The organism is Agrococcus beijingensis (assembly GCF_030758955.1).
GTDB lineage: Bacteria > Actinomycetota > Actinomycetes > Actinomycetales > Microbacteriaceae > Agrococcus > Agrococcus beijingensis.
In genome coordinates, this window is record NZ_CP132360.1 from 1,137,484 (window position 1) to 1,219,626 (window position 82,143).

At 72.6% G+C, this 82,143-nt stretch carries 79 protein-coding genes and 1 pseudogene (1 of these 80 only partly in view); 16 read left to right on the forward strand and 64 right to left on the reverse strand.

Translation table 11 applies throughout. The annotated features are described in order from the left end of the window. Together Q9250_RS05455 and Q9250_RS05460 are read right to left on the reverse strand one after the other, a co-directional pair. Window positions 1-77, reverse strand: partial view of a histidinol-phosphate transaminase gene (locus tag Q9250_RS05455; protein ID WP_306233571.1) — the start only. It extends 1,003 nt beyond the left edge of the window; 77 of the gene's 1,080 nt are visible here — the first part of the coding sequence; it begins with the start codon at window positions 75-77; its stop codon lies off the left edge, out of view. Window positions 78-170: 93 nt separating this feature from the next. Beyond that, complete coding sequence (locus tag Q9250_RS05460) at window positions 171-632, reverse strand: hypothetical protein (protein WP_306233572.1); 462 nt, start codon at window positions 630-632, stop codon at window positions 171-173. Between the two features lie 313 nt (window positions 633-945). On the opposite strand from Q9250_RS05460, the gene lexA reads away from it, so the two are divergent. Then, the gene (lexA, locus tag Q9250_RS05465; protein ID WP_306233573.1) at window positions 946-1,572 is read left to right on the forward strand and encodes a transcriptional repressor LexA; all 627 of its coding nucleotides are present in this window, start codon (window positions 946-948) and stop codon (window positions 1,570-1,572) included. Here the strand turns inward: lexA and hflX are convergent. After that, window positions 1,569-3,065 (reverse strand): GTPase HflX, encoded by a 1,497-nt coding sequence (hflX, locus tag Q9250_RS05470; protein ID WP_306233574.1) that lies wholly within the window; start codon window positions 3,063-3,065, stop codon window positions 1,569-1,571. The two genes, lexA and hflX, sit on opposite strands and share 4 nt — an antisense overlap. A gap of 27 nt (window positions 3,066-3,092) precedes the next feature. On the opposite strand from hflX, the gene Q9250_RS05475 reads away from it, so the two are divergent. After that, on the forward strand, window positions 3,093-3,698 hold the full coding sequence (locus Q9250_RS05475; protein WP_306233575.1) for a class I SAM-dependent methyltransferase: 606 nt from the start codon (window positions 3,093-3,095) through the stop codon (window positions 3,696-3,698). Here the strand turns inward: Q9250_RS05475 and dapF are convergent. From dapF to Q9250_RS05570, 19 genes are all read right to left on the reverse strand, one after another. Then, window positions 3,682-4,548, reverse strand: a complete 867-nt coding sequence (dapF, locus tag Q9250_RS05480) for a diaminopimelate epimerase (protein ID WP_306233576.1) — start codon at window positions 4,546-4,548, stop codon at window positions 3,682-3,684. The two genes, Q9250_RS05475 and dapF, sit on opposite strands and share 17 nt — an antisense overlap. Then, a complete protein-coding gene (gene miaA, locus Q9250_RS05485; RefSeq protein ID WP_306233577.1) occupies window positions 4,545-5,453 on the reverse strand; it encodes a tRNA (adenosine(37)-N6)-dimethylallyltransferase MiaA in 909 nt (302 codons plus the stop codon). The genes dapF and miaA overlap by 4 nt, the downstream gene beginning before the upstream one ends. 87 nt (window positions 5,454-5,540) lie before the next feature. After that, window positions 5,541-6,389, reverse strand: coding sequence for a GDSL-type esterase/lipase family protein (locus tag Q9250_RS05490; RefSeq protein WP_306233578.1), 849 nt, complete (start codon window positions 6,387-6,389; stop codon window positions 5,541-5,543). Window positions 6,390-6,476: 87 nt separating this feature from the next. Further along, window positions 6,477-7,967, reverse strand: a complete 1,491-nt coding sequence (gene miaB, locus Q9250_RS05495) for a tRNA (N6-isopentenyl adenosine(37)-C2)-methylthiotransferase MiaB (protein WP_306233579.1) — start codon at window positions 7,965-7,967, stop codon at window positions 6,477-6,479. A gap of 34 nt (window positions 7,968-8,001) precedes the next feature. Beyond that, window positions 8,002-8,472, reverse strand: coding sequence for a hypothetical protein (locus Q9250_RS05500; protein ID WP_306233580.1), 471 nt, complete (start codon window positions 8,470-8,472; stop codon window positions 8,002-8,004). A 183-nt stretch (window positions 8,473-8,655) separates the two neighbouring features. After that, on the reverse strand, window positions 8,656-9,084 hold the full coding sequence (locus tag Q9250_RS05505; protein ID WP_306233581.1) for a hypothetical protein: 429 nt from the start codon (window positions 9,082-9,084) through the stop codon (window positions 8,656-8,658). 62 nt (window positions 9,085-9,146) lie between these two features. Beyond that, on the reverse strand, window positions 9,147-9,740 hold the full coding sequence (locus Q9250_RS05510) for a regulatory protein RecX (protein ID WP_306233582.1): 594 nt from the start codon (window positions 9,738-9,740) through the stop codon (window positions 9,147-9,149). After that, complete coding sequence (gene recA / locus Q9250_RS05515; protein WP_306233583.1) at window positions 9,737-10,801, reverse strand: recombinase RecA; 1,065 nt, start codon at window positions 10,799-10,801, stop codon at window positions 9,737-9,739. Before recA ends, Q9250_RS05510 begins: the two co-directional genes overlap by 4 nt. 170 nt (window positions 10,802-10,971) lie before the next feature. After that, on the reverse strand, window positions 10,972-11,193 hold the full coding sequence (locus Q9250_RS05520) for a DUF3046 domain-containing protein (protein WP_306233584.1): 222 nt from the start codon (window positions 11,191-11,193) through the stop codon (window positions 10,972-10,974). 22 nt (window positions 11,194-11,215) lie between these two features. Continuing rightward, a complete protein-coding gene (locus Q9250_RS05525) occupies window positions 11,216-11,542 on the reverse strand; it encodes a helix-turn-helix domain-containing protein (RefSeq protein WP_306233585.1) in 327 nt (108 codons plus the stop codon). Between the two features lie 117 nt (window positions 11,543-11,659). Continuing rightward, window positions 11,660-12,196, reverse strand: a complete 537-nt coding sequence (locus Q9250_RS05530) for a CinA family protein (protein WP_306233586.1) — start codon at window positions 12,194-12,196, stop codon at window positions 11,660-11,662. After that, window positions 12,196-12,795, reverse strand: coding sequence for a CDP-diacylglycerol--glycerol-3-phosphate 3-phosphatidyltransferase (gene pgsA, locus Q9250_RS05535; RefSeq protein ID WP_306233587.1), 600 nt, complete (start codon window positions 12,793-12,795; stop codon window positions 12,196-12,198). The genes Q9250_RS05530 and pgsA overlap by 1 nt, the downstream gene beginning before the upstream one ends. Window positions 12,796-12,811: 16 nt before the next feature. Then, on the reverse strand, window positions 12,812-15,709 hold the full coding sequence (locus Q9250_RS05540; RefSeq protein WP_422665095.1) for a DNA translocase FtsK 4TM domain-containing protein: 2,898 nt from the start codon (window positions 15,707-15,709) through the stop codon (window positions 12,812-12,814). 50 nt (window positions 15,710-15,759) lie between these two features. Then, window positions 15,760-16,977 (reverse strand): ABC transporter permease, encoded by a 1,218-nt coding sequence (locus Q9250_RS05545; RefSeq protein WP_306233588.1) that lies wholly within the window; start codon window positions 16,975-16,977, stop codon window positions 15,760-15,762. After that, window positions 16,974-17,684, reverse strand: coding sequence for an ABC transporter ATP-binding protein (locus Q9250_RS05550; RefSeq protein ID WP_422665096.1), 711 nt, complete (start codon window positions 17,682-17,684; stop codon window positions 16,974-16,976). Before Q9250_RS05550 ends, Q9250_RS05545 begins: the two co-directional genes overlap by 4 nt. After that, complete coding sequence (locus tag Q9250_RS05555) at window positions 17,681-18,823, reverse strand: efflux RND transporter periplasmic adaptor subunit (RefSeq protein WP_306233590.1); 1,143 nt, start codon at window positions 18,821-18,823, stop codon at window positions 17,681-17,683. Before Q9250_RS05555 ends, Q9250_RS05550 begins: the two co-directional genes overlap by 4 nt. Window positions 18,824-18,978: 155 nt before the next feature. Then, entirely contained in the window at window positions 18,979-20,652 is a 1,674-nt protein-coding gene (locus Q9250_RS05560; protein ID WP_306233591.1) for a ribonuclease J, read from the reverse strand. A gap of 96 nt (window positions 20,653-20,748) precedes the next feature. After that, entirely contained in the window at window positions 20,749-21,720 is a 972-nt protein-coding gene (dapA, locus tag Q9250_RS05565) for a 4-hydroxy-tetrahydrodipicolinate synthase (protein ID WP_306233592.1), read from the reverse strand. A 236-nt stretch (window positions 21,721-21,956) separates the two neighbouring features. Further along, a complete protein-coding gene (locus Q9250_RS05570) occupies window positions 21,957-22,493 on the reverse strand; it encodes a dihydrofolate reductase (RefSeq protein WP_306233593.1) in 537 nt (178 codons plus the stop codon). 132 nt (window positions 22,494-22,625) lie between these two features. Between Q9250_RS05570 and Q9250_RS05575 the strand changes: the two genes are divergently transcribed. Continuing rightward, a complete protein-coding gene (locus Q9250_RS05575; RefSeq protein WP_306233594.1) occupies window positions 22,626-24,236 on the forward strand; it encodes a cell wall-binding repeat-containing protein in 1,611 nt (536 codons plus the stop codon). Window positions 24,237-24,240: 4 nt separating this feature from the next. Here Q9250_RS05575 and Q9250_RS05580 read toward each other — a convergent pair whose 3' ends face one another. From Q9250_RS05580 to dapB, 3 genes are read right to left on the reverse strand one after another with little or no spacing between them, the layout of a single operon-like run. Next, window positions 24,241-25,071, reverse strand: coding sequence for a thymidylate synthase (locus Q9250_RS05580; RefSeq protein ID WP_306233595.1), 831 nt, complete (start codon window positions 25,069-25,071; stop codon window positions 24,241-24,243). Continuing rightward, complete coding sequence (locus Q9250_RS05585) at window positions 25,068-25,559, reverse strand: hypothetical protein (protein WP_306233596.1); 492 nt, start codon at window positions 25,557-25,559, stop codon at window positions 25,068-25,070. Before Q9250_RS05585 ends, Q9250_RS05580 begins: the two co-directional genes overlap by 4 nt. Further along, window positions 25,556-26,260, reverse strand: coding sequence for a 4-hydroxy-tetrahydrodipicolinate reductase (dapB, locus tag Q9250_RS05590; protein WP_306233597.1), 705 nt, complete (start codon window positions 26,258-26,260; stop codon window positions 25,556-25,558). Before dapB ends, Q9250_RS05585 begins: the two co-directional genes overlap by 4 nt. 52 nt (window positions 26,261-26,312) lie before the next feature. Here dapB and Q9250_RS05595 point away from each other — a divergent pair, with 52 nt between their 5' ends. Further along, entirely contained in the window at window positions 26,313-26,771 is a 459-nt protein-coding gene (locus Q9250_RS05595) for a GNAT family N-acetyltransferase (RefSeq protein ID WP_306233598.1), read from the forward strand. A gap of 249 nt (window positions 26,772-27,020) precedes the next feature. On the opposite strand, the gene Q9250_RS05600 is transcribed toward Q9250_RS05595, so the two are convergent. The 3 genes from Q9250_RS05600 to Q9250_RS05610 form a co-directional block, all read right to left on the reverse strand. Further along, complete coding sequence (locus tag Q9250_RS05600; RefSeq protein WP_306233599.1) at window positions 27,021-27,623, reverse strand: histidine phosphatase family protein; 603 nt, start codon at window positions 27,621-27,623, stop codon at window positions 27,021-27,023. Between the two features lie 69 nt (window positions 27,624-27,692). After that, window positions 27,693-29,066, reverse strand: a complete 1,374-nt coding sequence (locus tag Q9250_RS05605) for a M16 family metallopeptidase (protein ID WP_306233600.1) — start codon at window positions 29,064-29,066, stop codon at window positions 27,693-27,695. A gap of 71 nt (window positions 29,067-29,137) precedes the next feature. Beyond that, window positions 29,138-31,426, reverse strand: coding sequence for a polyribonucleotide nucleotidyltransferase (locus Q9250_RS05610; protein WP_306233601.1), 2,289 nt, complete (start codon window positions 31,424-31,426; stop codon window positions 29,138-29,140). A 240-nt stretch (window positions 31,427-31,666) separates the two neighbouring features. Between Q9250_RS05610 and Q9250_RS05615 the strand changes: the two genes are divergently transcribed. Continuing rightward, entirely contained in the window at window positions 31,667-32,527 is an 861-nt protein-coding gene (locus Q9250_RS05615; protein ID WP_306233602.1) for a hypothetical protein, read from the forward strand. A 79-nt stretch (window positions 32,528-32,606) separates the two neighbouring features. On the opposite strand, the gene rpsO is transcribed toward Q9250_RS05615, so the two are convergent. The 3 genes from rpsO to Q9250_RS05630 all read right to left on the reverse strand — a co-directional run bounded on the left by rpsO (window position 32,607) and on the right by Q9250_RS05630 (window position 35,769). Next, window positions 32,607-32,876, reverse strand: a complete 270-nt coding sequence (gene rpsO, locus Q9250_RS05620; protein ID WP_306233603.1) for a 30S ribosomal protein S15 — start codon at window positions 32,874-32,876, stop codon at window positions 32,607-32,609. 99 nt (window positions 32,877-32,975) lie between these two features. Continuing rightward, complete coding sequence (locus Q9250_RS05625) at window positions 32,976-34,229, reverse strand: PrsW family intramembrane metalloprotease (RefSeq protein WP_306233604.1); 1,254 nt, start codon at window positions 34,227-34,229, stop codon at window positions 32,976-32,978. A gap of 43 nt (window positions 34,230-34,272) precedes the next feature. Beyond that, on the reverse strand, window positions 34,273-35,769 hold the full coding sequence (locus tag Q9250_RS05630; protein WP_306233605.1) for an aspartate ammonia-lyase: 1,497 nt from the start codon (window positions 35,767-35,769) through the stop codon (window positions 34,273-34,275). Window positions 35,770-35,878: 109 nt separating this feature from the next. Between Q9250_RS05630 and Q9250_RS05635 the strand changes: the two genes are divergently transcribed. Continuing rightward, window positions 35,879-36,037, forward strand: a complete 159-nt coding sequence (locus tag Q9250_RS05635) for a hypothetical protein (protein WP_306233606.1) — start codon at window positions 35,879-35,881, stop codon at window positions 36,035-36,037. Continuing rightward, window positions 36,025-36,678: a hypothetical protein gene (locus tag Q9250_RS05640; RefSeq protein WP_306233607.1), complete on the forward strand. Its 654-nt coding sequence runs from the start codon at window positions 36,025-36,027 to the stop codon at window positions 36,676-36,678. The genes Q9250_RS05635 and Q9250_RS05640 overlap by 13 nt, the downstream gene beginning before the upstream one ends. Here Q9250_RS05640 and Q9250_RS05645 read toward each other — a convergent pair. Genes Q9250_RS05645 through Q9250_RS05655 form a run of 3 tightly spaced genes read right to left on the reverse strand, consistent with a single transcriptional unit; the run spans window position 36,675 to window position 39,852 of the window. Further along, entirely contained in the window at window positions 36,675-37,946 is a 1,272-nt protein-coding gene (locus tag Q9250_RS05645; RefSeq protein WP_306233608.1) for a kynureninase, read from the reverse strand. The genes Q9250_RS05640 and Q9250_RS05645 overlap by 4 nt on opposite strands. After that, window positions 37,943-39,001 carry an amidohydrolase family protein gene (locus Q9250_RS05650; protein ID WP_306233609.1) on the reverse strand — a complete coding sequence of 353 codons (1,059 nt, stop codon included), beginning with the start codon at window positions 38,999-39,001 and terminating at the stop codon, window positions 37,943-37,945. Before Q9250_RS05650 ends, Q9250_RS05645 begins: the two co-directional genes overlap by 4 nt. Beyond that, entirely contained in the window at window positions 38,998-39,852 is an 855-nt protein-coding gene (locus Q9250_RS05655; RefSeq protein WP_306233610.1) for a tryptophan 2,3-dioxygenase, read from the reverse strand. Before Q9250_RS05655 ends, Q9250_RS05650 begins: the two co-directional genes overlap by 4 nt. A gap of 145 nt (window positions 39,853-39,997) precedes the next feature. Between Q9250_RS05655 and Q9250_RS05660 the strand changes: the two genes are divergently transcribed. Further along, entirely contained in the window at window positions 39,998-41,296 is a 1,299-nt protein-coding gene (locus tag Q9250_RS05660; RefSeq protein ID WP_306233611.1) for a M20/M25/M40 family metallo-hydrolase, read from the forward strand. A 539-nt stretch (window positions 41,297-41,835) separates the two neighbouring features. Here the strand turns inward: Q9250_RS05660 and Q9250_RS05665 are convergent. The 10 genes from Q9250_RS05665 to truB form a co-directional block, all read right to left on the reverse strand. Beyond that, window positions 41,836-42,282: a hypothetical protein gene (locus Q9250_RS05665; RefSeq protein ID WP_306233612.1), complete on the reverse strand. Its 447-nt coding sequence runs from the start codon at window positions 42,280-42,282 to the stop codon at window positions 41,836-41,838. Next, entirely contained in the window at window positions 42,276-42,722 is a 447-nt protein-coding gene (locus tag Q9250_RS05670; RefSeq protein ID WP_306233613.1) for a hypothetical protein, read from the reverse strand. The genes Q9250_RS05665 and Q9250_RS05670 overlap by 7 nt, the downstream gene beginning before the upstream one ends. 206 nt (window positions 42,723-42,928) lie before the next feature. Further along, the gene (locus Q9250_RS05675; protein WP_306233614.1) at window positions 42,929-43,894 is read right to left on the reverse strand and encodes a cation diffusion facilitator family transporter; all 966 of its coding nucleotides are present in this window, start codon (window positions 43,892-43,894) and stop codon (window positions 42,929-42,931) included. 13 nt (window positions 43,895-43,907) lie between these two features. Continuing rightward, window positions 43,908-44,813: an aldehyde dehydrogenase family protein gene (locus tag Q9250_RS05680; protein ID WP_306233615.1), complete on the reverse strand. Its 906-nt coding sequence runs from the start codon at window positions 44,811-44,813 to the stop codon at window positions 43,908-43,910. Further along, on the reverse strand, window positions 44,813-46,252 hold the full coding sequence (locus Q9250_RS05685) for an aldehyde dehydrogenase family protein (RefSeq protein ID WP_306233616.1): 1,440 nt from the start codon (window positions 46,250-46,252) through the stop codon (window positions 44,813-44,815). The genes Q9250_RS05680 and Q9250_RS05685 overlap by 1 nt, the downstream gene beginning before the upstream one ends. 8 nt (window positions 46,253-46,260) lie before the next feature. Further along, window positions 46,261-47,271, reverse strand: coding sequence for a deoxyribose-phosphate aldolase (gene deoC, locus Q9250_RS05690; protein WP_306233617.1), 1,011 nt, complete (start codon window positions 47,269-47,271; stop codon window positions 46,261-46,263). A 102-nt stretch (window positions 47,272-47,373) separates the two neighbouring features. Beyond that, window positions 47,374-48,342, reverse strand: a complete 969-nt coding sequence (locus Q9250_RS05695) for a bifunctional riboflavin kinase/FAD synthetase (protein WP_306233618.1) — start codon at window positions 48,340-48,342, stop codon at window positions 47,374-47,376. After that, a complete protein-coding gene (locus Q9250_RS05700; RefSeq protein WP_306233619.1) occupies window positions 48,339-48,740 on the reverse strand; it encodes a hypothetical protein in 402 nt (133 codons plus the stop codon). Before Q9250_RS05700 ends, Q9250_RS05695 begins: the two co-directional genes overlap by 4 nt. Before the next feature lie 23 nt (window positions 48,741-48,763). Beyond that, window positions 48,764-49,135: a hypothetical protein gene (locus Q9250_RS05705; RefSeq protein WP_306233620.1), complete on the reverse strand. Its 372-nt coding sequence runs from the start codon at window positions 49,133-49,135 to the stop codon at window positions 48,764-48,766. Further along, window positions 49,132-50,106, reverse strand: coding sequence for a tRNA pseudouridine(55) synthase TruB (gene truB / locus Q9250_RS05710; RefSeq protein ID WP_306233621.1), 975 nt, complete (start codon window positions 50,104-50,106; stop codon window positions 49,132-49,134). The genes Q9250_RS05705 and truB overlap by 4 nt, the downstream gene beginning before the upstream one ends. A gap of 134 nt (window positions 50,107-50,240) precedes the next feature. On the opposite strand from truB, the gene Q9250_RS05715 reads away from it, so the two are divergent. Continuing rightward, window positions 50,241-51,248, forward strand: a complete 1,008-nt coding sequence (locus tag Q9250_RS05715; RefSeq protein ID WP_306233622.1) for a ketopantoate reductase family protein — start codon at window positions 50,241-50,243, stop codon at window positions 51,246-51,248. 16 nt (window positions 51,249-51,264) lie between these two features. Here Q9250_RS05715 and Q9250_RS05720 read toward each other — a convergent pair whose 3' ends face one another. Both Q9250_RS05720 and Q9250_RS05725 read right to left on the reverse strand, forming a co-directional pair. Then, entirely contained in the window at window positions 51,265-51,966 is a 702-nt protein-coding gene (locus tag Q9250_RS05720; protein ID WP_306233623.1) for a nucleoside/nucleotide kinase family protein, read from the reverse strand. A 61-nt stretch (window positions 51,967-52,027) separates the two neighbouring features. After that, complete coding sequence (locus Q9250_RS05725; RefSeq protein WP_306233624.1) at window positions 52,028-53,323, reverse strand: DUF418 domain-containing protein; 1,296 nt, start codon at window positions 53,321-53,323, stop codon at window positions 52,028-52,030. Window positions 53,324-53,378: 55 nt separating this feature from the next. Between Q9250_RS05725 and Q9250_RS05730 the strand changes: the two genes are divergently transcribed. Both Q9250_RS05730 and Q9250_RS05735 read left to right on the forward strand, forming a co-directional pair. Next, complete coding sequence (locus Q9250_RS05730) at window positions 53,379-54,233, forward strand: HhH-GPD family protein (protein WP_306233927.1); 855 nt, start codon at window positions 53,379-53,381, stop codon at window positions 54,231-54,233. A 21-nt stretch (window positions 54,234-54,254) separates the two neighbouring features. Then, a complete protein-coding gene (locus Q9250_RS05735) occupies window positions 54,255-55,667 on the forward strand; it encodes an RNB domain-containing ribonuclease (RefSeq protein WP_306233625.1) in 1,413 nt (470 codons plus the stop codon). Here Q9250_RS05735 and rbfA read toward each other — a convergent pair. From rbfA to nusA, 4 genes are all read right to left on the reverse strand, one after another. After that, complete coding sequence (gene rbfA, locus Q9250_RS05740; RefSeq protein WP_306233626.1) at window positions 55,664-56,098, reverse strand: 30S ribosome-binding factor RbfA; 435 nt, start codon at window positions 56,096-56,098, stop codon at window positions 55,664-55,666. The genes Q9250_RS05735 and rbfA overlap by 4 nt on opposite strands. Before the next feature lie 67 nt (window positions 56,099-56,165). Further along, on the reverse strand, window positions 56,166-58,934 hold the full coding sequence (gene infB / locus Q9250_RS05745) for a translation initiation factor IF-2 (RefSeq protein WP_306233627.1): 2,769 nt from the start codon (window positions 58,932-58,934) through the stop codon (window positions 56,166-56,168). A 72-nt stretch (window positions 58,935-59,006) separates the two neighbouring features. Next, window positions 59,007-59,408 carry a YlxR family protein gene (locus Q9250_RS14175; RefSeq protein ID WP_422665080.1) on the reverse strand — a complete coding sequence of 134 codons (402 nt, stop codon included), beginning with the start codon at window positions 59,406-59,408 and terminating at the stop codon, window positions 59,007-59,009. 56 nt (window positions 59,409-59,464) lie between these two features. Then, entirely contained in the window at window positions 59,465-60,454 is a 990-nt protein-coding gene (gene nusA, locus Q9250_RS05750) for a transcription termination factor NusA (RefSeq protein ID WP_306233628.1), read from the reverse strand. A gap of 131 nt (window positions 60,455-60,585) precedes the next feature. On the opposite strand from nusA, the gene Q9250_RS05755 reads away from it, so the two are divergent. Next, the gene (locus Q9250_RS05755; RefSeq protein WP_306233629.1) at window positions 60,586-62,085 is read left to right on the forward strand and encodes an alanine/glycine:cation symporter family protein; all 1,500 of its coding nucleotides are present in this window, start codon (window positions 60,586-60,588) and stop codon (window positions 62,083-62,085) included. A gap of 44 nt (window positions 62,086-62,129) precedes the next feature. Here Q9250_RS05755 and Q9250_RS05760 read toward each other — a convergent pair whose 3' ends face one another. The 10 genes from Q9250_RS05760 to ispG form a co-directional block, all read right to left on the reverse strand. Continuing rightward, complete coding sequence (locus tag Q9250_RS05760) at window positions 62,130-64,151, reverse strand: PhoX family protein (RefSeq protein ID WP_306233630.1); 2,022 nt, start codon at window positions 64,149-64,151, stop codon at window positions 62,130-62,132. Between the two features lie 124 nt (window positions 64,152-64,275). Then, window positions 64,276-66,039 (reverse strand): proline--tRNA ligase, encoded by a 1,764-nt coding sequence (locus Q9250_RS05765; RefSeq protein ID WP_306233631.1) that lies wholly within the window; start codon window positions 66,037-66,039, stop codon window positions 64,276-64,278. A 16-nt stretch (window positions 66,040-66,055) separates the two neighbouring features. Continuing rightward, on the reverse strand, window positions 66,056-66,811 hold the full coding sequence (locus Q9250_RS05770) for a hypothetical protein (protein ID WP_306233632.1): 756 nt from the start codon (window positions 66,809-66,811) through the stop codon (window positions 66,056-66,058). Beyond that, on the reverse strand, window positions 66,808-67,839 hold the full coding sequence (locus Q9250_RS05775) for a vWA domain-containing protein (protein WP_306233633.1): 1,032 nt from the start codon (window positions 67,837-67,839) through the stop codon (window positions 66,808-66,810). The genes Q9250_RS05770 and Q9250_RS05775 overlap by 4 nt, the downstream gene beginning before the upstream one ends. After that, window positions 67,836-68,816: a vWA domain-containing protein gene (locus tag Q9250_RS05780; RefSeq protein ID WP_306233634.1), complete on the reverse strand. Its 981-nt coding sequence runs from the start codon at window positions 68,814-68,816 to the stop codon at window positions 67,836-67,838. The genes Q9250_RS05775 and Q9250_RS05780 overlap by 4 nt, the downstream gene beginning before the upstream one ends. Continuing rightward, on the reverse strand, window positions 68,816-69,361 hold the full coding sequence (locus Q9250_RS05785) for a hypothetical protein (RefSeq protein WP_306233635.1): 546 nt from the start codon (window positions 69,359-69,361) through the stop codon (window positions 68,816-68,818). The genes Q9250_RS05780 and Q9250_RS05785 overlap by 1 nt, the downstream gene beginning before the upstream one ends. Further along, on the reverse strand, window positions 69,348-70,235 hold the full coding sequence (locus Q9250_RS05790; RefSeq protein ID WP_306233636.1) for a DUF58 domain-containing protein: 888 nt from the start codon (window positions 70,233-70,235) through the stop codon (window positions 69,348-69,350). Before Q9250_RS05790 ends, Q9250_RS05785 begins: the two co-directional genes overlap by 14 nt. A 9-nt stretch (window positions 70,236-70,244) precedes the next feature. After that, complete coding sequence (locus Q9250_RS05795; protein WP_306233637.1) at window positions 70,245-71,252, reverse strand: AAA family ATPase; 1,008 nt, start codon at window positions 71,250-71,252, stop codon at window positions 70,245-70,247. Window positions 71,253-71,367: 115 nt separating this feature from the next. Then, window positions 71,368-72,687 (reverse strand): MFS transporter, encoded by a 1,320-nt coding sequence (locus Q9250_RS05800; RefSeq protein ID WP_306233638.1) that lies wholly within the window; start codon window positions 72,685-72,687, stop codon window positions 71,368-71,370. Between the two features lies 1 nt (window position 72,688). After that, the gene (gene ispG, locus Q9250_RS05805) at window positions 72,689-73,831 is read right to left on the reverse strand and encodes a flavodoxin-dependent (E)-4-hydroxy-3-methylbut-2-enyl-diphosphate synthase (RefSeq protein ID WP_306233639.1); all 1,143 of its coding nucleotides are present in this window, start codon (window positions 73,829-73,831) and stop codon (window positions 72,689-72,691) included. A gap of 59 nt (window positions 73,832-73,890) precedes the next feature. Between ispG and Q9250_RS05810 the strand changes: the two genes are divergently transcribed. After that, the gene (locus tag Q9250_RS05810; RefSeq protein WP_306233640.1) at window positions 73,891-74,862 is read left to right on the forward strand and encodes a ribonuclease HI family protein; all 972 of its coding nucleotides are present in this window, start codon (window positions 73,891-73,893) and stop codon (window positions 74,860-74,862) included. 193 nt (window positions 74,863-75,055) lie between these two features. Here Q9250_RS05810 and Q9250_RS05815 read toward each other — a convergent pair whose 3' ends face one another. Continuing rightward, window positions 75,056-76,381 (reverse strand): M50 family metallopeptidase, encoded by a 1,326-nt coding sequence (locus tag Q9250_RS05815; protein WP_306233641.1) that lies wholly within the window; start codon window positions 76,379-76,381, stop codon window positions 75,056-75,058. 46 nt (window positions 76,382-76,427) lie between these two features. Between Q9250_RS05815 and Q9250_RS05820 the strand changes: the two genes are divergently transcribed. After that, complete coding sequence (locus Q9250_RS05820; protein WP_306233642.1) at window positions 76,428-77,042, forward strand: peptidase M23; 615 nt, start codon at window positions 76,428-76,430, stop codon at window positions 77,040-77,042. 15 nt (window positions 77,043-77,057) lie between these two features. Here the strand turns inward: Q9250_RS05820 and dxr are convergent, their stop codons facing one another. Together dxr and Q9250_RS05830 are read right to left on the reverse strand one after the other, a co-directional pair. After that, entirely contained in the window at window positions 77,058-78,155 is a 1,098-nt protein-coding gene (dxr, locus tag Q9250_RS05825; RefSeq protein WP_306233643.1) for a 1-deoxy-D-xylulose-5-phosphate reductoisomerase, read from the reverse strand. Next, window positions 78,155-78,703 (reverse strand): OsmC family protein, encoded by a 549-nt coding sequence (locus Q9250_RS05830; RefSeq protein ID WP_306233644.1) that lies wholly within the window; start codon window positions 78,701-78,703, stop codon window positions 78,155-78,157. The genes dxr and Q9250_RS05830 overlap by 1 nt, the downstream gene beginning before the upstream one ends. Before the next feature lie 57 nt (window positions 78,704-78,760). On the opposite strand from Q9250_RS05830, the gene Q9250_RS05835 reads away from it, so the two are divergent. Together Q9250_RS05835 and ald are read left to right on the forward strand one after the other, a co-directional pair. Beyond that, the gene (locus Q9250_RS05835) at window positions 78,761-80,092 is read left to right on the forward strand and encodes an aminotransferase class III-fold pyridoxal phosphate-dependent enzyme (RefSeq protein ID WP_306233645.1); all 1,332 of its coding nucleotides are present in this window, start codon (window positions 78,761-78,763) and stop codon (window positions 80,090-80,092) included. Then, a complete protein-coding gene (gene ald / locus Q9250_RS05840; RefSeq protein ID WP_306233646.1) occupies window positions 80,092-81,204 on the forward strand; it encodes an alanine dehydrogenase in 1,113 nt (370 codons plus the stop codon). Before Q9250_RS05835 ends, ald begins: the two co-directional genes overlap by 1 nt. On the opposite strand, the pseudogene Q9250_RS05845 reads toward ald, so the two are convergent. Beyond that, window positions 81,171-82,143 (reverse strand): annotated as a pseudogene (locus tag Q9250_RS05845) (hypothetical protein); the annotation flags it as partial. The gene ald and the pseudogene Q9250_RS05845 sit on opposite strands and share 34 nt — an antisense overlap.

Consider the following 82,143-nt stretch of genomic DNA (forward strand, 5'->3'; position numbering starts at 1 on the left):
ACGTGGAGCTGCGGGGCGCCGTAGGGCGTCAGTCCGCGCAGATCGTCACGGATGGGGAGGTCGTCGAGGCTCGTCACCGAACCAGCCTAGGACGGCGGCGGATGCTCTACGGGATCGTGGCGCCCTCTTGCGCCCGCCGACGCCGCGCGCGAAGGGCGAGGAGCGAGGCCTCAGCGCGAGTAGTGCGCGGGGATCGCGAGCTGCTCGCCCGGCTGGATGGCACCGGCGATGCCGTTCAGCATCTCGATCTCCGCGATCACATCGCGGGGGTCGGCCTCGGGCGCGATCGACTGCGCGATCTGCCAGAGCGACTGGCCGGGCATGACGGTGACGTGCTCGAAGTCGCCGGTCTGCGCCGAGGTGGTCGCCACCGCACCAGCGAGCGCGCCGCCGATCACGCCGCCCCCGGCGAGCACGCCTGCGGCGAGCACGGGGGCTGCGACCAGCAGCGCGAGGGCACGGCGACCACGGGCGGTCATGCGCAGCCGGGGGGCGCGCGACGCCGGGGCGGTCGACGCCGGGGCGGTCGACGCCCGAGCGGTCGACGTCGGGGCGGTGAACGAAGGGACGGCGAACGGGGCCGCGAACGACGATGCGGCGAAGGGCGATGCGGTGGTGGTGATGGTGCTCATCACGACTCCTCTCGGTTCCCGGAGCTGGTCGCCCAGCCGGGGGTCTGGGATCCGCAGCCGGTGCTCGGCCGGGAGCACCGGCTGCGAATCTCTGTTTCGAATGTACTTTCGATCCGGTGGATGCGTCAAGCCCTTCCGCGGAATCTCTCCACGACACGGTCGAACATCCGTTTGATTCGGGCGTCCGGTCGGATACGCTTTCGAACCACGAGGAGTCAACCAAGGGCCACTGACATGCCTGGCGGAGACGACGAGCAGACACCGGAGAGCAGGCATCCGGGACGAGCAGGAATCCCCACGAGCGGAGCGCGGCATGACGAGGCAGCTGACCGAGAAGCAGCAGGCGATCCTGCAGGTGATCCAGCGGGCCGTGCGCCAGCGCGGGTATCCGCCGAGCTACCGCGAGATCGGTGACGCCGTCGGCCTGTCGTCGCTGTCGAGCGTCACGCACCAGCTGGGGCAGCTCGAGCTCGCCGGCATGATCCGGCGCGATCCGTCGCGGCCGCGCGCCATCGAGGTGCTCGTGGCCGACGACAGCGTCGACGACTCGGCCGGCAGCATGGCCCAGGCGACCTTCGTGCCGCTCGTGGGCCGCATCGCAGCAGGCATCCCCATCACCGCCGAGCAGCAGGTCGAGGAGGTGCTGCCGCTGCCCAAGCAGCTCGTCGGCGACGGCGACCTGTTCATGCTGCGCGTCGTCGGCGACTCGATGATCGACGCGGCGATCTGCGACGGCGACTGGGTCGTCATCCGGCAGCAGCGCACCGCCGACAACGGAGACATGGTCGCCGCGATGCTCGACGGCGAGGCCACGGTGAAGGTGTTCAAGCAGCGCGACGGCCACACCTGGCTGCTGCCGCGCAATTCGGCGTTCGAGCCGATCCTCGGCGACGAGGCCGAGGTCCTGGGCCGTGTCGTCGCGGTGCTCCGCTCCGTCTAGGCCCTGAACTCGGCGAGCTGGCCCGCCGCGGCCTCCGACACCATCGCGTCGATGCGCGTGCCCGCCTCGTCGTAGGCCTCGTGCAGCACCTCGAAGCGGTCGTGGAGCATCGCCACCACGTCGCCGCGATCGAACGGCACCAGCAGGCTGATCGCCACCTCGGGCCGCGGCAGCATCTCGGCGATCCGGGCGAGCAGCTCGTCGATGCCCTCCCCCGTCCTCGCCGAGGCGAAGATCGCGTCGGGCTGCAGGCCGCGCAGCACCAGTCGGTCGTCGTCGGTCACCAGGTCGGCCTTGTTGAACACGACGATCTCGGGGATCGAGCGAGCGCCCGTCTCGCCGAGCACGTCGCGCACCGTGGCGATCTGCGAGGCGGGGTCGGGGTGGCTGGCGTCGACGACGTGCACGATGAGCTCCGACTCGGCGACCTCCTCGAGCGTCGAGCGGAACGCCTCGACCAGCTGGTGCGGCAGGTTGCGCACGAAGCCGACCGTGTCGGCGATGGTGAACTCGCGCCCGTCGGCCGTCGTCGCCTTGCGCACCGTGGCGTCGAGGGTCGCGAACAGCGCGTTCTCGACCAGCACGCCGGCGCCCGTGATGCGGTTGAGCAGGCTCGACTTGCCGGCGTTCGTGTAGCCGGCGATGGCGACACCGGGCACCTCGAACCGGTCGCGGTTGGCTCGCTTCGCCTGCCGCGCAGGAGCGAAGCCCTTGATCTGCTTCCTCAGCCGGGCCATCCGGGTGTGGATGCGCCGTCGGTCGAGCTCGATCTTGGTCTCACCCGGGCCGCGCGATCCCATACCGGCGCCCTGGCCGCCCACCTGACCACCGGCCTGGCGCGACATCGACTCGCCCCAGCCGCGCAGCCTCGGCAGCAGGTACTCGAGCTGCGCGAGCTCGACCTGCGCCTTGCCCTCGCGGCTCTTGGCGTGCTGGCTGAAGATGTCGAGGATCACGGCGGTGCGGTCGATGACCTTGACCTTCACGCGGTCCTCCAGGGCGCGCCGCTGGCTCGGCGAGAGCTCGCTGTCGGCCACCACGGTGTCGGCGCCGAGCTCCTTGACGATCGCGGCCAGCTCCTCGGCCTTGCCGCTGCCGACATAGGTCGCGGGGTCCGGGTTCGGGCGACGCTGCAGCATGCCGTCGAGCACGCTCGCGCCCGCCGTCTCTGCCAGCGCTGCCAGCTCGCGCAAGGAGTTCTCGGCATCCTGCGCCGAGCCGCTGTAGACACCGACGAGCACGACGTTCTCGAGGCGCAGCTGTCGGTACTCGACCTCCGTGACGTCCTCGAGCTCGGTGCGGAGTCCGTCGACGCGACGGAGCGCCGCACGCTCCTCCCGCTCGTACTGGGCGCCGTCGTGCTCGCTCGTGACGTCGCCCTCCTGCAGCGCGTCGGCGCGCGACGAGAGCAGCTCGCCCTCGCCTGGCTCTGCCCACGCGAGGATGCGCTCCATCGCGCGGCCCCGGTCGTCACTGCCCTGCGGTTCAGCCATGGTGCTTCCTTCTGTACTGTCGAATCCGTGTCGGACCACTACTTCTCGCCCGAGCCTGCGGCGCCCCAGACGCTGCGCACGATCCGGGTCCCGCTCGACGGCGTCGAGCGAGAGCTGGTCACGGCCACCGGCGTCTTCTCCGGCGACCGCCTCGATGTCGGCACCGCGGTGCTGCTCGATGCCGTGCCCACGCCTCCCCAGACCGGCGATCTGCTCGATCTCGGCTGCGGCTGGGGGCCGATCGCCGCGACGCTGGCGCTCCGCTCCCCCGCCGCCCGGGTGTGGGCGGTCGATGTCAACGCCCGTGCGCTCTCGCTCGTCGAGCGGAATGCCGAGCTGCTCAGCATAGCGAACATCACGCCTGCGCTCCCCGCGTCGGTGCCTGCCGACGTGCGCTTCGCCGCCATCTGGTCGAACCCGCCGATCCGCATCGGCAAGCAGCAGCTGCACGAGCTGCTCGAGACCTGGATCCCGCGTCTCGAGCCGGGCGCGACCGCATGGCTCGTCGTGCAGAAGCACCTGGGGGCCGACTCGCTCGTGCGCTGGCTGGCCGAGCGCTTCGACGGGTACGACGTCGAGCGTGCCGGCTCCAAGAAGACGTATCGCATCATCGCCGTCACGGCGCCGGACTGAGCGTCTCTCCTCGGAAGACGATCTCCGCCGGTCCGGTCAGCCAGGCGTGGCCGCGCTCGTCGATGTCAACCTCGAGCCTGCCGCCAGGGACGTCGACGATCCACCGGTCTGCCGCATCCCCCGACCAGTGCCTGGTGGCCAGTGCCGCCGCGACGGCGCCGGTGCCGCACGAGAGCGTCTCGCCCACGCCGCGCTCGTGCACGCGCATGCGGATGGCGCCGACACCGTCGGCGATCGCGCCGGGGACCACGAACTCGACGTTCGCGCCGTGCTCCGCGACCGGCTCCAGCGCGGGCGCCCGGTGCAGGTCGAGCCCGGCCAGCTCGGCTTCGCTGGCCAGGGCGACGACGACGTGCGGGTTGCCGGTGGCGACGTCGAGGCCCGGCCGGTCGACCTCGAGGCCATCGGTCGCCACGAGGCGGGTGCCGCCCAGCTCGAACGGGCCGATGTCGACCGAGAGCAGGTCGCCGCGCCGCACGACGCGCTTCAGCCCGTCGCGGGTGGCGATGTCGATGGCGGCACCGTCGGGCAGGTCGACCAGCCCCGACTCGGTCAGGAACCGCACGAACACGCGCACGCCGTTGCCGCACATCTCGCTCAGGGAGCCGTCGGCGTTCCAGTAGTCCATCGCCCAGGTGCCGGTCGGCGCGGCGTCGAGCACCTCATCGCCGGTGGAGCCTGCGCGCACGGCTCGGATCACGCCGTCGCCGCCGACCCCGAACCGTCGGTCGGCCAGCGAGCGAACGGTCTCCGCGCTGAGCGGCGCTGCGCCGTCGGCATCGGCGACGAGCACGAAGTCGTTCCCCGTGCCGTGGCCCTTGGAGAAGGGCGGGATGCCGTGGTGCGTCATGCTTCCAGGCTAGCGACCGCGCGCTGTGCCAGGTCAGCGGCGTCCGCTGCAGGCGAAGCCGGATATCGCTGGAACCACGACACCTGCCTGCGGGCGTAGCGGCGGGTGAGCGCCTGCGTGCGCTCGATCGCCTCCGCCTCGCCGATGACGCCGTCGAGCTGGTCGAGCGCCTGGCGGTAGCCGATCGCCTGCTGGGCGGTGGTGCCGCGCTCGATGCCGGCAGCACGCAGCGCACGCGCCTCGTCGAGCAGGCCGAGCGCCCACATCTGCTCGACGCGCGCGTCGAGGCGCCCCACCAGCTCGGCGCGCTCGACCCGCTCGTGCTGGATGATCGTCGGCCGCAGCAGCGACTCCTCGGGCGGCAGCCCCACCCGGAACGGCTCGCCGGTGAGCGTCACCGCCTCCAGGGCGCGCACGAGACGGCGGCCGTTGTGGGGGCCGATCGCCTGCGCGGCCGCCGGGTCGACGCGCTGCAGCCGGCCGTGGATCGCCGCGGCTCCGGTCTCCCCGAGCTCGGCCTCGAGCTGCGCCCGCAGCGCATCGTCGGTCGCGGGGAACGCGAAGTCGTAGAGGACGCTGGATGCGTACAGGCCGCTGCCGCCGACCAGGATCGGCACCGCGCGGCGCCGGTCGATGCCCAGGAGGATCTCGAGCGCCGCGGTGCGGTAGCCGGCGACCGCGGCGTCCTGCCACGGATCGAGCACGTCGAGCAGGTGGTGGGGATGCCCGCGTCGCTCGTCGACACCCGCCTTCGCGGTGCCGATGTCCATGCCGCGGTAGAGCTGCATGGCGTCGCAGTTGACGATCTCGGCGACGGCGCCCAGCGCGACCACCGCGTCGGCGATGTCGAGCGACTTCGCCGTCTTGCCTGTGCCGGTCGCGCCGACGACGGCGATGAGCGTCACGCGGGGATGCTCGGCATCGAGCAGACGGGTGCTGGCGTCAGGGGCATGCCCCCAGCGTAGCCACGGCTGCGGCGGCCCAGCACGGGCTCACGGCGCCGCCCACTGCGTCGTCGGCCAGGTGATGCTCGACAGGCGCGCCTGGCCGGCGGCCGAGGGGTGGAAGTAGTCGCGCGTCGAGATGTCGGTCCTGGCGAAGGCATAGGCCGCGACCGCGCCCCCGTCGTAGCGGCAGCCCACCACCGCCGCGCACGCCTCCTGCAGCGCGCCGTTGTACTCGTCCACCCGCTGCTGCACAGCGGCGCGTCGCTGCACGTCGGCCGGCTGCGTGCTGCTGGGGTTCGCGAGCATCGACTGGCAGATGCGCAGCAGGCTCCAGGTGATCCTGGCGCTGCTGCTGGTGCGGTTGACCTCATAGAGGCGCTGCAGGCTCGGGATGCTCGCGACGAAGATCTGCGGGGCGGCCGGGCTGGCGGCGAGGGTGCCGAGCGCAGTCTGGACGTTGGTCCTGAACGTCGCGGTGGGCGTCATCTCGGCCACCGTGCGGGTGCAGGCGTCGTTGGCGCCGATCTCGATCGTGACGTACTGGGCGTTCTGCCGGACCGCGTTCTGCGCCTGCGCGTCGAGTGCCGAGGAGCGCGCACCGGAGACCGCGTCGTTGTAGGCGACCAGGCTCGTGGCGCCGGCGGCCCGAAGCCGCAGCAGGTGCGATGCCACGCCGGCACTCGATCCCGTGGCCCAGCTGTTCTGCGCGCAGCCCGACCAGCTGCTGCACGACGAGACCCCGAGCGTGATCGAATCGCCGAGTGCCGCCATGCGCGCGACCTGTGATGGCGGAGCGGCGTGCGCAGCGGTCGCCGAGACGACCGATCCCGAGAGCACGAGCGCTGCAGCCGCGAGGACGGCGAGCGCGTGGCGAGCGGTGTGCGGAACGCCCATGACGGGCTCCTCCCATAACGGTGTTTGCGCGCACCGTACACCCGGGGATGTGCGTGGGCAAGCAGCCCGCTGCGGGTCTCCTGCCGCTCAGGCTCCGGTGCCGACGCGGAGCGTCGGCAGGCCCAGCGAGACGCTCCCGCGGGCACTGCCGGGCGTCGCGACGCCGCTCGGCACGGCGCAGGAGTCGGCCTCGGCGCGATCCCAGGCATCGCCGGCACGGGTGCGGCGCAGCGCCAGCGGCCCCGCATCGGCGATGAGGTGGAACGGCGCTGCCTGCGTGATCTCCACGGTGACGACGTCGCCGGGGCGCGGCGCATGCTCGCCGGGCGCGAAGTGCACCAGCCGGTTGTCCTCGGCGCGGCCGGAGAGCCGGTGCGTCTCCGCATCCTTCTTGCCCTCGCCGACGGAGACCAGCACCTGCGCCACCTGGCCGACCTGCCGCTGGTTCTCCTCGAACGCGATGTGGTCCTGCAGCGCCACGAGCCGCTCGAAGCGCTCCTGCACGATCTGCTTGGGCACCTGGTCGGGCATCGTCGCGGCGGGCGTGCCGGGCCGGATCGAGTACTGGAAGGTGAAGGCCGACGCGAATCGCGACGCCTCGACCACCCGCATGGTCTCGGCGAAGTCCTCCTCGGTCTCGCCGGGGAAGCCGACGATGATGTCGGTCGTGATGGCGGCGTTCGGGATGCGCTCGCGAACGCGGTCGAGGATCCCGAGGAACTTGGTGGAGCGGTAGGAGCGCCGCATGGCCTTCAGCACGCGATCGGAGCCCGACTGCAGCGGCATGTGCAGCTGCGGCATGACCGCCGGGGTCTCAGCCATGGCGTCGATGACGTCGTCGGTGAAGGCCGCCGGATGGGGGCTCGTGAACCGGATCCGCTCGAGGCCGTCGATGTCGCCGGCCGCACGCAGCAGCTTGCCGAACGCGAGCCGGTCACCGAACTCGACGCCGTAGGAGTTCACGTTCTGACCGAGCAGCGTGACCTCGATCGCACCGTCGTCGACCAGCGCCTGCACCTCGGCGAGGATCTCGCCCGGGCGGCGGTCGCGCTCCTTGCCGCGCAGCGACGGCACGATGCAGAACGTGCAGGTGTTGTTGCAGCCGACCGAGATCGAGACCCAGCCGGCGTAGGTCGACTCCCGCTTGGTGGGCAGCGTCGACGGGAAGACCTCGAGCGACTCGAGGATCTCGACCGCGGCCTCGCCGTTGTGCCGGCTGCGCTCGAGCAGGGTCGGCAGGGACCCGATGTTGTGGGTGCCGAAGACGACGTCGACCCACGGCGCCTTCTCGATGATGGTCGAGCGGTCCTTCTGCGCCAGGCATCCGCCGACGGCGATCTGGAAGCCGGGCCGCTCGCGCTTGGTCTTCGCGAGGTAGCCGAGGTGGCCGTAGAGCTTCTGGTCGGCGTTCTCGCGCACCGCGCAGGTGTTGATGACGATGACGTCGGGCGCACCGTCGAGCGCCTCGGCGTAGCCGGCCTCCTCGAGCGATCCGCGCAGCCGCTCGGAGTCATGCACGTTCATCTGGCACCCGAAGGTCTTGACCTCGTAGGTGCGTGGCGCGGTCGTCGTGGGCATGCCTCCAGGGTACCGAGCGGCACGCGGAGCGGCGTCAGCCCGGTCGCTGCTCGAGCTCGATCGTGCCACTCGGTGCATCGCTCGCTGAGCAGGTGTACGGCGCGCTGATCGTCTGCGCCGCCGCGTCGAAGGCCCCGACGTAGGTGCAGGTGCCGTAGGGGCCGCCGAAGGTGACGAGCCAGGTGAGCGTGTCGCCGTCGGCGCTCCAGGTGTCTCCCTCGCGGCTGTAGCGCTCGCCGAAGGAGAAGTACGTCAGCTGCCCGCCCTCCTCGAAGTCGAAGGTGACGCTGTCGCCCTCCGAGTCGCGGCCTCCCCAGCGGGTGCCGGCGATCTCACTGAGCGTCTCGACGCGCGGCAGCGCCTCGGCGGTCGGACTGGCCGACGCTTCGTCCGACGCGGACGTGCTCGAGACGGGTGACGTGGTCGAGCCTGGCGGCGCTGGCGACGACGCGCAGGCCGTCGCGGTCAGCGCGACGACGACCGCCGCGGCGAGTGCTGCCTTCATGGCCAGACCGTACGACCGCCGCTGGGTGGCGACAAGGGCCCTTGCAGAACGCTCGGGCGATGCCGCGCCCGGCGCTGCGCGGATCAGTCCAGCGCCGCGCGGATCAGCCCAGCGCCGTGCGGATCAGCCCAGCGCCGTGCGGATCAGCCCAGCGCTGCGCGGATCAGCCCAGCGCCGTGCGGATCAGCCCTGCGTCGCGTTGAGCGTGTAGGAGGTGCCGTTGGTGCCCTCGCCCGACAGCTGCATCTGGCCGTCAGCGGCTGTGCCGGTCAGCGTCACGTCGAAGGTGTCGTTCTCGAGCCCGGTGATGGTCATCTCCAGATCGCCGGTGTCGCCCGACCAGACGTCGGCGGACGAGTCGTACGTCTGGCCCGAGTCGCCCCACACCGTGATGTCGATCGTGCCGTCGTCAGCGAGCGTGAAGCCGAACGGGTCGGCGATGCCGGGCATGCTGCCGCTCCAGCTGGAGCCCGCGAGCTCCTCCACCTCGCCGGCGGGAGCCTGCGAGCCGGTCGAGGAACCCACGACCGGCGGGAGCTGGATGCAGCCCGTCAGCGCGAGCATGGAGGCTGCTGCGATCGCCGGCAGCGCGAGGAACCTGGTCGTCTTCATGGGCACAAACGTAGCCCGCGCCGGTGCTGGCTGTCTGCGAGCACGCCGCACTCGGGATCGACTCAGCGGAACCGCGGTCCGCGCGGCCGCGAGCGCTCGATCGCGATGCGCACGGCGCCGCCGCTGAAGCCTCGCCGCTGCAGCCAGGCAGCCAGGCGTCGCTCAGCCGTCTCGTCGTCGAGCGAGCCCATCCTGCGACGTCGGTCGGCTGCCGCGTCGATCGCCCGCTGCAGCTCGTCATCGCGGTCGGGCTCGTCGAGCACCGACGGGTCGAGCCCTCGCTTGCGCAGCTCGGCCACGATGCCGCGCTCCCCCAGCTGCTTGCGCTCACGGAGGCGCTCGGCCTCGTCGCGCGCGAGCTGCGCGTCGTCGAGATAGCCGTCGCGCTCGAGGCCGTCGAGCACGGCCGCGCGCACATCGGTCTCGACATCGCGCTTCGCGAGCGACCGGTCGAGCTCGAGCCGGGAGGCCGCCCGCCTCCCGAGCGCGCGGAGCGCCATCGAGCGCGCCGCCTCCTCGTTGACGCGCTCCACGTCGCGCTCATCGTCGGCCGCAGGATCCTCCAGCGGACCGACGTGCTCGTCGGCGCCCTCGCCGCGCTCCGCGATCCAGGCGGAGAGCCGCGTGACGCCGGCGAGCTGGTCGCGGTCGCTCACGCGCCCTTTCGCTCCTGCCTGTGGGCGTCGAGCGACTCGACCGCGGGCGCCTCCTTGACCGCGTGCGCGCCGATGCCGAGCTTCTGCAGGATCTGGAGCTCGATGGCGGCGGCGATGTCGGCGTTGTCGATCAGGAACTGGCGCGCCTTCTCCTTGCCCTGCCCGAGCTGGTCGCCGTCGTAGGTGTACCAGGCGCCCGACTTGCGGACGATGCCGTGGTCGACGCCGAAGTCGATGAGGCTGCCCTCGCGCGAGATGCCGACGCCGTAGAGGATGTCGAACTCCGCCTGCTTGAAGGGCGGTGCCATCTTGTTCTTCACGACCTTGACGCGCGTGCGGTTGCCGACCGCGTCGGTGCCGTCCTTCAGCGTCTCGATGCGGCGGATGTCGAGGCGGACCGAAGCGTAGAACTTCAGCGCCTTGCCGCCGGCCGTGGTCTCGGGGCTGCCGAAGAAGACGCCGATCTTCTCGCGCAGCTGGTTGATGAAGATCATCGTCGTCTGCGTCTGGTTCAGACCGCCGGTGAGCTTGCGGAGCGCCTGCGACATGAGTCGTGCCTGGAGGCCGACGTGGCTGTCGCCCATCTCGCCCTCGATCTCGGCGCGCGGCACCAGCGCCGCGACGGAGTCGATGACGATCAGGTCGATCGAGCCGGAGCGGATCAGCATGTCGGCGATCTCGAGCGCCTGCTCGCCGGTGTCGGGCTGGGAGACGAGCAGCGCGTCGATGTCGACGCCGAGCTTCTTGGCGTACTCGGGGTCGAGCGCGTGCTCGGCGTCGATGAACGCGGCGATGCCGCCCGCGCGCTGCGCGTTGGCGATCGCGTGGAGCGTGAGCGTGGTCTTGCCCGATGACTCCGGGCCGTAGATCTCGACGATGCGGCCGCGGGGCAGGCCGCCCACGCCGAGCGCCACGTCGAGCGCGATGGAGCCGGTCGGGATGACCTCGACCGGTGCGCGATCCTCGCTGCCGAGGCGCATCACCGATCCCTTGCCGAACTGACGATCGATCTGCGCGAGCGCCGCTTCGAGCGACTTGTCGCGGTCTGCAGGTGTGGGCATTGCAGGGCCTTCCGTTGGTGGTGCGCTCACGCTACGTCGGACCGCTGACATGCGTGCGGCCCAGGCGCCCGGCTGTGGATGACGGGCGTCCTCGTGCAGATCACACTACGCGCGGATCGAACGAGTCTTCGAACGTCGGGCGGCGTGTCGGGAGCCTCTGCCGCGACGGATCAGCGCTGCGGCGCCCGCATGCCACGGCCGTGCCGACGCGACACGGGCACGTCCTTCGCCTCGCAGATCGCGGCCCACACCTGCCGCGCAGGCACGCCTGCGGCCAGCGCCTCCGCGGCGGTGCGACCGCCGAGGCCGCGGAGCGCCAGGTCTGCCATCAGGGCAGCGCCCAGCGCTCCGAACTCCTCGTCGATCGCGATCTGCAGCTCGCTCGCCCTCACCCGTGGACCTGTCGACCCGCGCTCAGTGGACGGCGTCGAACTGGGCGACCAGCTCGTCGGGCAGCGTGTCGGGGACCGTCGTGCCGAGGTGGTCGAGGTCGCCGAAGCTGAGGCCCTCGAGCACGGCGAGCCGGTCGCCGACCTCGCGCAGGATGCGGGAGAGGGGCACGTCGAGGGCGTCGGCCACCGACGCGAGGATCTCGCTCGAGGCCTCCTTCTGCCCACGCTCGACCTCGCTGAGGTAGCCGAGGGCGACCGAGGCGCGCGAGGCGACCTGGCGGAGCGTGCGGCCCTGCCGCAGGCGGACGTCGCGCAGCACGTCGCCGATCTCCTGTCGAACCAGCACCATGGTCTCCCCCTTCACCGTGGATGCATCATCGTAGTCGCCTGCTGCTGCGAAACGTCCGATGCCGTACGAGATGTGACAACGCAAGCATCACATCCGGCATTCCGACGTAGCCCCTGGTCACGATGTGGATTCGCTGTGCATCACGAGGTCGGGCCGCGCGAGCGCCGCGTCGAGCCGTGCCAGCGCCGCCTCGAGCGCGAGCCTGCGCACGGTCTCGCGATCGCCGCGCACGAGGTGCGAGGCGGCGAGCGACACCGGTCCGTGCACGGTCAGCATCTCGATGCCGACGTGGAACTCCCCCGGCGGGTGGTCGTCCTGGGACCCGGGACCTGCGACGCCGGTCGTCGCCACGCCGATGGTGCACGCTCCGCGGTCGAGCGCCGCCAGCTGCCGCACGCCGCGCGCCATCCAGATCGCCACCGCGGGGTCGACCGGGCCGCGCTCGGCGAGCAGGTCGGCCGGCACGCGCAGCACCTGGTGCTTCATCTCGGTGGCATAGGCGACGACCCCGAGCCGCAGCACGGCCGAAGCCCCGGGCGTGCGCACCAGCGTCTCGGCGACCAGACCGCCGGTGAGCGACTCGGCCACCGCGATCGAGATGCCGCGGGAGGCGGCGCGGGCGACGAGCCTGCCCGACGTCTGCAGCGCATCCATCACCGACTCCTCACCGCGTGCCAGACGAACTCGAGCCCCGAGTAGATCGTCAGCGCCACCGCGATCGTCATGGTGATCACGCAGACCCACACGCCCCACGGCCCCACCCACGCCTGCAGCGGCAGCAGCGCCAGCGGCAGCGCGATCGCCTGCGCCATCGTCTTCGCCTTGCCGGCCCAGTCGGCCGCGATCACCACCTGGTTCGCGACCACCAGCCGGTAGACGGTGATGCCGATCTCGCGCACGAGCACCACGATCGTGATCCACCAGTGCAGCTCGCCGAGGATCGACAGCACCACGAAGGCGCTGCCGGTGATCGCCTTGTCGGCGATCGGGTCGATGAGCTTGCCGAAGTCGGTCACGAGCCCGCGGTCGCGCGCGATCTTGCCGTCGACGAAGTCGGTGGCGATCAGCACGGCGAACAGCACAGCGGCCAGTGTGCGCAGCAGGCCGGGCTCGGGGTTGAGCAGCGCCACCACCACGAACAGCGGCGTCAGCAGGATGCGCACCACCGAGATGATGTTCGGCACGCTCGCGACGCTCGCCGGCTCGTCGCCGCGGCGCCAGACTCGACCGCGCCACGGGCTGATGATCCCCATGCGGCGAGGCTATCGCTCAGTCGCGGCCGGTGAGCGACCAGGCGTCGTCGTCGTCGTCGCCCTCGGCCTCGACGACCTCGAGCCCGTCGCGGTTCGCCTCGTCGAAGGGGTCGCTGTAGCGGTCGTCGGTGTCGACCCAGGCGGCCCCGTCGTCGCCGTCGTCGAACCCGTCGGATGCGTCGGCCTGCGCGGGTGCGGCGTCGACCGCGGGTGCCGGTGCCGGTGCGCTCGCCGCTGCGGCGGGCGCCGGCGGCGGCCCCTCGCCGCGCAGCGACGCGAGCACGCCGGCCAGCCCCTCCGGCGGCACGAGCACGTCGCGCGCCTTCGAGCCCTCCGAGGGGCCGACGATCTCTCGCGACTCCATGAGGTCCATGAGGCGGCCGGCCTTGGCGAAGCCGACGCGCAGCTTGCGCTGCAGCATCGAGGTGGAGCCGAACTGCGTCGAGATGACGAGCTCGGCCGCGGCGCAGAGGTCTTCGAGGTCGTCGCCGATGTCGCCGTCGATCTCGCGCTTCTCGGCCACCTCGGCGACGTCGTCGCGGTACTCGGGCCGCGCCTGACCGGTGACGTGCTGGACGACCCGCTGGATCTCGGCCTCGTCGACCCAGGCGCCCTGCACGCGCATCGCCTTGTTGGCGCCCATCGGCAGGAACAGGCCGTCGCCCTGGCCGATGAGCTTGTCGGCGCCCGGCTGGTCGAGGATGACGCGCGAGTCGGTGACGCTCGAGACGGCGAACGCGAAGCGGCTGGGCACGTTGGCCTTGATGAGGCCGGTGACGACGTCGACCGACGGGCGCTGGGTGGCGAGCACCAGGTGGATGCCGGCGGCGCGCGCGAGCTGCGTGATGCGGACGATCGAGTCCTCGACGTCGCGCGGGGCGACCATCATCAGGTCGGCGAGCTCGTCGACGACCACCAGCAGGTACGGGTAGGGCTTCAGCACCCGCTGACTGCCCGCGGGCAGCACGATCTCGTCGCCGCGCACGGCCTTGTTGAAGTCGTCGATGTGCTTGTAGCCGAACGACGCGAGGTCGTCGTACCGCATGTCCATCTCCTTCACGACCCACTGCAGCGCCTCTGCGGCCTTCTTGGGGTTCGTGATGATGGGCGTGATCAGGTGCGGCACGCCCTGGTAGGCGGTGAGCTCGACGCGCTTCGGGTCGACGAGCACCATCCGCACGTCGGCGGGCGTCGAGCGCATCAGCAGGCTGGTGATCATCGAGTTGACGAACGACGACTTGCCCGAGCCCGTCGAGCCGGCGACCAGCAGGTGGGGCATCTTCGCGAGGTTCGCGACGACGTAGCCGCCCTCGACGTCCTTGCCGATGCCGATCGTCATCGGGTGCTTCGAGTCGGCGGCGGCGCGGGAGCGCAGCACGTCGCCGAGCTTCACCGTCTCGCGGTCGGGGTTCGGGATCTCGATGCCGATCGCGCTCTTGCCCGGGATGGGCGAGAGGATGCGCACCTCGTTGGAGGCGACGGCGTACGAGATGTTCTTCGACAGCGCGGTGACGCGCTCGACCTTCACGCCCGGCGCGACCTCGATCTCGTAGCGGGTGACGGTCGGGCCGCGGGAGAAGCCGGTGACCTTGGCGTCGACGCTGAACGAGTCGAGCACCTGGGTGATGGCGGCGACGATCTCGTCGTTGGCGGCCGAGCGGGCCTTGGGCGGGTCGCCCTGCGCGAGCGAGGCGATCGACGGCAGGCGGTACGGGCGCACGGGCACGGGGGCGGAGACAGCCGGGGCATCGCCGGCACCGGCCTCGCCGGCGCCGATCTCGCCTCCGTCGATCTCACCTGCGCCGATCTCGCCCGTGCCGACCTCACCGGTGTGCTTTCGCATCGCCTCCTCTGCCTGCTCGAGCGAGGCGAGCACCGCGGTGGCGTAGTCGTCGTGCTCGTCGTCGGGCAGCGGGGGCAGCGGCTCGGGGGTCGCCGCGGGCACGGGGCTGAGACCCGGCTTCGCGCCGCCCTCGCCGACGCGGGTGGTCGGCTGCTCGCGGTCGATGATCACGGGGGTGTCGTAGGCGGGGTCGACCTCGCGGCCGGTCGAGTTGCGACGCCAGAACGGCAGCGCGTCGGCGCCCTCGAGCTCTTCTGCCTCTGCCTCGGCCTCGGCGGCCTCCTCGGCCTTCGCGAGCTCCTTCGCCTCCTTGCGGGCGCGACGGGCCTCGTCGCGCTCCTCCGGCGTGCCTGTCTCGACGCCGAACAGGTAGCCGTAGAGGTCGGCCAGCCGCTCGGGGATGCGAGTGGGCGGGGTCTTCGTGACGACGAGCACCGAGAGCAGCGCGATGACGCCGCACACGATGCCCGCGCCGATCGGGGTGAGCAGGGCGGCCAGCGGCGCCGAGGCGACCCAGCCGAGGATGCCGCCCGCGTCCGCCAGCGCGGGCATGCCGAGCGACGCATCCGGCATGCCGAGCAGCACGTGCGTGAGGCCGGCCACCGAGGTGAGCAGCAGCGCGAGGCCGACGCCGACGCGGCCGTTGTCGCTGACCGATGCGGGGTGGCGGAACATCCACAGCGCGAGCAGCACGAAGACCACCGGCAGCGCGATCGCGACCTGGCCGAAGAGGCCGCCGAGCGTGTAGGCCGAGATCGCCTGCGCGACCGGGCTCGTGGGCAGGATCCACTCGACGACGGCGCCGGCGACGGCGAGGATCGTCAGCAGGAAGGGCACGCCGTCGCGGCGCTCCTCCTTGGCGAGCGACTCGCGGCCGAACACGCGCGCGGCGCCGCCCGTGGCGTGCGCCAGGCCCATCCAGGCCCGCTGAGCGACGCCGGGGCCGGCATCCTCGAACACCGGCTGCGCCGACGTCTGCCGGGTGCGCTGCACCTTCGTGGTCGCGCCGGTCGTCTTGCCCTTCGAGGCGGTGCTGTTCGATCGCGGGCGCGTCGGCGTGGATCTGGACAGGCGCACACCCTAGATGCAGGCGCCGACAGGCGCGCGGAGGCGCTCCGGAGTCAGAAGCGGATGGCCTCGATCACCTTCGAGCGCACCGCGATCGTCGCGGGGATGCTGCCGGCGAGCGCGCCGACGGCGGCCGAGACGAGCAGCCCTGTGACGGCCGCGGCCATCGGGAACCCCGGCAGGGCGACCCCGCCGATGCCCTGCGTCAGCACCTCCTCGACCACCGGAAGCCGGTAGGCGAAGATGCAGATCGCGATGCCGATCGCACCCGCCACGACCGTGCCGACGACCGACTCCAGCATCACCGCGACGAACACGCGCGTGCGCGAGGCGCCGAACGCGCGGCGGATGCCGAGCTCGCGCACCCGCTGCCGGATCGACACGACCGCGACGGTGACGAGGCCGAGCGCGCCCAGCAGCAGGATGACCGCGGCGGTGCCGACGAGCGTCAGCTGCAGCGGCAGCAGCGGGTCGTAGCCCTCGAACGCCTGCCAGTCGGAGCGGCTGCCGTCGACCATGGTGCCCGGCAGCGCGCCGCGCAGATCCTGCCGCAGCACGCGCAGCCCCTCGTCGGCCAATTCCGGCGGCACCCAGGCCTCGAGGCTCAGCTGCCCGCCCATCGCCGCAGAGCCCGCGGCGTCGGCGACCCGGATCACGTCACGCGGCAGCATCCACGCCTGCGGCCAGTCGTCGCCCATGCCGCGGTCGACGAGCCCGACGATCACCGCGGTCGTGCCGCCCACCTCGACCGTGCGGTGCGCGTCGAGGCCGCCGCCGCCGAGCCCGTCGAGCAGGCCGCGGTTGACCACGATCGCGGGCGCCAGGCGCACGCGATCGCTCTCGACCAGGAAGCGGCCGTCGGAGACGGGCAGGTGGTGCATGACCGCCCAGTCGGGCTCTGCGCCCTCGAGCTGCACCTGCTGCGTGCCGGTCGGTCCCGTGACGCCGAGGTATGCGTTCGTGCGCACGGTCGCGTAGTCGACGCGGTAGCGGTCGACCGCGGCCTCCATCGCGCCGATGGCCGCGAGGCTCTCGCTCGCGCTGGGCGCCTCGGGCGAGGAGCCGTTGGCCCACAGGGTGATCGTGGCCGGGCGGCCTCCCTGCGACTCCATCGACTCCAGCAGCGACGAGCGCGCGAGCTCGCCGATGGCGACGGATGCGGTGAGCGCGGCGATCGCGACCGTCACGCCGATGAGGCTCATCAGCACGCGGCCGCGGTGGATGCGCAGCTCGGTCCAGGCGTCCTGGATGGCGGCGACGACGTCGGTCACGAAGCGACCTGCTCGAGCGCGGCCGCCTCGACCGCGTGCAGTCGCCCGCCCTCGAGCCGCAGCACACGCCGGGCGCGGGCGGCGACGGCGAGGTCGTGGGTGATCGTCACGAGCGCGGCGCCCGCCTCGGTCGCCACCTCGTCGAGCAGGTCCATGGTGCGGCCGCCGGTGTCGATGTCGAGGGCGCCCGTCGGCTCGTCGGCGAGGATGAGCCGCGGCCGGCGCACCAGCGCGCGGGCGATGGCGACGCGCTGCTGCTCGCCGCCCGAGAGGTGGGTCGCATCGGTGTCGACGCGGTGGCCCAGGCCGACGCGGTCGAGCATCTCGCGCGCGAGCCTGGCGCGCTGCCAGTAGCGGCGGCCGGCGCCGTAGTGCAGCGGCACGGCCACGTTCTCGGCAGCGGTGAGCCCCTCGATGAGGTTGAACTGCTGGAAGACGAACCCGACGGTGCGGCCCCGCAGCCGGTCGCGCTCGCGCCCGCTCATGAGCACCATCGGCTCGCCGTCGAGCTCGACCAGGCCCGTCGTCGGCTGGTCGACCAGCCCCAGGATGTTGAGCAGCGTCGACTTGCCGGAGCCGGAGCGGCCCACGATCGAGACGCGGTCTCCGACCGCCACGTCGAGATCGACGCCCCGCAGGATCTGCAGCGACGGCCCGTCGATGGTCGCGAACTGGCGGGTGACGCCCCGCAGGTGCAGCAGCATCAGAAGCCGCAGAGCATGGGATCGGCGGTCATGGGGTCGGCGCAGGGGTCGGCGGCACCGGGCACGAACTGCAGCACCTCGTCGCCCTCCGCGAGGCCGGCGCGCACCTCGACCATGGTGCCGTCGGAGAGGCCCAGCTCGATCGGCACCTCCTCGGGGTCGCCGCCGGTCGCGGAGGGCCGGAAAGCGATGCCGGTGTCGGCGCTGCCGAGCACGGCGGTCGTCGGCAGCAGCAGCACGTCGGCGGCGGCGCCCGCGGTCAGCTGCACCTTCGCCGCGAGCCCGACGAAGACGCGCACCTCGGCGGGCACCGCGCAGGTGAGCGTCGCGGTGCCGCCGGTCGTGGCGGCCTCCCCGGTCGGCTGCGCGATGCGCACCCCGGTGCACTCGAACGGCGCGGGGCCGCCGTCGATGGTGATCGTCGCGGCCTCGGGCTGCGTCGTCAGCCGGTACTGCTCGGCCGCGCCCACAGAGGCGCGGATGAGGTGCGCGGGAGGCTGCACCTTGCCGGTCTCGGTGGCGATGTCGACGGTCTGCCCGACGAGCAGCGCGAAGTCGGTCAGCGTGCCGGCAGCGGGCGAGGCGATCTCGAAGGTGCGCGCCGTGGGCGCACCGATGGTGCCGTCGGCGGAGGGCACCGCCGGGGTCTCGACCCGCACGGTGTAGAGCACGTCGCCCGCGGCGACCTGGGCGCCGTCAACCGCGACCACGCGGGCGACGGTGCCGGCGCGGGTCGAGCGCACGGGCACCGCATCGACCGGAGCGACGGCGCCGTCGATCGACACGGCGTTCTCGATCGAGCCTCGCTCGACGCCGATGAGCGGCTGCTCGAACGAGGCGCCGGGCAGCAGACCGCCGTCGTCGACGGCCGCCTGCTGATCGGGGAAGAACGCGAGCTTCACGAGCGCGATCGCGATCGCGACGGCGACGATCAGCTTCAGCACCGGCAGCACCCAGGTGCGCCAGGCGCCCGGGCCGCGGGCGGCCTTCTCGGCCTTCCGCAGCTGGGTGCGCTCGACCTGCTCGAGCCGCGCCTGCCGCTGCGCGGCGCGGCGCGCCTCCCGCGGGGTCGCCGCATGCTGGGGCGCTGCCGGGAGCTCGGGCGCGTCGATCTGGGCGGTCTGATCCTGCTGCTCGGGCACGGCGCTGGTCCTCTCGGAAGGCGGGGCGCCGCGCGATGCGCATGCCCTCGCTCACACCGTAGGCGAGCCGCTCGGCAGAAGTCCTCCACCGCAAGGATGAGATCAGCGCACCTCGGGGACGAGCCCTCGAGGTGCGCCGATCGACGTCGGGAGGCCTACGCCTCGATGACCACCGGCACGATCATCGGACGACGGCGGATGCGGGTGCCCACCCAGCGCCCGACCGTGCGACGCACGACCTGCTGGTACTGGTGCTGGTCGCGCACGCCCTGCTCGCCGGCCTCGGCGAGCGCCTTGACGATCTTCGGCCGGATCTCGTCGAAGACCTTGTCGTCCTCGGCGAATCCGCGCGCGTGGATCTCGGGGCCGACGATGACCTTGCCGGTCTGCGGCTCGAGCGCGATGAAGATCGAGATGAAGCCCTCCTCGGCGAGGATGCGGCGGTCCTTCAGGTCGGCCTCGTCGATGCGGCCGACCGACGAGCCGTCGACGTAGACGAAGCCGATCTCGAGCTGGCCGGCGACCGTGATCCGGTGATCCTTGAGGTCCCAGACGGTGCCGTTCTCGCCCACGTGGGCGCGCTCGCGCGGCACGCCGGTGTCGACCGCGAGCTGCGCGGCCGCGTGCAGGTGGCGGTACTCGCCGTGCACGGGGATGACGTTCGCGGGGCCGAGGATGTTGTAGCAGTAGAGCAGCTCGCCCGCCGACGCGTGGCCCGAGACGTGCACCTTGGCGGAGCCCTTGTGCACGACCTTCGCGCCCAGCTGCATCAGGCCGTTGATGATGCGGAAGACGGCGTTCTCGTTGCCCGGGATCAGGCTCGAGGCGAGGATGATCGTGTCGTCCTCCCCCACCTCGATGCGGTGCTCGCCGTTCACGATGCGGCTGAGCACGGCCATCGGCTCGCCCTGCGAGCCGGTCGACATGAACACGACCTGGTTGCGCGGCAGGTTCTCGGCCCGCTTCTGGTCGATCACGACGCCGTCGGGCACCTTCAGGTAGCCGAGCTCTGCCGCGATGCCCATGTTGCGCACCATCGAGCGGCCCACGAACGCGACCTTGCGGCCGTTCTCGTGCGCGGCGTCGAGCACTTGCTGCACGCGGTGCACGTGGCTCGAGAACGACGCGACCACGACGAGGCCGGTGGTCTTCGCGATGACCTGCGAGATGACGGGGCCGATCTCGCGCTCGGGAGCCGTGAACCCGGGGACGTCGGCGTTCGTGGAATCGACCAGGAACGCATCCACCCCCTCTTCACCCAGCCGGGCGAACGCCCGCAGGTCGGTGATGCGGTCGTCGAGCGGCAGCTGATCCATCTTGAAGTCACCGGTGTGCAGCACGAGGCCGGCCTTCGTGCGGATCGCGACCGCGAGCGCGTCGGGGATCGAGTGGTTGACGGCGATGTACTCGGTCTCGAACGGGCCGAGCTGCTCGACCTGCCCCTCCTTCACGGTGTGCGTGTAGGGGCGGATGCGGTGCTCCTTGAGCTTCGCCTCCACGAGCGCGAGCGTCAGCTGCGAGCCGAGCAGCGGGATGTCGGCCTTCAGTCGCAGCAGGTAGGGCACGGCGCCGATGTGATCCTCGTGGCCGTGCGTGAGCACGACGCCGACGACGTCGTCGAGGCGATCGCGGATCGGCCCGAAGTCGGGCAGGATCAGGTCGACGCCGGGCTGGTGCTCCTCGGGGAAGAGCACGCCGCAGTCGACGATGAGCAGCTTGCCGTCGAGCTCGTACACCGTCATGTTGCGGCCGACCTCGCCGAGGCCGCCGAGCGGGAAGATGCGGAGCGTGCCTGCCTCGAGCGGGGCAGGCTGGGTGATGGCCGTCAAAGGGCCCTCCTTCGTATGCGGCCCGCCCGTGCCGTGCGGCGTGGGGCGAGCGGATGTGGTGGTTGCGCGCACCTCGCGCGCAGAGTGGTCTTGGGGTTACCTGGTGGTGCCGTGCACCTTCGGCAGGGCGCCGCCCGCGGCCGCGTTGCGGTCGGGGCGGAAGCGGCTCAGGTCGAGGCCGTCGACGCCCCGGACGAGCGCGAGCTCGTCCTCGATGAGGGCCGCCTCGGCGTCCTCGGGGCCGACGAGCGGCAGGCGCACGCGCGGGCTGCCGATGCGGCCGAGGCCGTGCAGCACGTACTTCGCCGCCACCGTGCCGGGCACGTGCGTCATGACGGCCCGCACGAGCGGCTCGAGCGCCTGGTGCTGCTCCTGCGCGGTGTGCAGGTCGCCGGCGTTCACGGCGTCGATGATGGTGCGGTAGGGGCGCGGGGCGATGTTCGCCGTCACGCCGATGAGCCCCGACGCGCCGATCGCCAGGTGCGGGAGCACGTTGGCGTCGTCGCCGGAGAAGTAGAGCAGGTCGGTCTGGTTGAGCACGCGGCTCACCTCGGCGAAGTCGCCCTTGGCGTCCTTCACGGCGAGGATGTTCGGGTGCTTCGCGGCGCGCAGCAGCGTCTCGAAGCGGATCGGGATGCCGGAGCGGCCCGGGATGTCGTACAGGATGACCGGCAGGTCGGTGGCGCCGGCGATCATGCGGAAGTGCGTGAGCACGCCCGACTGCGTCGGCTTGTTGTAGTACGGCGTGACGATCATGATGCCGTCGGCGCCGGCCTGCTCGGCCTTGCGCGAGAGGTCCATGGCGTGCGCGGTCTCGTTGGATCCGCCGCCCTGGATGATCTTCGCGCGATCGCCCGCGACGGCCTTCGCCACCTCGACGAGCTTGATCTTCTCGGGGTCGGTGAGCGTCGACGTCTCGCCGGTGGTGCCCGAGACGACGATGCCGTCGGCACCGTGCGTCACGACGTCGTCGATCAGCCGCTCGACGTCGTCCCAGTCGACCTCGCCGTCGGCGCCCATCGGGGTGACGAGCGCGACGAGGACCTGGCCGAAGGGATTGTCTGTCACGCCTCCAGGGTATCGCGGCTGGCGAGCGCGCCCGCCGACCCGGCCGGACGCCCCGCTCGGCCCCCGAGCCGGGAGGCTGTCAGTGGTTCGAGGACGCGGCTCTGGCGCGTCACGGATGGCGGACGAATCGGCGATCCGTCGCGAGAAGCGGACGCATCCTCCGCCTCTGGTGACCTCTCCGCGATCGGTGACGGGCGGTGTGCGCGCAGCCGCGCCCGGGCGACGGCGCGCCCGGCTCAGCTGCGGCGCTCGAGCGTGCGGTAGGCGAATCGCAGACCGGTGGTGCTCTCGTGCCACCCCTCGGCCGGGTCGCGCGCGGTCTCGCGCCACGACGCATCCGCCCCCGTCCTGTCGTCGTGCCCCTGGTCGCCGACGTCGGGGGCCGTGGTGTCGCCGGATGCGTCGAGGTCGATGTCGGTGATCTCGAGTCGGTCGGCGAGGTCGATGGCGTCGCGGTAGACGCGCCCGCCGCCGATGATCCACACCTCGTCGTCGATCGCGCGCGCGGCCGCGAGCGCCTCGCCGAGGCTGCCGACCGTGGTGGCGCCGGCGGCGACATAGTCGCGGTCGCGGGTGATGACGATGTTGGTGCGGCCGGGCAGCGGGCGGAACCGCGGCGGGAACGACTCCCAGGTGCGGCGGCCCATGACGACCGGGTGGCCCATGGTGATGGCCTTGAAGCGGGCCATATCCTCCGGGAGGCTCCAGGGCATGTCGCCGGCCTCGCCGATGACGCCGCCGCGGGCCTGCGCCCAGATCATGCCGATGGTCACGAGGACACCGTACGCGAGCCGGTCGTGACCGAACCGTGATCTGCCGCGGCGTCGCGGCGCATCGGCGGCGCATAGGCTCGGCTGAGCAATCCTCCGCCGCATCGTCGCGGCGCTCCTCGAACGGACACCGCCATGCGCCTGCCCCTCGCCCTGCTCGCGACCGCGAGCCTGCTCGCCGTCAGCCTGACCGCGTCGGCGGCCCCCGCTGCCGCGGTCGCCGTCTCGCGGATCGCCGGAGCGGATCGCTTCGCGACGAGCGTCGAGATCTCGCGTCAGACGCCGTCGCCCGGCGACGTGGTCTACCTCGCCTCGGGCCTGTCGTTCCCGGACGCGCTGGCAGCCGGGCCCGTGGCGGCCGCGGAGGGCGGGCACCTGCTGCTGACGCGGCCCGACGCGGTCGACCCCGTGGTGATGGAGCGGATCGCGGAGCTCTCGCCGAGCGAGATCGTGCTGGTGGGCTCGGCGGCGACCGTGCGCGACTCGGTGCGCGCGCAGCTCGCGACGGCGTTCCCCGCCACAGAGCTCACGCGCATCGGCGGCAGCGACCGCGTCGGCACGTCGCTGGAGCTGCTCGATCGGCTCGCCGAGAGCGGCCCGGTGAGAGCGGTCTGGGTGGTGTCGGGCTGGAGCTTCCCGGACGCGCTCATCGCCGCCTCGGTCGCCGGCGCGACGGGTGCTGGCATCGTGCTGGACTACCACGGGGCCGATCCGGCGAGCGCGCGTGCCTGGGCGGAGCGCCTGCAGCCGTACGTGCAGGGCGTGCCGGTCTCCATCGCGGGCGGCGCTCCGTCGGTGAGCGACGAGGACGAGCTGCTGCTCGCCGAGCACGGCGCGGTCGACATCGTGCGCCACGCGGGGATGGACCGCTACGACACCGCCCGCATCATCAACGACGCGTACCCGGTCGACCCCGGCGTGCGGAGCATGCTGGTCGCGACGGGTCAGAACTTCCCCGATGCGCTCGGCGGCGCGGTGCTCGCGGCCGCCACCGGCATGCCGCTCTACCTCTCGCCCAGCATGTGCCACTCGGGCGTCACCCCGATGCTCGCCGCCGAGGCCGCCGAGCGTGGGATCGGCACCGCCATCGGCCTCGGCAGCGCGGCGTCGGTCAGCGAGCTGGCGCTCTCGATGGGTGAGTGCCCCGTGCCGAACGCGACGCAGGCGTCCTTCGCCGGCGTCTACGGCAGCTTCGACCCCGTGCAGGCCAGCGGCACCGGCGGCGCGATCATCGCGATGCCCCCGAACGCTCGCGTGGGCGCGGTGTCGACGTCGCAGCGTTCGCACGGCACGCTGCGCGCCTACACCGTCGGCGCCGACGGCTCCCCGATCGAGCTGGTCGCGGATCCCGACATGGTGACGCCCTCCGGGCACCAGGTGGGTCGGCGGGCGTTCGGGCTCGGCGGTGGCCCGCTGCCGACGCACCTCTACATCGAGACCGACGGTGACTGGAGCGTCACGATCCACGACATGCGGAGCGTGCCCGTGGGCGAGCCGGGACGGAGCGGCATGGGCGACGACGTGTGGCTCTTCCCCGGGGGCGTCCCGCACGTCAACTACTCCTACATGGGCGGATCGCCCGAGCGCGGCTTCGAGCTGACAGCGCGACCGCTCGGGTCGGGCGGCACCACGCTCGTCGCGGTGTCCGGCGCGGCGAGCGGTAGGGTCACTGCCCCGGCCGCTCCCGCCGTGATGACGGTGCGCTCGTCAGGCCAGTGGACATTGATCCACCTCAACCGGCCCTAGCGCTTCAGACCGCGACCGGAGCCTTGATCGCCGGGTGGTGCTGGTAGCCGACGACCTCGAGGTCGTCGTACTCGACCTCGAAGACCGAGTCGCGGTGCGCCTTCAGGCGCAGCTGCGGCAGCGGGTAGGGCTCGCGCGTGAGCTGCTCGGTGACCTGCTCGACGTGGTTGTCGTAGATGTGGCAGTCGCCGCCGGTCCAGATGAAGTCGCCCACCTCGAGGCCCGTCTGCTCGGCGATGAGGTGCGTGAGCAGCGCGTAGCTGGCGATGTTGAACGGCACGCCGAGGAAGAGGTCGGCCGAGCGCTGGTAGAGCTGGCACGAGAGCCTGCCGTCGGCGACGTAGAACTGGAACATCGCGTGGCAGGGGGCGAGCGCCATCTCCGGGATGTCGGCCGGGTTCCAGGCCGAGACCATCAGCCTGCGCGAGTCGGGGTTGCGGCGGATCTCGTCGATCACCTGCTGGATCTGATCGATCGTGCCGCCGTCGGGGGTCGGCCACGAGCGCCACTGCACCCCGTAGACCGGGCCGAGCTCACCATCCGCATCGGCCCATTCATCCCAGATCGACACGCCCCGCTCCTGCAGCCAGCGCACGTTGGAGTCGCCGCGCAGGAACCACAGCAGCTCGAGCGCGATCGACTTGAAGTGCACGCGCTTCGTGGTGATGAGCGGGAAGCCCTCCGAGAGGTCGTAGCGCAGCTGGCGGCCGAAGACCGAGCGCGTGCCGGTGCCGGTGCGGTCGCTCTTGTGCTCGCCGTTCGCGAGCACGTCGGCGAGCAGGGCCTCGTAGGGATGCGTCGTCGCGGGCTGGTTCGTCATGGGCTGGGTGGTCATGGGCGGGCCTCCTGGGCTCCAGTCTGGCGCACCTTGCGCAGCTCGAGCGCGCGGCGGGCGGCCATGCGCGCGCGCTTGCGGTCGCGGGCCGCGTCGTAGGCCATCGAGAGCCGCAGCCACGACTGCCACGACTCCGGGTTGGCCTCGACGTCGGCCTTCGCGACCGGGAAGGCGGCGTCGGCGGACTGCTTGTCGGCGCGGCCCGAGGGGGTCGCAGGCAGTGGCGCGGGCATGCCGCCGCTCGCGTCGAGCTCGCGCACGGCGCGGTCGAGGCCGATGCCGAAGACCAGCTCGCGGGCGAGGGCCCAGCCGCCGACGAGCGTGAAGACGACGAGCCCCACGCCGACCGCGAGGCCGAGGGGTGTGCCCGTGAGGAGGAAGCCGACCGCGAGGCCGCCGGCGACCACGACGTACAGCGCGAGCGCCGCCGCCATCACGAGCGCGAGCGCGCGGGCCGTGCCGCTGCGCGCGGCGGCGCCACCGCTCACGTCAGCCCCAGCAGGTCGCCGATGCCGACCGTCACGCCCGGCTGCGCCTCGGCGCGCAGCGACAGCAGGATGCCGGTCGCGTACGAGTCGCTCGAGGTGGTGTCGTGGCGGATCGTCAGGGTCTCCCCCGTGCCCCCGAACACGACCTCCTGGCGGGCGACGACGCCCGGCAGCCGCAGCGCGTGCACCGGCACGCCGGCGATGATCGTGCCGCGGCCGGGCTCGTCGGGCGTCGCCGGGCTGAAGCCCCGCACGGCGCCGATGGCCTCGGCGGTGCGGGTGGCGGTGCCGCTGGGGGCGTCGCGCTTGCGGTCGTGGTGCGCCTCGACCACCTCGACGGCGGTGAAGTGGCGAGCGGCGATGGTCGCCAGGTGCGTCTCGAGCACGCTGCCGAGCGAGAAGTTGGGGACGATGCGGATGCGCTCCGCGCCTCGGGCGCGCAGGGCCCCGATGCGCTCGTCGGTCCACCCGCTGGTGGCCACCACGACGGGCACGCCCGCCTCGAGCGACTGGTCGACGAGCTGCTGGCTGGCGCCGAGCACGGTCGCGTCGAAGACCACGTCGAGCCCGGCGAGGTCGAGCCCCTCGCGCACGTCGAGCGCGACCGGCTCGAGATCGTCGGCCTCCTGCACGAGCCGCAGCGCGAGCGACCCGAGCCTGCCTGAGGAGCCTGCGATGCCTACGCGCCTGGTGCCTGCCATGCCCTCCAGCCTACGGCGAAGCGGCGCGCCGACCCGCCCGTAGAGTGGCGGCGTGGCCATCACGATCGCTCTTGAAGACCCCGCCTCCGACCTCGCGCAGCGCCTGCTCGCCGCCTACTTCGGCGACCGCGCCATCACCTTCGTCGGCGGCGTCTACACGCCGAAGCCCGCCGACCCGTCGACGCTGCGCGCCCCCGACGGCGCCTTCCTGATCGCGTGGGACGAGGACGAGGCGATCGGATGCGGTGCGCTGCGTCGCCTGGGACCGACGCGCTTCGAGGTCAAGCACCTCTACGTGACGCCCGTCGGCCGCGGCCGCGGCACGGGGGCGGCGCTGCTCGCCGCGCTCGAGGCGCGGGCGGCCGAGCTCGGCGCGACCGAGGTCGTGCTCGACACGAACAGCGCCCTGGAAGCGGCGAACCGTCTCTACACGACGCGCGGATACGCATCCATCGACCCGTACAACGACAACCCCAACGCGACGACCTGGTTCCGCAAGGCGCTCGTCTGAGGTCGCGCCGTTGGGACGCGGTCGCGCCACTCGGGCGCGGGAGGCGCCGCTCAGGTGCGGGAGCCGCCACTCACCTGCCGGAGCCGCCACTCACATGCCGGAGCCGCCACTCACATCCCGGAGGCGCCACTCAGGTGCGGGAGGCGCCACTCAGGTGCGGGAGGCGCCACTCAGATGCGGGAGGCGCCACTCAGATGCGGGAGGCGCCGCTCAGGTGCGGGAGGCGCCAGCCAGGCGGGGAGGGGCGGGTCAGTAGGGCTGGGGCATGGGCATGCCGGTGCGGTCCTCGGGGGGCAGGTGGCCGAGGTCGTTGTGGGCGACCAGCTGCGGCGGCTTGCCGGTGCGGCGGCGGATGATCGTGAGGCCGCAGTTGGCCTGGTTGAGCGCCATCCACTGCCACGACGGTGACTGCATGACCTCGCGCACGAACCAGCTGATGACGAAGTTGTGGGTGATGAGCAGCTCGTTGACATCGCCGCGGGAGGGACGCAGCCACTGACCGGCCGCATCCTGCATCTGGGCCGCGCCCGCCTCGCTCTCGGCGGGCCGCACGCTCTGCAGGAAGCGGTGGAAGCCGACCGGCGTGCCGGGCTCGAGGCCCGACGGGATGCAGTCGAGCAGCAGCGCCGACCTCTCGAAGGTCACTGCGGGCAGCCGCTCCTGCATGATCTCGGCCGTCTCGGTCGCGCGCTGCAGCGGCGACGTCCAGGCGTGATCGAAGTGCACGCCCGAGAGGCGCTGCGCGATCGCGTGCGCCTGCCGCACCCCCCGCCCCGAGAGGCGGCCGTCCTCGACGCCGTGCTCGGCGTCGAGCTGCTCACCGTGTCGGACCAGGTAGAGCAGGTGCGCCATCGTTCCTCCGCTGGCGCAGCATCGCGCCGATGTCTCGCTTCAGGGCGCAGCGAATCGCGCTCGTTCCGTTCAGTGCGCGGCCGCGGCCGCCGCCTCCACCGTACCCGCACCGGCTGACGACGCCAGTCGGTCGAGCCCCGCGGGCACCTGGCCGACCGCCGCGATCGAGCGCGGGCCCGACGCGAGCTGCGCGGCGAGCGCGCGCACATCGGCGTCGGTGACGCGGTCGATGCGCTCGAGGGTGGCGTCGATGTCGAGGAACTCGCCGAGCGTCAGCTCGGCGCGGCCCAGCCGCGACATGCGCGTGTCGGTGTCCTCGAGCGCCAGCGCGGAGCCGCCGGCGAGCTGCCCCTTCGCGCGACGCAGCTCGTCGTCGCTCGCGCCGTCGGCGAGGCGCTCGAGCTCGGCGAGCATGAGCCCGGCGACCTCGAGCGTCTTGCGGGGCGCGCAGGCCGCCGCCATGCCCATCAGGCCCGCGTCGGCGTAGCCCGAGGCGTAGGAGTAGACCGAGTAGGCCAGGCCGCGCTTCTCGCGGATCTCCTGGAAGAGGCGCGACGACATGCCCGCGCCCAGCACGGCGTTCAGCACGGCCATCGTGCTGCGGCGCGGGTCGGTGGCGGTGAGGCCGGGCGTGCCGAGCATCAGGTTGACCTGCTCGAGGGGGCGCTGCACGAGCGTGAGCCCGCCGCCTGCCATCGCGACCGGCGAGGCGTCGCGGCGGGGGCGCGGCGCGCCGGGCGACAGCGACCAGCCGTAGCGCTCGAGCGCGGTCTGCAGCTGCTCGACGGCCGTGTCGTGGTCGACGGCGCCGGCGATCGTGATGACGAGGTCGGATGCGTCGTAGTGCTCCGCGTAGTGCTCGGCGACGCGGTCGCGCGAGACGGCGCGGATCGACTCCGGCGTGCCGCCGATGGGACGCCCGAGCGGCGCCTCGGCGCCGTGCACGAGCTCGCTCAGCCGCTCCCCCGCGACGTCGCCGGGATCGTCGTCGGCCATCGCCAGCTCTTCGAGGATGACCTCGCGCTCGTGCTCGAACTCGGCGGGGTCGAGCAGCGACGAGGTGACCATGTCGGCGAGCACGTCGATCGCCATCGGCAGGTCGCGGTCGCGCACCTTCGCGTAGTAGCAGGTGTGCTCCTTGGCGGTGAGCGCGTTGTGCTCGCCGCCGACCTCGTCGAAGGCGACCGCGATGTCGAACGCGGTGCGGGTGCGGGTGCCCTTGAACAGCAGGTGCTCGAGGAAGTGCGTGGCGCCGCGGGCGTCGTCGCGCTCGTCGCGCGAGCCGACCGGCACCCAGAAGCCGACGGTGGCGCTCAGCGCGCCCGGCATCTGCTCGGTCAGCACCCGCAGGCCGCTGGACAGCACGCTGCGCCGCACGATCGCACCGCCCGCTGCAGCGATGGCGATCTCAGGGGTCTCGAGCGGGAGCTGGACGGCAGGCATCCGATCAGTCTAGATCGTGGCCGCAGACGACGGATGCCCCCACCCGAGGGTGGGGGCATCCGGTGCTGCGACTACTCGGCCGAGTCGGCCGAGGCCGCCGAGGCCGACGAGTCGGCATCCTTCTCGGCGGCGACCGGCGCGACGGGCGCCGAGTCGTCGACGATCTCGAGCGAGAGCTTGCCGCGGTCGTCGATCTTCGTGATCTCGACCTGGATCTTCTGGCCGATCTTCACGACGTCGTCGACGTTCTCGATGCGCTTGCCGTCGTTGAGCGCGCGCATGGCGGTCACGTGCAGCAGGCCGTCGCGGCCCGGGAGCAGCGAGACGAAGGCGCCGAACGACGCGGTCTTGACGACCGTGCCGAGGTAGCGCTCGCCGAGCTCCGGGTTGAGCGGGTTGGCGATCGCGTTGACCGCGGCGCGCGCGGCCTCGGCCGACGGGCCGTCGACAGCGCCGATGTAGACGATGCCGCTGTCCTCGATCGAGATCTGGGCGCCCGTGTCGTCCTGGATCTGGTTGATCGTCTTGCCCTTCGGGCCGATCAGCTCGCCGATCTTGTCGACCGGGATCTGCACGCTGATGACGCGGGGCGCGGTCGGCGCCATCTCGTCGGGGGCGTCGATGGCGGCGTTGAGGACCTCGAGGATCTTCGTGCGCGCCTCCTTCGCCTGCAGCAGAGCGCCGTCGAGCACCGAGGCCGGCAGGCCCGAGAGCTTCGTGTCGAGCTGGATCGCCGTGACGAACTCGGGCGTGCCCGCGACCTTGAAGTCCATGTCGCCCAGGGCGTCCTCGGCACCGAGGATGTCGGTGAGCGCCGCGTAGCGGGTCTCACCGTTCACCGTGTCGCTGACGAGGCCCATCGCGATGCCGGCGACGGGGGCCTTGAGAGGCACACCGGCGTTCAGCAGCGCGAGGGTCGACGCGCAGACCGAGCCCATCGACGTCGAGCCGTTGGAGCCCAGCGCCTCGGAGACCTGGCGGATCGCGTAGGGGAACTCCTCGCGGCTCGGGAGCACCGGCATGAGCGCGCGCTCGGCGAGCGCTCCGTGGCCGATCTCGCGGCGCTTGGGGCTGCCGACGCGACCCGTCTCACCGGTCGAGTAGGGCGGGAAGTTGTAGTTGTGCATGTAGCGCTTCGACGTGACAGGGCTCAGCGAGTCGATCTGCTGCTCGAGCTTGAGCATGTTGAGCGTCGTGATGCCCATGATCTGCGTCTCGCCGCGCTGGAAGATCGCGGAGCCGTGCACGCGCGGCACGACGGCGACCTCTGCGTCGAGGGGACGGATGTCGGCGAGGCCGCGGCCGTCCATGCGCACGCCGTCGGTGAGGATGCGGCCGCGGACGACCTCCTTCGTCACCGCCTTGTAGGCGCCGGAGACCTGCGTCGCGATGACCGCGGGCAGCTCGCCGCGCTCGATGCGCTCGTTGATCTGCTGCTTGACCTGCTCCTTGAGCCTGTCGTCGGCATCCTGGCGCTCGAGCTTGCCGGCGATGCGGTAGACCTCGCCCAGGCGGTCGAACGAGAGCTCGCGGACGGCGGCGAGCGCCTCCTCCGAGTACGGCGGGAAGAGCGGGTACTCCTGCGTCTCCTTGGCGGCGGTCTTGGCGACCTCGGCCTGCGCGGCGACGAGCTGCTTGATGAACGGCTTCGACGCCTCGAGGCCCTGGGAGACGACCTCCTCCGTCGGCTTGATGGCGCCGCCCTGGATGAGCTCCCACGCGTTGTCGGTGGCCTCGGCCTCGACCATCATGATCGCGACATCCTCGACGCCCTTGGCGTCGGTGACGACGCGGCCCGCGACGACCATGTTGAACACGGCCTGCTCGAGCTGAGAGTGCTTCGGGAACGCGACCCACTGGCCGTCGATCAGGGCGACGCGGACGCCGCCGATCGGGCCGTCGAAGGGCAGGCCGGAGAGCTGCGTCGACATCGATGCCGCGTTGATCGCGAGCACGTCGTAGAGCTCGTCGGGCTCGATCGCGAGCACGGTGACGACGACCTGGACCTCGTTGCGGATGCCCTCGACGAACGACGGGCGCAGCGGCCGGTCGATCAGACGGCACGTGAGGATGGCATCGGTCGACGGCCGGCCCTCACGACGGAAGAACGAGCCGGGGATGCGGCCCGCGGCGTACATGCGCTCCTCGACGTCGACCGTGAGGGGGAAGAAGTCGAAGGAGTCCTTCGGGTGCTTCGAGACGCTCGTGGCGCTCAGCAGCATCGTCTCCTCGTCGATGTACGCGACGGCCGAGCCCTGCGCCTGCTGCGCGAGGCGGCCGGTCTCGAACCGGATGGTGCGCTTGCCGAAGCGGCCGTTGTCGATGACGGCCTCGGCGAATGTGATCTCAGGACCTTCCATGAAGGTCACTCCTCTCCTGTGCCCGGGGAGGGCACGACATGACGGTCGCGCGCCCGACGCGGCTGTGGAGTGGTCATCAGTGGGGGGCGCCGAAGGCGACTTCGGCACCCTCCACCAACGACCAGCTCTCGAGCGGATGCGGTGGGGTGCGCGCCGACCGCAGACGCGGTCTCGGACAGGCTATCAGCCCGCACCCCGAGGCGGCCCGGGCGACGGCGAGCGTGGCGATAGGTTCGGCGGATGCCCTCACCGCACCAGCCCGACCTGCGCCCGCTCGAGCAGCCGCTCACCCGTGCAGACCTGCGCGCGATGCGCCGCTGGCTGCGCCAGCACCGCCAGCCGCGCGACCTGCCGAGCATCGGCCTGGCCTTCGGCGGCTGGACGATGGCCGCGGTCGGCGGCATGATCCTGCTCGCCTCGATCGGCCGCGACGAGGACCCCGCGATGCCGGTCGTCGCGACGGTCATGATCGCGATCGGTGTCGGCCTGCTGCTCTATCGGGGCGCCGCCCGGCGGCTGGCGATGCGGCGGGCGGCCAGGATGCTGCGCTTCGCGACCGACAACGGCTACGGGTTCGCGCACCGCGCGCTGCTCGACCCGAAGCCCGCGAGCGCGCTCCACCAGGGATTCGACCACCTCGCGCTCGACGTGCTGCAGGACGCCGACGGGGCGGAGTGGGGGCTGTGGCGCCACCGGCTCGACGTGCGCACGCCGTTCATCGAGGTCGGCTATGTCGAGCTGCCCTGGTCCGCCGCGATGCGGGAGCTGCCGTCGTGGCTGGCCGAACGGCTCGCCCGGGCGGCGACGCCGCTCCACGCGGAGGTGCACGGCGAGCGGCTGACCGTCGTCGCGCGCCGCGGCTGGGATCCGGCCGACCCGGCGGTGCAGCAGCTGGTGCACTGGATCCGCTCCCTCGCGTTCGCGGCGACCTCGGACCTCACCGCGCCGCAGCCGGCCCCGACGGCGCACCCGAACGCATCCGCCGCCCTGATCGCGTCGACGGCGGCGGGCCGGCGGCAGCGGCGCGCCTCGCTGGGCTTCGCGGCGATCGGCACGCTCGTGTTCGTCGCCGGCGCGTTCGTGCTCGCGATCAACCGCTGAGCGCAGCGCACGACGAAGGGCCGCCCCCTCGGGGACGGCCCTTCTTGACCGAAGTCTCGGTCGAACGCTTCGGAAGGCTCTAGCGGCGGAGGCCCAGGCGCTCGATCAGCGAGCGGTAGCGCTCGATGTCGACGTCCTGCAGGTAGCCGAGCAGTCGGCGACGCTGGCCGACGAGCAGGAGCAGGCCACGACGCGAGTGGTGGTCGTGCTTGTGCTCCTTGAGGTGCTCCGTGAGGTCCTTGATGCGGCGCGACAGCATCGCGACCTGCACCTCGGGGCTCCCGGTGTCACCCTCGTGGGTGGCGAACTCCTCGATGATGGCCTTCTTGATCTCTGCGTTCAGGCTCAATTGGAAACCCCTCTCTCCTCGCAGCGCGGTGCTCATGCGGGCGTGCATGGGCGCTCTCTGTCCGCGGCCGATGTACGGCAACCGAACGAGCCTACCAGTTCAGCGGCCCGGCGACCAACGGGGGTCGAGGTCGCCGAGGCGCTGCACGCGCCCGCCGATCGGCGCCTGCACGGCCGAGCCCTGCGCCATCTGCACCGGCTGGCCGATCACCGCGGCGGCCATGTGCCGGCGGTGGTGCATGAGGTCGGCGAGCAGCGCCGTCTCGTCGGCGACGTGCCGGTCGCGGTCGCCGCGGCCGATCAGCGCGCGCTGGCGGTGGTTCGCGAGCCGGGTCGCCGTCTGGATGTACCCGTGCATGGCGCGCCGCAGGCCGCGCTGCCGCGCCCATGCCAGCAGCGCGGCGCGGCCGTCGGCCGTCGCCAGGCGGTCGACCTCCTCGCGCGTGAACCAGCCGGCGCGGCCGTAGTCGTCGAGCCGCAGCCGCGTCAGCCGGATCTCCTGCCGCAGCAGCAGCCAGACCGCCACCGCCGCGAGCACGCACAGCGGCACCTGCACGACCAGGTAGTAGACGAAGAAGCCGACCGTGCCGCCCGGCACCCACCACGAGGCGGAGTTCCACAGCGCGTGCAGCAGCGCCGACACCAGCCAGCCGGCGGGGAACGCCAGCAGGCCCCACCAGCGCGAGCGCAGCCGGGCGGCGAAGCCGAGCGCGAGCCCGATGCCCACCGCGGTGAAGATGGCGTGCGTGAGCGGGCTCATGATGCCGCGCAGGAAGAAGATGAAGGAGCCGTCGCCCGACTCTGCCAGCGAGGTGCCGAAGTAGAGGATGTTCTCGGTGAAGGCGAAGCCGGCGGCCGAGAGCGCGGCGAACACCACCCCATCCACCGGTCCGTCGAACGTGCGGCGGAAGAACAGGAACATGATGAGCACCGGGATGCCCTTCCACAGCTCCTCGGTGAAGGGCGCCTGGATCACGGTGGCGTAGAGCTCGAGCTCGTCCTGCGACCGCAGGAACGGCACGACCAGCGGCTCGAGCACGAAGGTGTTGAGCGCGAGCGTCAGCAGCACCGCCGCCACCGCGCCCCACAGCGCCGAGAACCACATCGCCACGCGCGGCTCCGGCTCCCAGCGGTCGATCGCGACGACCGCCCAGATGACGAAGCCGAGCGGCACCAGCGCCATCACGCCCGACAGCGCGACCAGCAGCGGGCTGCCGATCGCGCCGCCCAGGAACCAGATGACGCCGAACGAGGCGAGCGCCAGCACAGCGATGCCCACGACGCCCAGCATCAGCCCGGCGCTCGGGCCGTCCGGGCGCTGCTGCAGGGGTGAGAGCGGTGCGGTGGCGGTCACCGCCCGAGCGTACCGAGTCGGCGCGGCCCGGCGCCGCGCCTGGTCAGAGCTCGCTGTCGGGCAGGATCACCGGGATCGCCTGCGTCACCGGGTGCAGGCCCGACAGCCGCGCGGGCTCGAGCAGCTTCTGCACGCGCTCGCGATCCATGAGGCCCGCCTCCACCACCAGGTCGGCGATCGACTTGTTGCTCGTCAGCGCCTCGTGGGCGAGCTTCGCCGAGTCGGCGTAGCCGAGGTAGGGCGTGAGCGCGGTCACGACGCCGACCGAGGTGCCGACCATCAGGTCGAGCCGCTCGCGGTTGGCCTCGATGCCGTCGATGCAGTTGACGCGCAGCGTCAGGCACGCCTGCGTCATCCAGTGCAGGCTCTGCAGGATCGAGTGCGCGATGACCGGCTCGAACGCGTTCAGCTGCAGCTGCCCGGCCTCGGAGGCGGCGGTGACCGTGGCGTCGGAGCCGATGACGGCGAACGCCACCTGGTTGACGACCTCGGGGATCACCGGGTTGACCTTGCCCGGCATGATCGACGAGCCCGCCTGCTTCGCGGGCAGCGAGATCTCGCCGAAGCCGGCCTGCGGGCCGGAGGAGAGCAGGCGCAGGTCGTTGCAGATCTTCGAGAGCTTCGTCGCCGAGCGCTTCAGGGCGCCGGAGACCGTCATGAACACGCCCGTGTCGCTGGTCGCCTCGATCAGGTCGCTGGCGGTGACGATCGGCAGGCCGGTGAGGTCGGCGAGGTGCCGGGCGGCGGCCTCCGCGTAGCGCGGGTCGGCCGTGATGCCGGTGCCGATCGCGGTGGCGCCGAGGTTGACCTCGCACAGCCACTTGATGGTCTCCTCGAGGCGGTCGTAGTCCTCGCGCAGCGTCACCGCGAAGCCGCGGAACTCCTGCCCGAGCGTCATCGGCACCGCGTCCTGCAGCTGGGTGCGACCGACCTTGAGCACATCCCGGAACTCCACGCCCTTCGCGTCGAACGCATCCGTCAGCCTCGACAGCTCGTCGAGCAGGCGGCGCAGCGTGAACGCCATCGCGACCTTGATGGAGGTCGGGTAGGTGTCGTTCGTCGACTGCGAGCGGTTGACGTCGTCGATGGGGCTGAAGTGCTCGTACGAGCCCTTCGGGTGGCCGAGCTCGACCAGGCACGCGTTCGCGATGACCTCGTTGGTGTTCATGTTGGTCGAGGTGCCGGCGCCGCCCTGGATGACGCCCACCTTGAACTGGTCGTGCAGCTCGCCGCCGCGGATGCGCCGGCAGACGCGGTCGATCAGGTCGGCCTTGTCGGGGTCGAGCACGCCGATCTCGCGGTTGGCGCGCGCGCACGCCTGCTTCACGACGGCGAGGGCGTTGACGAGGTCGGAGTAGACCGAGATCGAGCGGCCGGTGATCGGGAAGTTGTGGAGCGCCCGCTCGGTGTGGATGCCCCAGTAGGCGTCGGCGGGCACGGGCAGCTCGCCGAGCGAGTCGCGCTCGAGGCGGGTCGGACCGACGTAGGTGCGCTCGCCCTGCGGTGCCGGGTCGAGCTTGTACTGGGGGGTGTCGGTCATGGTGGCTCCGTTGCCGTCGTGGTGCCTCGTGGGCCCGTGATGGGAGGACGTGGCGGGCGCGCGTCGCGCACGCCGACTCGAGCCTAGCCCTGCAGTCGTCGCCGCTGCCGTGGGCGCTGCCGTCGTCGCCGCTGCCGTGGGCGCTGCCGTCGTCGTCGCTGCTTTCGCCGCTGCTGTCGCCGCTGTTGTCGCCGCTGCCGTCGCCGTCGCCGTCGCCGTCGCCGCTCCCATCGCCGATGCGGCTATCGTGCTGGGGTGCCTCGCCTGATCCTGCCGCTGCTGCTCGTCTCCGCCCTCGCCCTCGCGGGCTGCTCGTCGTCGACGCCCGAACCGTCGCCGGCGCCGAGCGGCGGCATCGGGCCGCTGCCTGGCGCGAGTGAGCCGGCGACGGAGCCTGCGCCGAGCGAGTCGCCCGTCACCGCCGAGGGCGACCCGAACGCTCCCGAGGGCTACCCCATCGCACCCGCGACGGCGTTCCCCGAGTGCGCGGCGCTCGAGGACGCGGTGGCGCCGCTCATCGCCGGGCTGACGTTCGACCAGGAGGTCAGCGACGCGCAGGACCAGGAGGACATCGCCGTCGAACGGCAGTGCGCCTGGGTGAACGCGGGCGCCGTCGCCAGCGACCGCACCGTGCGGCTGACGCTCAGCGGCATCCCGTTCGCGCCCGAGGAGCTCGTGTCGCTGTCGGGCTCGCGCCTCGTCGTGACCGACCCGGCCGCCAACCAGCGGGGGCTGTTCGTCATGGGGGTGGGCGAGCCGCCCGTGCTGGCCGACGGCTTCGCCGGCAACGTCAACGTCTTCGACCAGTTCAACACCGTCTCGGTGGGGTTCACCGGCGCCGACTCGGGCTTCACCGGGCAGCAGGCGGTCGACTCGGCCGTCGCGGTGCACGAGATCCTGCGCGGCTAGCCCTTCGCGAGCGCCGCCCGCAGCTCCTCCCCGAGCAGCGCGATGCCGAGCTCGACCTCGGCGAAGGTGGTGCTCAGCGGCGACAGGCCGATCCGGATGCCGTCGGGCGCCCGGAAGTCGCCGATCACGCCCCGCTCCCAGAGCCGCGCGTTGACCTCGCGGAACGACGGATGCGTGACCGTGAGATGGCTGCCCCGGTGCGGCCCGGCGACTGGGCTGGCCATCATCGCGCGCTGACCCTCCTCACCCAGCGGCAGCACATGGGCGGCGAGCGCCTGCTCGGCGAAGTCGGTGAGCGCGACCGACTTCCGGTGCACGGCATCGATGCCGACCTGCTCGAGCAGCTCGAGCATCGCCTCGAGCGCGACGGTCGCGAGCACCGGCGGGGTGCCGCTGAGGAAGCGGCCGATGCCCGGCGCGGGCTGGTAGCGGTCGGCCATGTCGAACACGCCTGCCGCGCCCATCCACCCCTGGATCGGCTGCTCGAGCGCGCCCTGCAGGTCAGCGCGCACGTAGCCGAACGCGGGCGAGCCGGGGCCGCCGTTCAGGTACTTGTAGGTGCAGCCGACGGCGAGGTCGGCGCCGGCCGCGTCGAGGCCGACCGGCAGCACGCCCGCCGAGTGGCAGAGATCCCACAGCACCAGCGCGCCCGCGGCGTGGGCGGCGGCGGTGATGCCCGGCACGTCGGCGACGAAGCCGGAGCGGTAGGCGACGTGGCACAGCAGCACGAGCGCGGTCTGCTCCCCCACCGCCGCCTCGACCTGCTCGAGCGTGACGCCCGCCGCGCGGTCGACGCGGATCCAGCGCACGGTGAGACCGCGCTCGGCGGCGATGCCCTCGACCACGAAGCGGTCGGTCGGGAAGCTGTCGTCGTCGATGACGATCTCCGTGCGGCCCGGCCGCGCGTCGACGGCGGCGCGGGCGAGCTTGTAGAGCAGCACCGTGGTCGAGTCGCCGATGAACGCCTGGCCCGCCGCCGCACCCACGAGCGCGCCGATGCGGTCGCCCAGGTCGTAGGGGCGACGCATCCACGCCTCGTCCCATCGGCGGATCAGCCGCGTGCCCCACTCGTCGCCGATGAAGCGCGCGAAGCGCCCGGGCAGGTCGGCGAGCGGCCGGCCCAGCGAGTTGCCGTCGAGGTAGGCGACCACGTCGCCCTCGCGCACGAAGCGGCGCGTGTGCTCGGCGAGCGGGTCGGCGGCGTCGAGCTCGGCGGCGAGGGCCGCCATGTCGGGTCGGCCGGTGTCGACAGGTGCTGCGGCGGTCATGCGTCCTCCATTGCGAACCAGGTGTAGGGCAGCGAGCGCGCCTGCTGCAGGTAGGCCAGGAACGACGCGTCGTCGTGCACGTCTGGCGCGGCGACGACGCCGATGCTCGGCCCGGGCGGCAGCAGGTGCTCGCTCAGCAGCGCGTCGACGAGCGCGGTGCCCTCGATGCCCGCCTGCCGGAGCGCCGCGAGCTCGAGCGGGTCGAGGTCGAAGCGAGCGATGCCGTTCCCGAGGTCAGTGCCGTAGGCGACCGCTCCCCCGGCGGCGGCGAAGCGCGCCAGGTTGTCGACGGCGCGCGCGAAGGCGAGGTCGTCGCCGTCGCGGCCGTGCATCGCGAGCGTCGAGATCCACGTCTGCCGCTCGGCGGCGGCGGCGATCACGTCGTCGGGCAGCCGCTGCGTCCACGGCGTGTGCGCGAGCACGTCGACACCGGCCGCGAGCGCCCGCTCGACCTGCCCCGCGCCCTGCGCGTGCGCGACGAGCGGCAGGCCGGCGTCGTGCGCCTCGGCGGCGACGGCGGCGAGCATCGCGTCGTCGGGCACGGGCCCTGCCTCGCTGTTCAGCACGACCTTGATGGCGGATGCGCCTGCCGCGGCCTGGGCGCGCACCGAGCGCGCCGCGTCGCCCGCGTCGGCGAGCTCGGCGACGGCGCCCGGCGGCGCCCAAGCGCGGTCGGACGGGTAGCCGCCGACCGCCGTGTGGAACGGGCCGGCGAAGCGCACGTCGACGCCGCGGTGCGCGTCGCGGGTCGCGGCGGCGAGCGCCGGCAGGGCCGCCGGCGCCCACCCGAGGTCGAGCACCCGGCCTAGCGCGGTCGGCTCGGTCCGGGCGGCGTCCGCGAGGCCCAGGTGCACGTGGGCGTCGGTGATGGGCGGCAGCAGGGCGCCGCCGATGCGCTTGGCGCTGCGCGGCGGCGCGTGGTCCTCCGGCACCAGACGCATGCCTGTCTCGCTCAGCTCGATCACCGCATCCGTCACCCAGACGCCGCCGATGCGCGCTCGCTCGACCCTGGCGATCACCGGCTCGGCAGCGGGCTCGGAGGTGGGCTCGCTCACTGGCCGATCCGCGTGCGCACCGCGTAGAGCTCGGGGAAGAAGGTCAGGTCGAGCGCGCGCCTCAGGAAGCCGACGCCGCTCGAGCCGCCGGTGCCGGGCTTCTCGCCGATCGTGCGGGTGACGGTGCGGAGGTGCCGGAAGCGCCAGAACTGGAAGTTGTCCTCGAGGTCGACGAGCTCCTCGCACGTCTCGTACGCGCGCCAGTGGTCATCAGCGGCCTCGTAGATGCGCTGGAAGACCGGCACGAGCTCCTCGGTGTAGACGTGCGCCTGCGTCACGTCGCGCTCGAGCAGCTCCTGCGGCACGGCGTGACCGCGGCGGGCGAGGTGGCGCAGGAACTCGTCGTACAGGCTCGGCCGGTGCAGCTCGGCCTCGAGCGCCGCATGGTCGGCGGCATTCGACTCGAACACCTGCAGCATGCGCTCGTGCTTGTTGCCGAGCGCGAACTCGACGCATCGGTACTGGGCCGACTGGAAGCCGGAGGCGCTCGCGAGCGCCCCGCGGAACTGCGCGTACTCGGTGGGCGTGAGCGTGGCCAGCACCGACCACTGCTGCGTCAGCACCTCCTGGATGTGCTTGACGCGCGCGATGCGCTTCAGCGCCGCGCCCAGGTCGTCGGCCGCGAGCTGCACGCGGGCGTCGTCGAGCTCGTGGATGACGAGCTTCAGCCACAGCTCGGTGGTCTGGTGCTGGATGATGAACAGCAGCTCGTCGTGGTGCTCGGGCTCGCTCCTGGGATGCTGCGCCGCGAGCAGCGTGTCGAGCCCGAGGTAGGAGCCGTACGTCATGCGCTCGCTCAGGTCGGTGACGATCGTCGACTCGATCTCGCGGGTGTTGTGCTCGACAGACACGCGGGCCTCCCTTGGCTGTGGCTCAGGGTCTCTGGGCTCAGGGTCTCTGGGCTCAGGGTCTCTGGCCTCAGGGTCTCTGTGCTCAGGCCACCACGGTAACGCGCCCGCGAGCGCTCGCGTCAGGCACCGCCGATAGCCTGCGCGGGTGGTGCTCATCAACGACGCGGCCGTCGACGACCTGATCGCGCTCGTGCGCGTGCCGACCGAGCGGGGCGAGCAGCTGCCGGCATTCCAGGAGGCGCTGCGCGAGCGCTTCCCGCGGCTGTTCGCCGCGCTCGAGGTCGAGTCGATCGACGCGACGCTGCTCGCGCGCTGGCCCGGGCGCGGCGAGGGCGCTCCGGCGCTGCTCTTGGCGCACCAGGATGTCGTGCCCGCCCCGCCTGCCGGGTGGACGCATCCGCCGTACTCCGGCCACCGCGACGACACGCACGTGTGGGGGCGCGGCACGCTCGACGACAAGGGCTCGCTCGTGGCGATCTGCACGGCGATCGAGGCGCTGCTCGAGGCGGGCTTCGCGCCCGAGCGCGACGTGTGGCTCGTCTTCGGGCACGACGAGGAGACCATGGGCACGGGCGCGGCCGCGGCGATCGCCGAGCTCGACGCCCGCGGCGTGCGGCCCGCGTGGGCGCTCGACGAGGGCGGCGCGATCATCGAGCCGCCGATCGCGGGCGTGCCGCGCGACGTGGCGGTCGTCGGGCTGGCGGAGAAGGGCTTCGCGAACATCCGGATGCGCGTGGCCCAGACGGGCGGGCACGCGTCGACGCCGCCGCGCCTGCCCGCGACGTCGCGGCTGGCGCGCGCGATCCGGCGGCTCGACTTCGCGACGTGGCCGCGGTCGCTGCCGGAGCCGGCGCTGCGCATGCTCGAGCTGCTGGGCGCCGAGGTGCCCGGCGCCCAGGGCGCGGTGCTGCGCAACGTGCGACGTGCGCGGCCGCTCGTCGAGCGGATCCTGGCGCGCGAGGACGAGACGCGCGCGATGCTCGCGACCACCGCGGTGGTCACGCAGCTGTCGGGCTCGGCGGCCCCCAACGCGCTCGCCGAGGAGGCCGTCGCGATCGTGAACGCCCGCATCGCGGTCGGCTCGAGCGTCGACGAGACGGTCGCGTTCATGCGCCGCGCGATCGCCGACCCGCGCGTCGAGCTCGATGTCGTGCACGGCCACGACCCGAGCCCCGAGAGCCCCGCGGCCGGCGCCGGCTGGAGCGACATCGAGGCGGCGATCGTGCGGCTGCGGCCCGACGTGCTGGTCGTGCCCTACGTGATGCTCGGCGGCACCGACGGCCGGCACGCGCACCGCATCACCGACCGCGTCTACCGCTTCACGCCGTTCGAGATGACCCGCGACGACCGTCTGACGCTGCACGCGCGCGACGAGCGCATCCGCATCGACACCTGGCTGGCGGGCTGCCGCTGGTACGCCGACCTCATCGAGACGAGCTGCTGATGACCCGGTTCGCGATCGACGCGCCCACCCTGGTGCGCATCGTGCGCGACGAGCTCGACGTGGCCGAGCACCAGCTCGTCGCGGCCGGGGCGCTGCGCTCGCAGGCGATGCAGCTGCTCTACTCGGCGGTGCGCGCAGGCGAGCTCACCGAGGCCGAGGGACGCGCGCAGCTCGAGGGCGTCGCGCGACTGAAGGTGCGGCTGCTCCGACCGCGTCTCGCGAGCCGTCGCGTGGCAGATCGCCGCGCGGCAGGGCTGGGAGTCGCTCGAGCTCGCGGAGCACCTCGCCGTCGCATCGCTGCAGGCCGACGTGCTCGTCACCGACGACCCGCAGCTCGAGCAGGCCGCGAAGGGCGTCGTCGAGCGGATGCCGTGGGTCGCGTTCGCGAAGGCCGTCGCGGAGCGCTGACGGCCGGGTCGCGCGCTGACGCAGCAGCAGCGAGGACCCGGTGGTTCGCTGGTACCGGTACCGATCTGCGGGTGTGGACCTGCCGCACCCGCACCTGGGTACCGGTCGATCGGCGGGCGGCGGCGCCCGCGTCAGCGGCGAGCGGCGCGCCAGCGCCAGAGCTGCGAGGCGCCGACGCCGAGGACGGCGCCGATCAGGAACGTCGCAGCCGTGACCATCGGCGCCGGGTCGTCGATCGCGATCGTCCAGCCGAGCGCGAGGACGAGCACGCCGCACTCCACCATGCCGGCTGCCTGCCAGCCGCCGAACGGCGCGGGCGTCCACCACGAGCCATGCGCGACGCGGCCGAGCGGAACGAGGACCAGCATGGTCAGCAGCGGGAACACCCATCCCCACTCGGATGGCACCGTCGGGCCGACCAGCATGATCACCGGGAAGGTCAGCACGAAGAGGTAGCGGCTGAGCAGCCGGTGCAGCGGCACGTGCGTCTCGCGGATCGTCCAATCCGCATCGGTGCGCCCGGTGACCGGGTTGGCGATCCGCTGCGTCGCAGCCTCGTGCCCTGCGCTGCTCACCATGCCTGGCTCCGCTCCGCGACGCGACGCCGCTGCAGCGACTGCCACAGCTGCGCGAGGCCCACGCCGAGGACGGCGCCGATCATCAGGATCGCCGTGCCGTACATGATCAGCGGCTCGTCCGAGACGATGCTCACCACGGCGGCGATCAGCATCACGCAGGCCTGGGCGAGGCAAGCGAGGTGCCATGCGCCGAACGGCGCCGACCGCCACCACGAGCCGTGCGCTGTGCGCAGCAGCGCGCTGATCGCCACCACCGTGAGTGCCGACAGGAGCCACGAGGGTGCACCGGCCGTCGCAGGACCGACGAGCATCAGCACGGGAGCCAGCAGCGCGAGCCCATAGCGGCTGAGCAGCCGGTGCAGGGGCACGCGCGCCTCGGGCGCATCCGTGCGCCGGAGCACGTCGAGCCGTGCCGCCATCGGGTTGGCGATCCGCTCCATCGCGACCTCCTCTGCGCTCAACCTACAAGCGCGGCCCGCGTGCCGCTCGCCCAATTCCGTTCTGCAGGTGATTCGGGCGGCTCGAGGGAGCATTCCCCTCGGGATGCGCGCAGAGCCTGCGAAACGGACACGCAGGCGGCGTCCGGGGTGCGCGGGCGGCGTCGAGGCGCGGACGGGCGGGCGGGCGCCGGGTGGCCTGCCGGGCGTCAGGCGTGGGTGTCGTGCTCGTGGTCGGCGTGGCCGGGCGGCTCGAGCTGGAACGTGGCGTGCTCGAGCGCGACCGGGAAGTGCTCGGCGGCGCACGCCTGCAGCGCGTCGAGCACGCGCGGCGCGCGCCCGTCGCGGAAGCAGGCCGCGTCGACCACCACGTGCGCGGTCAGCTGGTGCCGCCCGGTGCCGAGGGTCGAGGCGTGCAGGTCGTGCACGCCGATCACGTGCGGCGTGCGCTCGAGGTGCGCGCGCACGTCGTCGAGGTCGAGCTCGGAGGGCGTCGACTCGAGCAGGATCCGCCCCGTGTCGCGCAGCAGCACGACCGACCGCGGCACGATGAGCGCCGCGACGAGCGCGCTCGCGATCAGGTCGGCCTGCTGGAAGCCCCAGAGCCAGATGGCGACGGCGGCCGCGATCACCGCGACCGAGCCGATCGCGTCGTTCAGCACCTCGAGGAACGCCGCGCGCAGGTTGAGGCTCGACCCCCGCCCGCCCCCGAGCACCGCGAGCGAGACCAGGTTGCCGACCAGGCCGACGACGCCGAACACCAGCAGCAGCGGCCCCGGCACGTCGGTCGGGTCGCCGAGGCGCCGCAGCCCCTCGATCACCACCACCAGCGCGACGATCAGCAGGGCTGCGGCCTGCGCCGCCGCGGCCAGCACCTCGACGCGCACGAGCCCCCAGGTGCGCTGGGTGCTCGGCGGGCGGCGCAGCAGCGCCTGCGCGACGAGCGCGACGCCGAGCCCCGCGACGTCCGTCAGCATGTGCACGGTGTCGACCAGCAGCGCGAGCGAGCCGGTCAGGATCGAGCCGACCACCTGGGCGACGAGCAGCGCCGCCGTGATGCCGAACGCGACGGCGATGCGGATCGTGCTCGACCCATCCGCCCCGAGCCAATCCACCCCGTGCTTGTGCCCGGGGCCGTGCCGCAGCACCTCTCGGTGCTCGTGCACGCCGGACATCGCTCGACCTCTCCTACAGGCGGGACTTCGTGTGCCAGATGGTCTTCGACTCGGTGAGGGCGAGGATGCGCTGCGGCGTCTCGGGCGCGATGCCCGGCTCGGGGCGGATGACGCGCTTCAGCGTGTCGGCGGCGATGCGCTCGAGCTCGACCCAGTCGAGGCCGCCGGCGCCGGTGAGGTCGAGCGCGTTGACGTCGGCGTGGCCCGCGAGCCACGGCGCCAGCTCGGCCGGGTCGCCGGTGAGGATGTTGACGACTCCGCCCGGCAGGTCGCTGGTCGCCAGCACCTCGGCGAGCGAGATCGACGAGAGGGCAGCGGATGCGGCGGGCACGACCACGACGGCGTTGCCGGTGACGAGGGCGGGCGCGATCACCGAGGTCAGCCCCAGCAGCCCGGCCGACTGCGGCGCGATGCTCGCGACGACGCCGGTGGGCTCGGGCACGGTGATGTTGAAGTACGGCCCGGCGACCGGGTTGGCGTGGCCGGCGATCTGGGCGATCTTGTCGGTCCAGCCGGCGTGCCACACCCAGAGGTCGATGGCGTCCTCGACCTGCTTGAGCGCACGTGCGGGCGTGAGGCCCTCGGTGCGCTGCAGCTCGTCGACGAACTGCGCCTTGCGCCCCTCGAGCACCTCGGCGACGCGGTAGAGCACCTGGCCGCGGTTGTAGGCGGTGGCGCCCGCCCAGCCGGGCTGCGCCTTGCGGGCGGCGCGCACGGCGTCGCGGGCGTCCTTGCGGGATGCCTTGGCGACGTTCGCGACGAAGCGGCCGCGGGTGTCGAGCACCTCGGTGACGCGCCCCGACTCGCTGCGCGGGAAGGCGCCGCCGATGAAGAGCTTGTAGGTCTTGGGCACGTCGAGGCGAGCGGATGCGGTGCGTGCAGCCGGGCGGGCGGTGGTCGTCGTCTTCGTGGTCGCCATCACTTGCCTGCCTTCAGGTATGCCTGCATGCCCTGCACGCCGCCCTCGCGGCCGTAGCCCGACTCCTTGTAGCCGCCGAAGGGGCTGGCCGGGTCGAACTTGTTGAACGTGTTCGTCCAGACGACGCCCGCGCGCAGCTTGTCGGCGACGGCCAGCACGCGGCTGCCCTTGTCGCTCCAGATGCCGGCCGACAGGCCGTAGGGCGTGTTGTTGGCCTTCGCGATCGCCTCGTCGGGCGTGCGGAACGTGAGCACCGACAGCACCGGGCCGAAGATCTCCTCGCGGGCGATGGTCGACGACGCCTCGACGCCGGTGACGACGGTGGGCGCGAACCAGTAGCCCTCCGCGGGCAGCTCGCACGCGGGGCTCCACGCCTCGCCGCCCTCGGCGACGCCCTGCGCCACGAGGCGCGTGATGCGCTCGAGCTGCTCGGTGGAGTTGATGGCGCCCACGTCGGTGTTCTTGTCGAGCGGGTCGCCGAGGCGCAGCGTCGACATGCGCTCCTTGAGTCGATCCATCACCGTGTCGTGCACGTTCTCCTGCACCAGCAGGCGGCTGCCCGCGCAGCACACCTGGCCCTGGTTGAAGAAGATGCCGTTGACGATGCCCTCGATGGCCTGGTCGAGCGGGGCGTCGTCGAACACGATGTTGGCGCCCTTGCCGCCCAGCTCGAGCGTGAGCTTCTTGTCGGTGCCGGCGATCGCCTTCGCGATCTCGCGGCCGACCGCGGTCGAGCCGGTGAAGGCCACCTTGTCGACATCCGGGTGGCGCACGAGCGCCGCGCCGGTCTCGCCGGCGCCCGTGATGAGGTTCACGACGCCGGCGGGCAGGCCCGCCTGCTCGCAGATCTCGGCGAAGAGCATCGCCGTCAGCGGCGTCGTCTCGGCGGGCTTCAGCACCACCGTGTTGCCGGCGGCGAGCGCCGGGGCGACCTTCCACGCGAGCATGAGCAGCGGGAAGTTCCAGGGGATGATCTGCGCGGCGACGCCGTGCGGCTGCGGGTTCGCGCCCAGGCCCACGTGGTCGAGCTTGTCGGCCCAGCCGGCGCAGTGGAAGAACCACTGGGCGACGAGCGGGATGTCGGCGTCGCGGGTCTCCTTGATGGGCTTGCCGTTGTCGAGCGACTCGGCGACGGCCAGCTCGCGGGCGCGCTCCTGCAGGATGCGCGCGATGCGGAACAGGTACTTGCCGCGGTCACGGCCCGACATGCGGCCCCACGTCTGGCGGAAGGCGCTGCGGGCAGCCCGCACCGCGGCATCCACGTCGCCCTCGTCGGCGGAGGCGAAGGTGGCGATCTGGCGCTCGGTGGAGGGCGACACCGAGGCGAACGGCGTGCCGGAGCCGGCGACCCACTCGCCGCCGATGAACAGGCGGTACTCGTCGCGGAGGTTCAGGATGGCGGTCGACTCGGGAGCCGGTGCGTATTCGAGGAATGTCATCGGGACCCTCAGTCGATCGTCACGTAGTCGGGGCCGGAGTAGCGGCCGGTGGTGAGCTTCTGGCGCTGCAGCAGCACGTCGTTCAGCAGGCTCGAGGCGCCGAAGCGGAACAGGTGCGGGTCGAGCCACGCCTCGCCGCAGGTCTCGGCGACCGTGACGAGGTACTTCATGGCGTCCTTCGCGGTCGAGATGCCGCCGGCCGGCTTCACGCCGATGCGCTCCCCCGTCAGCCGCTCCCAGTCGCGCACGACCTGCAGCATGAGCAGCGTCACCGGCAGCGTCGCCGCCGGCTGCACCTTGCCGGTGGAGGTCTTGATGAAGTCGCCGCCCGCGAGGATCGAGAGCCACGACGCGCGGCGCACGTTGTCGTAGGTGACCAGCTCGCCGGTCTCGAGGATGACCTTGAGGTGGGCGTAGCTGCCGTCGTCGCGGCGGCACGCCTCCTTGGTCAGCACGATCTCGTCGAAGACCTTGCCGTAGTTGCCCTCGAGGAAGGCGCCGCGGTCGATGACCATGTCGATCTCGTCAGCACCGGCGGCGACGGCGTCGCGGGTGTCCTGCAGCTTCACCTCGACGCTCGCGCGACCGGAGGGGAACGCGGTGGCGACGGCGGCGACGTTGATGCCGCTGTCCTTGCCGGCGCTCCAGGCGGAGCCGAGCGCCTCGACGGCGTTGCCCACCATGTCGCCGTAGACGCAGACGGCTGCGGGCCGGGGCGTCGAGGGGTCGGATGCGTCGGGCACGAGGGCCTTCGCGACCAGCGAGCGCACCTTGCCGCGGGTGTCGTTGCCCTGCAGGGTCGTCAGGTCGATCATGCGGATGGTGAGATCGAGGGCCTTCGCCTTCGAGGTGGTCTTGATCGAGCGGGTGCCGAGCGCGGCGGCGCGGGCCTCGAGGCCCACGGCGTCGACGGTCGGCAGACCCTCGAGGTGGCGACGGAGCGCGACCTCGGAGAGGTCGCTCCCGAGCAGCTGGACTGCGCGCTCCGCCGGGGCGAGCGCTGCGCTGGGTGTGGTCACGCTGTTCCTTCTCCTCTGCCGCGGTGCGGATGCCCGCAAGGTGTGTCGCGACGTGCGAGTGGAGGCCACTCTACCCGGCGCCTCGCCGGGTGCGGAGGCGGCTCAGCCGGCGGCGGCGGCCACGAGCCGGCGGGTCGCCTCGACGTCGCGGTGCATCTGCGTGATCAGCTGGTCGAGCCCCTCGAAGCGGTGCATCGGGCGCACGAAGTCGATCAGCTCGAGCGTGATCGGCCGGTCGTAGAGGTCGAGGTCGGTGTCGAGCAGGAACGCCTCCACCGTCTTCGCCTGCACGCCGTCGAACGTGGGGTTGTCGCCGATCGAGACGGCGGCCGAGAAGGTGCCGGCGTCGACGTGCGCGATGGCGGCGTAGACGCCGTCGGCGGGGATGAAGCCCTCGACCGGCGCGCCCAGGTTGGCGGTCGGGAACCCGAGCTCGCGCCCCCGCTGGAACCCGCGCACCACGTCGCCGCGCAGCACGTGGCGACGGCCCAGCATGCCGTTCGCCTCCGGGATGCGGCCGAGCACCAGCGCCTCGCGGATCCAGGTGGAGGAGACGCGGCGGCCGTCGGTGAAGCAGATGTCGCCGATCGACTCCACGCGCGACCCGCGGGGCTCGGCGAGCTCGCGCAGCAGCGCCGCGTCGCCCGAGCCGCGGTGCCCGAAGCGGAAGTCGTCGCCGACGAGCAGCACCCGGCCGCCCAGCCCGTCGAAGAGCACCAGCTCGGCGAACTCGCGCGCGGGCTGCGCGGCGGCCTCGGGCGTGAAGGGGATGACGACCACGCGGTCGGCACCGGCGGCCTCGAGCAGCTCGATCTTGTGTGCGAGCGACACGAGCGGCAGCGGCGCGCGGTCGGGCCTTACGACCTCGAGCGGGTTGCGGTCGAAGGTGACGACGGTCGTCGCGAGCCCTTCGGGCTCGGCGAGCGCCCGCAGCTGCTCGAGGATGCGCTGGTGGCCGATGTGCACGCCGTCGAACTTGCCGATCGTGATCGCCGAGGGCGTCGAGACCAGCTCGTCGATCCAGCCGAGCCCGCGCTCGGCGAGGCTGTGGGGTTGCTCGTGCGCGCTCATGCGGCCACCCGCTCCCGGCTGACCCGCAGCCACCAGAGGCCCAGGATCGGCAGCACCGCGGGGATGAAGAGGTAGCCCGAGCCGAAGCGGCTCCAGACCGTGTCGTGCGCGAACAGCTCGGGCGAGACCAGCGAGAGCGTGCCGACGACGACCACACCGACCAGCTCGAAGCAGACGGCCAGGAGCGCGACGCGACGCCACGCATCCGATCGACCGGCGAGCGCGACGGTGGCGACGATGTAGACGACCGCGGCGAGGGCGCTCAGCGCGTAGGCGAGCGGAGCCTCGTCGAAGCGCTGCACGATCTGCACGAACGAGCGACCGGTCGCCGCCAGGGCCAGCACCGCGTACACCGCGATGAGGACCCGTCCGATCCCGGCATGCCTGCGCTCGCTCATCCCATCGATCCTAGCCGCGCGGCTCAGGCCGACTGGACGAACCAGATCTGGTGCATGCGGTAGACCATCACGGCGCACGCGAGGATGCCGATGCCGACGATGAGGGTCGACCACTTGCCCTGCTTGTCGATGAGCGCCCACACCACCGCGGCCGGCGGGATCGCGAGCGCCGAGATCAGGTAGACCCAGTACTCGAGCAGGTCGCCGGTGGGGCCGGCGCCGACGATCGGCGCGATGATCGACGCGACCGTCTGCACCAGCAGCGTGAGCAGCGTCAGCGCCGCGGCTCCCAGCACGATGTCGTTGAAGGGCCGGCGCGCGAGCCCGTAGACGGCGACCGCCGCGCCGATGACTCCGAGCGCGCTCGCCTGCGCGAGCATCAGCCAGGCGATCACGGCTGCGGCTCCGGGCCCTGCTCGGCCGTCGGCTCGGGCGTCAGCGTCGCGGCCGCGCTCGCGGGCGCCGCCGCCGGCGCGGGTGGCGGGAAGTTCGTCACCGGCATGAGACGGCGCCCGGCGACCCGTGCGATGCCGACGAGCCGCTCGCCGTGCACGGCGGCGACGATGCCCGACTCGCTCTCGAGCGCCACCGTGCGGCGGCCGCTGGCGAGGTTCGCGGCCCGCTCGTCGTCGAGCTCGGCGACCGGCAGGATGCGCGAGGCGGCTCGGGCGGGCGTCAGCAGCAGGTGCTCCGCACCCGACTCGGGCAGCGCATCCGCCCCCGGTGCCCCGTCGACCTCGAACGGGCCGATGCGGGTGCGCCGCAGCGCCGTCAGGTGCCCTCCGACGCCCAGCGCCTCGCCCAGGTCGCGGGCGAGCGCGCGGATGTAGGTGCCGCTCGAGCAGTCGACCACCACGTCGACCTCGGCGCGGGCGCCCGCGCGGAACGCGAGCGCCTCGAAGCGCGCGACCGTGACGGGGCGGGCCTTGAGCTCGACCTGCTCCCCCGCCCGCACCCGCGCGTAGGCGCGCTCGCCGTCGACCTTGATGGCGCTGACGCTCGACGGCACCTGCTCGATGTCGCCGGTGAGCGCGGCCATCGGGGCCGCGAGGTCCGCCTCGGTCAGGTGGGACGCATCCGCCGTCGACGTCTCGTCGCCCTCGGCGTCGTCGGTGGTGGTCGCGGCGCCCAGCAGGATCGTCGCCGTGTAGGTCTTGTCGAGGCCGACCATGTGGGTCAGCAGCCGCGTCGAGGGGCCGACGCCCAGGATGAGCAGGCCCGTGGCCATGGGGTCGAGCGTGCCCGCGTGCCCCACCTTGCGGGTGCCGAGCGCTCGGCGGGCGCGGCTCACGGCGGTGTGGCTCGTGATGCCCTGCGGCTTGTCGACGAGCAGGATCCCGTCGGGGTTCGAGGCTGCGGCTGGCACCCGTCGAGCCTACCGAGCGGGCGGGTCGAGCTCCGTCGGGGTCGGCCGCGCCGCGATGCCGACGCCGGTGCCGGTGCCGGTGCCGTGGCCGCCGCGGTGCCGGTGCCGTGACCGTGGCCGGATAGCCTGCCCGCATGGCGATCGACGAGGTTCCCGCGCGGCCGGAGCGGCAGCGGGTGGCGGTCATCGGCGCGGGCGCGATCGGCGGCACGATCGCCGCCCGGCTGGATGCGGTGGGGCACGACGTGACCGTCACCGCGCGCGGCGAGAACCTGGCCGCGATCCGCGCGCACGGCCTGCAGCTCAAGGGCGCGTTCGGCCAGCACACCGCGCGCGTCACGGCGCTCGAGGCGCTGGAGGTGCCGCCCGACGTGGCGATCCTCTCGACCAAGGCGACCGGCACCACCGCGGCCATCGAGGCCAGCCGTCAGGCGCTCGACGGGGTGCCGCTGCTGGTGGTGCAGAACGGCCTCGGCGGCGACCGGCTCGCGGCCCGGCTGCTCGGGCACGAGCGGGTGGCGGGCGGCATCGCGCTGATGGCGGCGAACTCCATGGAGCCGGGCATCGTGACGGTGACCGCCACCGGCGACACGATCGTCGGCGGGCCGGAGGGCGCCCGCTTCGCGGCGCTGCTGGGCGAGGCGCTGCCGACCAGCGAGACGCCGTCGATCGAGGGCGCGCAGTGGACGAAGCTGCTCATCAACATGGTCAACGCGATCCCCGCGATCGTCGGGCACTCGGTGCAGGACGTCATCCGCGATCCCGGCCTGCGCCGCGTGATGGTCGCCTCGATGCGCGAGACCGCCCGCATCGGCCTCGCCGCGGGCGTGCGGTTCCAGCCGCTCCAGGGCCTCACGCCGCTGCTCGTGCGCGTCGTGGCGTTCGCGCCGCACCGCATCGCGCAGCAGGTGCCGCTGCGCATCCGTGACCGTCTCGGCGACGTGCCCAACCTCGGGTCGACCCAGCAGTCGATCCGCCGCGGGCAGCCGACCGAGGTCGATCAGATCAACGGCGCGGTGGCGGATGCCGCCGGTCGCCTCGGGCGCGAGGCTCCCGTCAACGCCGCGCTGGTCGAGCTCGTGCACGAGGTCGAGCGCACCGACCGGTTCCTGCCCGCGTCGGTGGTGCGGCGGCTGGCGTAGCCGCGGCTCGCGCGGCTCAGCAGGAGTCGGCGAACAGCTGCTGCGGCCGCCGCCAGTCGCTGTTGTCGACGATGAACGCGGCCTTGCCGCGCGGGTTGGCCTGCAGCTCGTACTGCTGGTGGGCGTCGCGGTAGCGGGCGTGCGACGGATGCTCGACATCCGGATGCGCGCCGTCACGGGCGCGCAGGCGCTCACCCCGCACCCGCGGGTCGGCCTCGATCCAGAGCACCCCGTGCCACTTGCCCGCCAGCGCGGGACGCTGCAGGAAGACGCCGTCGACGATGAGCACGACATCCGGCCCCGCGGTGTGCCACTCCCTCTCGACCGGGTGGTCGGTGGCGAGGTCGAAGGCGCGTGTCACGAAGCCGGTCGAGCCGCCCATGCGGAACGGCTGCAGCAGCACGCGGTCGAGCAGCTCGACGTCGAACGCATCCTCGTAGTAGCCCTTGGCCGAGTCACGCCCCTGCCGGTAGCGGAACGCCTGCGGCCGATGGAAGTCGTCGGCGCTCGCGCGGAACGCCTCGACGCCCGCGCGCGCGAATGCGACCTGGAGGGCATCCGCGAACCTCGTCTTGCCGACGCCGTCACGGCCCTCGACGGCGATGAGCCTGCGGCCGCGCGGGTTGCGGCGCAGGATCTGCGCGACGAGGTCGGTGTAGAGCGCCTTCTGCTCGGGGGTCCAGGAGGCGGCCTTCATGAGGAGCGCGCTGTCGACCATGCGGTCAGCCTAGGCCGCGCGGCTCGGCACCGTGCTCAGGCGCCGCGCTCAGGCGCCGCGCTCAGGCGACGGGCGTCGGCGGCGCGACGGGCCGGCGACCGTAGACGAGCCGGCGCAGCAGCGCCTCTGCCGGCCCGCGCCTGCCGCGCAGGTCGAGCACGAGCGCGACCACGACCGTCACCAGCCACACCCCGGCCGCGAAGCCAGCCGCGGCCAGCGGCGACAGGGGCGCGCCGAGCCCCAGCCCCCACGCGGCGAGCACCGGCGCGAACAGCACCGACTGCAGCAGGTAGCTCGACAGCGAGCGCTTGCCGACGGCGCTGAGCGCGCGCACGACGATGCCGCGACGGTCGCCGATGGCGGCCGCGATCAGCCCGAACAGGGCGGCGTAGCCGACGCCGCCCGCGACGCCGGTGGCGCTCGACAGGCCGATGGTCGCCCAGGAGAGGAGCGGATCGAAGAGCAGGCCGGCGTGCTGCGCCGCGGCCAGTGCGCCGCCCGCCCAGCCGGTCCCGATGCCGACGAGCGCGATGCGCACCAGCAGCGCCCGGTGCTCGCGCGGGCGGTCGAGCAGTCCGCGGCGTGCCGCCAGGATGCCGAGCACGACCGCCAGCGGCACGGTCAGCACGAACGCCTGGCCGACCGTCGACACGAGCCACGTCCCCAGGCTCATGAGCATGAACAGCAGGTAGTTCGACTCGCCTGCCGGGTAGGGCACCGCGGGCACGGCGAGCATGGAGAGGTCGTCGCTGAGGGCACCGGTCAGGAAGCCGCCGAGCAGCCCGAACAGGCCGGCGACGAGCAGCAGGGCGGCGAGCACCCAGGCGGTGATCTGCAGCGTGCGGTCGCGGCGCTGCAGGAGCAGCCAGGTGACGACCAGGCCGACGAGGCCGTAGGCGCCCACGATGTCGCCGAACCAGAGCAGCAGCGCGTGCACGGCGCCGAAGGCGAGCATCCACGCGTGTCGGCGCTGCAGCAGCCGCTTCGCCTCCCGCATCGGCGTGCCCGCCGCCGACTGCCGGCTGTACAGCTGCCAGATGCCGTAGCCGAACAGGAACGCGAACAGCGGGTAGGAGCGGCCGTCGATCGCGACGAGCGAGAACAGCTGCCAGCCGAGGTCGGCGCCCTCGGCGCCGAGCGGGTGCCCGTTCGTGAGGCCGCGCTCGACGCCGTGCAGCCACCAGGACACGTTGGCCAGCGCGATGAGCAGCAGCATCAGCCCGCGCGCCAGGTCGGGCGCGAGGCTGCGGCCTCGCGCCGCGGTCGCGGCAGCGGCGAGGTCGACGGGCTGCGGCGGTGCCGCCCAGCCGGAGGCGGAGGGCGGCAGCCCGGGGTGCGGATGCTGCGGCGAGGTCACCGATCGACGCTATCCGAACGCGGCCTACGCTGTTCAGGTGCCCGGTGAACTCGCGATGAACGACCTCGCCGAGTGGTATCGCGGCAACGCCCGTGATCTGCCGTGGCGCCGCCCGGAGTTCGACGCCTGGGGCACGCTGGTGAGCGAGATCATGCTGCAGCAGACGCAGGCGTCGCGCGTCGCCGTCGAGATCGACCGCTGGCTCGACCGCTGGCCGACGCCCGCCGATCTCGCCGACGCGCCCACGCACGAGGTGCTGCGCCAGTGGGGCACGCTCGGCTACCCGCGCCGCGCCCTGCGGCTGCAGGACGCCGCGCGCGCGATCGTCGAGCGCCACGGCGGCGAGGTGCCGCGCGACGTCGCCGACCTGCTGGCGCTGCCCGGCATCGGCGACTACACCGCCCGGGCCGTCGCCGTCTTCCACTTCGGCGACCGCCACCCGGTGGTCGACACGAACGTGCGCCGCGTCGTCGCCCGCGCCGTGCACGGGCAGGGAGAGGCGGGCCCGGCCGCCAAGCGCGACCTCGCCGACGTCGAGGCGCTGCTGCCGGCCACCCCGGCCGACGCATCCGTCGCCTCGATCGCGCTGATGGAGCTCGGCGCGCTCGTGTGCACGGCCCGCCGGCCCGACTGCGACGCCTGCCCGATCGCCGCCGCCTGCGCGTGGCGGGCGGCCGGCTACCCGGCGTACGCGGGCCGGCGGGCACCCAAGCAGGGCCGCTTCGCCGGCAGCGACCGGCAGGCGCGCGGCACCGTGCTGCGGGCGCTGCGCGCGGTCGACGTGCCGCTGGCCGAGGCCGAGCTCGCGCCGCTCTGGCCCGACCCGGCCCGGCGCGAGCGGGCGATCGCCTCGCTCGCCGCCGACGGCCTGCTGGTGCGCGAGGCGGGCAGCCTGAGGCTCCCCCACTAGCCGCGGGGCTAGGTTGTCGGCATGCCCGCACGCTACGAGCACGTCACCGACGCGAGCGACGAGCTCGCCGCCGCCCTCGCCGCGATCCGCGAGGAGCTCGGCCTGGGCGCCGAGTTCCCGCCCGAGGCGCTCGCCGAGGCCGAGGCCTTCGCCGCGGCGCCGCGCCTGCCGGAGGCCGACCGGTCGGGCGTCGGCTTCGTCACGATCGATCCCGAGGGCTCCACCGACCTCGACCAGGCGCTCCACATCGAGCGCGCCGGCGACGGCTTCGAGGTGCGCTACGCGATCGCCGACGTGCCCGCGTTCGTCGAGCCGGGCGGCGCCATCGACGCCGAGGCGCGCCGACGCGGCCAGACGATGTACGCCCCCGACGGCCGCGTGCCGCTGCACCCGCCGGCGGTCAGCGAGGGTGCGGCGAGCCTGCTCGAGGCGCAGGAGCGCGGCGCCTACGTGTGGACGATGCGGCTGGATGCGTCGGGTGCCGTCGTCGAGACCGCCCTCGAGCGGGCTCGGGTGCGGTCGCGCGAGCAGCTGACCTACCGCCAGGCGCAGGCGCGCGTCGAGGCGGGCGACGCGATGCTGGGGCTGCTCAGGGAGGTCGGCGAGCTGCGCATCGCGCTCGAGGAGGCGCGCGAGGGCGCGAGCCTCGACATGCCCGAGGAGGAGATCGCGCACGTCGACGGCGCGTACCGCATCGAGCGCCGCGAGCTGCTGCCGGTCGAGCGCTGGAACGCGCAGATCTCGCTGATGACCGGCATGGAGGCCGCGAACCTCCAGCTGCAGGCGAAGCGCGGCATCCTGCGGACCATGCCGCGCCCGCCGGAGAGCGACGTCGCGCGGTTCCGCAAGGAGGTGCGGGCCATCGGCGAGGAGTGGGCCGAGGGTGAGCACTACGGCGCCTTCCTGCGCCGCCTCGACCGCGCGAAGCCGACGACGCTCGCGATCCTGCAGGCCGCCCGGCGCCTTTTCCGGGGTGCGGGCTACACCGTGCTGGATGAGCGCTCGGATGCGTCGGCGCTCGAGCAGGCGGCGATCGGGGCCCCGTACGCCCACACCACTGCGCCGCTGCGGCGGCTCGTCGACCGCTACGTGCTCGCGCACTGCGAGGCGATCGCGAACGGCCGCGAGATCCCGCAGTGGGCGAGCGACGGGCTCGACGGCCTGCCCGAGATCATGGCCGAGTCGGGACGCGCCGCGGGCCAGCTCGAGCGCGCCTCGATCGACGCGGTCGAGATCGCGATGCTGCGCTCGCGGGTCGGCGACGAGTTCGACGCCGTGGTCGTCGAGACCCGCAAGGAGGGCGCGACGATCCAGCTGATCGACCCGCCCACCGAGGCGGCCTGCGACACCGTCGCGGAGCCGGGCGAGCGCGTCAGGGTGCGGCTCGTCGAGGCCGACCTGGCGGCGCGCCGGCTCCGCTTCGCGGACGCCTAGTCCTCGTCGAGCTCCCGCGGCTTCTTGTACGGGTCGGCGTCGCCTGCGTAGTCGGCGGCCGCTGCGGCGCGCTGCGCCTCGAGGTCGCGCACGCGAGCCTCGTCGAGCAGGTGCTCGATCGACGCGGCGTTCTCGGGCAGCGCGTCGAGGATGAACTCGATCGTCGGCGTCAGCCGCAGCGAGATGCCCTTGCCGATCTCGCGCCGCACGAGGCCCTTGGCGCTCGTGAGCGCCTTGGCGGTCTCCTCGCGCTCTTCGTCGGTGCCGTACACGGTGTAGAAGATCGACGCGTGCTGCAGGTCGCCCGTCATGCGGACATCCGTGATCGTCACGAAGCCGAGCCGCGGATCCTTCACCTCGCGCTCGAGCGCGTGCACGGTGATCTCGTGGATGCGGTCGGCGATCTTCCTCGCCCTGGGGTTCTCGCCCATCAGTTCCTCCTGTGCTTCCTCAGACGAGTATGGGGCGGCCGGAGCCGCCCCATACTCGATGCTCGCGTCAGACGCGCGGCTTCTCGACCATCTCGGTGGTCTCGATCTCGTCGCCGATCTGCAGATCGTTGAACTTGCCGAGGCCGATGCCGCACTCGAAGTCGGTGCGGACCTCGGTCACGTCGTCCTTGAAGCGTCGCAGCGACTCGATGGCCAGGCCATCGGCCAGCACGATGCCGTCGCGGATGACGCGCGCCTTCGCGTTGCGGGTGATCGTGCCGGAGCGGACGATGCAGCCGGCGATGTTGCCGAACTTCGACGAGCGGAACACCTCGCGGATCTCCGCCACGCCCGACTGGACCTCTTCGAACTCCGGCTTGAGCATGCCCTTGAGCGAGCTCTCGACATCTTCGATCGCCGCGTAGATGACGTTGTAGAACCGCACGTCGACACCCTCACGGGCGGCGCGCTCACGGGCCTTCGTGTCCGGACGGACGTTGAAGCCGATGATGACGGCCGAGTCGACCGTCGCCAGGTTGACATCCGACTCGGTGATCGCGCCCACGCCGCGGTGGATGATCCGCAGGTCGACGGAGTCGTCGATCTCGATCTTCATCAGCGACTCCTCGAGCGCCTCGACGGCACCCGAGACGTCACCCTTGATGATGAGGTTGAGCGTCTCGACCTTGCCCTGCTCCATCGCCAGCTTGAAGTCCTCGAGCGACATGCGCTTGCGGGCCTTGGCCAGCTGGGCGTTGCGCTCGACGGCCTCGCGCTTCTCGGCGATCTGGCGGGCGGTGCGGTCGTCCTCCGTGACGATGAAGGTGTCACCGGCACGAGGCACGCTCGAGAGGCCCTGCACCTGCACGGGCATCGACGGGTACGACTCCTCGACCAGCTCGCCGCGGTCGTCGACCATCGCACGGACGCGGCCGTAGGCCGTGCCCGCCACGATCGCGTCGCCGACGCGGAGCGTTCCGGACTGGATGAGCACGGTCGCCACCGAGCCGCGGCCCTTGTCGAGCTTCGCCTCGATCGCGATGCCGCGCGCCTCCTTGTTGGGGTTGGCACGCAGGTCGAGACCGGCGTCGGCGGTGAGCAGCACGGCCTCGAGGAGCTCCTCGATGCCGGTGCGCGCGAGCGCCGAGACGTCGACGAACATCGTGTCGCCGCCGTACTCCTCGGTGACGAGGCCGTACTCGGTGAGCTGCTGGCGCACCTTGGCGGGGTTCGCGCCCTCCTTGTCGACCTTGTTGACCGCGACCACGATCGGCACGTTGGCCGCCTGCGCGTGGTTCAGCGCCTCGATCGTCTGGGGCATGATGCCGTCGTCCGCCGCGACCACGAGGATCGCGATATCGGTCACCTGGGCACCACGAGCACGCATGGCGGTGAACGCCTCGTGACCCGGGGTGTCGATGAAGGTGATCGCGCGGTCTTCGCCCTCGTGCTCCTTCCACACCTGGTAGGCGCCGATGTGCTGCGTGATGCCGCCGGCCTCGCCGTCGATGACGTTGGCGCCGCGGATCGCGTCGAGCAGGCGCGTCTTGCCGTGGTCGACGTGACCCATGACGGTGACGACCGGCGCGCGGTATTCGAGGTCCTCGTCGGTCTCGTCCTCGAGCTCCTGCTCGAGGTCGAGGCCGAAGCCCTCGAGGAGCTCCTTGTCCTCGTCCTCGGGGCTGACGATCTGGACCTTGTAGCCCAGCTCGGCACCGAGCAGCTCGAAGGTGGTCTCGTCGAGCGACTCCGTCGCCGTCGCCATCTCGCCGAGGTGGAACAGCACGGTCACCAGGTCGCCGGGGCTCGCGTCGATCTTCTCGGCGAAGTCGGCGATCGATGCGCCACGGCGCATGCGGATGATGGTGGTGCCATCACCGCGGCGCACCTTGACGCCACCGATCGACGGCGCCTCGCGCATCTCGAACTCGAGCCGCTTGGTGCGCTTCGACTTGCGGGACTTGCCCTTCGCGCCACCCTTGCCGAACGCGCCGGCAGTGCCGCCGCGACCGCGGCCGCCGCCGCCGGGACGACCCGCGAACGCGGGACCGCCACGACCGGGAGCGCCGGGACCGGGGGCACCGGCGCCTGCGCGCTGGAAGCCGCCGGCGCCGCCCGGACGGCCGGGGCCACCGGGACGACCGGGCCCACCCGCACGCGGAGCGCCGGGACGCGGCGCACCGGGACGCGGGGCGCCGGGACGAGGAGCGCCGGGGCGCGGAGCCACCGGGCGCGGCCCGCCGGGGCCAGCCTTGCTGGTGAACGGGTTGTTGCCCGGGCGCGGTCGACCCATGCCCTGCGACGAGGCGAACGGGTTGTTGCCGGGGCGCGGGGCTCCCGGGCGGCCCATCGGGCGAGGGATCGAGCCGGGGGTCGCGCTGTCCGCGTCGCCGGTCGCGGGAGCGGCCGTCGACGCGGGGGCCTCAGCCGCGGGTGCGGGCGTCGGCGCGTCGGCCTTCGGCGCCTCGGCCTCGGGCGCCGGAGCGGCCGGAGCCTTGGCCTCAGCGGGCGCCGGGGCGGCGGGAGCCGCTGCCGGTGCGGGCGCCTTGGGGGCGGCGCCGCCGGGCTTGGCCGACGGTGCCTTCGCGGCCGGTGCCTTCGCGGCCGGTGCCTTCGCAGCCGGTGCCTTGGCGGGCGCGGCGGGAGCCGCCGCGGGCTCGGCGGTCGCCGTGTGCCCCTCCGCCTCGAGGGCGGCCTTGAGCTTGCGAGCGACCGGGGGTGCGATCGCCGAGGCGGGTCCCTTGACGAACTCGCCCATCTCCTTGAGCTTGGCCAGAGCGACCTTGCTCTCGACGCCGATCTCGGCGGCGATCTCGTGAACGCGTGGGTTTGCCACTTCTCTCCTGTCTTGGTCCGCCCAAGACAGGGCGGACGTCAATTGCTGACGGGTCTCATTTCGAGCTGCTCATCAGTTGTCCATGTGGGTTTCGTTCCTTCGGTCGGGGCTCGGTTCGAGCCCGTCCTGCGCCCATCGTGCGATGGGCGAGGTGTCCAGGGGCTTCTGGCGCAGTGCCCGCGGAAGCGAGCGGACTGCGCGCTCCACGCACTGCTGCGTCGGATGCACCCATGCGCCTCGGCCCGGGAGCCGTTGATCGAGATCGACGACCGCCACGGAGTCCTGCGCGACGATCCGCACGAGATGTGCGGGTTCAGTGCGCGCGCGACAGCCAAGACACGTTCGGATGCGTCTACAGTACCGCAGACACGCCCGGGATGCAGAGGCGTGTCGGTGCGGGCCCGTCAGTCTCACCGAATCGGGCTGGATGTCGATCTCATCGCTCGGAAGAGCCCCACCGGGCCTCTTCCTCACGACCGCTCAGATCGACATCCACGAACCCCCTGGCCGCGGGCAACGACCTCGGCTGGTCAGTCCTCCATCACCGAATCCGGCTGGATGTCGATCTTCGCGCCAGTGAGCTTCGCGGCGAGGCGGGCGTTCTGGCCCTCCCGGCCGATCGCCAGCGACAGCTGGAAGTCGGGCACGAGCGCGCGGACGGCACGGGTCTTCTCATCGATCATGAACGCATCCGACACCCTCGCAGGGCTGAGGGCGCTGGCGACGAACGCCGGCAGATCCTCGGAGAAGTCGACGATGTCGACCTTCTCCTCGCCGAGCTCGGCCTGCACGGCGCGCACGCGGGCGCCCATCTCGCCGATGCACGCGCCCTTCGCGTTGATGCCGGGCTGTGTGGCGCGCACCGCGATCTTCGTGCGATGGCCGGCCTCGCGGGCGATCGCCACGATCTCGACGGCACCGGAGGCGATCTCGGGCACCTCGAGCGCGAAGAGGCGGCGCACGAGCGACGGGTGCGTGCGGCTCACCGTGACCTGCGGTCCGCGCTGGCCGCGCTCGACCTTCGTGATGTAGACGCGCATCCGCTGGCCGTGCTTGTACTCGGCGCCCGGCACCTGCTCCTCGGGCGGCAGCAGCGCCTCCATGTCGTCGCCGAGCTTGACGTGCACCATGCGCGGGTTCGTGCCCTGCTGCACGATGCCCGCGATGATGTCGCCCTCGCGGTCCTTGTACGCGCCCAGCACCGTCTCGTCGGTCTTGTCGCGCAGCGCCTGGAAGATGACCTGCTTGGCTGCGGATGCGGCGATGCGGCTGAAGTCATCGGTGGTCGCGAGCGACTCGCCGATGCGGTTGCCGTCCTCGTCGAGCTCGGGCTCGTACAGCGCGACCTCGCCCGTGGAGCGGTTGACCTCGACGCGGGGCTGCGGCGCGCCCGGCGCCGGCTTCTCGCCCGAGCTGATGTGCGCCTGCAGGATCGCCTGCTCGATGATGTGGATGAGCGCATCCGAGGAGATCTCCCGCTCGCGCTCGACGGTCTTCAGCACGCTCAGATCGATCTTCACTTGTGGGCTCCTTCTCCTGCGAGGCGTCCCACCTGGGATGCCGACCGATCAGTCTACCGGCCCCCTGCCTGCCCGGCTACCGCGGGCATCCGCCTCTTGGCTGAGGCACAGGCGCCGCTAGGGTTGCCGCCATGGAAGCGTTCGATGGGTTCGTGCTGACTGCTGGCGACTTCTGGTGGACGTGGGTGGTGCTGCCCGTGCTCGCGCTGCTCGGCATCTACTTCACGGTCCGCTCCGGCGTCGTGCAGCTTCGCCTGCTGCCGGCCATGTTCAAGGTGCTGACCGACAAGACCCCGAAGGCGAGGGACGGCAGCAACCAGTCGGTGTCGTCGTTCCAGGCGTTCACGATCTCGGCGGCGAGCCGCGTCGGCGTCGGCAACATCGCCGGCGTGGCGACCGCGATCGCCATCGGCGGCCCCGGCGCCATCTTCTGGATGTGGACGATGGCATTCGTGGGCGGCGCCTCGTCGTTCATCGAGTCGTCGCTCGCCCAGCTCTACAAGCACCGCGACGCCGACGGCTTCCGCGGCGGCCCCGCCTACTACATGCAGCGCGGCCTCGGGCAGCGCTGGATGGGCATCCTCTTCGCCGTCATCCTCATCGTGTGCTTCCCCTTCGCCTTCTCGTCGCTGCAGGCGAACACGATCGTGGCGACGGTGACCTCGACCATCGGCGTCGACACCGCTTGGCTGCCCTGGGCGATCGGCATCGCGGTCGCCATCCTCACCGCCCTCGTCGTCTTCGGCGGCGTCCGCCGCATTGCGAAGGTGACCGAGTCGCTGGTGCCCGCGATGGCGCTGCTCTACCTGATCCTCGGCCTCATCATCGTCGGCATGAACGTCACCGAGGTGCCGCGCGTGATCGGCGAGATCTACGCGGGAGCCTTCGGGTTCCAGCAGGTCGCCGGCGGCGCGATCGGCACGATCCTCATGCAGGGCGTCAAGCGCGGCATGTTCTCGAACGAGGCCGGTCTCGGCTCCGCGCCGAACGCCGGAGCCTCCGCCGCCGTCACGCACCCGGCGAAGCAGGGCCTCGTGCAGACGCTCGGCGTCTACTTCGACACGTTCCTCGTCTGCTCGATCACCGCATTCATCATCCTGGTGTCGACGCCCGACCTCACGGGCGCCGAGGGCGGCATCGGCCTGACGTTCGACGCGGTCACGGGGCAGCTGGGCGCCTGGGCGGGCGTGGCGCTGTCGCTGATCGTCTTCCTGCTGGCGTTCTCGTCGATCATCGGCAACTACTACTACGGCGAGTCGAACATCGAGTTCATCACCGAGAACCGCACCGCGCTGACCGTCTATCGCGTGCTCGCGGTCGTCGCGGTGCTCGGCGGCTCGGTGGTCGCGACCGCGACGATCTGGAACACCGCCGACCTGCTGATGGGCGTCATGGCGATCGTGAACCTCGTCGCCATCGGCCTGCTGTCGGGCGTCGCCTTCAAGCTGCTGAAGAACTACGACGAGCAGCGCCGCGCCGGCAAGGATCCGGTGTTCACCCGCGACATGCTGCCCGAGCTGCGCGGGGTCGAGGTGTGGGAGAGCGTCGAGTCGGTCACCGGTCAGTGGTCGATCGCGGACCCGGACCCCGAGACCGGCGCCGCGAACGCCGCCGGGGCGACGCAGCGCTGACCGGCGGCGGGTGCGCCGCTGCGGCAGCGCACCCGCGGGACGGCTCAGGCCGGCAGCACCTGCACGACCGACGGACGGGGTCCGGCGAACGTGCCGGGGCCCGTCGCGCCGTAGTCGGGGAACATCGAGCGCTGCGCTCCCCACACGCCGTCCTCGCCCGGGTGCTGCACCGCGACGAACACGGTCTGCTCCTGGTCGTGGATGACGGGGCCGCAGGTCTCTGCGTCGGTCGGCACCGCGAGGAACTGCTCGACCCGGCCGCGGGTCTCGCCCTCGAGCGAGACCTTGAACAGGCCGTCGTCGAGGCCGAGCGTGCCCGGCTGGCCGTCGGTCGAGATCCACAGGTTGCCCTCGGAGTCGAACGCGACGTTGTCGGGGCAGGAGATCGGCGAGACGAGCTCCTTCGGGTAGCCGGCGAAGTAGGTCGCCGGCGACGAGGGGTCGCCGCACAGCAGCAGGATCGACCAGCCGAAGGCCGTGCCCGACGCGCCCTGCGTCTCGGTCAGCTCGATGACGTGGCCGTCGCGGTTGCTGCTGCGGGGGTTGGCCTCGTCGAGCGCGTGCCGCGTGCCGCGGTTCGAGTTGTTCGTGAGCGCGACGTACACGCGACCCGTGATGGGGTGGGGCTCGACGTCCTCGGGGCGGTCCATCTTCGTGGGGTTCACGAGGTCGGCCGCGAGGCGCGTGTGCACCAGCACCTGGTCGATCGTCATGCCCGGCACCATGCTGCGGCCGCCGAGCGTGAGCGGCACCCACTGGCCGATGCCGTCGAACGCGCCATCCGCCGGCAGCGTGCCCGTGCCGTCGATCTCGGCCACCGGCGAGTCACCGGTGAAGCGGGCGACGAACAGGTCGCCCTCGGTGAGCAGCTTCTTGTTCTGCTTGCGGGCGCCCGGTCCGGTGCCGTCGTTGAAGCGGTGCTTGGAGACGAACTTGTAGAGGTAGTCGCCGCGCTCGTCGTCGCCCATGTAGGCGACCACGCGGCGGTCCTCGCCGATGCGCACGTTGGCGCCCTCGTGCTTGAAGCGGCCGAGCGCCGTGTGCTTGACCGGGGTCGAGGTCGGGTCCTGCGGGTCGATCTCGACGATGTAGCCGAAGCGGTTCGGCTCCTGCTCGAAGCCCTCGGTGCCGCCGAACCGCGGGTCCTCGAGCTCCCAGCGGGTCGCGGTGGCGCGGTCGGCGAGCCCGTAGCGGCTCGTCGCCCGGTCGGCGACCGGCGTGCGGAAGTAGCTGTTGAAGTTCTCCTCGCCGGAGAGCACGGTGCCCCAGGGGGTGGTGCCGCCCGCGCAGTTGCCGAGGGTGCCGAGCACGACGCGACCCGACGCATCCGTCGCCGTCTGCAGCAGCGGGCTGCCCGCCGCGGGACCGGTCAGCTCGTGCTCGGTCTCGACCGTCACGCGCCGGTTGCGCGCGCCGGCGACGGCGCGCCAGGGATCGCGCACCGAGTCGCGCGCGACCTCGACGACCGACATGCCCTGCGCCATCTTCAGGATGCGCGACTGCACCGCGAGCTGCGCGGGATCGGTCGTGGGCGGGAACATGATCTGCTCGTTCGAGTACTCATGGTTCGCGACCAGCACGCCCGTGAGCCCGGACGCATCCGGGATGACGGCGAGGTAGTCGTTGTTGTAGCCGAACTGCGCGGCCTGCGCCTCGGGCGTCTGCGCCTCGGCGTCGAAGACGGGCGCCCCGGGCAGCACCGGGTCGCCCCAGCGGATCACCGGCACCCAGCGGAAGCCCGCGGGCACCGTCAGTGCGTCGACCGAGGCCGGCACCGGAGCGATCGGCGTGAAGGGCATCGTCGACGAGGTCGCGGCCGCGGCGGCGGTCGCGCGACCGCCGCCCAGGGCGGGCGCGACCGCGATCGCGACGGCGCCGGCGACGCCGAGGCCCAGCGCGCTGCGGCGCGAGAGCACCGCATCGGCGATGGAGCGGAACGTGGGGTTGGCGCTCTGGTTGCACTCGGGCCCGAGGCACGCGTCGCCGCACTTCAGGCGGCAGGTGACGGGCGATCGCTTGCCGCGCGCGTGATCGGCGCTCGGCAGCAGCTGCAGGGGAATGGACATGGCGATCCTCCGGGTCGGCTTCGCTGACGGCACCAGCCTCTGCCTGCCGATCGCTGCGCAGGCGACCTCCGGGTGAACGCGAAGCGAACGCCGGGCGAACGGCTCGGCTCGACCCCCGCGATCGTCAGCGGCCGATCGCCTCCTGCAGCTGTGCGAGCTGCACCTGCTTGCGCTCGCCGCTCGCGCGGTCCCACAGCTCGACGCTGCCCTGCGCGGCGTCGCGGCCGACGACCACCACCAGCGGCATGCCCATCAGCTCGGCGTCGCCGAACTTCACCCCCGGCGACACCTTCGGCCGGTCGTCGAAGAGCACCTCGAGGCCTCGGACGTCGAGGTCGGCCGCCACGCGCTCGGCGATCGAGAACACCTCGGGATCCTTGCCCGTGGCGACGACGTGCACGTCGAACGGCGCGACCTCGCGCGGCCAGACGATGCCCTTGTCGTCGCGCGACTTCTCGACGATCGCCGCGAGGTTGCGGGTCACGCCGATGCCGTAGGAGCCCATCGTGACGGTGACGAGCTTGCCGTGCTCGTCGAGCACCTTCAGCCCGAGCGCCTCGGCGTACTTGCGGCCGAGCTGGAAGACGTGGCCGATCTCCATGCCGCGCTCGAGCACCACCGGGCCCGAGCCGTCCGGGGCCGGGTCGCCGTCGACCACGTTCGCCGCCTCGACCCAGCCGTCGCCGACGAAGTCGCGGCCGGCGACCAGCCCGAAGACGTGCCTGCCGGGCTCGTTGGCGCCGGTGATCCAGCTCGTGCCGTCGACGACGCGCTTGTCGAGCAGGTAGCGGATGCGCGTGGTCGCGCGCTCCCCCAGCACGGCGCCGGAGGTGGACCACGGGCCGATGTAGCCCTTCACGAGGCCCGGGTTGGCCTTGAAGTCGTCGTCGTCGGCCGCGGTGACCACGGCCGGCTGGAAGGCGACCTCGACGCGCTTCTCGTCGACCTCGCGGTCGCCGGGCAGGCCGATCACGACCAGCTCGCGCGTGCCGTCGAGGTGCGTCAGGCGCAGCACGACGTTCTTCAGCGTGTCGGCGGCCGTCCACGGGCGGCCGTCCTCGCGCGGGAAGCGCGCGTTGGCATCGGCGACGAGGGTCTCGATCGTGGGGGTGTCCGGCGTCTCCCGGACCACCGCATCCGCCTGCCCCTCGATCGGCAGCGGCTCGGGCGCCAGCGTCTCGAAGGCCTCGACGTTGGCCGCGTAGCCGCCGGCCGAGCGCACGATGGTGTCCTCGCCGACCGGCGTCGGGTGCATGAACTCCTCGGACTTCGAGCCGCCCATCGCGCCGGCGTCGGCCGAGACGATCACGTACTCGAGGCCCAGGCGCTTGAAGATGCGCTCGTAGGCGTCGCGCTGCAGCTGGTAGGAGGCGGCGAGGCCCTCGTCGGTGACGTCGAACGAGTAGGCGTCCTTCATCGTGAACTCGCGGGCGCGCAGCAGGCCGGCCCGCGGCCGCGCCTCGTCGCGGTACTTGTCCTGGATCTGGAAGATCGTCAGCGGCAGCGCCTTGTAGCTCGAGACGAGATCCTGCACGAGCAGCGTGAAGACCTCCTCGTGCGTCGGCGCCAGCAGGTGATCGGCGCCCTTGCGGTCCTGCAGGCGGAAGATACCGTCGCCGTACTCCGTCCAGCGGCCGGTGCGCTCGTAGGGCTCGCGCGGCAGCAGGCCGGGGAAGAGCACCTCCTGCGCGCCGACGGCCTCCATCTCCTCGCGCACGATGCGCTCGATGTTGCGACGCACCCGCAGCCCCAGCGGCAGCCACGAGTAGAGCCCCGCGCCGGCGCGGCGGATGTAGCCGGCGCGCAGCAGCAGCCGGTGGCTCGCGACCTCGGCCTCGGCCGGGTCCTCGCGGAGCGTGGTGAAGAAGAGCTGGGAGAGGCGGATCACCCTTGCGAGTCTACGGTCACCACGGGTTCTCGACCGCCGGGCCACCGCCCGGCTGATCGCCGTCCTGGTCGTACTGATCCTGCTGCTGCTGCTCGGTCTGGGCGTCCTGGTTCTGCTCCTCGAGCTGCTCCTGCGGCGACTGCTCGCCGTCCGACTCTCCCTCGCCCTCGCCCTCGCCGTCCTGCGACTGCTCGTCCTCGATCTTCTCCTCGATGCGCGGCACCGCGGCCTCGAACTGCTCGGCCGTGTCGGCCTCGCCCTCGCGCGGCTCGTCGTGGCAGCCCTCGGGCGTCGCGTCGATGAGCGCGAGCGCCTCGTTGTAGAGGCCGTTCGCGGTCTGCGTGTCCTGCGCCTCGCGCGCGACGTCGCCCTGCTTCTCGATGTTCGTCACCAGCGAGGCGACGATGACGCAGTGCTCGTTCATCTCGATCGCGGTCTCGGGCTCGCCGTGCAGCTCGAGCGACTCCTCGAGCTTGGCGCGGCCCTCCTCGAGCGCGTCGGCCATCGTCAGCGAGACGCCCAGGCCGAAGGGCGCCTTCCACGGCTCGACCCAGTTCCACAGCTCGAGCCCGCGTGCCGCCTCGGCGGCCTGCCCGTAGGCGCGGGCCTCGAAGCGATCGGCCGCGGTCTGCGAGAGCGCGCTGACGCCGATGAGCTTGGTCGCGAGCACGATCGCCGCGAGCGCGACGGGGATGAGCCCGAGCATGAGCCACCAGCGCAGGGTGCGGCGCTGCCGGTCGGTGAGCGTCTTCGGGGGGCGGATGCGGTTCATCGGATGCGCTCCCTCACGCCGGTGCCGCCGCCCACGGGAGCGCGGCGGTCGGTGCCGAGGATGCCGCGGGTCGACCGCAGCGAGCGCGCGAGGCTGAGCGCCTCCCAGGCCAGCAGCAGCGCGATCGGGATGCCGAGCACCCAGGCGAACTCGAGCCGCGCCTGCTCGGTGCGGTCGAGGTCGGCGGCGCCCTCGAGGGCCGCCATCGGGCCGAGCGCATCCGCGAGCGGCAGGCCGGGGGCCCGCTGCAGGTAGCTGACGCCGAGCTGGTCGGCGATCGTCCGCAGCTGCCCCTGGTCGATGCGGCTGATCGCGTCGCCGCCGCCGGCGGGATCCTGCACGTAGCGATCCTCGTTCGGGTTGAAGCTCGAGATGCGCATGCGGCCGCCCTGCTCGGTGCCGTAGCCCAGCACGAAGCCGCGGTCGACGAGCCCGCCCACGTCGGCGAACGACTGCGGCTGCTCCTCGGCGGTGTGCTCGCCGTCGCCCAGGTAGAAGACGATCGCCGGCGAGGCGGGGTCGTCGGCGGCGCTGCGCTCGAGCTCGGTCTTCAGCAGGTCGTGCGCGACCGCCACCGAGGTGCCGCGCGACTGCTGCGCGATCTCGGGCCGCAGGGCGCGCACCATCTCGATCACGGCGGAGCCGTCGTCGGTGAGCGGCACCCGCAGGATCGCCTGCGAGTCGAAGGAGATGACCGAGAGGTCGGCGCCGGCGAAGGAGCGGGCGATCTCGACCACGTCCTCCTGCATGCCGGCCAGGCGTGCCTCGCTCCCCCAGTCCTCCGCCGCCACCGACTGCGAGGTGTCGAGCATCACGAACACGCGCGCCTGGATGGATGCGGTGGGCACCTCGCCGCCGGGCAGCGCGGGGCGGAAGGCCATCGCGACGGCGAGCGTCACGAGCAGGGTGCGGCGCAGCCACGCGAGGCGGCGCCCGCGCACCGCGACCAGCTGCCAGATGCAGAGGCCGAGCGCGATCGCGCCGACGATGACGACGAGGACCGGGAGCGTGGGGTGGAAGGTGATCACAGTCGCACCCTCGCAGCGATGAGGCAGACCCCCGCGACCAGGAGCAGCACGATGAGCGGCAGCGCCCCCGGCCGGTCGATCACCTGGATCTGCGGCGGCGTCTCGATGAAGCCGGCCTCGATCGCGTTGACGCGGTCGACGATCTGCGGCACGGTCTGCGCGAAGTCGAGCGCGAAGTAGGCGCCGCCGGTGCCCTCGGCGATGTCGCGCAGCTCCTGCGAGTACATGTCGCCGCCGAAGTCGAACGGGTTGATCGCGTACACGCGCACCTCGTTGTCGACGGCGAGCTGCCCCGCCTGCGGCAGCGAGAAGATCTGCTGCCCGTTCACCACGTTGTCGGTGGCGAGGATGATCGAGCGCGGCCGCTCGCTCGCCTCGAGGTCGGCGAAGTCGAGCACGCAGGAGGCGAGGCCGTCGCCGACGAGCGATGCGCCCAGGCCGCTCGCGGTGCCGGCGAGGTAGTTGAACTGCTCCTCGGGCCCGAGCGTGCCGTTCAGCGCCCGCACGTAGCGTCCGAGCTGCTCCTGGATGTAGTCGTAGTCGCTCGTGAGCGGGAAGGCCATCACGCTCGACGCGTCGAAGATGCGCATGCCGATGCGCTCGCCGTCGAGCTCTGCGGCGATCTGCTGGTAGACCGCCAGGATCTCGGCGTCGACGTCGACCATCGAGCCGGAGACGTCGAGGCACAGCACGATGTCGCGCTTGAAGTCCTCCTCCTGGTTCGCGGCGATGCCCGACGGGCGCGACGCGACGGCGCCCGCGACGCCGACCCCGACGACCGCCAGCGCGAGCGCGCTCGCGATCCCCACGCGGTAGCGCAGCAGCGCACCGCGGAAGACGGCGAGCGAGGTCATCCGGTCGACGTGCGCGACCGGCAGCCCGCGCTCGCGGCGGCGCTTCGGCAGCAGCAGCCCCAGCAGCGCCGCGCCCAGGCCGACCACGATCACGACCGGCAGCAGCCAAGGCCACAGCAGCATCACATCCACGTCGCCACCACCTGTCGCGCGGCCGCGATCGCCGCGTCGGGGTCGTGCTTCGCCGCCCGGCGGAACGACGACGGGTAGTACTGCTCGACCGCGCCCTGCACGGTCGGCAGATCGGCATCGCCGAGGTCGCGCAGCGTCATCACCTCGGCGACGACGCCCGTCGACTCGTGGGCGAAGAAGCGCAGCACGAGGCTGAGCCGTTGCGCCAGGGCGCGCGGCTCGAGATCGCCCGCGGCGTGCTCGGCGGCGACCTCGTCGATCAGCCTCAAGTACTTCTCCTTGACGCTGCGCACGTCGATCGGCACGGGTGGTGGGGGCGGAGGCTCGAGGATGCCCCGCGGCCGGGTCCAGAGCCAGCTGAAGGCGTAGACGCCGAGCACGAGCAGCAGCGCGAGCGCGCCCAGCACCCACCAGGGGAAGTAGCCGAAGGGGCCGTAGGTGTCGGGTGCGGGCAGCCGGGCGAGGTCGACCGCTCGGCCGAGCAGGTCGGCGCTGCGCAGCAGGTCGGCGCCGCGGAGCAGGTCAGCGCCGGGCACGGCGGTGCCTCTCGAGCAGGCGGAACAGCCCGCCGATCGCGGTCGCCGAGGAGTCGATGCGCACCGACGCGATGCCGAGCGAGCGCAGTCCGTTCTCGAGCCGCTCGCGCCGGGCGGCCGTCTCGTCGTCGAAGGCGCGCCGCAGCCCGCGGTCGCGGCGCAGGAACGGCGGCAGCCCGACGCCCGTGTCGACGCCGACGAGGTCTTGGGTGTGGCCCGCGCGCGCCATCAGGTCGGCGTCGCCGATCGACACCCAGAGCACCTCGTGCCGCGTGTGCAGCCGGCCCAGGTGCACGTCGAGGTCGTGCGTGTAGGCGACGTCGTCGGCGACCACGACGATCAGCGACCTGCGACGCATCCGCCGCACGGCATGCTCGAGCACGCCCTCGAGGTCGGAGAGCGGGCCGTCGAGCGAGACCGCCGCGTCGATGCGCCGCAGCATGCGCTCGAGGTGCGCCTCGGAGCCGCCCTCCTGCATGTTCTCGGTGCGCTCGGCATCGCCCATCAGCAGCGCGACGCGGTCGCCGTGCCGCGTGGCGAGGTAGCCGAGGATGCCCGACACCAGGATCGCCAGCTCGAGCTTCGACTCGCCCGACTCGGCGGTCGCCGCCATGTTGCGGCCCGAGTCGACCACCATCAGCACGTTGTGCTGGCGCGAGGCGATGTAGCGCTTGATCAGCGGCACGTGGCTGCGTGCGGTGGCCTTCCAGTCGATGTCCTTCACGTCGTCGCCCGGCTGGTACTCGCGCAGGTCGTCGAAGTCGTGGCTGCGGCCGTGGTGGATCGACTGGTACTCGCCCTCGAGCAGCTCGAGGGTGCGACGATGCGCGTGGATCGACATGGTCGTCTTCACCTTGCGCAGCCGTCGCTCCATCGTCGGGCCCTACGGGGTCCGCACGGCGCCGAAGATGGCGTCGATGATCTGCTCGCTGGTCACGCCGTCGGCCTCGGCCTCGTAGCCGAGGATCAGGCGATGGCGCAGCACGGCGTGACGGAGGTCCTTGATGTCCTCCGGGATCACCCAGTCGCGGCCCTGCACGAGCGCGAGCGCCCGCGAGGCCTGCGAGAACGACAGCGAGCCGCGGGGGCTGGCGCCGTACTCGATGTAGGCGGCCAGCTGCGCGCCGATGTAGTCCTCGGCATGCCGGGTGACGTACATGAGCTGCACGACGTAGTTGGTGATCGCCTGGTCGACGTAGACGCGCTTCACGAGCCCCTGCAGGAAGCGCACGTCGTCGAGGCTCGCGACGGGGCCGTCGTGGCCGCGCTCGAACACGCCCGTCTCGGAGCGCCGCACGATCTCGGCCTCCTCCGTGGGCGAGGGGTAGGTGAGGATCTCCTTGAGCAGGAAGCGGTCGAGCTGCGCCTCGGGCAGCGTGTAGGTGCCCTCCTGCTCGATCGGGTTCTGCGTCGCGAGCACCAGGAACGGCTCGGGCAGGTCGTGGGTCTCGCCGCCGATCGATGTCTGGCGCTCCTGCATCGCCTCGAGCATCGCCGACTGCGTCTTGGCGCTCGAGCGGTTGATCTCGTCGAGCAGCACGAAGTTGGCGTGCACCGGGCCCAGCTGGGTGCGGAAGTCGCCGGAGTGCTGGTCGTAGATCTGGGTGCCGACGATGTCGCTGGGCAGCAGGTCGGGCGTGCACTGGATGCGGTGGAACGAGGCGGATACCGACCGCGCGAGCGTCGCCGCCGCGGTCGTCTTCGCGAGCCCCGGCACCGACTCCATCAGCACGTGCCCGCCGGTGAGCAGCGCCACCATCAGCGAGCGCAGCAGCTGGTGCTGCCCGACGACGGTCGACTGGAACGACTGCTCGATGGAGCGGATGATGCGCTTCGCGCGCTCCAGCTCCTCCGGCGTGATCGGGTCCCGCCCGGGGACTGCATTGGACACGCGCGCTCCTATCGGTCGTCGGCACGGCGTCGGCGCGGAGGGGTCTCCGAGGCTCTCGCCTCGGCCACGCTACCGGCTGCGGCTGTGCCTCGCTGTGCCCCCGCTGGACGCCCGCTCAGGCAGTCTGCCGCACGGCCGGCGCGCGGGTCGCGGCGATCGCGGCGACCGCGACGGCGGCGATGAGCGGCAGCATCGCGAGGTTGAGGCCCGCATAGCCGACGAGGCCCAGGATCGGGCCGGCCGCCGCGCCCGCGGCGGCCCCGGTGAGCCCCATCGCCAGGTCGCTGCGGCCCTGCAGCGCCGGTCGCAGCCGCGGCTCGACGGCGCCGGCCACGACCGTCGAGCCGGCCACCGTCGCCGCGCTCCAGCCGAGGCCGAGCAGCGCCAGCCCGACCGGCGCGAGCGAGACGGGCAGCGCCAGGTTGCTGAGCACCGCGAGCAGCAGGATGCCGGCCCCGAGCAGCACCGTCACGCGTGCGCCGACCTTGTCGGTGAGCCAGCCGAACACCGGCGAGAGGGCGTACATGCCGGCGGTGTGGGCGCTCATCGTGAAGCCGATCACGCCCAGCTGCTGCCCCGCGTGGCCGAGGTGCACGGGCGTGAGCGCCATCACGCCCACCATCGTCGCGTGGGCGGCGGCGACCGCGATGACGGCGGCGAGGGCACGCGGATGCTGCCCCAGGCGCAGGCGCGGGCGCTCGGCGTGGGCGGGCACCCCGACGCGCGCCGCAAGCAAAGGGTCGGGCCGCAGGAACGCCCAGAGCACGGCGACGACGATGGCCATCGCGGTGGCGCTGATCAGGTAGGCGCCGACCAGCGGCGGCAGTCCGATCGCCGCGCCGAGCGCGTCGCCCGGCTCGATGAGGTTCGGGCCGATCACGACGCCGATGGTGGTCATCCACACGACGGTGGAGAGGTCGCGGCCGCGGCGCTGCGGGGTCGACAGGTCGGTGGCGGCGAAGCGCGACTGCAGGTTGACCGCCATCGCTCCGCCCAGCACCAGGAAGCCGGGCAGCACGAGCCAGGCGAGGCTCAGCGCGCCGCCGACGATCAGCAGCAGCGTGCCCGCGAGCGCCAGCAGCGCGCCGGCGGTGAGCGAGACGCGGCGGCCGCGCCGCTGCGCGAGCCGCGCGAGCGGCACCGCGAGGCCCGCGCCGCCGAGCGTGAGCAGCGTCGCGGCGAGCCCGGCGAGCTCTGCGCGGCCGGTCACCTGCTCGACGAGCAGCGAGCCCACGCCGAGCGCGACGCCGTTGGCGAGGCCGCCGAGCGCCTGCGCGACCGACAGCACCACGAGCGTGCGCCGCTGCGCCGGGTGCTGCGCCTGCCGCGGCGTGGTGCCGGATGCGGCGCCGGATGCGGTGCCGGAGGCCGCGTCGGGCGCTGCGCCGGACTCCGCAGCCGCCCGCGCGGTCGGCTCCCCGTCCGGCGAGGCCATGTCAGACCGTGACGACTTCGGCCTCGCCCGCGGGCAGGCCCTGCTCGTCGGCGATCTTGCGCGCCTCCTCGATGAGGGTGCGCACGATGTCGGCCTCTGGCACGGTCTTGACGACCTCGCCCTTGATGAAGATCTGCCCCTTGCCGTTGCCCGACGCGACCCCGAGGTCTGCCTCACGGGCCTCGCCCGGACCGTTGACGACGCATCCCATCACCGCGACGCGCAGCGGCACCTGCACGTCCTTGAGCCCCTCGGTGACCGCGTCGGCCAGCGAGTAGACGTCGACCTGGGCGCGGCCGCAGGAGGGGCAGGAGACGATCTCGAGCTTGCGCTCGCGCAGGTTCAGCGACTGCAGGATCTGCAGGCCCACCTTGACCTCCTCCGCCGGCGGCGCGGAGAGCGAGACGCGGATCGTGTCGCCGATGCCCTCGGCGAGCAGGATGCCGAAGGCGGTCGCCGACTTGATCGTGCCCTGGAACGCCGGGCCCGCCTCGGTGACGCCGAGGTGCAGCGGCCAGTCGCCGCGCTCGGCGAGCATCCGGTAGGTCTTGACCATCACGACCGGGTCGTTGTGCTTGACCGAGATCTTGAAGTCGTGGAAGTCGTGCTCCTCGAACAGGCTCGCCTCCCACACCGCCGACTCGACGAGCGCCTCGGGTGTCGCCTTGCCGTACTTCTCGAGCAGGCGCGGGTCGAGGCTGCCGGCGTTCACGCCGATGCGCAGCGAGACGCCAGCGGCCTTCGCGCGCTTGGCGATCTCGCCCACCTGGTCGTCGAACTTGCGGATGTTGCCCGGGTTGACGCGCACCGCCGCGCAGCCCGCGTCGATCGCCTGGTAGACGTACTTCGGCTGGAAGTGGATGTCGGCGATCACCGGGATCTGCGACTTCTTCGCGATGATGTGCAGCACATCGGCGTCGTCCTGGCTGGGCACCGCGACGCGCACGATGTCGCAGCCGGTGGCGGTGAGCTCGGCGATCTGCTGCAGGGTCGCGTTGATGTCGGTGGTCTTCGTCGTGGTCATCGACTGCACGGAGACCTGGGCGTCGCCGCCGACGAGCACCTTGCCGACCTTGATCTGCCTGCTCTTGCGACGGGGCGCGAGCGTGAGGGGCTCGGGCTTGCCGAGGTTGATGGCTGCCATGCGGCAAGCCTACTTCCCGCGGCGCTGAGCGCCCTCTGCGCCGATGGCAGACTCTTCGGGTGATCACCGCAGCGGCAGACGGCTCCTCCCTCGGCAACCCCGGCCCCACCGGCTGGGGCTGGTACGTCGACGAGGGGCGCTGGGCCGCGGGCGGGCAGCGGCTGGGCACGAACAACATCGGCGAGCTCGCCGCCGTCGTCGACCTGCTGCAGCAGACGCGCGGCGTCGACGAGCTGCGCATCCTCTGCGACAGCCAGTACGTCATCAAGTCGATCACGCAGTGGATGCCCGGCTGGAAGCGCAAGGGCTGGCGCAAGGCCGACGGCAAGCCGGTGCTGAACCGCGAGCTGCTCGAGGAGCTCGACCGGCTGATGACCGAGCGCAGGGCCGCCGGTGGCCGCGTGGAGTTCGAGTGGGTGAAGGGGCACGCCGGACATCCGCTGAACGAGGCCGCCGACCGGCTCGCGAACGGCGCGGCCGGCGCCTACCAGCGTGGCCTGGTGCCGGATGCGGGACCGGGGTTCGGCGGCGTCACGCGCGGCGAGCAGGCGGCCCGGACCGCACCGCCGGCCGGGTCGCGCTCGCCGGAGGCCCCCGCCTCGGCCGCGGCCGCGCCCGCCGCCGTGACCGATGCGCCCGCGGCGCCGGCCGCATCCGCCCCCGCATTGTTCGACGGCTTCGACTTCCTGACGGACGAGCCCGCCGAGGCCGAGGTGGTGCGGCTCGAGCGCTCCCTGCTCACCGACGCCGTGCGCTCCGACCCCGCCGAGGTCGCCGCGCTGCTGCACCCCGAGTGGGAGGAGATCGGCGCGTCGGGCCGGCGCTGGAGCCGCGACGAGCTGCTCGCCGAGATCGCGCCGCTGCCCCAGCGGGTCGAGCTCGAGCTGCTGGCCACGCACGAGCTCTCCGCCGACACGCAGCTCATCCTCTGGCGGTCGGTGGGCGACGAGCCCGCGCTCCGCAGCAGCCTCTGGGTGCGGTCCGGTGGCCGCTGGCGCCAGCGATTCCACCAGGGCACGCGCGAGGCGTAGCCGGCTGAGGGGTCGCCGCCTGAGCGGTCGCCGCCTGAGGTCGCCGCCGAGGGGTCGCCGCCGCGGGGCAGCCGGGCGAGCCCGTCACGAGACGCGGAGATGTCGCCGGCAGCGGACGATCCGTCCGCGATTCGCGCCGGATGGCGGATCCGTCCGCTGCTCGCGACGCGGGCGCGGGAGTGGCGCCCGCGGCTCAGCCGAAGAGGCTGATCGGCTTCACGATGTCGGCGTAGATGAGCAGCGCGCTCATGATGCCGAGCACGGCGGTGACGACCAGGGTGACCGGCACCCACTTCGCCGTGTCGAGCGGCTGCGCCACGCGACCGCGCAGCTTCGCCCAGCCGCGCCGCACCGCGTCGACGAGGGCGCCGAGGATGTGGCCGCCGTCGAGCGGCATGAGCGGGATCAGGTTGAACACGAACAGCGCCACGTTGAGGCTCGCGAGCAGCTGCACCATCGCGCTCACGCGCTCGAGCACCGGCACCTGGTCGAGCGCGGCGATCTCGCCGGCCATGCGGCCGACGCCGACCACCGACATGGGGCCGTTGGGGTCGCGCTCCCCCGGGCCGAACGCGGCCTCGGCGACGTCGACGAGGCGCTGCGGCAGGTTGAGGATCAGCTCGCCCACCCGCACCACGTTGTCGCCGACCGCGGGCAGCACGGCGCTGAGCGGCTGCTGCTCGACCGCGTACTGCGGCCCGACGCCGACGAAGCCGACCGTCTCGGTCAACAGTGCGCCGTCGACCTCGACCTGCTCGCCGCGATCGTCGAAGACGTAGCGCTCGGTCGCGAGCGGGGTGATGGTCAGCGCCTGCTCGGTGCCGTCGCGCTCGACCACGAACTCGGTCGGGGTGCCGGCGAGCTCGCGGATCGCGGCCTGCACATCGGCCCACTCCCCCGCCGGGCGGCCGTCGACCGCGACGATCGTGTCGCCCGGCAGCATGCCGGCCTCGGCGGCGGGCGCCAGCGGGTCGCCGGGCGCGCACTCGGCGCGCTCCTCGCTCGCCGGGATCACGCACTCCGAGACGGTCGACACCGTCGTCGACGGCACCGCGATGCCGAAGCCCGACAGCACCAGCGCGTACATGCCGATCGCGAGCACGAGGTTCATCGTCGGCCCACCGAGCATGATCACGATCCGCTTCCAGGTGGCGAGCCGCCAGAACGCCCGGTGCTCCTCGCCCTCGTGGATCGTGTCGGCGCTCGAGTCGCGCGCATCCTGGACGAGCGTGTCGAGGAACCCCGTGGACGCATCCCTCGACTGACCGCCCGGCCTCACCGGCGGGAACATGCCCGACATCGAGATGTAGCCGCCCAGCGGGATCCACTTCATGCCGTACTCGGTCTCGCCCCTGCGGAAGGAGAAGACCGTGGGGCCGAAGCCGATCATCCACTGGCCGACGCGCACGCCGAAGAGCTTCGCCGGCCAGAGGTGGCCGAGCTCGTGCAGGCCGATCGACACGGCGAGGCCGACGACGACGACCAGCACGCCCAGGACGTAGAGCAGCACGGATTCCATCGCCGCTCAGGCTAGCCCCACAGTCAGTGCTCCTACGCTGACGCACATGGCAGCGGCCCCAGCATCGAGCCGCGGTTCGAGCACCGTCGAGCGCATCCCCGGGTCGACGTCGAAGCGCGGCCTCGTCGTGCTCGGCGCGATCGGGATGGTGCTCGTGCTGCTCTTCGCGTGGCTCGTGGTGCGAGCGCAGGACGACCCGGTGCGCCAGACCGCGAGGGTGGTGGGTGACCTGCCCGTGTCGGCGGCCGGCTGGCGCGGCGAGCAGCTCGAGAACGCCGCGATCGTCATGCAGGCCGCGCGCGACCTCGGGCTCTCCGAGCGCGACGTGCGCCTCGGGGTGATGACCGCGATGGGCGAGTCGAGCCTGCGCGTGCTCGACCGCGGCGACCGGGCCGGGCCCGACTCTCGCGGGCTCTTCCAGCAGCGCGACCCGTGGGGGCCGTACGAGGTGCGCATGGATGCCTACGGCTCGGCCGTGCTCTTCTTCCGGGCGCTCGCCGAGGTCGAGGCGCGCGACGGGATGCGGCCGACCCGCGTCGCGCCCGCGGTGCAGATCAACCGCGATCCCGAGCACTACGAGCGCTGGTGGGACGACGCGGGCGAGGTGGTCGCCGCGGTCGACGGAGCCGACGCGGTCGTGGTGGTCGAGCCGGTCGGCTGAACGGCCGCATCCGCGCTACCGGTCGACGCCCGCCAGCTCGTCGGCGGTGGCGCGCGCCCAGCGCTCGGCCTGCAGCACCCGCTCGAGCGTCAGCTCGCCCGGCTCGTGCTGGTCGAGCACCCGCTCGACCACCGGCAGGATGTCGAGGAAGCCGATCTCGCCCTTGTGGAAGGCCGTCACGGCCTGCTCGTTCGCCGCGTTGAACACCGCCGGGAAGGTCGAGCCGGCCCTGCCGACCTTCTTCGCGAGCGCCACCGATGGGAACGCCCGCTCGTCGAGAGGCTCGAAGGTCCAGGCGGATGCGGTGCTCCAGTCGAGCGGTGCGCCGACGCCGGGCACGCGGCGCGGCCAGTCGAGGCCGAGCGAGATCGGCAGGCGCATGTCGGGCGGCGAGGCCTGCGCGATCGTCGAGCCGTCGACGAACTCGACCATCGAGTGCACGATCGACTGCGGGTGCACCGTCACGTCGATGCGGTCGAACGGCACGTCGAACAGCAGGTGCGCCTCGATCACCTCGAGCCCCTTGTTCACCAGCGTCGCGGAGTTCGTGGTCACCATCGGTCCCATGTCCCACGTGGGGTGCGCCAGCGCATCCGCCGGTGCCACGTCGGCCATCCGCTCGCGGCTCCAGCCGCGGAACGGGCCTCCGGATGCGGTGAGCACGAGCCTGCGCACCTCGCCGTGGTCGCCGGATCGCAGGCACTGCGCGATCGCCGAGTGCTCGGAGTCGACCGGCACGATCTGGCCGGGCTGCGCGCGGCGCATGACGAGGTCGCCGCCGGCGATGAGCGACTCCTTGTTGGCGAGTGCGAGCGTGCGGCCGGCGTCGAGCGCGGCGAGCGTCGGCGCGAGGCCCACCGAGCCGGTGATGCCGTTGACGACCACGTCGCAGTCGACCGACTCGATCATGATGACCGCGGCGTCGGCGCCGAGCGCCGCCTCGCCGCCGAAGGCCGCCTGCTGCGCATCGAGGCCTGCCTGGTCGCGGCCCGCGACGAGGCCGACGACCTCGAAGCGATCGGGGTTCGCGCGGATCACGTCGAGCGTCTGGGTGCCGATGGAGCCCGTCGATCCGAGGATGATCACCCGGCGGCGCTGCTGCTGCTGCGCCATCACCGCGCCGCTCCGTCGACCGAGCCGTCGCCTGCGCCGTCGGCCGTGCCGTCGACTGCGCCGTGCCGGGCCACGACCCGACCCTCGACGACGATGGTCGGCTCGTGCAGCACCGGGAACGCGACGCTGGAGGCGATGAAGCAGTCGCGGGATGCCTGCAGGTGCGCGTCGAGGGCGTCGTGCGCCTGCGCGGCGTCGGCGATCGTCACCACCGGGTGCAGCGCCGCCCGGGTGAAGCGGCCGCCGGTGCCGCTCGTCTCCATCTCGCCGGTCGCCGCGTCGGTATAGGCGGTGACGACGATGCCGCGGCTCGCCGCCTGGTGCAGGTAGCTGAGCATGTGGCACTGCGCGAGCGCCGTCAGCAGCAGCTGCTCGGGGTTGTGGCGGGTGCGGTCGCCGCGGAACGTCGGGTCGGCGGAGCCCAGGATGTCGGGCAGCCCGTCGATGCGCACGACGTGGTCGCGGGTGTAGGAGCGGTAGGTCGCGGTGCCCTCGGCACCGGCTCCCGTCCACTCGATCTCGACGGCATAGGCATGGCGCATCGGCATGGCACCCAGCGTAGGCGGGTCGTATGGCCCGCGCGCCCGCTGGCGTAGGATTCGGGCATGACTGACATCGCCGTTTCTGCGTCCTCCCGCTCCGTCGTCACCGAGATCCCGGGGCCCAACAGCCGTGCCCTGCTCGAGCGAAAGGCTGCGGCCGTGGCGCAGGGGATCCCGCACCAGCTGCCGGTCTTCGTCGCCTCGGCGCACGACGCGATCATCACCGACGTCGACGGCAACCGCTTCATCGACCTGGGCTGCGGCATCGGCGTCACCACCATCGGCCACACGAACGACGCGGTCGTCGCGGCCGTGCGCGAGCAGGTCGGCAAGCTGACGCACTCGCTGTTCGGCACCACCCCGTACGAGCCCTACGTGCGCGTCGCCGAGTACCTCGCCAAGCACACCCCCGGCGACTTCCCGAAGAAGTCGTTCTTCATCAACTCCGGCTCGGAGGCCGTCGAGAACGGCGTGAAGATCGCCCGCAAGCACACGGGCCGCCGCGCGGTCGCCGTCGTCGAGCACGGCTACCACGGCCGCACGAACCTCACCATGACCATGAACTACAAGCCGGCGCCGTACGCGACCGGCATGGGCCCGCTCGCCTCCGACATCTTCCACGCGCCGGGCTCGTACCCGCTGCAGGACGGCCTCGACGGCCTCGAGGCGGCCGAGCGCACCCAGTACTACCTCGAGAAGCACGTCGGCGTCGCCGACCTCGCCTGCCTCGTGATCGAGCCCATCCAGGGCGAGGGCGGCTTCATCGTGCCCGCCGACGGCTACCTGCCCGCCATGCAGGAGTGGTGCACCGCGAACGGCGTCGTCATGATCGCCGACGAGGTGCAGTCGGGCATCTGCCGCACCGGCGCCACCTTCGCCTCCGAGCTGTTCGGCTGGGAGCCCGACATGGTGCTGTCGGCCAAGGGCATCGCGGGCGGCATGCCGCTCGCCGGCGTCACGGCCCGCGCCGAGATCATGGACTCCGTGCACACCGGCGGCATCGGCGGCACCTTCGGCGGCAACCCCGTCTCGTGCGCCGCGGCGGTCGCCGTCTTCGAGCAGATCGAGGCCAACGACCTGAACGCCGAGGCGCAGCGCATCGAGCGCGTGCTGCGCCCGCTGCTCGACGGCCTCGCCGAGAAGCACGAGGAGATCATCGAGGTCCGCGGCCGCGGTGCGATGCTCGCGATCGAGTTCATCGACCCCTCCTCGGGCGCGCCCATCCCGACCGCACCGATCGCGGCCGCTGCCGGTCTCGACGGCGTGCTGGTGCTGACGGCCGGCACCGACTACAACGTGCTGCGCTTCCTGCCGAGCCTGGCGATCACCGACGACCAGCTGCGTGAGGCAGTCGAGGTCATCGACCGCGCCATCGCCTCGACGAAGACCGCCTGATGCAGGTCGGCGTCCCCCGCGAGATCAAGACCGACGAGCAGCGGGTCGCCCTCACGGCGACCGGCGCCACCGAGCTCGTCGCTCGCGGCCACGAGGTGCTCGTGGAGACGGGCGCCGGCCTCGGCAGCGGCATCCCCGACGAGGCCTTCGCGGCCGCTGGCGCGCGCATCGTGGCGACGGCGGCCGAGGCCTGGTCGGCTGAGATGGTGCTGAAGGTCAAGGAGCCGGTCGAGGGCGAGCTCGACCTGCTGCGCGACGACCTGACGCTCTTCGCCTACCTGCACCTGGCAGCGGCCCCCGAGCTGGCGCAGGCGCTGCTCGAGCGCGGCACCACCGCCATCGCCTACGAGACGGTGCGCGCCCCCGACGGCTCGCTGCCCATGCTCGCGCCCATGAGCGAGGTCGCCGGGCGGCTCTCGGTCACGCACGGCGCCTCGCTGCTGACCGCCCCGCAGGGCGGCGCCGGCCTGCTGCTGGGCGGCGTGCCCGGCACGCGCGCCGGTCACACGGTGGTGCTCGGCGGCGGCGTCGCCGGCACGGCGGCGGTCGAGATGGCCGTGGGCCTCGGCTCGCGGGTGACCGTGCTCGACGTGTCGCTGCCGCGGCTGCGCCAGTTCGACACGATCTACGGCGGCCGCGTGCAGACGCTGCACTCGAACCGGGTCACCGTCGAGCAGGCCGTGCTCGACGCCGACCTGGTGATCGGCTCGGTGCTGATCCCCGGCGCGAAGGCGCCGAAGCTCGTCACGAACGACATGGTCGCGCGCATGCGCCCGGGCTCCGTGCTCGTGGACATCGCGATCGACCAGGGCGGCTGCTTCGCCGACTCGCACCCGACCACGCACCGCGACCCCACCTTCCGCGTGCACGAGACGCTCTTCGCGTGCGTCGCGAACCTGCCCGGCGCCGTGCCGCGCACGTCGACCGAGGCGCTCACCAACGCGACGCTGTCGGCGACGCTGCGGCTGGCCGACCTCGGCTGGCGAGCGGCGCTGCAGGCGGATGCCGGCCTCGCGGCGGGCCTGAACGCCGCCGGCGGTCGGGTGACCCACCAGGGCGTCGCCTCGGCGCTCGGCGTTCAGGAGACGCCGGTCGCCTCGCTGCTCGGGTAGCGCAGCCGCTCGAAGCGGCCGCCCTCGAGCACCCAGGCGGGCGCAGAGCGCATCGGCGGGGGCGGCGGCGCGTGCCGCAGCACCTGCCGCAGCTGCCGCTCGTCGACCCCGAGCACGACCACCGGCCGGTCGGCGCGCAGCCGGTCGAGCTCGCCCCAGGCGGCCTCCCACTCGGCAACGGTGCCGATGACCACATCGGGGTGCGCGCTGCCCGCCGCCGTGCCCGGTCGCGCCGCGCGCCGCGCGCGGTCGCCCAGCAGCGCGAGGGGCGCCTCGACGCCGGCGCCCAGCATCACCGCGCACCGCTCGGAGCGCAGCGGCACGGAGCGCGGCCGCCGCCGATCGACCGGCTCGGGCGGCAGCGCGAGCTGGATGCGCTCGTCGTGCAGCCAGCCGGCCCCGGGCGCCAGCGCGGCATCGTGCAGCGGGCCCGAGCCGCCGGCCACGATGTGCTCCTGCCTGCTGGCGATGCGCAGCAGGATCCGCACCTCTGCGAGCGCCGCGAGCTGGCTCATCGCGGAGGACACCCGGCGCGCGGTGAGCGCGACCGCGGCGCCCTCGCGCATGCGTCGCGCCAGCAGCTGCGCGACGATCGTCTGCTGCTCCTCCCCCAGTCGCGCGAGCTGCAGGTCGAGGTCGTCGACCACCAGCGGCCCTGGCTCCTGCAGCGCGTCCCAGAGCGCGTCCTCCCGGTCGACGACCAGCGTGCCGAGCTGCCCCGCCGCCAGCTCGGCCAGGCTCGAGCGCCCGCTCGCCGCTCCGCCGATCGCCAGCAGCGGCCCGTCGGTCGCCGGCCGCCACTCGACGGCCTCGACCCGCTGCTGCGACGGGCGGTCGACGAGGCCCAGGCGCAGGCCGTCGCCGCCCACCTCGGACAGCGCGAGCCGTGCCGGCAGCGGCTCGCACCACGGTCGCGGCGGCCGCGGCAGCGCGGCGGCC

Coding starts and splice junctions, on each gene's coding strand:
- dapB (WP_306233597.1), bottom strand. CDS start 26,260: ATGGCAGGCACCAGGCGCGTAGGCATCGCAGGCTCCTCAGGCAGGCTC.
- Q9250_RS05600 (WP_306233599.1), bottom strand. CDS start 27,623: ATGGCGCACCTGCTCTACCTGGTCCGACACGGTGAGCAGCTCGACGCC.
- pgsA (WP_306233587.1), bottom strand. CDS start 12,795: ATGGGGATCATCAGCCCGTGGCGCGGTCGAGTCTGGCGCCGCGGCGAC.
- Q9250_RS05680 (WP_306233615.1), bottom strand. CDS start 44,813: ATGGCGACCACGAAGACGACGACCACCGCCCGCCCGGCTGCACGCACC.
- Q9250_RS05670 (WP_306233613.1), bottom strand. CDS start 42,722: ATGGAGCGGATCGCCAACCCGATGGCGGCACGGCTCGACGTGCTCCGG.
- Q9250_RS05700 (WP_306233619.1), bottom strand. CDS start 48,740: ATGAGCGAGCGCAGGCATGCCGGGATCGGACGGGTCCTCATCGCGGTG.
- Q9250_RS05460 (WP_306233572.1), bottom strand. CDS start 632: ATGAGCACCATCACCACCACCGCATCGCCCTTCGCCGCATCGTCGTTC.
- Q9250_RS05730 (WP_306233927.1), top strand. CDS start 53,379: ATGAACGACCTCGCCGAGTGGTATCGCGGCAACGCCCGTGATCTGCCG.
- Q9250_RS05760 (WP_306233630.1), bottom strand. CDS start 64,151: ATGTCCATTCCCCTGCAGCTGCTGCCGAGCGCCGATCACGCGCGCGGC.
- Q9250_RS05815 (WP_306233641.1), bottom strand. CDS start 76,381: ATGGAATCCGTGCTGCTCTACGTCCTGGGCGTGCTGGTCGTCGTCGTC.
- miaB (WP_306233579.1), bottom strand. CDS start 7,967: ATGCCCACGACGACCGCGCCACGCACCTACGAGGTCAAGACCTTCGGG.
- Q9250_RS05580 (WP_306233595.1), bottom strand. CDS start 25,071: ATGACCACCCAGCCCATGACGAACCAGCCCGCGACGACGCATCCCTAC.
- ald (WP_306233646.1), top strand. CDS start 80,092: ATGCAGGTCGGCGTCCCCCGCGAGATCAAGACCGACGAGCAGCGGGTC.
- Q9250_RS05830 (WP_306233644.1), bottom strand. CDS start 78,703: ATGCCGATGCGCCATGCCTATGCCGTCGAGATCGAGTGGACGGGAGCC.
- dxr (WP_306233643.1), bottom strand. CDS start 78,155: ATGGCGCAGCAGCAGCAGCGCCGCCGGGTGATCATCCTCGGATCGACG.
- Q9250_RS05630 (WP_306233605.1), bottom strand. CDS start 35,769: ATGACCGACACCCCCCAGTACAAGCTCGACCCGGCACCGCAGGGCGAG.
- dapF (WP_306233576.1), bottom strand. CDS start 4,548: ATGACGCACCACGGCATCCCGCCCTTCTCCAAGGGCCACGGCACGGGG.
- Q9250_RS05790 (WP_306233636.1), bottom strand. CDS start 70,235: ATGGAGCGACGGCTGCGCAAGGTGAAGACGACCATGTCGATCCACGCG.
- Q9250_RS05820 (WP_306233642.1), top strand. CDS start 76,428: ATGGCAGCGGCCCCAGCATCGAGCCGCGGTTCGAGCACCGTCGAGCGC.
- Q9250_RS05755 (WP_306233629.1), top strand. CDS start 60,586: ATGGAAGCGTTCGATGGGTTCGTGCTGACTGCTGGCGACTTCTGGTGG.
- Q9250_RS05490 (WP_306233578.1), bottom strand. CDS start 6,389: ATGGGCGTTCCGCACACCGCTCGCCACGCGCTCGCCGTCCTCGCGGCT.
- Q9250_RS05530 (WP_306233586.1), bottom strand. CDS start 12,196: ATGGATGCGCTGCAGACGTCGGGCAGGCTCGTCGCCCGCGCCGCCTCC.
- Q9250_RS05665 (WP_306233612.1), bottom strand. CDS start 42,282: ATGGTGAGCAGCGCAGGGCACGAGGCTGCGACGCAGCGGATCGCCAAC.
- Q9250_RS05505 (WP_306233581.1), bottom strand. CDS start 9,084: ATGAAGACGACCAGGTTCCTCGCGCTGCCGGCGATCGCAGCAGCCTCC.
- Q9250_RS05500 (WP_306233580.1), bottom strand. CDS start 8,472: ATGAAGGCAGCACTCGCCGCGGCGGTCGTCGTCGCGCTGACCGCGACG.
- Q9250_RS05735 (WP_306233625.1), top strand. CDS start 54,255: ATGCCCGCACGCTACGAGCACGTCACCGACGCGAGCGACGAGCTCGCC.
- recA (WP_306233583.1), bottom strand. CDS start 10,801: ATGCCCACACCTGCAGACCGCGACAAGTCGCTCGAAGCGGCGCTCGCG.
- hflX (WP_306233574.1), bottom strand. CDS start 3,065: ATGGCTGAACCGCAGGGCAGTGACGACCGGGGCCGCGCGATGGAGCGC.
- Q9250_RS05835 (WP_306233645.1), top strand. CDS start 78,761: ATGACTGACATCGCCGTTTCTGCGTCCTCCCGCTCCGTCGTCACCGAG.
- Q9250_RS05695 (WP_306233618.1), bottom strand. CDS start 48,342: ATGAGCGCGCACGAGCAACCCCACAGCCTCGCCGAGCGCGGGCTCGGC.
- Q9250_RS05715 (WP_306233622.1), top strand. CDS start 50,241: ATGGCGATCGACGAGGTTCCCGCGCGGCCGGAGCGGCAGCGGGTGGCG.
- Q9250_RS05720 (WP_306233623.1), bottom strand. CDS start 51,966: ATGGTCGACAGCGCGCTCCTCATGAAGGCCGCCTCCTGGACCCCCGAG.
- Q9250_RS05575 (WP_306233594.1), top strand. CDS start 22,626: ATGCGCCTGCCCCTCGCCCTGCTCGCGACCGCGAGCCTGCTCGCCGTC.
- lexA (WP_306233573.1), top strand. CDS start 946: ATGACGAGGCAGCTGACCGAGAAGCAGCAGGCGATCCTGCAGGTGATC.
- Q9250_RS05615 (WP_306233602.1), top strand. CDS start 31,667: ATGCCCTCACCGCACCAGCCCGACCTGCGCCCGCTCGAGCAGCCGCTC.
- Q9250_RS05800 (WP_306233638.1), bottom strand. CDS start 72,687: ATGGCCTCGCCGGACGGGGAGCCGACCGCGCGGGCGGCTGCGGAGTCC.
- Q9250_RS05770 (WP_306233632.1), bottom strand. CDS start 66,811: ATGAACCGCATCCGCCCCCCGAAGACGCTCACCGACCGGCAGCGCCGC.
- rbfA (WP_306233626.1), bottom strand. CDS start 56,098: ATGGGCGAGAACCCCAGGGCGAGGAAGATCGCCGACCGCATCCACGAG.
- Q9250_RS05610 (WP_306233601.1), bottom strand. CDS start 31,426: ATGGAAGGTCCTGAGATCACATTCGCCGAGGCCGTCATCGACAACGGC.
- Q9250_RS05605 (WP_306233600.1), bottom strand. CDS start 29,066: ATGCCTGCCGTCCAGCTCCCGCTCGAGACCCCTGAGATCGCCATCGCT.
- Q9250_RS05685 (WP_306233616.1), bottom strand. CDS start 46,252: ATGACATTCCTCGAATACGCACCGGCTCCCGAGTCGACCGCCATCCTG.
- Q9250_RS05645 (WP_306233608.1), bottom strand. CDS start 37,946: ATGACCGCCGCAGCACCTGTCGACACCGGCCGACCCGACATGGCGGCC.
- Q9250_RS05525 (WP_306233585.1), bottom strand. CDS start 11,542: ATGGTGCTGGTTCGACAGGAGATCGGCGACGTGCTGCGCGACGTCCGC.
- Q9250_RS05780 (WP_306233634.1), bottom strand. CDS start 68,816: ATGCTGCTGTGGCCTTGGCTGCTGCCGGTCGTGATCGTGGTCGGCCTG.
- ispG (WP_306233639.1), bottom strand. CDS start 73,831: ATGGCAGCCATCAACCTCGGCAAGCCCGAGCCCCTCACGCTCGCGCCC.
- Q9250_RS05675 (WP_306233614.1), bottom strand. CDS start 43,894: ATGTCCGGCGTGCACGAGCACCGAGAGGTGCTGCGGCACGGCCCCGGG.